Consider the following 115,343-nt stretch of genomic DNA (forward strand, 5'->3'; position numbering starts at 1 on the left):
TACCGTATGGTTTCTTCAAACCTTTAATTTTGAAACGGTATTAACTTTCGATAACTATTGGAGCTTTTTATTTTTCGGATCCCAAAGGTACCTCCAAATCGCATTTATTGCCAGCTTTTTTTGGTATTACCGAATGAACCGGAAAACAGAGAAGAGCATGCTGGAAGACCAATTGCTTCAGCAACAATTGGAGAATAATATCCTAGAGGAAAAGATGAGGTCGATGCGATTACAAGTTTCCCATAGTTTTTTTCCAAAAACTCTCCAATATTTGATTAAAGAATCGGAAAAGGAAGAGGACCAAGCTATTCATCAATCTTTTCAATTATTAGATGAGGTATGGAATTATGGCATCCGGACGACTGGCACTGATCATTTCGTCCGTTTAGCTGATGAATGGAAATACATCCATAATTTACATGCCTTGAATACATTAAGATTCAATCAGGAATGTTTTGTGGATTTCCATGCTGATCCTGCCGTAATGGATGTACAGATTCCGAAGAATATGTTATTGACGCTATACGAGAATATCATGAAGTATGCCGATTATCAGAACAAACAGCATCCCGTTCAATTCTGGGTGGAACAGAAAAATGGGGAGATTGTATTGGAGGTAGAAAATCTGAAAAATGGAAAAATTCCATTTCAAGAGGGTGGAAGTTTTCGTATTGGACATCAATATATTAAATCAGTGCTCGTCTATAATTTTCCTGATTCGCATCGTTTTGAGGTAAAAGAAGATGGACATCGATTTAAAGTTTCCATTCAGTTTCCATTTCGATAATTCCAATAGGGATTTATAAGGCTTTCCGATACATAGTTTCTATATTTGCAGTTAAATGCTGATAACATGCGAGAAAAGCTGCTGAGAAAACTGGAATACATCAATAAATGGCGAATGCAAAAAATTTCCAATCGGAATTTTATTATTGTATTGGCTTTTTTGGTGGGTATTGTTGGGGGATTGGCAGCGGCATTGTTAAAAGGACTTACCCATTTTATTGCATCGACCCTTCAGGACGATATTGAATGGCACTATAAGTATGGATTATACTTGATCTTTCCATTGATCGGTATTTTCCTTTCGGTTGTTTATGTTCGGAAATTTATAAAGGATAAAAAGCTGGAGCATGGTATCACACCGATTATCTATTCCATCTCACGAAAGTCCAGCCGAATCTCCATTCATAATATCTATTCCCAAATTATTACCAGTGCGGTTACTGTGGGTTTTGGAGGTTCTTCCGGTTTGGAAGCGCCGATTGCCTATAGCGGATCAGCAATTGGATCCAATATCGGTCGTTTCTTCGGATTGAGCTATAAAGAGGTTACCATGTTGCTGGCTTGTGGTGCTGCAGCAGGGATTTCGGGCGCTTTTAATTCCCCTGTGGCAGGGATGATCTTTGCCATCGAGATCCTATTATCTGAATTTTCCATTCCGGTATTTATCCCGCTTTTAATCTCCTCGGCATTGGCTGCGGTTGTTTCGAGGATCTTATACAGTGAGCCGTTGTTTCATACCACGACTACGGGCTGGGAGGTCGAGTCTATCTTCTTTTACCTGATTCTGGCCGTGTTGATCGGACTTTTTACGATCTACTTTTCTAAAACCAGTCAGATGGTCAAGAATTGGTTCGGGAAGATCAAGAATCCGTATAATAAGGTTTGGATTTCGGGGATCAGTTTGGGCTTGATGATCTTTATGTTTCCGGCCTTATATGGAGAGGGATATATCAGCATTCAGCAGATCTTGGACGGTCGTTTTGATTCCATTGTCAAGAATTCGCTCTTTGCAGAATTTAAGGATATCTGGTGGGTGGTATTGTGTTATACGGTATTGACGCTGTTTGCAAAATCCTTTGCGGCGTTATTTACGATCAATGGGGGAGGAAACGGTGGTGTGTTTGGTCCGAGTTTGGTGATGGGTGGTTTATTGGGTTTTGCTTTCGCATTTGGGGTGAACCAAACGGGAATTGTGCAATTGAATGTGCCGAACTTTGTGATGGCAGGGATGGCAGGAGCATTAGCGGGTGTCATGCATGCACCTCTGACGGGGATATTTTTGATTGCAGAAATTACAGGGGGATATACCTTGATGGTGCCTTTGATGTTGGTGGCTTCGATTTCCTATTTTATCAATAGGGCAGCGATGAAGCATTCGATCTATACGAAGGTGTTGGCGGAGTCGGGAGATTTGATTTCCTATGAGGATAAGGATCGGACGGTGATCAGTATGATGAAACTGCGGTATATTCTGGAGACTAATTTTGTGGTGTTGAGGCCGGAAGAAACGCCGGTTCAGCGGAAATCGGATATCATACATTCGAAGAGGAATATTTTTCCGATTGTGGATGATAAGGGGAAGTTGTTGGGGATAATTTATAGTGAGCGGTTGTTTTCGATTTTGTTGGATGAGGCGGAAGGGAAGGATAAGACCTTTGCGGTGTTGGCGCAGAAACCAGCGGATATTATCGATGAATCGGAGAATATGGAACGGGTAATGGGAAAAATGAATAAGGATGATGTGTGGATATTGCCGGTAGTTAATAAGGATAATCAATATTTAGGCTTTGTATCGAAGTCTTCGGTTTTTAATAAGTATAGAAGCTTGCTGATTAGGCAAGGGCAGTATTTGGAGTGATACGCCTTCGTCATTGCGAGGAGGCACGGCCGCGTCATTGCGAGGAGGTACGGCCGCGTCATTGCGAGGAGGCACGACGAGCAATCTTTGATCTGTGTCATCCTGAGCGTAGTCGAAGGATCTGTACGGGTACCAAATGTAGATGCTTCGACTACGCTCAGCATGACATGCGGGAAGATTGCTTCGTTCCTCGCAATGACGCATAGTTCCTCGCAATGACGCGGAGCCTCGCAATGACGTGGTTAAAGATTGCTTCGTTCCTCGCAATGACGCATAGTTCCTCGCAATGACGCAAATTTCCTCGCAATGACGTGATTAACAACTAAAATCTGATTCCCAGTCAGTTATGGTTGTTTAAACAATCAATCATCAACCTTTAACTATTATTTAACCTGTTAACAAATGTTAAACGGTACAATAATTGTTAAAAATCACGTTAATAATACGGAAGTGTAATAAAAATATTACGAATCAGTTCCATCATGAATTTTTAAGCACAAACATCATCAAATTAATTATTGTGAAGAAACTCAATTTATCCATTTTAAAAGCATCCATTTTAGTAATCGGTTCAGTGGCTATCTTCAGCAGTTGTTCCGAAAGTAAATCAAAAGAAAAAACAAACTCTTCAAAAGCATTAGCCCTTCCGGTTTACACCGTAGAACAAGCTGATGCTGTTACGGTAAAAGATTATCTAGGTACCATTGAAGGAAAGGTCAATGTAGAAGTTCGCCCGCAGGTGGAAGGTCTATTACAAGAAATCTATGTCGATGAAGGTTCCTTCGTTCAGAAGGGGCAGCGATTGTTCAAGATCGACCCTTCCTTTTATCAGGAAGACCTGAACAACACCGTAGCCAGTGCTCGCGTAGCAGAAGCCAAATTAAAGAATGCCCAATTGGAAGTAGACCGATTGAAGCCTTTGGTAGACAACGAAGTCATCTCTGATGTTCGTTTGGCTGCTGCCCAATCCGATTACCAAGTAGCAAAAGCTGGGGTAGACCAAGCGAGAGCAGAGGTGCGATCAGCGCAATTGAGCAAGGATTTTACAGTGATCAAAGCTCCAGTGAGCGGATATATCGGCCGTATTCCAAAACGGATCGGAAACCTAGTAAGCAAAGGCGATAAAGAGCCTTTGACCAACCTGTCCGATATTCAAGAAGTATATGTTTATTTTGCGATGAACGAATCCGACTTCCTCTATTTTTCCAAAGCGCAGGCTAAGAAGGACAGTATGGAAGGAAGAGCTTACGATAAACAGAAACGCCTAACCTTTCCCAAAGTAACCTTGGTGTTGGCAGATGGGGAGGAATATCCTATCAAAGGAACGGTAGATGCGGTAAATGGCCAAGTGGATAGAACCACAGGAGCGATTTCCTTACGCGCGACTTTCCCTAATCAGAATAATATCCTCCGCTCCGGAAGTACCGGGACCTTAAAGATTTCAGAGGTGAAAGAGCAGGTGTTGCAGATCCCTCAGGTAGCTACCAGCGAACTGCAGGATAAAACCTTTGTATTTGTTGTCGATAAAAACAATAAAGCACAAAGGCGGAACATCAAACTGGCCGGAAAAAGTAAGGACAAATATATTGTCTCTGAAGGTCTCGCTGCAGGTGATCGCGTCATCCTCAGTGGATTTGACAAGCTTACCGATGGATCCATCATCCAACCGATCGCTAAGCAACAATAATCTCATTCTTAAACATAGGATAAAGAAATAATTGACCTCCATGCAAATGGGGGCAGCTATTTCTTTGTCCAACCCTAACTACTATTTATGTTAAAAACATTCGTCAATCGCCCAGTTCTAGCAACGGTTGTATCGATCATATTGGTGATTTTAGGACTTGTCGGGTTGAAGTTATTACCTGTTACCCGTTTTCCTGAAATTGCGCCGCCAAGTGTGGTGGTATCTTTAAGTTATCCGGGAGCAACAGCTGAAACAGTCGCCAAATCCGTTTTATTGCCCATCGAAGAAGCCATCAATGGGGTAGAAAACATGACTTACATCAAGTCTACGGCTTCCAACTCGGGATCAGGTTCGGTTACTGTTTATTTCAAGACTGGAACCAATCCGGATGTCGCATCCGTGAATGTTCAGACCCGGATTTCCAAAGCGATCAGTGCTGTACCAGCAGAAGTGAATGAAGCAGGTATTACCACTATGCCGCGGCAGAGTGGGGTCATCATGACCATCAACCTATATTCCGATCATCGGGATTCGGTTTACGACGAGACCTTCTTGCAGGCTTTTGCCCAGATCAACCTCATGCGACCCTTATTACGGGTGGATGGGGTAGCCCAGGTCTCTCGATTAGGCGCACGGGATTATGCCATGCGCGTATGGCTGAATCCCGAAAAATTAGCCCTTTATAATTTAGTACCGAAAGATGTAACGGATGCCATTAAGGACCAAAACTTTGAGATTGCACCCGGTAAATTCGGGGAAACCTCTGAAGAGGCTTTCGAGACCGTGATCAAGCATAAGGGAAGGTTCAATCAGCCTGAAGAATTCCAGAATGTGGTTATAAAAACCAATAAAGATGGTTCTGTGCTGTATCTAAAAGATGTTGCCCGGGTGGAATTTGGTGCAACCAACCTCAATTCGGATAATAAGGTGGATGGGAATCCAGGATTGACCTTAAACCTGACCCAGACCAGTGGTTCGAATGCGCATGATATTGATGTGGCGGTTCGGAAGGTCTTAGAAGAACAATCGAAGATCTTTCCCGAAGGTATACATTATGATATAACCTATTCGGTGCGGGACCAGATCGATGAATCCATTTCGCAGGTAAAACATACCTTATTTGAGGCTTTTATCTTGGTATTCATCATCGTGTTTATATTCTTGCAGGATTTCCGTTCTACTTTGATCCCGGCCATTGCTATACCGGTTTCTCTTGTAGGTACTTTCTTCTTCCTGCAATTGTTTGGCTTCTCTTTGAACGTCCTGACGATGTTTGCCCTCGTTCTGGCCATTGGTATTGTGGTGGATGATGCCATTGTGGTCGTCGAGGCCATCCACAGTAAGATGCATCATACGGGTCAAAAGGCTAGAGCGGCCACCATATCCACCATGTCGGAAATTACTGGCGCTATCTTATCCATAACCATGGTGATGGCCGCGGTATTTTTACCGGTAGGATTTATGGAAGGTCCTGCAGGTATCTTTTATCGGCAATTTGCCTATACCTTGGCGACTGCCATCTTGATTTCTGCCCTGAACGCCTTGACCTTAAGTCCGGCCTTATGTGCCTTGTTGTTGAAGGCTCCGGAAGATGAAAAGGAGATCGGGAAAAAACAGAACAAATTCAACAGATATAAGCAACGCTTTTTTACCGCTTTCAATACCTCTTTTGATCGAATGACCAATAAGTATGTGGAAGGTGTTTCTAAATTGATCAAAAATAAGAAAGTGGCTTGGTCTGGATTGATATTGATTACGGCTTTGGGGGCATTCTTTATGATGAAATCACCTAAAGCATTTATTCCGACGGAAGATGATGGTTTTATTACCTATAACTTGGCGATGCCACCCGGAGCTTCCCTTGCTCGTACCACCGAAGTCCTACGAATGGCAGATTCTATTCTGAAACGCCATGAGGATGTGGAAGGAATGACTACCGTTTCGGGGTATAATGCGCTAGATGGTAGTTCTAGTCCGGCTTTTGCGGCAGGATACATCACCTTAAAGCCACATGCTGAACGAGAAAAGATCAAAGGGATCAAAGCCTTTATGGATACGATTCGTCAGGATCTCTCCCAATTGCACGAAGCGAAATTTACGGTTTTCCCAAGGCCTACTGTTCAAGGATTCGGGGATTTTGCAGGGATAGAAATGGTGCTTCAGGATCGATTGGGAGGTGATATCCGGGATTTTAACGTAGTTGCCGATTCCTTTATCAATGAATTGAATCAATTGCCCGAAATCGGAAATGCTTATACCAGTTTTAAATCCAATTTTCCGCAATACGAAGTGAATATCGATGTGGTGAAAGCAAAATCCTTGGGATTGAGCATCAACAGCTTGATGTCGACCATACGTTCTTATTTCGCCCGTGTTCAGGCATCTGACTTTAGCCGATTTGGAAGACAATATCGGGTTTATGTACAGTCTGATTTTGATTTCCGTAAGGATCCAGAATCCTTTAACTCCATCTTTGTGCGGAATGATAAGGGAGCTATGGTGCCCATCAATACAGTTTTGACCTTAGATAAAATCGTAGGTCCGGAAACCATTACCCGATACAACCTTTATAATGCGATTACGGTGAATGCAGAACCGGCAGAAGGGTTCAGTACAGGCGACGCCATGGGCGCAATTGAAAAACTGGCGGAGGAAAAACTGCCTGGAAACTATGGCTATGAATGGACAGGGATGAGTTTTGAGGAAAGCCAATCCGGTTCACAGACCGTATTGATCTTTGCCTTAAGTATCCTTTTTGTGTATTTCCTGTTGGCGGCGCAATATGAAAGCTATATCCTGCCATGGGCGGTATTACTATCCATCCCTGTAGGATTAATCGGTGTTTATGCGACTATTGGGATTGTTGGTCTTCAGAACAACATCTATGTGCAGGTCGGTTTGATCATGCTGATCGGATTATTGGCAAAGAACGCGATTCTGATCGTTGAATTTGCTGTCCATGAACGATCAAAAGGAATGAGTATTGTGGATTCGGCCATTAATGGCGCTAAGCTACGTTTAAGACCTATTCTGATGACCAGTTTGGCTTTCATCGCCGGTTTGATCCCCTTGATGTGGACCGTAGGACCTTCGGCAATAGGAAATCATTCCATCAGTTTTAGTGCTGCAGGTGGTATGCTCTTCGGAGCAGTGTTCGGCGTATTCATAATTCCTGTTCTCTTTGTGGTCTTTAAGTCTTTGGATGAGCAGGTTAGAAATAAATTTAAAACAGAGGAAGAATAAAATAAATGAAAATATTAAGCATACATCGTATTGGGTTGGGTTTTATTGGTTTGTGTTTACTCATTGCGCAAGGTTGTAAGGTCGGCGAAAAATATACCCAGCCGACATTGCATCTACCGGATCAGTTCCGCGGAGATACCTTATCCTATTTTGCGGATACTTCCAGTATCAGTAATATTTCCTGGAAGGATTTCTTTCATGATCCTACTTTGAAGGAATTGATCGATTCAGCATTGGTCAATAATTACGATATGAAAACGGCTCTGTTGAATATAGAGATTGCTAGTAAGCAATTGAGACAGAATAAATATAATTACCTACCGGAAGTGGATGCCACCATTGGCAGCATGAACAAACAATGGCGCTCCAAGGATTTTGGTTCTGGTCCTTCCTCCAAATGGTATGAAAAGCATGGTACCAAAGCATCGGAAAATATGTTTACCTATCTTTCTCAATTTGGTTCAGAGATTGGATTTAGCTGGGAGATCGATATCTGGGGCAAGATCAGCAATGCCAAGGATCAATTGAATGCGGAGTTTATGAACTCTCAGGAAGTTCGGAATGCCATACAGACTAATTTGATTGCCAACGTAGCAAAAGGTTATTTCAATTTGTTGATGTTGGATGCGAAGATCGAGGTGGCAAAGCGCAATGTAACCTTGAACGATAGTACCAAGAAAATGCTGGAACTACAGTACCAAGCGGGAGAGATTACGGCCTTGGGTATACAGCAAACGGAATCGCAACGATTGATTGCTGCTTCTTTGGTGCCTGAATTGGAGAAGGAGATTTTGATTCAGGAAAATGCCCTTCAGGTATTAACGGGCAAGATGCCAGATGGGATAGAGCGAGGGACCAGCTTTGAGCATCTATTTGCAGAGAACAAGGATATTTCCTTAGGTAGCCCGATTGATATCCTTCGAAATCGCCCCGATGTTCGAGGAGCAGAGCTTGAATTGATCGCTTCCAATGCCAATGCGAACATTCAACAGGCGATGCGCTATCCTTCACTTTCCTTAGGGGGAGAATTTGGGGTAAATGCCATGCTGCCGAAGAATTGGTTCTCCATTCCTGGAGCTTTATTGGGAGGGATTGGTGCTAACCTAACGGCCCCCATCTTCAAGCGAAAATCGTTGAAAACCAAATGGGAAGTGGCGAAATTGGAAAGGGATAAAGCAGAGCTTTCTTTACAGCAGACCGTAGTGGAAGCTGTGAGTGAGGTATCCGATGCGGTCATCACGGTGGAGAAGCAGCGGGAACAGTTGGAATATGCCCGATTGCGAGTAGAGAATTCGCAAAAAGCTGTTCAGAACGCTAATCTGTTATTTAAAGGTGGATATGCGACTTATCTTGAGGTTATTACGGCTCAAAGTAATGCATTGAACTCTGATCTGGCCTTGGTGGAATTAAGACAGGAACATTTGGAATCTTATGTAAATCTATACCGCTCGTTGGGAGGTGGATGGCGATAGCAGCTGATTTTATCTATTGATTTTCGGTAAATCGAAAATCACTGCAGATAACATATGCTATCTTTGCCGCATGGATTTTATTAGTATATGGAGAAATACCTGATCTTTCTGATTCTGGCTTTGATCACCGAAATTATCGGAACGGTATCGGGTTTTGGATCTTCCATTCTGTTTGTGCCAACGGCTTCTTTGTTCTTTGATTTTAAAGCGGTATTAGGTATTACAGCGGTATTTCATGTTTTTAGTAACATCTCCAAGATTACCCTTTTTCGAAAAGGTATCAATAAGGATATCGCGATCAAATTGGGAATACCAGCGGTGTTGTTTGTGATCATTGGTGCCTTATTGACCAAATATGTTCCGGTTAAGGAAATGGAATTGGGGATGAATATCCTTATAGCTGCATTGGCTATTTTTTTGCTATTCCGGTTCAATAAGCCATTGGCCCAGACAAACAAGAATCTTTATCTAGGAGGGATGATCTCTGGTTTTTTCGCCGGATTGGTAGGAACCGGCGGGGCGATAAGAGGGATTACCTTAGCGGCTTTTAACTTGCCGAAGGATATTTTTATAGCCACTTCTTCACTTATTGATTTAGGGGTTGATTTTAGTAGAGCCATTATCTATGTTTCCCAAGGATATTTCCCGAAGGAATATATCGTATTGATCCCTTTTCTGATCATCGTGAGTATATTAGGAAGTTATCTTGGGAAACTGATCTTGAAAAGAACTTCTGAACGTGTGTTTAAGTATATTGTGTTGGGGATAATCCTTTTAACCTCTGTTTTTCAGTTTATCAACTATTTTCTATCGCCAATTTGGTCTGCTGGTTAAAGGGGAGAAAGACCATGGGATGGAAGCAAGGATAAATAGACAGATCCAGATATAGCGTTTCCACAAAAAGCTGAACCCTTTCTTGCTATCGATGTATTTTTTAATCTGAAATGAGCATATATTCATCCAGACGATCGAGATACTCATCATGGTTACATGTTCCAATCCGAAAAACCGCACTTCCCTGAGCTTAATAGAGTTTGGGATTTCCTTGAAAAAATAAGCAACCAATGGACTTTGAAGATAGAGCATCCAGCCCAAAAGAAGCTGGATATTGAAGATCATGCATAAAATAATCAATATACCTTGATCAGATTTCGTAAAGGGCTTTTGGTTTCGATGCCCAAGGTATATCCATATCATTTGATAAACTAAAGCGATGATAACTATCCAACGGAAATAGGAGTGGAGTAAAAGAAAATTGGAATAGTACATACGGCTTTGTTAAGGGCTGTTAAACTGGGCCAAATTTAAGGAAGAATGTGTAAATTAGTTTTTGGAAATAAAAAAATGAGTTTACCATGAGAAAGAAATTAATAGGGCTATTAGGAATATGTTTGTTTGCAGTTGTAATTCCAACGGTTGCGATTAATGCCCAAGAGAAACCCGTTGAGAAGGATGTTGCTCAGGAAAAGCCATATGATCCGAAAGCAGATGCGCAAAAGGATATCGATGGATTGATTGCTAAGGCGAAGAAAGAGAAAAAGAATATTGTGATTCAAGCTGGCGGAAATTGGTGTGTATGGTGTTTGAGATTCAATGATTACATCCATCAAACAAAATCAGTTGCTGATTTGATCAAAAACAATTATGTATACTATCATTTAAATTACTCGCCAGAAAACAAGAACGAAGCGGTTTTCAATAAATATGCGCCTGGAAAAGGAAAAGAATTTGGTTATCCATTCTTTATCGTGATGGATGCAACAGGCAAGGTGCTTACCGTTCGTGAGAGTGGAAATCTTGAAAATGGAGCTAGCTACGATGAAAGCAAGGTGTTGGCTTTTTTCAAGGAATGGCTGCCAAAAAAGAAATAAAATCTCCTTAAGTCAAAGGTTTGAAATTGTTTTCTTGGTAATAGGCGATCTTGAACTGGAACATACTCGCCATTCTTTCGCCTTGCCATTTGGCTTTCTCGGCTTTTTCGCCTTCGTAAAGTTCATCAACCGTTTTGGAGAACAAGCCTATCCAATGGTCAAAATGGGTTTTATTGATGGGCATTTTAGCATGTGGAGGAAAAGGGCTACCATAATACGTATGCTCCTCTAAAAGTACCGTTTGCCAAAAGCGGTACATTTTTTCCAAATGTTCTGGCCAACGGTCCTGAATAATCCCATTAAAAATCGGTCCCAATAATTCATCACGTTGGATACGATCGTAAAACTTGTCTACGAGGATCTTTATATCATCTAAATGCTGAATATCTGGTTTCATGTTCTTTAACGAATTAGGATGCTTTCACCGGAGATTAATCCGGTGGCTAAATCATAGATACTGGTTGATTCCATCATGCTTTTAAGATCGGTACGAATCTGCACAAAGCTGTTGTGCATGGGGCAGGGTTTATCTTCATTGCAGGTAGTTAATCCTAAGGCACAACCTTCAAATAGCTTGTCGCCATCGATGGCAGACACTATATCTACTAGGCGAACCTGATGCATTTGCTGTTGATCCATTTCAAATCCGCCGTAAGGCCCTTTGATGGAATGCAGTAATTCATGGCGCGACAAGGTACTCAACACCTTTGCTGTAAAAGCTTCTGGTGTCCCTGTATGTTCAGCAACCTCACCTATTTTAACTCGCTCACCTTCCATGGATTTACTGGCAATATAGATCATTGCCTTCAATCCATGCTCACACGCTTTAGAAAACATAATAAATCAATCGTTAAACAAATGTAAGGAAATTTAACTTGAGATTTGTGTTTCCCTCGTCATCCTGAAAAGTGATTTTCGTCACAGGGATTATACAGCTAATTCAAAAGATTAGGAATTTTCTTCCATCAATTCCTTATACTTCGGAAATCTTTCCGATACCAAGGATCTCCATTCGGGATTCTTTTTGATAAAAGCATAAACATATGGACAGTAAGGAGATACCGTTTTTCCAGCTTCCTTGATATGTTGCAGGGTTTTCTCCACCAATGCAGCAGCTGCACCAGTTCCTGACAATGCTGCTGGTGCTTCGGTATGGATCAATGCAACAGTGCTTGACGTTTCTTTATAATCAATAAAAGCAATGTGGCCTTCAAAGGTTAATTCAAATCGATGTTGTTCTTCGTTTTTTACTAGAGGAATTTCTATAAATTGAGGTTTCATATCTTAATAACGATGGATTTCTATGGATGTTTTGTTCTTGTTTTAATAAAACAAAAATAACCTTATCACAATAGAAATCCATTGATGTATATCAAGAAAGGATTATATAACCATTAAATATAGGTTAAGCTTTAGGCTTCTGTATGATACAGTTCCTCAAATTCCTTCCTGTACTTTTCTAGGATAACTTTACGCTTCATTTTAAGGGTAGGGGTCAATTCTCCATCCTCAATCGTAAATTCGTTTGCTAAAATAATCGGCTTTTTGATCTGTTCCCAATTACCAAAATGTTGGTTCGCCATTTGAACTTCCTTATTGATCTTTCTCAATACCTGAGGCTGTTTCAAAAACTCTATTTTTGGAAGGTTTTTCAATTCAGGCGCTTCCGTTTTACTCCAATCCTGTAGATGGGCATAATTCGGAACGATATAAGCCGATGCGAATTTCTGTCCATCACCGATTACCATCGCCTGCTCAATAAAATTGGATTCCAATAATTTCTTTTCGATAGGCTGTGGGATTACATATTTCCCACCAGAGATCTTGAACATTTCCTTTTTCCGGTCGATGATCTTCAAGAAGATCTCATCTTCCCAAATTCCAATGTCGCCTGTATGCAACCAACCATCGATAATAGTTTTCTTCGTTTCTTCCGGATTTTTATAATATCCCTGCATTACATTCGGACCTTTCACCAGAATCTCACCATCTTCTGCCAATTTGATCTCCACATATTTTACTGCTGGACCTACCGTACCGATCCGTATACCTTTGATGTAGTGGTTTACAGAAATCAGGGGTGAAGCTTCGGTCATACCGTATCCTTCATACAAAGGAATTCCGGCAGCCAGAAATACTCGAGCCAATTTGGCCTGTAACGACGCACTTCCTGATGCTACTGTTTTCAAATGCCCACCAAGCGCCTGGTACCATTTATCCAATACCAATCGTTTGGCCACGCCAAGTTTGAGGTTGTAAGCAAACGACCTGTTTTCCGGATTCGGATCATATTGTTCCGCTACTTCAACCGCCCAATCAAATATCTTGCGTTTAAAACCGGTTAAATCCAATCCTGCTTTCATGATTTTCTCGTATACCTTTTCCAAGATACGCGGTACAGCCGTCATAATATGCGGCTTCACTTCCGTGATATTCTGGCCGATCTTATCTAGGGATTCCGCAAAATGGATGGTGATACCGATATACATGTAGGTATAGATAACCATCCTTTCGTAGGCATGGCAAGGAGGAAGGAAGGTTAAGGCGCGATCATATGCCTGGCAGGGGGTTATTTCCCGTGCAGCTTCTACATTGGAAACAATATTCCTATGGGTCAGCATAACACCTTTTGGTTTACCCGTCGTACCTGAGGTGTAAATCAAGGTAGCCAGATCGGAGGATTGAACCTGGTTCCGGAGTTCCTCAATTTTTGCCATTGGTACCTGTTGCCCAACCTTAAATATCTCTTGCCAATTCCTCACCTCAGGATGTTCCTCAATACAGAAGATATACTTCAAGGTATAAACAGATTCCCTAATGGCTTCTAGACGTTTATATAACCCTTTATTACTTACGATACAGAGTTTGATCTCCGCATCGTTGATGATGAACTGATAATCGGTATCGGTGATGTTGGGGTAGATAGCCACCACTACTGCACCGATCTGTTGGATTGCAAAATCGATGATATGCCATTCCAAACTGGAGTCAGCAATCAGTCCAACTTTTTCATTTGGTTTTACACCAAGCTCAACCAATCCTCTGGAAAGATTGTTTACCTCTTGAATGAAGTCTGTTGATGCGATGTTCTTCCATTCTCCAGCCACTTTACGCGACATGATGGAAAGATTTGGGTATAGATCCGGCTGTCTAAAAGCCAGATCAAACAATCTGAGATTTTCCTCCATAATAACATAATTTATTTGCTGCTTGAAGCAAATACTCGTTCAGGATAACAATTAATAAACTGAAGAAGTTTTGCAAAAGTAGGAAAATGAAATGAATACGCTTTAAGCAGTAAAAAAATGGTTTTATAATTATTTTTTGGCTTGTGCGGTTAAATTTTTTTATGTTTGTTTAAACGGATAACGAATGAAAACCTATAATAATCCAGTACTTGAGAAGCTCCCAAAACATCTATCAAGATATGTTGTAGAACAGAATTATAGCCGATACAGTTTTATAGATCAAGCGATTTGGAGGTATGTGATGCGGCAGAATTATGCTTATTTAAAAGATGTTGCTTATTACCCTTATATCCCAGGATTAAAAATTGCCGGATTATCCATCGAGCGGATTCCAGATCTGCAATTGATGAATGATAGTTTGAAAAAAATAGGCTGGGGAGCTGTCACGGTAGATGGTTTTATTCCTCCTGCAGCTTTTATGGAATTCCAAGCCAATTATGTATTGGTGATCGCCGCAGATATCCGTCAGATTGACCATATTACCTATACCCCTGCACCAGATATCATTCATGAATCATCTGGCCATGCACCTATTATTGGCGAACCGGAATATGCAGCCTATCTGCAATATTTTGGGGAGATTGGTTCGAAAGCCATCAGCTCAGCCAAAGATTTTGAAGTATATGAAGCGATCCGAAATCTTTCTATTCTGAAGGAGAGTGAAGAAGCCACAGAGGCCGAGATCGAACAAGCAACGCAGCATTTGGATCAGGTTCTTTCGAACATGGGCGAACCCTCAGAAATGACCTTATTGAGCCGCTTGCATTGGTGGACGGTAGAATACGGATTAATAGGCTCTGTTGATGAATATAAGATTTATGGGGCAGGTTTGCTTTCATCCATCGGTGAAAGTGCTACGTGTCTTCAGCCCGATGTTTTAAAACTACCATATAGTTTGGATGCCATCAATTATAGTTACGACATTACGAAACCTCAGCCTCAACTTTTTGTAACCAAGGATTTCCATAAGGCCTATGAAGTGCTGGATGAATTTGCAGCTGGTATGGCTTTTAAAATCGGGGGTAAACTCGGATTGGAACGGGCGATCGGAAGCGAAAATATCTGTACAGTTCAATACAGTTCAGGAATTCAGGTTTCAGGAAGATTTGTGCCATTTTTAGATGCTGAGGAGCTAATAGCCGTTAAAACTGATGGCCCTACGGCCTTGGCCTTTGATGGAAAACAATTGGATGGACACGGAAAGACTTACCACGCTGAAGGATTCAGTTCACCGGTAGGAAGTCTGTTGAAGCAGAAAAAGCCTTTAGAAGATTGTTCTTTAGATGAACTTGCACTGATGGGCATTGTTCAGGATGATGCAGCTACCTTATACTTCAAATCTGGAATTTTGGTCAATGGCGTGGTAAAATCACTGCTTTTTAAAGACAATAAATTAATTCTGATCAGTTTTGAGCATTGTAAAGTAATCCATGAACCAACAGGCCAAGTCTTGTTCGAGCCTTCTTGGGGTACTTATGATATGGCGGTAGGGGAAGAGATTAACTCTGTATTTGCAGGAGCTGCGGATAAGTTTGCTTATGAGCCAGAAGTAAAAGTCACTGAACTTAAAACGGAGAAAGCGAAGGCAGAACCTCAAGCAGAGCGATTAAATGAGATCTACAGGTTATTAAGAAGTATCAGAGAAGGTAATCCACAGGAATCTACTTTATTCGAATTATATGAAGAGGTGAAAACCTCCTTTCCGGAAGATTGGTTGGCACTAGTGGAACTTTACGAGTTGACCATACATTTTGAATTCAATGAATTGGGAGTTTTTGTGAAACAAGCCTTAGAACAACGTGTAAAGGACAATCCGGAACTGGAAAAATTGGTTCAAGATGGATTGCATTTAGCAGAAACGCAACCCATCAATCTGGAATTAGCTTAATAAAAACCTTAGCTCAATAATAGAATCTGCCAAGCGCGTTCTACATCTTCTTCCAGTAAAACTTCAGCGGCATAACGATGAAGCTCATTTCGCAATTGGGTTTCATCGGAAGACCACATCTCCAGAAGCGAACTGATATGCGCATCAGATTCCAATTCGTTTGTCTTTTCAGGAATGGACTCCACATTCGCCAATAGGCCTAGATGATTTCCCGTTAAGATACTCGACTGTCTAATATGTTCCGGTAATTGATCGACACCAATACCCAATTTTCGTAAAGGTTTTGGAACTTCAAACAGGTTTTCCTCCGTTACGCGGCAATACCAATTCCCGCCTAAGCGTGCAACCAGATCCAATGCGGCCTGATCCATATTATTATCCTCATCCAAAAGGTTGGCGTTGATGTGCATGCAGATGATCTCCGCAATCACCAAGTTTCCAGCACCACCATTTGGACTCAGATTGATGACTTCACGCACCTTACACTCCAACTGTACCGGCGATTCGGCCACACGTGCTGGTTTGATATGCTGGGATTTCAACGGCGTAAAGCCACTTTTCTCAAATTCATTTACCCCTTTATCGTATTCTGTGCTGGCAAGAGATTGCTGCTGAACCATCGGATAATTCACGATATTGATCACCACCTCCGGCACTTCCTTGATATTGCTCAAGGTATGCTTATCTTTTCCATCGCGCATGCGCGTCAATGGAGAAAATACACAGATAGGAGGTTCAGTAGACATGAAGTTAAAATAACTGAATGGGCTCAGGTTCGGATTACCATCCTTATCTACCGTACTTGCAAAACATATAGGTCTCGGCGCTACGGCATATTTTATCAGACTATCGAAAATGGGACCATGATTTTCACGATCAAAGGTTTTCATTTCATTAAATAGCATATATCTTTTTTTATATGTGATTTTACAATTATTCTTCTGTCAAGACCATTTCATTGATCAAAACACCTAATCCAGTAACTTCCATTTCAACAATATCTCCTGGATTCAGCCATTGCTCCTGATAATCCGGATTGCTTCTTTTTCCGGTTCCGTTCAGTTCCAATAAACAGCCTGTACCAACAGTACCTGAGCCTATGATGTCACCTGGATAAAGGGTAACTCCATAGGAAACCCGTTCGATGATTTCGGCGAAAGTCCAATCCATATCCGAAAGGTTACCAGCGGATAGTAAAGTGCCGTTCACCTTGCAGGTCATGTTCAGGTTGTAGGTGTTTCCAACATGCCCTTCCTTAGGATCTCTCAGAAAACCAATCAATTCATCTTTGGTCACAAAATAGGGTCCAAATGCACTCGCAAAGTCCTTTCCTTTGGCCGGCCCTAGGTTCAGCTTCATCTCTTCCATCTGTAGGGTTCGGGCACTGACATCATTCAAAATCATAAAGCCGCCAATATATTCATCAGCTTCGGATGCTTGGATATTTCTTCCCGTTTTATTGATTACAATGGCTACCTCCAATTCAAAATCGAGGTGTTCGAAATGTCTTGGCATGCCATACACCTTTCCTGGGCCTTGAATAGCCTGGTGATTGGAAAAATAGAACACCGGAAATTGATCGAATTCTGGGATCATCTCCAAACCTCTGTTCGCCCTGGAAGTGGCCACATGCTGACGGAAAGCATAAGCATCCCGAAAGGAGGGAGGGTTGGGTAGTGGAGCTAATAATTCAGCTTCTTCCAAAAGAATTCCTAATTCCTGGAATTCTCCTAATTCAATACGTTCTTGATAAAGTTTTAAGGGATCAAGGCCTTCATCACCTTGTTTTAATAATTCCAAAAGGCTGCTGGGAAGGTTTGGGTCTAAAGAAAGACAGGGGTATATTTTATGTTTTACAACAAGACCTAATTTTTCAGCCTGATTCTCACGATAAGTTACAATCTTCATTTAATTGGCAATATTACTGCACGAATATGTTTATTTGGTTAATTTAAAAAAGGATTTCCAAGAAAATATATTAAATATGGTCAAATATTTTTTCGAAATCTCTGTAAAGATAAGATTATAAAACTTATATTTGAGTCATAAGTCCCAATTATGAACAACTTTAAAAAATCACATAGGATATATTCCCTAGGATTGATGCCATTTGCGAAAGCACTATTGGCAGAGGTTGTTTTTGCTCAATACTAATACCCTAATTTTATTATTTCCATCATTGATTAGCTCGCAAGGTTAGTCCCTTTTCCATTTATAATAAAAATTAAATTATGCCAATCTATCATCAATTGGGAGAAATCCCTTCAAAAAGACATACTGTTTTCAGGAAGCCTGACGGTAATTTATATGCAGAAGAACTCGTTTCTACGCATGGATTTTCAAGTGTCTATTCCTTGGTGTACCATTGCCATCCACCAACCCTAGTAAAAGAAATTCGCGAACCTTATGATGTTTCGCCTAAAATAGCACGTGAAAAGCATTTAAAACATACCAGTTTAAGAGGATTTCAGGTTAAGCCAACCGCAGATTACCTGGAGAGCCGTGTGCCGGTGCTGGTCAATTCAGACCTTCATATTTCCTTGGCCGCTCCACAGGAATCCATGACTGATTATTTTTACAAGAACAGCCAGGCAGATGAGATTATTTTCATCCATGAAGGTACCGGTAAATTGAAGTCTGGATATGGGGAGATCCCTTTTAAATATGGCGATTATATCGTGATCCCAAGGGGTACCATCTATCAGATTGAATTTGATACAAAAGAGAATCGCCTATTCATTGTGGAATCCTTTGAACCCATCAAAACCCCAAAAAGATACCGCAATGAGCATGGGCAATTGATGGAGCACGCTCCATTCTGTGAGCGGGATATCGTTCGTCCTTCCAATCTGAAGACCTACGATGAAACAGGTGATTTCGAGGTAAAGATCAAAAAACAGGGATTGATTTATCCTTACGTCTATGCCACCCATCCATTTGATTTCATTGGTTGGGATGGATATCATTACCCATGGGCTTTTTCTATCCATGATTTCATGCCGATTACCGGTATGTTGCACCAACCACCTCCCGTACATCAAACCTTTGAAACAAACAGCTTCGTGCTATGTAGTTTCTGCCCTAGAATGTACGATTACCACCCTGATTCTGTTCCTGCACCCTATAACCACAGCAATGTGGACTCCGATGAAGTCCTTTATTATGTGGATGGGGATTTCATGAGCCGTAAATCGGTGGAAAGAGGCCAGATTACCCTACATCCAGGTGGAATTCCGCACGGACCACACCCTGGAACAGTAGAAAAAAGTATAGGCCAAACCAAAACCGAAGAACTGGCCGTCATGATCGATCCTTTCCGTCCATTAATGATGACGGAAGAAGCTTTGGCTATTGAGGATCCTGACTATTATATTTCTTGGATTAATTCGTAAACCACTTTATAAAAAAGATATGACACAGACATTCGCAGAAAAGATTGCTAAAGCGCAAGATTTTTTACCGATCAATGGAACTGATTACATCGAGTTCTACGTGGGAAATGCCAAACAAGCTGCCCATTATTATAAAACCGCATTTGGTTTTCAATCAGAAGCTTATGCCGGACCAGAAACTGGCGTTCGCGATAGAGCTTCTTACGTTGTGAAACAAGGAAAGATCCGTATCATGTTGACTACGGCCCTTAAATCAGACCATCCCATTTCTGAACATGTGAAAAAACATGGTGATGGGGTAAAAGTTTTGGCTCTTTGGGTAGATGATGCCCAAAAATCCTTTGAAGAAACCGTGAAAAGAGGCGCGAAACCTTACCAGGAATTACAGGTAATGACTGATGAGTTTGGCGAAGTGAAAACGGCTGGTATTTATACCTATGGAGAAACTGTTCACCTATTTGTGGAACGTAAGAACTATACTGGCGCATTTATGCCTGGATTCGTAGCTTGGAAAAGTGAATATAATCCAACAACAACTGGTTTGGAATACGTAGACCACTGTGTAGGTAATGTGGGCTGGGATCGTATGGACGAAACCGTTAAATGGTACCAGGATGTGATGGGCTTTGTCAATGTACTTTCTTTTGATGATAAGCAGATCAACACAGAATATTCTGCTTTGATGAGTAAGGTGATGAGCAACGGAAATGGCTATGTGAAATTTCCGATCAACGAGCCGGCCGAAGGAAAGAAAAAATCCCAGATCGAAGAATATTTGGAATTCTACGAAGGAGAAGGCGTTCAGCACGCAGCCTTGATCACCCATGATATTGTGAAAACCGTAAAGGAGCTTCGTTCCAGGGGGGTAGAATTTTTAGGCGCTCCACCAGAAGCTTACTACGATATGCTACCTGATCGCGTAGGGGAAATCGATGAAGAGATCAAGATCATTCAAGATCTAGGAATATTGGTTGACCGCGACGAAGAAGGTTATCTATTACAGATCTTCACCAAACCTGTAGAAGACCGTCCTACTTTATTTTTTGAAATTATTCAACGTAAAGGCGCTCAAAGTTTTGGAGCAGGTAACTTCAAAGCCCTTTTTGAGGCGATTGAAAGAGAGCAGGAGCTAAGAGGAAATTTATAGGCAATTATTAAAATGAATCAAACTATTATGAAGGGCTTATTGCAGACCTTTGAAGAGAAACAACCGGAGATCGTATTCGAGTGGAAAGACACGGAAACCGAAGCTGAAGGCTGGGTAGTGATCAATTCTTTACGCGGTGGAGCTGCCGGAGGTGGTACCCGTATGCGTAAAGGCTTGGACAAGAATGAAGTGGTTTCCTTGGCAAAGACCATGGAAGTTAAATTTACTGTTTCAGGTCCGGCTATTGGCGGTGCCAAATCAGGAATCAATTTTGACCCTTCCGACCCTAGAAAACAGGATGTGTTGAACCGTTGGTTCAAGGTGGTGACCCCGCTTTTGAAAAACTATTACGGAACAGGTGGTGACCTGAATATCGATGAAATCCATGATGTGATTCCGATTACCGAGCAATATGGTCTTTGGCATCCGCAAGAAGGAGTGTTGAATGGGCATTTTGATGTACGTGAGAACGGTAGAATCCATCAGATCGGTCAATTAAGATACGGTGTTTCCAAAGTCTTGGATGATAGTAGCTTTAGCCCTGATTTAAAACGTAAATACAAGATTGCCGATATGATTACCGGTTGGGGAGTATCCGAATCTGTAAAACATTATTACCGTTTATTTGATGGAGAAATCGCTGGCAAACGTGCCATCATCCAAGGATGGGGGAATGTAGCCGCTGCCGCAGCCTTTTACCTGAGCAAACTAGGCGTTAAGGTGGTGGGAATTATTGACCGTGTTGGTGGCTTATTGAACCCGGAAGGTTTTACAGAAGCGGAAATTACGTCCCTTTTCTTAAATAGAGATGGGAATGCGCTTAGGGCAGACCAATTAATTCCTTTCGAAGAGATCAATGATAAAGTTTGGACTACTGGGGCAGAAATCTTCATTCCAGCTGCAGCTTCTCGATTGGTATCTAAAGAGCAGATCAATCAGCTGGTTGAAAACGGATTGGAAGTAATCGCTTCTGGAGCCAATGTCCCTTTTGCCGACCGTGAGATCTTTTATGGTCCGGTGATGGAATATGCCGACAACCATGTGGCTGTTATCCCCGATTTTATTGCCAACTGTGGTATGGCTCGTGTATTTGCGTTCCTGATGCAACCCAATGTGGAGATTTCGGATGAATCCCTATTTAACGATGTTTCTGAAGTGATTGGAAATGCCTTACAGAAGATCAAGGAGCAGGGGGGAGATGGAAAGACCCATCTTTCTTCCAGGGCTTACGAATTAGCGTTGAGACAATTAATCTAAAATTGAAATTGAATAGTAACAAGGAGGTAAATTTTACCTCCTTGTTCGTATATATTCTTCGATCACCGGAAGATCGGCATTCGCCCAATCATACCGGAACAATTCCGTCTGATCAACCCAAATAACCTGCTCATGTTCCAGCACCTTCAGTTCACCGGCTTTCAATTTACAAACATAAGGATATAAGGTTAGGGAAAAGTCGGGATAATGGTATTCCACTTTGGTCAATGCTTGTTCTATCGAAATATCCAAATTGATTTCTTCCTTTACTTCTCGGAGCAGACATTCCTCCAGGCTTTCGCCTTCTTCTTGTTTTCCACCCGGAAACTCCCATTTCAACGGTAGTTTCATGGATGCGGATCGTTGACAAATTAATATTTGTTGATCCTTTTCTATTAAAGCGCAAGCTACATGTATCATATAGGTAAATATAATAAAAAACTGGCTGCTTTTTTAGGGCAACCAGTTCACATTATTAAGGGAGTTTAGTAAAGTCTATACTGGGCGCTGTTTTCTGATTCATATAGCTGAATTTCTTGCCGGGTTCTACATAATCATTGAAGAATCCACAATTCCTCAAAAAGAATCCATTCGCATTGGTACCGCCCATGGCATCAACCCTTTGTTGGTTATTGTAGGTGTCGTCTACCGTAAATGTTGCTTCGGATACTTTTAACCAGGTACCTGCAGTTGTCCTAACCCATTGGTTCTGGTAATGGGCCTGTCTTCCTTGATGACCATAGGAAGGATTGAAATTCTCCAGGAAACTATGGAAACTCCTTAAATAGGTGTTTGTCTTAGGTCTTTTGAAACTGGCAATCAAATTCCATTTCTCTGTTTCTGGTGTATAGAACCAAGCCGTATAATCGGTTTTTCCCGTTCCGTCTGGCTCCCCTTTTAAAAGGAATCTATAGGTCGTTCCAGCTTTCCAATTATATTTCAGGTAACTCTGGCCTCCAGAACCCTCATTTCCAAATTCTCCCGTATATACATCGCTACCTTTTTTGTTCAAAGTAATGCGTTGGTCTGCCGGGATGTCGTTCGGGTTATCGGTATTGTAAGGGCTCCAAACCGAAAACAATATCCTACGTTCGGTCGGCGAGTTTACCTGGAATCCGAAATAACCTTCTGCAAATCCATTGGCCATAAAATAGGACCCTTGGGCATCTTCACCAGTTGGTACCAGCACCTCCGAATAAAAGTAGGAAACACTTTCTGTGGTCGGAATCGTATATTGTAAATGACAGGAAGGACCTCTTCGAGCCCAATAATAAAAACTTGCCTTATTGGAATAGACCAAACCTGCCGCTGTGGCTGAACCAGAAATGGTCATTTCGCTAACTTCGCCAAAATTACTGCCTGATTTCTTGGTTCCTTGCAGATCAATTTTAACGTATCCAGCAGGTACATCAAATTCACCAACCATGATCTCCTTCATGGTCGATTCCGTCAAATTGATTTTGACTTTTTTATTGTTAATGCTGATTTCAGCTTCACTGCTTTCCCCACTGTTCAAGGTTCTTGCATTCAAGGAAAGAACAATTTTACCAGCCGTTTTAAACCGCACATAGGTACTGATGATGCTATTCGCACTGTTCCAGTTTTTTAAACCATTGGGGTTATGGATGTTTTCTGCATAACCTGATGCCGGGCTTGTCACAAAGGAATTTCCAGCCAATGGAATCTGGAACTTGCTTCCTTGATGGCTGACCGTTGTTGGTTTCGGATCTTCAACAGGCAAAGGTTTGTTCGGAGCTGGATCTGTTCCTGCCGTGGTTTTCGAACAACTTATACTGCTTATCAAAGCCAAGTGGAAAAGCATTATTCCAATGAATTTTAAAGGTGTTTTTTTCATTATGATGATAATTGGTTTTCAAGTATAGGTAAGTGATTTTGATAAACAAAACAGAAGGGCTAATCAAACGTTTGCTCAAAATTTTTTAGCGTAGAATTGATAAATAAGAACACTGATAACAGTAATTTAATTATTAGAAAATATAGCTTCTTTAAATTTATTCCTATCGATCAACATTCAATTAATTCTATGGTTAAAAAACTGATAGCTATCATCCGAAAATTCTCCCCAAAATCCTATTGGAAAGAAATTCTAGCTATTCTCATCATCCTATTTGCTTTTATATTTTTTCGTGAACAAAGAAAGGAACTGTTGGAAATTGGTCCAATGCTCGAACAGGCCGATAAAACCTGGTTGATCATTGGCGTGCTGTTGACCTTTGCGTATGTGTTTTCCCAAGGTATGATGTATCGATCCTGTTTTAGTTCCTTGGGATTGAAAATCAATTTGAGTATTGCTGTTGAACTGTTTTTAAAGCGAAATTTTTTGAGCGTATTCCTTCCAGCTGGCGGTATCAGCTCATTGGCTTATACCACCTCCCAATTACGTAGAAGAAACCTCAATAAATTACAGATCCACCAAGCAAGTGCCTTGTACGGATTCATCGGCATGTTCACCGTTTTTATGGTCGCTGTTCCGGTGGTTATTTATTCCTATATTAAGAATCAGAGCCATGTATCCATTTGGCAATCTATCTTGTTATTAGGCGTTCTATTGGGGTTCGCCTTTTTTCTATATTGGTCTTTTAGGAATAAAAAAGGTGTTTACAGTGTTTTAGAGACCCGTTTTCCAACTTTTACAGCCCAAGTGGATCAGGTCTTTCACGCCAATCTGGATAGGCGATCATTGGGCTTCAGCATCCTGTTTTCACTACTCATAGAAGCTTGCGGAATATTGCATGCCTATATTGCCATGTATGCACTAGGGCTTTCGCATTCCTTTGAAGCTGCGGTCGTAGGCTATACCATTTCTATTTTATTGATGATCGTCTCCCCATTCCTGCGGGGGATGGGAGCTGTGGAACTTTCTATGTTATATGTGTTCACCAACTACGGTTACCAGAAATTGGAGGGCTTGGGGATCACCTTATTGTACCGGATATTTGAATTCTGGTTGCCCTTATTTTTAGGTCTTTTGGCGTTTGCCTGGCGAGGGCAGCAATTATTGACCAGGATTGGGCCAGCGTTATTGATCTTTTTTTTAGGTCTGGTCAATTTATGTTCGGTATTAACACCACCATTAACCGAAAGGTTAAAACTGGAGCGGTTCTATGTTCCCATGGATGCCATTTATGGCTCTAAACAGATGGTATTTCTGCTCGGCTTGGGTTTGGTCATCATTTCTGCTTACCTCATAAAGGGCTACCGTTCGGCCTATTGGGTGGCTATCGTATTCTGTGTGCTTTCTATGTTGGGGCATCTTGGAAAGGCCCTCGATTATGAAGAAGCAGTTATTACGTTTATGGTCCTTTTGTTACTGCTTTTCCATAAGAGACAATATCGGATCAAATCCTCTAATAAGTGGTTAAGACTGGGTTTTGGAAGTTTTATCAGTGTTTTCCTCGCGGTCTGTTCTTTTGCTATCATTTGTTTTTACTTCATCGATAAACATCATTTCGGACATTCTTTTGGCCTACGGGAGGCTTTCATTTATACCGCTCGCTGCTTTCTGTTCTATACCGATACTGGGCTGGATCCACAGACAGTCTTCGCCAAGGAATTCCTTTGGATATGTAAAACCTTAGGTATCTTTTGTTGGTTGTTGATGATCTATGCTATCATTGTACCAAGGAAATACCGCGTTGCTGGAAATGAATTTGAAGAACGGGAATTAGCCCAGAAATACCTGAATAAATTTGGTCTTTCCAGTTTGGATTACTTCAAATTGGCAAAGGATAAAGAACTGTTCTTTTCTGAACTAGCGGCTGGTTTTACGGCCTACCGGGTCGTAAAAAACTATGCAGTGGTCCTGGAAGAGCCTGTTTGCGAGATCCATCATAAGGAAGAGCTTATTACCGAGTTTGAAACCTTCTGTAAGAAACAGGGTTTAACAGCTATTTACTACCGGATTGAGGAGAACAGCCTGATCTATTTTAAGGAACATCGGAAAAAGAAATTATTGATCGGGCAGGAAGCGATCGTTGATCTTAAACTGTTCACTTTGGAAGGAAAGGACAAAAAATCCTTAAGAAATGGCCTGAACAACTTACAGCGGAATGGTTTTGAATGCAATATCCAGATCGCCCCTCACGATGATGCCTTAATAGCCGAGTTGAAGAAGGTTTCTGACGAATGGTTGGCTCACTACGAGCGCAAAGAAATGGTGTTTTCCCAGGGATCTTTCTGCCCAATTGCTTTAAAGGATCATGCCATGATCTTGATGCGTGATAAGGATCAGCGCTTGGTGGCATTCTTGAATATCATCCCCGATTATGCCATGGAAGAATGTACCTATGACCTGATCCGGAAAACAGCAGATGCACCTGGTGCGGCCATCGACGGGCTGATCTTAAAAATGATTACCTATGGTAAGGAACAGGGATTCCGATACCTGAATATTGGGATGGTTGCCTTAGCTGGATTAGATGTAACGGAAATTCCTGCAGAGAAGATCATGAAATTCATATCCAACAAGGTGCCTAATTTTCGGTTCTTTAAATCCCAAAAGGAGTTTAAAGAAAAATTTACCCATAGATGGGAGAACCGATACCTGGTATTTAATCATGACTTCGATTTATTTCAATTGCCGCAAGTGATATGGAGGGCAATGAAACCTATTAAATCTTAAATAATTATGGCACTATATTGGCTTATGAAAATAACAGCAATACCATGTTATTACTCAAGCCGAAACAATGTTTAAACGCGTAATTTTAATATTTTCTTTTCTTTTAACTCAACTGTTTGCCGTTATTACACTTCATGCAGCACAGACCAATGATAGCCTTGCCAACCTATCCTTAGAGGAGTTGATTTCCAGAGCAGATAAATACGATAATAATGTGTATCTGACCTATGCAGAAAAGAAAAAATGGTCTCCTGCAGAGCAGTTGAGTTTGTATCAGGTACATGCCAACCGATTGATTAACGAGGGAGACCTGGATGCCGCCTTAACGTATTTTAGAAAATTGGATTCCTTAGGCAGTTTGTACAATGATCCCTTTTCCCAGTTTGTGGCCAAGCTCAGCATCGGTGAAATCCATTATAGACAGAAGGACTATGCGGAAAGCAAAATTGCTTTTGAAGCCGCTCAGCCTTTTATAAAAGAGTTTCCAGAAGGGGTAGACCGCATATTAGCAGCGAGCGAATATTCCTTTTTCTATTACTTGAACGGGAAATTCGAACTTTACATCAAGGAGTTGGAAGCGAATAATGCGAAACTGGATAATCTGTTGAAGTCATCTAAACTGGAAGCAACCGATCGGAACTATATTCTTCTTTCCAAAGCCACATTAGATGTTTTTTCGGCAAGAGGCTATTTAATGAATGAATCTTTCGACAAAGCAGAATCTGCTTTGGCTAATGCAAGAAGGATCATTGATGAACATTTTCCGGATGAAAGCTTACTGACGGATGTTCAGCAGGAATTGGTGCAAGGAGAACTGTATTTTTTCAAAAAGGATTTTAAAACGGCCATTCCATATTTTCAGAAAATAGTGAACCTGGAAGAGACCAGTTTTAAGGAATTCCAATATATGGCTAAGGTTTTCCTGGCCATCAGTTACTATCAGTTAAAAGATTATGATCAATCCCTGAAATTTGCTGAGGATGCGGTTGGTCAAAAAATCCAGGTTGCAGACTATATCGACTATGAAATGGAGGCGCTACGCTATGCCTATCTTTCCAGCAAGGAATTGGGGGATATGGATAAAGCCCAGCAATATTCGGCTATATTTTTGGAGCAGGATGAAGCCTTGAATGATACCAAACGATCCAATTTCGTGAATTCTATCATCAATAACCTGGAGGTAGGGAAATTGAAGGATGACCTGCAGGAAAAAACGAAGGTGAATTCAAATTTACGGTATGTATTGATCGGGCTTGCGGTGTTGATTATCCTCTTGACTGTGTATGTTATTTATCAAAGACGCATGCATAAAGAGAATAAAAGAAGGATCGAGGAGTACATGGACAAACTGGAACGGGAGAAAACTGAACCGAGGAAAGAAATACGCGTGGAAGAAAAACCTGCAGTGGAAATTGATGCTTCAGAACCTGTAGAACCAATAGAGCCAGACGAGCGAAGTATTAGGCTTTTGGAAAAACTTCGATTGTTTGAGGAAGGAGAATTGTTTACCGATCCTAAAATGAGCCTTTCTTATTTGGCGAGCCACTTGGAAACGAATACCATTACCCTTTCCAAACTGATCAATACCTATAAAGAGATGAATTTCAATGATTATATCAATGGCTTAAGGATTAAATATATTATTGAAAAGATCAAGAACGAACCTAAATTCGAACAATATAAAATCAGCTATTTGGCGGAAGTAAGTGGATTTTCTTCCCATAGTATTTTTAGCAAGGCATTTAAAAAGAGTACAGGATTTACACCTTCCCAATTTTTGGATTATTTGAAAGAGGATCGATAAGTGTTTGTGTATTAGGACTGTGGGCGGGTTGGTTTGCGCAATTATATAATTCAACAAAGCCTTTCTTAGTATAAACAATTGATGTGGTTTACCTTTAAGGAAGCGAATCATAAAATCATTAATATGTTTATATCAGTAAGACAATTAGAGGAAGCTGCATTTGCTGCAGATCATTTAGTAAATCCGGTTAACGGTAATAATCCGATGGTTTTGGTGTATTATAGAAATTATACAGCCACCGCTTTCTTTACCGGATATACCAAGAAAGCAGGAGCAGTTTATTTGGATAGCACTACGAATAAGAGGATTTCAAAAAGTAAATGGACGAACGAAATGAAAGCCTTTGCTTTGGAAAAAGAAAAATTGGTGCCCGCTGCTCCTCATACCATGAAACCTACAATTTTTGGCTATATCATGATGCTGGCTGTGGTCGGATTCTTTGGCTATATGGCTTATGATTCATTAAAACCCGCTAAACCGATTCCTGCGGAATATACCGTACTTTTGAAAGAACCAAAGGCAGGGGATATGTATTATGGTCGATATGAGCAGATGGAACCTGGTGAACGAGTGGCTAGAAAGGCGGGTTTCGGATGGTTTAAGGTGCTGAATAATCAGAATGGTAATATTGAGGTGGCATTGAATAAACATATGAGCAGTAACCATAAACCTTCCAAGGATATGGATCAGGTGGATTTTGAGGAAAGTGGTAAATTGGTTAGGATTCAATCTCAGGAAAGCTATGAATTAAAATTAAGGTCTGAGGATAAGACGTTGGAGTTTTATTTTACGGAGAAGAAGTAGGGGGATTTTAGATGATAGATGATAGATGATAGATTTTTGACCTTTCTCGTCATTGCGAGGCCAACGTCATTGCGAGGTCTCGTCATTGCGAGGAACGAAGCAATCTTTGAATCCCGTCATTGCGAGGAACGAAGCAATCTTCCTTCATGTCATGCTGAGCGAAGTCGAAGCATCTACGTTTGGTACCCCGTACAGATCCTTCGACGATGCTCAGGATGACAAAGTCCAAAGATTGCTTCGTTCCTCGCAATGACGGGAAGATTGCTTCGTCGTGCCTCCTCGCAATGACGTATTAACCCTCATGCCATAATCAAAAAAAATATTTTTTTGAAATCCCAATAATATCTACTAACTTTGTAGAGTATTCAGAATTGCATAAGCAATACCAACCGAGTGAAGACACCGCGGTGGTGAAATAATACGGGTTTCCTACCAAAATAAACGAAAAGGAACAACACCCCAAAATTTCTGGATGCAAGGATGGTTTAATTTTTAAACAAGAATTGTATGTCAAACACAAAAGAATTTCAACAACATTTAGTGGAGCAGTTCCACCATTACAGTACCCAAGAATTGGTGGTATTGAACAATGATTTAGTACAATCTAACTGGGGTAGCAGTAAAACTGCCTTTCGCAGTGCACTATTAACGACTCTCTCTAAACGAGGCATAGATCTATCTGCAATTATCCATAGTTTGGATGGATTTACGCAAATCCAGCGGGTGGCCGTCCGCCTCGAGGCTAATAAATTAGTTCCCCTGGATGCATAACATGTTCTATAGGCAGTAGGTCAAAGACTTACTGCCGTTTTTTTAAAACTATTCACTTTATTTAATAGATAGCGCATAAAGGGCAAATGTACCCAGCCAATGTGTTCCCATATAATCATCCTGTTTGGATATATTTGGGATGGAAAAGGCGACATGCGCATGTGCTATTTGGTTCAGGTGCTTTAGTGCTGGAAGTTTTAAAGCAATACCTTTCAAACAGGCTGCACGACTGTAATTTAAGCCATCCAGATGCACCAGTTTTCCATCGGTTCGATCTTTTACGATGGCAGGTTCCAGCTTAAAGCTGCTATCATAAAGTTCGGGCATAAAAGTCTTCAACCAAGCATCATAGGCCGAACTCTCCATAATCTTGCTCATCAGAAAGGCTTCTTCTAAACAAGGGGATAGGAAATCATATCCGGATGGTTCATAAGCCAGGTTACAGTTTTTATCCTGATGGTAAAGGCGGTCTGCATTCTCAGATATGCTTTTTATAAAATTCTGATTATTAACTGTTTTAGCATAATCCAAGGAAAGGGATAGTCCAAATGCAGAATTATCATGTTGTCCTGCTCGGATAGGATAGACCAGTTTTGGAAGGTATTCCATATAACGCTGCACCAAAAGATCCACTAATGGCTGTAGGGCTTGTTCCCATTTTTTGGCGTCGGCATCCTCCCAGGTATGTAACTCCTCCTGCAGTTTGAACAACCATGCCCATCCATAGGTCCTTTCAAAATTCAGGTTGTTCTTATCTTCAAAAAAGGCTTTTTCAACCTGTACATTTTCCGGTGTAATATGGGCATTAAATACCTTCCTAATGGCACCATCGGTATCCAATTCCGGGAATTCTTTCATCAACTTGACGATCGACCAATAGCCATGAACCGAAGAGTGCCAATCAAAACAGCCATAGAAAACCGGCCGTAAGGATTTTGGGGTTTTAAGATCGGCATCCGATCCGATAACCTGGCCTAATTTATTCGGATATTCGATCTGTAAACAATGGGTAGGTAAGGAAAAAATAGATTTGGCAATATCTGCATTCAATTTGATCTCTTCAACGTTCGCCGGCTCTTCTTTTTGTTGGTTGTTTTGACAGGCTGTAAACAAAAATGTACAGCATGTAAAAAATAAAAGACGGGTTTTATTCATGATATGTATTTGGCTTTATATTTGATTTATAAATGTAATATTTATTAACAAAAAATAAACTAAAACATGAACATTACAGATTTAATTTCCGGCGGCATTGGTTCTCAGGCCGTTGAAGGTATTTCCCAAAAATTAGGGATTGATAAAAATCAAACACAATGGGTTGTTTCTGCAGCCATTCCTTTGATGATGTCTGCATTGAACTATAATGCACAGAAAAGCCCTGAACAGGCACAAGGTATACAAAATGCAATCGATACAAAACATAGCGGAGGAATCTTTGATAACTTGGCCGGATTGTTCAATGATGGTCCTACAGAAGATGAAGACAAGATCGTAAACCATATGTTCGGAAGAAATACCGAAAATGTGAAAGAATCATTATCCGAAAAATCAGGTATCAGCATTGGTAAGATAGGTGGTATCTTGGCTTTATTGGCACCATTGGTAATGGGATACCTTGGTAAGAAAAAACAACAGGATGCTGGTGCTGGTTCTTCCGGTGGTGGTATCGGCGACTTGCTTGGTAGCATTTTAGGTGGCGGTGGCAGCAATACCAACGCTTCCGGAGGTGGTTTAGGTGATTTGATCGGTAGTGTTCTAGGTGGAGGTGCTGCTTCCAATACCCCGTCTACTCAGCCAAATATTTCCGGTGGATTAGGCGATCTGGTAGGGGAGTTCTTCAACCAAAAAAATGATAAGGGAACCAAGGGAAGTATTCTAGATAGCTTAGCAGGCATGTTTGCCAAATAAGACGATCTAATAAATTCAATTAATACAAAGAATTAGGCCGTATCCACTCCATGGATATGGCCTAATTTGTTTTTATTATTTTTGGACATGGAAAACAGAATAAGCTTTAAGAATGATTACAGCGAAGGTGCTCATCCCGCCATTTTATCGCTCCTGATGGATACTAATTTTAACCAGGAGCCTGGTTACGGCGAGGATAGTCTGAGTAAGGCCGCAAAGGATAAAATTCGAGAAGCCTTGGGGAAATCGGAAGCAGAAATTTTTTTTGTTGCTGGTGGTACTCAAGCCAACCTACTATTGATCAGCCATCTTTTGAAGCCTTATGAGTCGGTAATTGCAGCTGATACAGGGCATATTGAAGTGCATGAAACAGGTGCCATCGAGTATACCGGACATAAGATAAACTTGGTGAAGAATATTGCAGGCAAGCTCACTGTACCGGGGATTGATGATGTAGTCAGGTTACATACCGATCATCACATGGTGAAACCGAAACTGGTTTATCTTTCCCAAACGACAGAATTGGGAACCGTTTATAAGAAGCAGGAAATTAAAGAGATAGCGGATTATTGCAAAAGCAATAATTTATTCTTGTATGTAGATGGTGCCCGTTTAGGTGTTGCCTTGACCTCACCCTACAATGATTTGAGTTTAGCCGATCTAGCTGAATTAACGGACGCCTTTTATATTGGAGCGACCAAAAATGGGGGACTATTGGGAGAGGCTTTGGTATTCAACAGGCCCGAATTGGCAGAAGGCTTTCCCTATACCTTAAAACAGCGGGGTGCGCTGATGGCCAAGGGCAGATTATTGGGTGCCCAATTTTTAGCCCTTTTTTCCGATAACCTGTATTTTCAACTTGCAGAGCATGCAAATACCCAGGCCATGCGATTGGCCAAAGCTTTCGAAGCTAAAGGTTATGCTTTTGCCAGCCAACCAGAAAGTAACCAACTGTTTCCCATTTTGCCTGTGGAGCTGATTGAAAGACTACAACAAGATTTTGAATTTTACGTTTGGGAAAAGCGATCATCGGAAGAAGCTGTAGTTCGCTTGGTCACCTCTTGGGCAACGGATCCAAAAGATGTAGAAAAATGTATGCTAACCCTATGATTTCGCTATGAAATCGTGGTTTAAATATGGTTAAAGTATGTTTTTAGTAACTAAACATACAAAAAGCATACTTTCACCATGCTTTCACCCTACTTTCAGTACGAATAAAAACGGTCACCCTACTGGATGACCGTTGTATTTTTCTAAAGTTCTTTTCGAAGTCTGGCCACTGGAATATTCATGGCCTCCCGATATTTGGCAACGGTTCTTCGCGCTATGGAATAGCCTTTTTCCTTGAGGATTTCCGTCAATTTCTCGTCCGCCAGGGGTTTTCGTTTGTCCTCATTGGCAATACATTCCTCCAAGATCTTTTTCACTTCCTTGTTGGATACCTCTTCTCCAGATTCTGTTTGGATGGCTTCGGAGAAGAAGGATTTTAATAAAAAGGTTCCAAATTCAGTCTGCACATATTTGGAGTTCGCTACACGGGAAACGGTTGAAATATCCATTTCGATCTTATCGGCAATATCCTTTAAGATCATCGGTTTCAGCATCCGATCATCACCCGTAAGGAAATATTCGTACTGGTATTCCATGATGGCATTCATGGTTTTCAGTAAGGTTTGTTGACGTTGTTTTATGGCATCGATGAACCATTTCGCAGAGTCCAGTTTCTGTTTCACAAACTGAACGGCCTCCTTCATTTTCTTGTCGTTCTTCTCCGCCTTTTCATAGTGTTCAAACATATCTTGGTAAGAACGGGAAACACGTAACTCTGGCGCATTTCTGCTGTTCAAGGTCAAATGTAGGACCCCATCGTTATTGCTGATGTGAAAATCAGGGATAATGTGCAGTTGCTTCCCAGCTGCTGCTCCAGAATCACCTGGTTTAGGATTTAGCTTCAATATTTCATTGACGATCTCTTTAAGCTCCTCGGAATTTACACCCAATTGCCTTTCGATCTTATCGTAATGTTTCTTGGTGAATTCATCTAAGTAGTCTTCCACCACCTGCATGGCTTTGCGGATAATGGCATTCTCCTGGTCTTTTTTTCGCAACTGGATCGCTAAACATTCCTGCAGGTTTCTTGCCCCAATGCCTGGAGGGTCGAATTCCTGGATGATCTTGAGCATATCTTCCACTTCTTTTTCTTCGACGATCACGTTTTGGGAAAACGCTAAATCGTCGATCAGGGAAGGGATGGGTCTACGTAGGTAGCCATCATCGTCCAAAGATCCGATGATCTGTTGACCAATTAAAAAGTCTTTATCGTTAAGTGCCAAAAGATCCAATTGGCTCTGTAGGTTTTCAAAGAAAGACGTTTGGATGGCGACAGGGATTTCCTTGCGGTTCTCATCATCATCGTTGTCATACCCACCACCGTAATCGCGGTAATCATCTTCTTGTATATATTCGTCTACGCTGAATTCTTCTTCATAGTTGCTTTCTTCCATGTTGTAGTCATCATCCGGGTCTTTGTCCGGATATTCTTCAACAGGATCGTTCATGTTAGCTAAGCTACCATCTTCAAGGGCAGGGTTTTCTTCAAGCTCCTCTTTGATCCTTGCATCCAAAGATACCGTAGGTACCTGGAGCAATTTGATGAACTGGATTTGCTGAGGTGATAATTTCTGAAGTAATTTCTGTTGTAAGGTTTGTTTTAACATGTCCCCGATTAATATTCATGGTAAAAATAGGTATTTAAATTGAATGAAATAGGAGTATTGAAATAATTACCGTATTTAGGTATAGTTTTTGTGGAGATATTGAACTGATTCCCAACAACCCTTCATGCAAAAATTGGTTTTGTTAAATTTCGTTAATTTTTCAAACATGTAAAGTTTTTGAGATTTTTGCTGTAGATATTTCCAAAGTTTTATTCATATTTACCCTATGTTTAAACGGGTCAGAAACAGATTTCTGCGTATTACGCTGATTCTTATATATTTCGTTATTTTATTTACTTGTGCGGTTCAGATTAACTTTTTAGGATTATTTGGTTCTTCACCCACCAAGAAAGAAATCCTATTACCTAGCCTAAATGTATCTTCTGAACTGTTTACGGCAGATTCTGTATTGATCGGCCGATATTATAAGCAAGACCGCGACCCCGTTCCCTACGATAGTATTTCCAAAAATGTAATCAATGCTTTAATCGCTACCGAGGATGTTCGATTCTTCAAACATCAAGGGGTGGATTTTATTGGTTTATTTGCTGGGGTGGTTTCCACCTTGAAAGGCGATGACCGAGGGGCAAGTACCATCACCCAACAATTGGCAAAAAACCTCTACAGAACCCGCTATAAGGATTCTCAAGGATTGCTAGGGAAAATTCCTGGAGTGGGTATCGTTGTTACAAAATATAAAGAGTGGATGACCGCTTTCAAACTGGAAAGCAAATACAGTAAGGAAGAAATTTTGACCATGTATTTGAATACGGTGTCCTTCAGCAATAATGCTTATGGGATCAAATCGGCATCTGTACGGTATTTCGATAAAATGCCGAGCGCTTTAACGGTCAATGAGGCGGCCGTATTGGTAGGGATGTTGAAAGGGACAACCCTCTATAATCCGATCCGTAATCCGAAAAATGCTTTGCAACGCAGAAATACCGTTTTAGGGCAGATGCAGAAGGAAGGCTACATCAGTGCAGAAGAGAATAAGAAATTCGCTGCAGATTCCTTGGGGCTGGATCTGAACAACCAGGAGCAACGAAACTCCAACGATTCCTATTTGCGTACTGCGGTAGAGAAATGGTTGGAAAAGTGGGCGGAGGAAAATGAAATTGATATCTATACCAGTGGGTTAAAGATCTATACGACCATCGATTCCAGGATGCAGAAGATAGCAGAAGATGCGGTGAATTCCAAAATGAATGAATTACAGCGGAGATTGGATAATGTATGGCGCAATCAAGATCCTTGGCGCGATAAGGAGGGGAATGTTATTCCAAACTTCTTGGAAGACCAAGCCAAAAAATTGCCTGTTTTTACCTATCTCATGGAAAAGTACAAGGATGAGACCAAGGTGTTCGAGGAACTAAACGTGAAAAAAGAGATGGAAGTTTTCACTTGGGATGGGATGGAGAAAATGAATTATTCCAGCATGGATTCCTTAAGACATTACATCAGTATGTTGAATACGGGTGTTATGGCGATGAATCCTTATAATGGCGAGATCAAAGTTTGGGTAGGAGGTATCAACCACGATTTCTACAAGTTTGATCATGTCAACCAAGCGAAGAGACAGCCAGGGTCTACCTTTAAGCCGTTTGCCTATGCGGCAGCCTTGGATGCTGGGAAAGCGCCATGTGATAAATATGAGGACAAACCAGTTAAGATAGAATTTGTTAACAATAAAGGGGAGCATGAAATTTGGGAGCCAAAGAATGCCGATTGGACCTTTTCTCATAGGCAATTGTCGCTAAGACATGCCATGGCTCGTTCATTGAACAGCGTAACGGCACAGATCACGGAAGAAGTGGGTTGGGATAAAGTAGTCGAGATGGCCCATAAAGTAGGGATCGAGAGCAAATTGGAATCTGTTCCTTCGGTAGGATTGGGGTCTAATGAAGTGACCGTTTTTGAAATGGTGCGTGCTTATGGGACATTTATGAACCAAGGGAAAAAAACAGAACCGATTTTGGTTTCGCGAATTGAGGATAAGGATGGGAAGGTGATCGCGGAATTCAAGACCGAGCAGAAGCAGGTAATGAGCCCAGAGAATGCCTGGTTGATGACCTATATGCTTAGAGGAACGATGGAAGAGTCAGGAGGTACCTCGCAGGCCCTTTGGGAGTGGGATCTTTTCGATGATGAAAACCAAATCGGGGGTAAGACCGGTACTTCATCCGATTACGTGGATGGATGGTATATGGGTGTTACAAAAGACTTGATCACAGGAGTTTGGGTAGGTTGTGATGAACAAAGTATACATTTCAACAGTTCCGTGAATGGGGAAGGATCGAAGACAGCATTACCGATCTACGCGGTATTTATGGAAGAGCTTTATAAGCATCCCGAGTTGGGCGTTACTTTGGGGAAATTCCCGGAGCCAACGGTGGAAATTACCAAAGCGTACAACTGTCCTGGTCCGCGGATTCGTGTCGAGAGCCGTGGTTCCGGGTCGGATTCCACAGCAACCGAAGAAACATCGGAAATCCCTACGCTAACCCTACCTGAGGTAATCAGGGAAGAAGAGACTGAAAACAATTAAAAATAAGTCGTTCGGATTTTTTATTTTTAAGTACTAATTATTGGTTATGAGATTAAAAGATACTTATCTATGGAAGTTTTTGGGGCTGCAGGCTATACTGGTAATTTTAATGGCCATAGTACCCCAGCAAGGAAATGCCCAATATTTTGGGCAGAATAAAATGAGGTATAAGAAGTTGGATTTCAAGGTTTTTGATACTCCTCACTTCAACATCTACTATTACCTGCAGAACGATTCCATGATGAATTGGCTGGCAAAAGAATCTGAAGTATGGTACGAATTGCACCAGCAGGTCTTCCAAGATACCTTTTCCAGAAAAAATCCTATAATTCTTTATAATAATCATCCTGAATTCCAACAGACCACTGCCATTTCTGGTGAAATCTCTGTGGGTACGGGTGGTGTAACAGAAGCTTTTAAGCAGCGGGTTGTTATGCCGGTGATGCAGATCAACCAACAAACAAGACATGTATTGGGCCACGAGATGGTGCATGCTTTCCAATACCGTGTATTGATGGAAGGGAATGATTCCACCCGTTTGGAGAGTGTAGCCAATATCCCCTTATGGATGGTGGAAGGTATGGCGGAGTATTTCTCGATCGGAAAGAAGGATGCTTTTACATCCATGTGGATGCGTGATGCCTATGCAAGAAATGATATCCCTAGTTTAGGGCAGATGACGGAGAATATGAACAAATATTTTCCATATCGTTATGGCCAAGCTTTTTGGTCCTATGTAGGTTCTACCTATGGGGATACGGTGATTATGCCTTTGTTCATCGAGACGGCGAAATATGGTTATGAACATGCCATTCGTCGTGTTTTTGGCTACGATGCCCAAACGATGTCTACCTTATGGCGGAGTACCATGGAAAATACCTTCCGTGGATTGGGCAAGGATACCACTTCTAGGCCAATCGGACAATTATTGCTTTCCAAAAAGAATGCTGGACGGATGAATGTGGCGCCGGCCATTTCGCCTGATGGAAAATATGTGGCCTTCCTATCCGAATTGGATCTTTTCGGGATCGACCTGTTTCTGGCGGATGCACAGACGGGAAAGATCATCCGAAAGCTCGGCTCGCGGTCAACAAGTAGTGATATCGATGAATTTAGTTTTATAGAATCCGCAGGAACTTTTTCCCCGGATAGTAAGAAATTTGCTTTTTCGGTGTTCAGTGAAGGAAAGAATAAATTGATGATTTTGGATGTGGAGACCGGGCGTACGGTCGATCTGACCGCCATGGGAGAGACCACGGAATTCACCAATATTACCTGGGCGCCACAGGGCGATCTGGTAGCTTTTTCCGGTCTGAAGAATGGATATTCGGATATCTATACCTATAACCTCAGCACAAAAGAATTGGTTCAGTTGACCAATGATAAATATTCGGATTTTCAGCCAAGTTTTTCCAGAGATGGAAAATACATTGTCTTCAGTACAGATCGTGTAACCTTAGAATCCTCTTCACGTAGTGTGGATATTCCAATGAGTCTGGCACTGATCAATCTACAGACAAAGGCAGTTGAAAACCTTCCTGTATTTCCAGGGGCAAATAACCTGAACCCACATTTTGCGGCCAACAGCAAGGACATCTATTTCTTATCCAACAGTGATGGTTTCCGGAATATGTTCCGTTATAATATCGAAACCCAAGCGGTGGATAGGATGACGGATTTCTTTACAGGTATTTCGGGTATTACCGAATATTCTCCGGCTATGAGTATTTCGGCAAATGATGAAATCGTTTATTCTTATTTCAAAGATAATTCCTATACGGTTTATCGGGCGAATGCATCCGAATTTGAACCTTTGCGCGTAGATGCTGGGACAGTTGATTTTGAAGCAGCCATGTTGCCTCCAAGTGCAAGCAGAGGCGTGAATGTAGTAAACACCAACCTTCGCAATTTTAATGCATATGCCAGGATTTCAGACTCCCAGATCAAGGAGATTCCTTATCGTCCAAAATTCAAGTTGGATTACTTGGCCAATAGTGGCGTAGGGATGTCCGTGGGATCACGCTATGGTGCGGGTATTGCTTCAGGAATTCAAGGGATGTTCTCGGATATCCTGGGTTATAACCAGATCTTTGCGGCAGCCAATATCAACGGAGAGATCTATGATTTTGGCGGTCAGGTTGCCTATATCAACCAAAGAAGCCGTTGGAACTGGGGTGGTTCTTTATCGCATATTCCATACCGTTTTGGTTTTTATGATTATGCGTACCGAAATTTAGGGAATGGCGAAGAGCCCGTAATCGATCAATATTTGGTTCGTTCTTTCCAGACGCAGGCGGATGCTTTTATTGCCTATCCATTCAACAGGAACCATCGTTTCGAGATGGGTGGGGCAGCTTCCTATAACTCTTATCGTGTAGATCGTTTTACGCAGAGTTTATACAGTTACTATGGAACCAGGGAAAGGGTTCCAAACGATACAGCGGCCATGGCATTAGGGGTAAGGGATCTGGATCCTTTTACCTTGATGCAAGTGAACGCTGGATTTGTAGGCGATAAAGCGGATTTCGGAATTGCAGCACCGCTGCAGGGCTTTAGATACCGTTTAGGAGCCGAGCAATATTTCGGAACCTATAAATTCACGGCTGTGAACGTGGATTTAAGAAAATACCACCGTATCAAACCGATTACCCTGGCTGCCCGTGTGTATTCCTATATGCGTATAGGTGAAGGTGCGGATCGTTTGTACAATATCTACATTGGATATCCATATTTGGTTCGTGGTTTTGAGGGGAATTCCTTCGGTGCGGACTCTAAAATTGGATTCAATGATCTGTCGGGTTCGAAAATGGTGGTAGGTAACTTTGAGGTTCGTTTGCCGTTTACCGGTCCTGAGAAATTGGCGGTACTGCCTTCGGGATTCTTGTTCTCGGATCTGAACTTCTTTGTGGATGCAGGTCTAGCTTGGAGTGATGATTCGAAGATCGTTTGGCAAAAAACAGATGCCGATAAGGTGACCAGACAAACTTCTGATGGAACATCCTATCAGGTATATCCAGAGAATTTAACGATGCCGGTATTTAGTGCGGGGGTTTCCCTTCGTGTTAATCTATTCGGTGCTATGATATTAGAGCCTTACTATGCCATCCAGCTGAATAATCCAACGCGTTCTAAATTCGGAACATTCGGATTAAACTTTGCGCCAGGATGGTAGTCAAATTGATTGACCGATGAGTAGGTTAAGAGGTTAAGGTAAGGTTATTAAGGCCGTTGTTTACTGCTTATGCATAAACAGCGGCTTTTTTGTTATTGGGAATGGGAAGATGGAGGTTCAACCAATTTGGGTTCTGCTTTCTAACCAATCGTTCCCTTACGATGCGACCAAAGCTAAGTTCATTCAGTTTCTTTTCTGCATCAGCTTGGTTGGTATACATCTCTAAAAATACCACTCTATTCAATAAGGCGATTTGTTGGATGTCGGTTGTCATTCCTGCTTGAAGAAATTGTCTGTTCGCGTCGGTGCTGATGTAGATATAATAGGTATTCATGATGCTTTTAACTAAAATATTTGGTTAATTGAATATGTTTTGCTAATTTTATTGGCACAATTATACTAATAATATTAGTAATTCAAAAATTAATTGAAAATATTTTATGTCGAACATCTCATCGAATCTTAAGTTTTTACGTAAGAAAAAAGGCTTAACCCAACAGCAATTTGCTGATTTAATGGAAATTAAAAGGGCTTCTGTTGGAGCTTATGAGGAAGATCGTGCGGAACCAAAGTATGAATTGCTAAAAAAAATAGCGGAATATTATGAGTTGACGATGGATGAATTGGCGAATGATGAGATCGATGAAAAATGGAAACCAACGCCTAAAAGTAATGCATCCAACCTTCGGGTATTATCTGTAACAGTGGATTCAGAAGATCGCGAAAATATTGAATTGGTTCCGGTAAAAGCGAGTGCTGGTTATTTGAATGGCTATGCGGATCCGGAATTTGTTAAGGAATTGCCAAAATTCTCGCTTCCGTTTATGAAGCAGGGTAGTTACCGTGCATTTGAAATCAAAGGGGATTCTATGCTTCCTCTGCCTACGGGTTCTATCATCGTAGCGGAATATGTGGAGAATTGGCATGATATCAAATCGGGAAGTACCTATGTGATCGTTTCAGCCAATGATGGGGTAGTATATAAACGTATAGGACAAAAATATAAAGAGGATAAAGGGTTGAAATTGGTTTCCGACAACAAGACCTATGAACCTTATTGGGTCGATGCGTCGGATATCCTAGAAGTATGGAAGGCGAAGGCCTTTATTAGTACCGAGTTTCCAGAGCCTAGCCCAGAGCCTACCTTGGAAGGTCTTTCGGCGATGATGGCACAGATGCAGAAAACCATCAATTCGGTTGTGGATAAAAACTAGTTCTTTATTTAGAAAAATTTTTCTTACCTTTGTTTCATCTGAAAGGAAGGGGGCATGGTATGCCCCCTTTTTTAATTCAATTATTAAAATATGCAGGTTGAAGATCGCGTAATCGAGTTAGTAGAAGAGAAAATCGCAGATAGAGATGATTTATTCATCGTTAGTGTAAAATTTCTGAAAAATGGCGTACTGGAGATTTTGTTGGATGGAGATCAAGGGATTTCCATTGACGATTGCGTGAAGGTAAGTCGCCATGTTGGTTTCCACTTGGAAGAAGAGAATGTGATCGAAACAGCCTATCGCTTGGAAGTGTCTTCCCCAGGAATCGATTCTCCACTGGAATTGCCTAGGCAATATCAAAAGAATGTGGGCAGGAATGTGAAGGTAAAACTGGCAGACGGAAACAAAAGAGAAGGTAAATTGGTTTCAGTTTCTGACTCGGCGATCGTAATTGAAGAAAAAGTAAAAGAAAAAGGAAAGAAAGCTGTCGATGTACAGACAGAACTTCCATTAGATCAAATAAAGGAAACTAAGGTGTTAATTTCATTTAAATAGAAATGAGTAGTAATATAAACTTGATTGACTCTTTTCAGGAGTTCAAAGATTTCAAGAACATCGACCGTCCTACAGTCATTACGGTATTAGAAGAAGTATTCCGTAGTATGATCCGTAAGCGTTTCGGTACAGACGAGAATGTCGATGTCATTGTGAACCCAGATAATGGTGACTTGGAGATTTGGCGTACGCGTGTGGTGATGGAAGATGGATTCTCTGAAGATGATGATTTGGAGATCGAATTGGCTGAGGCTCATCGCTACGATCCTGACCTAGAGGTTGGTGATGATTATATCGAGCAGATTACATTAGAAAGCTTTGGTCGTCGTGCGATCTTGGCAGCACGCCAAACATTGGTGTCCAAGATTTTAGAATTAGAGAAAGACGAAGTTTTCAAAAAATATAAAGATCGCGAAGGCGAATTGGTGATCGGTGAAGTGTACCAGATCTGGAAAAAGGAAATCCTTGTTCTTGATGAAGATGGTAACGAGTTGATCCTACCAAAAACAGAACAGATCCCTGCGGATTATTTCAAAAAAGGAGATAGCATCCGTGCGGTTGTTCACAAGGTGGATATGATGAACAATAATCCGAAGATTATTATCTCTCGTACAGCACCGGAGTTCTTACAACGTTTATTCGAACTGGAAGTTCCAGAGATTTTCGATGGTTTGATTACGATCAAGAAAATTGTTCGCGAACCAGGAGAGCGTGCAAAAGTAGCAGTAGAATCTTACGATGACCGTATCGATCCAGTTGGAGCTTGTGTGGGTATGAAAGGTTCTCGTATCCATGGTATTGTTCGTGAATTGCGCAATGAGAACATTGACGTGATCAACTTCACGACCAACCACTCTCTATACATTACCCGTGCATTAAGCCCGGCAAGAATCACTTCCATCAAGATTGATGAAGATGGAAAAACGGCGGCAGTTTATTTGAAACCGGATCAGGTTTCTTTAGCGATCGGTCGTGGAGGTCACAATATTAAATTGGCTGGTAAATTAACTGGCTACGAAATCGATGTTTACCGTGAAACCGATGAAGAAGAGGAGGATGTGGATATCGAAGAATTCGCAGATGAAATTGAAAGCTGGATCATCGACGAGTTTAAACGCGTTGGTTTAGATACAGCAAAATCGGTATTAGCTCTTACAGAAGAAGAGTTGATTCGTAGGACCGACCTTGAAGAAGATACGATTCGTGAAATCGTACGTGTTCTTCAAGCGGAATTTGAATAGAAATATCGAAAATAATGGATTTAACAATTTTTAATAAATTGTTGAATCCATGTAAAAAAACATATTTTTGTATAATAAACACATTTTATAGATAGTAGATGTCAGAAGGTAAAAGCATAAACTTGCTAAAAGCAGCAAAAGAACTCAACATTGGTATCGGGACCGCGGTGGAACATTTGGTGAAGAAAGGATTCGAAGTAGAATCTAAGCCAAATACAAAACTGAGCCCGGAGATGTATGGGGTTCTTTTGAAGGAGTTTCAAGGTGATAAGATTGTTAAAGACGAGGCAAAACAAATTGTTATTGGCAAGATCCGCCGTGAAGAAGGTCCTGTGGTAGGCAACGCAACACCTGCAAATGAGTCTACTGAAGAGAAGGAAACCCCTTCTGATGTGAAGGAGATTTTGATCAAGAATACTTCTACGGATACCCCTGCGAAGGAGGAGAAGAAAGAAGAGGAATCTCAATCTGCTTTGAAGGTGGTTGGAAAGATTGATCTGGATAGTTTGAAGCGTGGCGCTAAGCCTGCTCCGAAAGAGGAGCCGAAAGCAGAGCAGCCTAAAGCGGAAGAACCAAAGCCTGAGCAGCCGAAGCAAGAGCAGCCAAAACCAGAACCTGTGAAGGAACCGGTAAAAGAGGTAGCGAAAGAAGAGGTGAAAGAGAAGGTAGAAGAGAAGCCTGTGGAAAAAGCTCCGGTTCAAGAAGAGGTCAAAAAACCTGAACCTCCTAAGGTAGAAGAAAAACCAAAAATAGAAGCTAAAAAAGAGGAGCCTGTGAAAGCTCCAGTTGAAACACCTGTGAAAAAAGAAGAACCTGCTGTAAAACCTACAGAAGCAAAACCTAATCGTCCGCAAGGTCAGGACGATGTGATTCGTGCGCGTTCAGAAACATTGAGTGGCCCTAAAGTGGTTGGTAAGATTCAATTACCGGCTGCAAGACCAAACAAACCTGTTGCGTCATCTTCCAACAATGCTGGAAACAATAACGACAACAAGCGTAAGCGCAAGCGTACGAACAAGCCATTAGGAGCGGGTTCAGACGGGAATCAACAGAACAATAACAACAGACAGGATGGTAACAACCGTCCGCCACACCAAGGAGGTCAAAACCAAAACCAAGGTGGTAACAGACCACACAATAGAGGTGGAAACCATCCGAACGATCGCCATGGAAACAAAGGTCGCCATGATAACAGAGGTCCTAGAAAACCGGAGGTAGCGAAAGAAGAGCCATCGGAAAAAGAGATCCAAGATCAAATCAAGGCAACATTGGCTCGTTTGAGCGGTGCTGGTAAATCTGGTAAATTTGCACAACGTGCGAAGTTACGTCGTCAGAAACGTGATGATATAGCGACTTCTGCGGAAGAGGCAGCATTGGAACAAGAAATGATGTCGAAGGTGTTGCGTGTTACGGAGTTCGTAACGGCAAACGAATTGGCAAACTTAATGGATGTCCCAGTAACGCAGGTTATTGCAACCTGTATGAGCCTGGGTATGTTCGTATCCATCAACCAACGTTTGGATGCGGAGACCTTATCCATTGTTGCGGAAGAATTCGGATACCAAATTGAGTTTATCAAACCAGAGGATGAGGAAGTAGCTGAGTTGGAAGAACCAGATACAGAATCACGTTTGGTTCCTCGTGCACCGATCGTTACGGTTATGGGACACGTTGACCACGGTAAAACATCCTTATTGGACTTTATCCGTAAAGCAAATGTAACCAAAGGCGAAGCCGGGGGTATTACCCAGCACATTGGTGCCTATGCGGTTCAATTGGAAGACGGTAAGAAATTAACCTTCTTAGATACACCGGGTCACGAAGCCTTTACGGCGATGCGTGCTCGTGGTGCGAAGGTAACAGATATTGTAATCATCGTTATTGCAGCGGATGACGCGGTAATGCCTCAAACAAAAGAGGCCATCAACCACGCGATGGCAGCAGGAGTTCCTATCATCTTTGCATTTACCAAGGTGGATAAACCGGGAGCAAATGCCGATCGGATCCGTGAGCAATTATCTGCGATGAATATCTTGGTAGAGGATTGGGGTGGTAAATACCAGGCTCAAGAGATCTCTGCGAAGACAGGTGAGAATGTTGACCTACTATTAGAGAAAGTACTATTAGAAGCGGAGATGTTGGAACTGAAAGCCGATCCTAAGAAACGTGCGGTTGGTTCTGTAATCGAAGCTGCTTTGGATAAAGGTAGAGGTATTGTGACTACGGTATTGGTACAAGGCGGTACTTTACGTGTGGGAGATCCTATTCTTGCCGGTTCTTATTCCGGTAAGGTGAAGGCATTGACCAACGAACGAGGAGAACGTGTGAAAGAAGCTGGACCATCGATTCCGGTACAGATCTTAGGTATGTCTGGTGCGCCGACTGCAGGTGATAAACTTTATGTGTTAGAATCTGAATCGGAAGCTCGCCAAGTGGCAAACAAACGTCTACAATTGCAACGTGAGCAAGGTATGCGTGCTACGAAACATATTACCTTGGATGAGATCGGTCGTCGTTTGGCAATCGGTAACTTTAAGGAACTTAACATCATTGTTAAAGGTGATGTGGATGGTTCGATTGAGGCATTATCTGACTCCTTGTTGAAATTATCTACGGATGAGATCCAAGTAAATATTATCCACAAATCCGTGGGTGCGATTTCTGAATCCGATGTGTTATTGGCATCAGCTTCTGACGCGATCATCATCGGTTTCCAAGTACGTCCTACGCAAGGAGCACGTAAATTGGCAGAGAATGAGCAGATCGATATCCGTTTATACTCCATCATCTACGATGCGATCGAAGAGATCAAATCAGCGATGGAAGGTATGTTGGCACCTAAGCTTGAGGAGAAAATCGTTGCTGAGGTGGAGATCCGCGAAACCTTCAAGATTTCGAAAGTGGGTACCATCGCCGGATGTATGGTATTGGAAGGAAAGATCAACAGAAACAACGACATCCGTATCATTCGTGAAGGCGTCGTGATCCATACAGGTAGATTGGCTTCCTTGAAACGTTTCAAAGACGATGTGAAAGAGGTTGCTCAAGGTTACGAATGTGGTCTGAACATCGATCGTTTCAATGATATCCAAGTTGGCGATATTGTAGAGGCATTCGAGCAAGTAGAAGTAAAACGTAAGCTTTAATCAGCTTTACAACAATAAAGCAATCCTGACCAGCAATGGTCAGGATTTTTTTTTGTTATCTTTGGCACATGTACAAATTCAGTGTTTCCGAGATCATACAACAGCCAAATCAAAACGTGTCAATACGGTTTAATGATCTATCCGGAGAATTTCCAAACTACAAGGCCGGTCAGTTCCTGACCTTATCTTTTCAATTTGGTGAAAGGGAGGTACGGAGATCCTATTCCTTCAGTAGTTCCCCTGTTTTGGATGAGCCTTATGAAATCACGGTTAAACGGGTTGAGAATGGCGAGATATCGCGACTATTGCACCATAAATTAGCTGTAGGGGATCAGATCGACGTGATGGAACCTCAAGGGCTGTTTACCTATGAACCCTCTGAATCCAACGATCATACCTTGTTTCTATTTGCTGCTGGAGTGGGGATTACACCCTTATTTTCGATCTTGAAAACAGCACTTACTGCGGAATCCAATAGTAAGATTGTATTGGTGTACAGTAACAGCTCTAAAGAGCAGACCATATTTTACGAGGAGCTGTTGGAATGGCAAGCCAAATATCCGGATCGTTTACACATAGAATTTATCTGGTCGAATGTGAAGAACCTTCTCAAGGCACGATTGAACAGGGAATATATCTTAGAACTGGTTAAAACCCATGTGCTTGCTGGGGAGAATAACCTGGCTTACATGTGTGGACCACTCTTCTATATGGACTTGGTTCGTTTTACCTTATTGGGAATGGGCATACCTGATGAAGACATCCGAAAGGAAACCTTCTTTTTTCCCGAGGAAGAAGAGGATGAAGATGAGAAAGAAGAAGAGCCGGTTGATACGACAAGTTATCAGGTTATATTGAAATTCCAAGGTCAGGAGCATGAATTGACCATCCCGTATAATAAGACGGTTCTGGATGTTGGGTTGGAGCATAAATTAAAACTTCCCTATTCCTGTAAATCGGGCATGTGCAGTACCTGTATTTCTCAGGTTACGGCAGGTTCTGTGCGGATGGATTATAACGAGGTATTGACGGACAATGAAGTGGCTAGGGGACGTTGTTTGATCTGTGTTTCCCATCCTTTGGAGGAAGGGACTACTATCGAGGTTCAATAAGCGAGATCCGAGGTTCAATAACCGGGAGCTGGCAGCCTAATGCCTTATTGAGATCTTTGGCAAATTGTTGGGATAGGAAAGTGGTTTCTTGGTCTTTTTTCTGATGGATAAAGAAATAGACTTCCTGAAGACCGAGGTCCTTCCATTCCTTAAGTCGGATGACCCATGCGTCCAATCTTGCTTTATCAAGAATGGGATTGGTGGAAACAAATCGGATAAAAGCGGTGGGCGAGGTGAGGGGCATCTTCAATAAATCACGCCTACCTGGTGTATCCACAATGATTCCGGTTTTCTTGGTCTTTCGATATATTTCTGTGAGCTGATTAAGGATCTGGGCATCAGAAAACCATTCTTCATGCCTTACTTCCACGGCCAAGGGATAGCCTTTTGGAAACCGAGTTAGAAAGTCCTCCAAGCGATTGATGTTCTTTGGACGAAAGTTCTCCGGCATCTGCAAAAAGGCCATGCCCAGTTTCTCCTCAAAGAAAACCGTTGCATCTACAAAACTCAAAACCTTCTCGTCGGTATTGATCAATCTGGAATAATGGGAAATACTATTCGTTATCTTCGGACAGAATTTGAAGTTCTCCTGCGTTCTGTTCTTCCATTTGATGACCTGTTCTTTTGTAGGCATCCTGTAAAATGGGCCGTTGAATTCCAATGCATTGAAATAGCTGGAGTAGTAAGGCAATTCATCCTTCGTTCCTCTTGGATAGAATCCTTTTAGATCCGCCTTTGACCATTTCGGATAACCCAGATACAGCTGAAAAGACTCTTTGTTCTTGATGTTTTTTAAAAAGTCTAAGCTTTCCTGATCAATTTCCGGCAAACTAAAATCAATGGATGATGGATCATCAACTCTACCAAACTTCATACTAAACCCTCTCTTTAATAGCTTGCAATTTAACGGATATTATCTTCCTTTGGAAATCATTTCCAAGGCTTTTTCAATAAATGGATCTTTCTGGTTCTTAACATCTTCCCAAGAATAACCTATTTCCACATCAGGTTGGACGCCTAACAGGTGGTGCTTGGTTCCATCAGAATTGACAACCTTAATACCGGAAAAGGAGACCTGTATTCCGCCCGGAAGATGTAGTAAGTTGATATTGCCATTGGCACCAGCTGTGGGTTTTCCGATGATGGGGCCAATCTTTCCAAACTTTACCCAATCCAGAATGCTTTCTGGAGAACTTTGGGTAGCTTGGGCGGCAAGAAAATAGAATTTTGCTTGCGGGTGGTTTCCTTGAGGAAATAGGTAATCTTTTCTGACCACAAACTTTTTATTCGTTGGAGAAAGAATGTGGTAGCTTAAGAAATGGTCAGAAACGAGGGTGTCTTTCACTAGTCTTCCCAATAGATTTTTTTCCTCCACATCGATGTTTGAATACCCTCGAAGATCGAATATAATATGCATCTGGGGATCATCAATATACCTCAATAGCGTATCATTCACGGGATTCTTGGAAAAGTTGAAATAGTAGGTGCTATCATTTAACAATTTATTGTCTGTGCTTTCCAGGAAGGAGGTGTACAGAAATCTATCTTGCTGTTGGTGATCCCTTATGCTTTCGATTTTTTTCTTTTTCTTGGATATGGGATCCATAAAGACCAACTTAGCCAGCGAGTTTTTTGGGCCGTACAATAAATGGAATTCTCCCGCTCTAACGATGAGATTAGCTTCTGAGCCTGATCCAAAATACTTTTGGGTTTTCCATAGTTCTGGGATGGTTTTTCCATCGATGCTCAGCAGTTGGTCGCCAATTTGGATCTTATCTTTTAGGTTGTCGTTATGGATATTCTGAATGTAATAATTTCCATCGACATGGATGATGGTAATGGGTACAGTATGGGTATACAGATCTTCCGTGATGAGATTGGTGAATAAGATATGCGCATCCTGGTAGGTATGTAGCATTTTTCGAAGGCTAAGATCATATTCCAATAGATCTTTAGAGGCTAGTACCTCCGCAAGGGTGTTTCTTAAGAGTTCTTCGGCTTCTTTTTCAGATAAGGTATTGTAAACATAGGCGGTTTGAAAAATATTCCAAATACTGATTACATTAGCTAACCTTACATTCATGTCTTTTTGGTTCTCGGGACTGAATAAGGGGTAAGGTAATTTCTTTACATAAGGTCCATTCCAAAAATTGGAAACAGGTCTTGGGTAGGTGTGTTTTTCATCGGCATAAACGGCCAATGGAAAACTGATCTTCAATCGATCTGATAGTTGAAGGGATACAGAATCTCCAATCTGATTCTCTTCTTCGAATATTTTTTGGTCGTTTTCAATGAGCCGCATGGTGAATTGTGGTTTAGCCATATTCATCGTATCGGTCAATTCTTTAATGCTAAAACCCTTTCCTTCAATGCTTATGCTATCTGATGAGAGGTTTAATTTTCCGATATCATCCATAATCCCCATTTCAATCTGCAAATGAGTTGCCCCTTGCGGGAGGGTGTCGCTCAGGTAAAAGACCCCATTTTTTTCCTTTAGATGATGGCTTGCTTTCAAATCCATTTTTTGGAAGGTTTGGATCAACCTTTCTTTATCGGTAGAATAAGAGAATTTGAGTTGGAAAGGCTTGCCTTGAAGGCCATCCGGAACTCGGATGTTTACAAAATTAAAATAGTTTAGCCAAAAATCGGATAACAAGGACCTTCTGTTCAACCTAATACTTTTAAAAGCACCGTTGATATTACTATAGAGGTCCATCCCCCTTTGCTGCTTACTAACAACCCTATTTTTAATTTCTCTTGCTGGAGGTAAAGCAAGAATCGTTTTCCCATAGCTCACTTTCAAAGAAGGCTCAAGCGGAAGGAAAAACTTGATGAGAGAGTCTGCTAAGGCTTTTTCTGATGGAGCAGCACGGCTTAACCGGACACCCTCGACCATCACGGCATCCCATCCAGGTGAGATTAAAATGCTATCCACCATATCGGTCGGTGAAAAATGTTGAATGGCCCCTGCAACTTTGGCAAAGGCAGTTAATCGATCAATCTCCTCTTGGTGCTGTTGTGCCTGTGCAGGAAGTTGTAAGGTTATAAGGTAGGAAAAAATTATAAAGGCTAAGAATCTGTTCATCATATGAAAAATCGGTTGTATAGCGTATCTATCTTCGAAAGTCTTAATTTCTTGATAGACATCAAAATACAACCGATTTATTTATGTTTTTTTAACGAAAGATCCTTATTAGGGATAGCTTATTTCAATTTATGTTTTACCCCTGTAAACGTCATTTTTACCGGAATGATCAATCCATCCTTATCAAATTTCATTTCATCAATACAGGTTTCTCGTTCATTCGCCGCTTTTTTGCCCAATGGACGACGATGGTAGACGATATAGTATTTATCCTTTTTCGGGATCTTAATCACCGAATGATGTCCGGCACTGGTAGCAACCTCTGGATCAGATTCCAATATGGTTCCTATGCGTTTAAAAGGGCCAAATGGCGAGTCTGAAATTGCATAAGCCACTTTATAATTTGGTAATCCCCAGCCACCTTCAGACCACATAAAATAATATTTACCATTTTTAATGAACATAAAAGGGCCCTCCACATAGTTTTCCGGGGTAATTTCCTTATAGATGGTTCCATCTGGGAAAGGAACAATGCTTTTGAAATCATCACTCAATTTCACCACATTGCAATGTCTCCATCCTCCATAGTACATGTAATGTTGTCCATCCTTATCCTTAAAAACAAACTGATCTATCGGTTGGGCGCCATTTACAATGTCACTAATAAGTGGTTTACCGATCAAGTCCTTGTAAGGTCCCTCGGGTTTATCGGCAACTGCTACGCCTATTCCACCTACTTCCCCTTGATGAACATCATTGGCACCAAAGAAAAAATAATATTTACCCTTATGATGGACCACACTTGGTGCCCACATGGCTTTATGCGCCCAACTTACATTACTGTTTGTCAACACCTTTTCATGTTTCTTCCAGTTCACCAGATCCTTGGAGGAGAATGCGTCGAAAAAAATCTGTTTTTCGTAGGGAGCAGAGTAAGTAGGGAAAATCCAATATTCTTTGTTGAGGATCATCCCTTCCGGATCGGCATACCATCCAGGGATAACAGGGTTCTGTTGAGCGAGCGCCGTAGTAGAAAATAAACAGGCGAAAAGTAACGATTTGAAATAGGTAGATTTCATAGATTAAAGGTTTTAGTTGGCTTAAATATACAAAAAAAGAGCTAACCTTAGGTTAGCTCAAAACAACTGATTTTGGATTATATATAAAGAAATTACAATTTGTATAAAGAAAATACGATTTGGATTTAAAGAATTATTATTTGACAGGGTAAGTCACTACGACATTGCTGATTTTCCATCCATCCTTCGAATTACATAACGTAACGTAATCGTTTCTGGTAAAGTTTTCAAAGGTCGTGGTGATCTGCACGATGCTACAATCTTCATTCTTCTCAATGAATTTGTAATCGGATTCACATTCCATTTTTACATTTTTCAAGGATTTCAAATACTTTACCATAGCTTTTTTCTTGATGTTTTCCGAGCTGCGGCTGTTTGGCGTCGAGTAATAGAAATCGTTGGTGAACATATGGTCTACCAATTCGATATTTCCTCTCAGGGTAGCATCGATGTAGTGGTCTACGATGGTTTCTACTTTGGCAAATTTAACTGGCCCTTCCATTTCATTTGCAAATAATGTACTTGATAAAAAAGTCATTACCGTGGTTACGATTAAAGTGATTAGCGTTTTCATATCTTTTTATTTTTTTGTGGTTAATTGTTCTAATTATTTGATTCAAAGGTATATGGAAAAGCAACGCCCAAACATAGCGTTTAGGCGTAATCACATTAATTTTCGGTGAATCCCCGAAAAATTTCGGCGAAATTATTTTGCATTTAAGAAGAATCGGTGAAAGAATGCCTTTCTACCCAATTTTAAAGGAGGTCATCGTCAAAGCGCCGGCAACTGCAGCATCATTAAAGATGGTCAACTCCTCATTTTTCTCCTGAAGAGCCAAAGCATACAGCATCGGTATATAATGTTCAGGCGTAGGAATGGCCAATTGGAACTCTTTTCCCTGTTTATGGAAATCTATTAAAGGTGCATGGTTCCCGGAATTGATATATTCCTTCATTTTTTCATTGGCTGTCTGTGCCCAATCAAAAGCATAGCCTACCGTGTTCAGGTTTTTCCAGGAAACCAAGCCCAGGTTATGTACGATATTTCCAGAACCGATGATCAATACCCCTTTCCTTCTTAAGGCCGTCAATTCTTTGGCCAGCGCATAATGATGCGAAGCGGGTTGGGTATAATCGATGCTCATTTGAATAATCGGAACATCCGCATTAGGGTAGAGGTGTTTAACGACCGACCAGGAACCATGGTCCAAGCCCCATTTCTCATCCAGATGAACCTCTTTACTGCCGACGATCTCTTTTACGGCCTGAGCAAGTTCAGGAGAACCTGGTGCCGGGTATTGCACATCGAAGAGCGCTTGAGGAAATCCACCAAAATCATGGATGGTGGTTGGGTTTTCCATAGCTGTTACAAAGGTGCCTCTAGTTTCCCAATGGGCAGAAACAACCAATATAGCGGTTGGTTTTTCGATTTCATGACTTATCTTCCTAAATCCCTGCACAAATTCGTTTTCCTCGATGGCATTCATGGGGCTACCGTGGCCCAGGAACAACACCGGCATCTTCGCCGTATGATTCAGCTCATCAACGAATTTATTTAAGCTATTTAACTTAACGGCCAATCCGGTAAGGGGAAGGGCGGCAGCTGCGGCAAGGAATTGTTTTCTGTTCATATCATCCATTTTCTTTGTCCTTTCTATTCTGATAATAATACAAAGGTCGTAAGAATAGGATGGTGGGTGGTATGAATATTCGGAAAAATGATATGATAATTAAGAAATCAGTCGGCGCATTTCCTCTCGGAATTCCGATGGGGTCTGTCCGGCTTTTTTCTTGAATACGCTTGTGAAATAAGCTTTATCGGTATATCCCAACTCAAAGCCAATCTCTGCTACGGTTTTGTCCGTGCTGAGCAATAGATTTTTGGCCTCGATCAACTTTCTGGTTTCGATGATTTCGGATACCGATTGTTGGAGGATGTTTTGGGTGATAGTGTTCAGGTTTCGAGCGCTCATGAATAATTTCTCCGCATAATACGCTACTCCTTCAGGTCTTCTGAAATTCTCCTCTAGAATGCTTAGGAAGTTTTTAAACGTTGTGTCCTGATTTTTATAGAGTTGCAAGCTGTCCGGCTCCTGTTTCTGCCGTTCATCTTCAATCATAATAAACAAGCTGCTCAATAATTCCCTAACGATGGAAAGCGATGGCTTTTCCTGTCTCATTTCATCAGCGATCAATTCACAAATGCTGATCAACCTATCAAAACATCTGCCTTCCTTAAATTGGAGGTTGGCATTCTCATGGTAATTGCTGTATAGGTTAAAGGTAGTTTCGGGTATAAATTCACTCTTGAAACGCAAAACCCAGTATAAACATTCGCCATGAAGGAGCTCGGGAGACACACGATGGATTTTTCCGCGGGTAACAAAACAAACGAAGGGAGCTTCATATTGATGCGTCTTAAAATCAATGAAATGCTCAATCTTTCCTTTTACACCTATGATTAGTTCTTCAAAATCGTGCTGGTGGGCTTCATTTAGGGAAGAATGAATTTTTTCCACTTCTTTTTCGTCAACTTGGTAGATTTTAAATAGATTTTCCATGTGATTTATCCCTTCTATCTTAAAATTGCATAAAATTTTAATAAATCAAAGCTTAAAATCTATATTTTTTTATTTGAAGAGACCATTTTCTGTATTGGGTATATTTATCACATACCAAAAAATGGTGGTTCAAAGGTTTTTATACTCATGAAATATAAAATTAAATGATTTTTTATTAATAAATTCCTTTTATAACAAAAATATCCTTAATAAAATTCAAATTTTATTTCATTTTTAATATTTAAAAACTATTTTTGATGTAATTAATTTAAATTTTATGGTTTTATCAGGTAAAAAGTCAATTATTCCTTCTCTTTTAATGGGTTTGGTGGTTGTAATCTCCTTGTTTTTCACCAAAACACCCAAAATAAATGATACATCAAGCTATAATTATGCAGATATTGCTTGGATGCTTACCTCTACAGCATTAGTTTTGATCATGACACCTGGTTTAGCCTACTTTTATGGTGGAATGGTCAAAAAAAAGAATGTAATTTCTACCATGCTGCAGAGTTTTATCTGTATGGCGGTCGTTGCGGTAATTTGGGTGGTATTCGGATTTAGTCTCGTGTTTGGAGAATCCCTCGGAGGGATCATCGGGAATCCATTTAGTTTTTTCATGTTCAATCAGGTATTGGAACATGAACCTTGGGAGGCTGCCGCAAGCATACCTTTTGCCTTATTCGCCATCTATCAATTGAAATTTGCGATTATAACCCCCGCTTTGATCACGGGAGCTTTTGCAGAACGCATCAGGTTCACTTCCTATGTGCTCTTCATTTGCCTCTTTTTCATTTTCATCTATGCACCATTGGCACATGCCACCTGGCATCCTTCCGGGATTCTCTTCAAAATGGGTGTGCTTGATTTTGCGGGCGGAACGGTGGTACACATGTCGGCTGGACTTACCGCCTTGGCATCGGCAATTTATCTAAAGCGGGGCAAAGACTATCATCAACATAACCCTGCGCGAATTACCTATGTGTTATTAGGAACCGGTATGCTCTGGTTTGGTTGGATAGGTTTCAATGCTGGATCTGCTTTTGGAGCGAATGCCCTAGCCGCTACTGCATTGATAACCACTTCTACCGCTTCGGGAGCAGCCGCTTTGACCTATATATTTATGGATGCAGCCAAAGGCATAAAACCTTCAGCAATGGGGGTATGCATTGGTGCGGTGGTCGGTTTAGTTGCCATTACGCCAGCAGCAGGATTTGTTACCTTCGGACATTCCCTAGTTATCGGTTCGGTAGCCGCGGCGGTCAGTAAGTTTGTGATCGAATGGCGGACAAAATCCAGAATTGATGATACCCTGGATGTTTTTCCCAGCCATGGCGTGGGAGGGATGGTCGGTATGCTATTGACCGGTGTATTTGCTAGTAAGCACATCAATCCGGCCATACCGGATGATGGCCTTTTCTTTGGTGAGTGGAAATTATTCAACGCCCATGTGATAGGCCTACTTGGAGCGGCTGTTTTTACACTCGTTATGGCATTTTTGTTATTAAAAGTTACCGATATGATTTCACCACTAAGGGTAACTGAGGCCGAAGAAGAAGTCGGCCTGGACGTTTCTCAACACGGCGAAAAACTATAAGATTCTTTCCTATCCAATTTTCCTAAATTAGACCCTAATGATCAAAATCGTTAGGGTTTTTTCAATTAAACAAAACCATATGGTTTAATTAGTGTTCTAATACTAAGATCAATAGGAAAAAAATATGCATTTTAAAAAATCAACCTTAATTGGGCTATTTTCAGCCGCTGTACTGTTTGCTACTAGTTGTAATTCCAACCAGAAAACAGATGGTGAAGGTACGGATCTGACTCCTGTTGAAGGAAACGATCCAACCCGCTATAATCTTAATGAACCCGATAAGGATTTGATAGAATTGGATTCCTCCAAAATGGATTCCACCATTATAGATTCTGCTCAGTAAAAATCATTCTTTTATATTTTTGTTAGTCAAGCCTGAAGGTGTCATGCCCATCAGGCTTTTTTATTTATATTTACGGAAAATTAGTAGATATGAACCGCTTTCTCCTGCTCCTCTTTCTAATTCTTCAATTTCCTGCAGCAATGGGGCAGCACCGCTTGGTAGGAACGGTTATCCATGGCGATACCAAGGAGCCCATTGCCGGCGCTTCCGTTTATATCAATAACTCTTCCATTGGGACGAGCACCGATAAATCCGGTAATTTCAGTTTGCATCTCGCTCAGGCTTCTGTTTATGAATTGGCCGTATCGGCAATGGGTTATCATGCCACAACGGTTCAAGTGCAAGTTCCTCAAGAAGGGAAATTGGAAATCTCCATGAAAGAGCGAGCGACCCAGATTGAGGAAGTGGTGGTCACGAATTATGTCAAAGATGGATGGTCGAAGTGGGGGCGTTATTTTACAGAAACATTGATTGGACTGGGATATTATGCCGATCAGACCAAGATCCTAAATCCCGAAGTGGTCCGGTTCAGGTACAATCAGAAAGAGAAAATCTTAACCGCTTCCTGTACAGCACCTTTAATCATCCGGAATGATGGTCTAGGGTATGAGATTGTCTACGAATTGGTTCGGTACAGCTCCAACTTTACGACCAAATTCTTTTCCTACGCCGGTAATTCCTTTTTCCGGGACATCGGGAAGGGTAAGAAGAAATATATCCAAGCACGAAGAGATGTCTATGATCTCTCTTTCAAAAAGTTTTTAAGGGAAACCTTAAAAGGCGATTGGGAGAAGGAGGGATATGTGGTTCGAAAATCGGTACATAAGGAAAATGAGGTTAAAAAGCAGGCGGATGAAAAACTGAAAGCCATCAATAAGGAGGTTTTTGAGAAATACAATTTTAACTTTAACCTCTATTATGCTTCCCAAAAAGAAGTTTTGCCCAGCCATGTAGAAGCCTTACGGGCGCAATCTCGACAGCACGAATCCATTACTTACCTGATGGGGATCATGAAGCCCCATCAGATCATTTCAGGAAGGGATACCGCCTTGGGATTGGTCCAGATAGATTTTCCTGACTATCTCTATATCATCTATCCTGAACGCTTTTCCAAATCCAAAAACCCTATGCTTAAGAAAGCCGCTTCGCAGGTAACCGAAGTGTTTCTTCCCAATAAAGAAGGGATACTGCTGGATGTCTATGGAGGGTATTTCCCAACCAACAATTTGGTGATGATAGGGTACGGAGTAGCTTATGCCAAATTGGGCTTCTTATTACCCTATGATTATGAAGAGCCTGAAAAATCCCGTAATAAATAATCCAAGCCCAATTTCTATGGAAATCCATGGATTTATGCTTAGCTTTATTGGATAAAATCACGAAATATTTCGCATAGAACAGGTTGCCCATGGGGATGTTAATTGTAGGATGTATTTTGGCTATCATCGTAGGGATCACCCTAGGGATGATCGGAAGTGGTGGTACCATCCTTACCGTACCGATCCTGGTATATATCATGGGGGTAGACCCGGTATTAGCGACTACCTATTCCTTATTTGCCATAGGCATCACTTCTTTTATTGGTGGGACAAGGGGGATCATAAAAAAAGAAGCCGATATCAAAAAGGTTTTCAGTTTTGGTCTGCCTTCACTCATTGTTGTCTTCCTTACCCGATCCTTTATCCTTCCCTTGGTTCCAGAGGTTATCCATATTGGTCCATATGCCATTCAACAGAATGTAGCTTTAATGATCGTGTTTTCCTTCGTGATGTTGGCTTCTTCGATCAGTATGATCCGGACAGCCCAAAAAGGAATCGAGACTCCTAAAGTAGCACATGTTGTCCCTTTGGAAATCATTATTTTACAAGGGGCATTTGTGGGGCTTATCACCGGATTGGTTGGAGCAGGAGGGGGATTCTTGATCATCCCTGCCTTGGTGAATTTTTACTTTTTACCTATGCGGAAGGCGGTAGCCACCTCCCTGATCATCATCACCATCAATTCCTTCTTCGGTGTCTTAGGGGATATCGAGAAATTTGCGGAATTTGATTGGAAATTATTGGGATTTTATACCGCAGGTACTGTTTTGGGAATTTTCATAGGCTTTGCCTTTGCCGATAAGGTATCCAATAAATCATTAAAGATCAGCTTCGGCTACATGATCCTGCTGATCGGAGCCTACATCTTGGTCAGGGAAACCTTGTTGGCCTAACATCGAGTCAAAAATAGACAATCGTTTGCATGAAGCGATTCAGAAAAGAAATCTGTATCTTGATGTACATCTAAAACCTAATCTTATGTTTCAAGCTAGAAATAAATGGATTACCCTGTTTTCCATAGCTGTTTTGAGCTGCCAGTTACAGCCTGCTATAGCACAGCAGCGACCTGTTGTACCTGCCACTTTCCAGGAATTGCCTGATCCGACTTCGGATGTTCGTTCCGATTGGTCAGCCGTCAAATCTGGATTGCATTCTTCTTTTGTGAGTATAGATAAGCGTTATCCCAAATCGGTAGCTCCTCAAATTTCCGTAGATAAAGATCAAACGCTTATCGGATGGAAAGGCGAGCGTGTGTCGGCACAGGTTCTGATCTGGTCTGCCCAATCCCAAAAGGATTTAAAAGTAGAGGTGTCGGATTTTAAGGGCCAGAACAATTCCAGGATACCCTCCAACCAGTTATCGGCAAGATTCATACGTTATGTGATGACGGATGAATTTGCTTCAGGATGTGGCCATCGGAAACCGGAAGACTTCGCCTCCTCCCTTTCGCCTGATATGCTGGATAACCTCAGCAAAATGGATCTGGATGCAAAAACAGTAAGGCCTGTTTGGATTACAGTGAATATTCCGACCAACGCCAAGCCAGGGAAATATGAAGCAAGGGTAAGCGTTTCTTCAGCTAATCAGAAAACCCAGCAATTAAGCCTATCCCTGGAGGTCTTGAATGTACAGATGCCCAAGGTGGCGGATTGGACCTTCCACCTAGACCAATGGCAACATCCTTCTGCAGTGGCTAGGGTAGAAGGGCTTAAGGTGTGGAGCGATGAACATTTTGAAGCCATGAAACCTATTTATAAGCCCTTGGCCGAAGCGGGACAAAAGGTGATTACGGCAACCCTGAATAAGGATCCTTGGAATGTGCAGACCTATGATCCTTATGAGGATATGATCCTGTGGACAAAACAAAAGGATGGCTCTTGGGCCTATGATTATCAGATTTTTGATCGTTGGGTGCAGTTTATGATGGATATGGGCGTGAATAAGATGATCAATTGCTATTCCATTATCCCTTGGAACAATGAGATCCACTATCAGGACCAATCTTCCGGAAAATTAGTCAATGTAGTTGCTAAGCCTGGAACGCCTATATTCGAGGAATTATGGACACCTTTCTTAAAAGATTTTGTGAAACATCTTCAAGGTAAGGGTTGGTTGGAGCGAACCAATATTGCGATCGATGAACGCGAGCGTGCGCAAATGGATGCAGCCTTTAGCCTGATGAAAAGGGTTGCTCCAGAATTGGGGATTTCCTATGCCGATAACCAGAAAACCTATCAACGATACCCGGATAGCGAGGATATCAGTATTGCGGTAGGGCATCCTTATTCGTTGGAGGACCTGATAGACCGGAGGAACAGAGGATTGAATTCCACTTTTTACATCTGTTGTTCGGATGCTTTTCCGAATCAATTCACCTTTTCAGATCCGGCAGAATCCACCTATCTGGGCTGGTATGCATTGGCCTCTGGGTTTGATGGCCTCTTAAGATGGGCCTATAATTCTTGGGTCGAAAACCCTTTGCAGGATTCCAGGTTCCGGACCTGGCCGGCTGGAGATACCTATATCATCTACCCGAAAGGCCGAAGTTCGATCCGTTTTGAGCGGATGCTGGAAGGGATCCAGGATTATGAAAAAGTTTTGCTGCTTCAACAAGCCTTACAAAAGAACGGCGATCATGAAGCCATGGAAGCCTTGGCAAATGCTATCGCCAAACTGAATAATCCAAAGCGATTTGAGGGATGGAATTCCGACCTGAATAAAGCCAAATCATTGCTGAACGAGCTGTCGAGAAAGCTTTAATTACCAATAGAACGTAAATAAATAGGGAAAGGCCAGGGGTCTTTCCCTATTTTGTTTTTAGGATAATTTTAATATATTTGAGAATACAATTAACGTTTTAGTAGCTTTAAAACGAGCTTTTCTTACGATATAAACCCTAATCAACACCTAAAAACAATATGAAAATAACGACAACATTTAGCAAGATTTTGATCTTGGGATTACTTTGTGGAGTATCCAGTTTGCCATTGAAGGCACAGAACTGGCATCGTACCGATGAAGATCGTGCAGTGGCAGTTGAGGTGGATACCCTGAAGAAAAAGGGATTTACCTTAATTTGGATCAATAAGGAAAAGAATTTTGATCCAGCCTTGAAAAAACAATTGATTGACACCTATTTCACCAATTACCCTAAATTGGCTAAGACATTTAACAAGAATACACGCAAAGAAGTTACTTTTATTATTGATCCGGACTACAAAGGGGTGGCGGCTACGGCGGGAGGGATTGTTCGCTATAGCCCAGGTTGGTTCGCCAAGAATCCGAAGGATATCGACGTCGTAACCCATGAAGTGATGCATATTGTACAGGCTTATCCAAATAATGCAGGGCCATGGTGGATTACCGAAGGGATTGCCGACTATGTACGCTTTAAATATGGTGTTGCTAACGAGGAAGGGAATTGGCGATTGCCGGAATTCAACCCAAAGCACAAATACACTGATTCCTACCGAATCACGGCGCGTTTTTTTAATTGGATCGAAACTAAAGTAAAAAAGAATACGATGAAAAACCTTGATTTGGCAATGCGCTCGAAAAGTTATACTCCAGATTTTTGGGTAAAACAGACAGGTAAGACCATTGATCAATTATGGGAGGCATACGCCGCTAATCCTGCTATATAAAGCAATTTATTATGAACATACACAGAAGAATTTCAAGATTTCTATTTGCCGTGCTGATGCTACCTGCTTTTTCTTCCGCCCAGGAAGGGAATTTAGGTCAATATGTGAAGCCTTTGATCGGGACAGCGAAGATGGGGCATACTTTTCCCGGCGCCACGGTGCCCTTTGGGGCGGTTCAATTGAGCCCGGATACCGATACCATTCCTTACGCCGTCGACGGCAAATATACGGGAGATGTCTACCGTTATTGTGCAGGTTATCAGTACGATGACCCTACAATCGTTGGCTTTAGCCATACCCATTTCAGTGGGACAGGTCATTCGGATCTGGGGGATATCCTGGTGATGCCGAGCCAAGGTAAGGTCTTGCTCAACCCTGGTACGGCCGATAGACCTCAGGATGGATATCGCTCGCCATACAGCCACGACAATGAAGTGGCGGAAACCAACTATTATAAAGTACGTTTGGATAAACATAATATTCTGGCCGAGTTGACCACTAGTACCAGGGTTGGTATGCATCGTTATACTTTCCCTTCCAATAAGCAATCCCATCTGGTATTGGATCTTACTTCCGGAATCTACAATTACGATGGGAAAAACGTGTGGACAGTCGTTCGGGTATTGAACGATTCAACCATCACTGGTTTTCGCCAAACCAATGGTTGGGCAAGAACGAGGACCGTTTATTTCGCGATAAAAACTTCGAAGGCTTTTAAGAACTACGGAGCCAAATATTTTGATAGCAACGTGCAGTATAAAGGCTTTTGGCGTAAATTCAATCAACAGGATAACTTCCCGGATCTAGCTGCCCATAACATCAAAATGCATTTGGATTTTGATACCGAAGCAGGCGAGCAGATTATGATGAAAGTGGCTCTGAGCCCCGTAAGCATGAAGAATGCATTGGCCAATATGGAATTGGAAACCCCAAACTGGAACTTTGACCAAGTAGTAACGAAAGGAAAGCAGACCTGGGAAGCGGAATTGGGAAAATTCAAGGTGGATATGTTGAATAAGGAAGATCTGATCAATTTTTATACCTCGGTTTACCATGCTAACCTGATGCCTACGGTTTATATGGACAGCAATGGCGAGTACAAAGGGTTGGATCAAGAAATCCATAAAGCAGAAGGATTTGTAAACTACACTTCTTTCTCGTTGTGGGATACTTTTAGGGCTTTCCATCCCTGGTTGAATTTAGTGGATCCAAAAAGGAATGCAGACATCGTTTCATCGATGATGGCACATTATGATCAATCGGTGCTGAAGATGCTTCCGATCTGGTCCCATTATGCCAATGATAACTGGTGTATGAGTGGCTATCATTCGGTTTCTGTGATCGTGGATGCCATCATGAAAGGTGTTTACCAAGGCGATGCAGAAGCTGCATTGGCTGCTTGCGTACAGACTGCAAAGACCAGAAGGTATGAAGGAATCGGTGAATATATGGATCTGGGCTATGTTCCAGATGATGTAAATGGTACCTCGGTTTCCAATACCCTGGAATATGCCTATGATGATTGGTGTATCGCGCAGTTGGCGAAGAAATTAGGAAAAGCGGATATTGAAGCCGAATTTTCTAAACGAGCAGAAAATTGGAAGAACCTTTATGATAAGCGGATTGGATTTATGCGTCCAAAGGATAGTAAGGGGAATTTCAGGGAGAAATTCGATGTGCTGGAGACCCATGGACAAGGCTTCATCGAAGGGAATACCTGGAATTATTCGCTGTATGTGCCCCATCAGCCAAAGGAAATGATGGAGGTTATGGGCGGACAGAAACGTTTTGAAACCTATCTGGATTCCCTGTTCACTATGCACCTTCCAGATAAGTACTTTGAGCATACCGAGGACATCACTCGAGAAGGCATCATCGGAAATTACGTGCATGGAAATGAACCTTCGCACCATGTAGCCTACCTGTATAATATCACCAAAAGCCCTTGGAAAACGCAAGAACGTGTAAGGCAGATTATCCGTAACCAATACCACAATGGAGCTGCAGGATTGGGTGGAAATGACGATTGTGGACAGATGAGTGCTTGGTATCTGTTTACTTCCTTAGGTTTTTATCCGGTATCTCCAGGTTCAACAGCTTACTGGATCGGTAGTCCATTGGTGAAATCGGCTGAAGTAAAATTACCAGATGGGAAAGTGTTGAAAGTCCTGGCCAAGAACCAGTCGGAGAAGAATGTGTATGTTCAGAAAGTCTTGTGGAATGAAACAGAGATTAAGGATTTCATGATCAACCATGAGGATATCATAAAAGGAGGAGAGCTCAGCTTTTTAATGGGATCTAAACCTAAAAAATAAATGCAAAGAAGCCGTATCGTTTTTACACGGTACGGCTTCCTACTTACTTAACAAAAATATTTTACCCGAATATTTTTATTTAGCTTTTTCCCAACCTGGATTCTGTTCCAGGTTTTTATTTAATACCAAATCCTCGATAGGGATAGGGAAGAAGTACATTCTTTCGTTGAAAGTTCTTCCATTTGGCAAGGTTTGCGCATAAGGCAAGATCAATCCTTCACTGCTAAGGATCACATCAGAACCAACTTTAACAGAAGGATATTCACTCTGATTGAATTTCATCCCTTCAACTGGCATAGAAAGTAATTTTAATGCTTTCCAACGGATCAAATCATCCCAGCGGGTGTTTTCAAATGCCATCTCAATCCTACGCTCTCTTCTGATCTCTCGTAAAGTAGGAGATACGGAATAGCCAACGTAGGTGGTATAGATTTGGTCCAAGCGTGGATCGCTTGGCTCTTCACCAATCTTCAATGCAGGCATCGCTACACGCGCTTTGATCACATTAATGGTTTTATCCAATACATCTTGTGTAATCTGCCCTAATTCGGCTTTTGCTTCCGCATAGTTCAATAAGATTTCGGCATAACGCATTACTGGAGCGGCCTGAAGTCCATTTTGGGTTCTTGCCCAATCTGTAGGACTATCGTAGAACCATTTTGCCCAACGGTAACCTGTAACGGCTAGATTTCCGATGGCCGTATTGGTTCCTCGGATACCCGGTAATGGATTTGCTGTCGTACCTGTCATGCCGATACCCGGTTTTAAAGTATATTTTCCTGGTAAGGCAATGGATTGACTTAAACGGGGATCTCTGTTTTCAAATTCTAAAGCCAAGGTGTTTTTGCCTTTATACAATGGGCTGGTCGAAATGGATTGACCATCTATACACAGGTAATCATCCACCAAACTACGTGTTGCACTGCTACCCCCGTTTCGGTTGTTTTGTGTGAAATAACGGCTGAATGCTGAACCTAAAGTAAGCGATGCATTATATCCTCGCCAATACACAATCTCCTTATTTCCAGCGTAAGATTCCTTTGCAAATAGGCCATTGTATACATTGTCTTTATCACCTGTAACAATAGCGTATTTATTGCTGTTCATCAAGATTTCTGATGCAGCGATAGACAATTGAAGATATTTCTCTGCGTTTTGTCCGCCATGGTATTTTCTAAAGGTGCCTTCGTATAGCCCGATTCTGGATTTTAGGAAGTAAGCCATATCCTTGTTGATACGTCCAGAGTTGTTGGCGTTGGCTGGTAATAATTCAATGGCTTTATCCAAAACCATCAATACGCTATCCATCACTTCCGCTCTTGGGTTTCTTTTTGCGTATAACTCTTCAGAGTTGGTCTGTAGGTCTTTGGTCAACCAAGGCACATCACCAAATAGTTTTACTTTTTCAAAATACTCCAATGCTTTAAAGAAATTGATCTCGCCTAAGTAAATGGCGTAATCCGATTCTGGAACACTAGTTTTTTTGTAATTGTTCAAAAAGTAATTGATTTGACGTAGGTTCTCCCAATTCCAACCTCCTGAGCCAGATTTACCAGTTAGGTAGGCGATATAGTCGTTATTTGTTACTTTTCCGTAATTCGTAGTAATCGCATTGTCGGTAACCAGGTCACCATAGACCAATTGGGCTTCATTGATGCCTTTTGGATCCACATTATTGGCTTGAAAATCGGTTCCAAATCCTGCCAAATATTTAGGATACAATGTGTTTGCATATAGTTCAAAATCGCTTTTTGATTGCCAGAAATTTGCTTCTGAACGTTTTGATTCCGGATAGCGATCTAAAAAATCGTCATTACATCCTGCCAATAAGGACATGGACAGTATACCGGTAAATAATATTTTATTGGTTTTCATATAGATTCAAGATTAAAAAGTTGCCTGAATACCAAATGCATAGGATTTCATGACTGGATAATCCATGCTCAATAATTCAGGGTCAAATGTTTTAGGCACTTTTTTGAATTCTAACAAGTTAAAGGCAGAAACATTCAATTTGATTCTTTTGAATTTAATAGCTTCTGCATAAGCTGTTGGAAGGGTATAACCTAGCGAAAGGTTTTTCAATCTCAAATAGGCACCATTTTCCAAATATCGGGTTTGAACTTGTCTGTTTTTTCCAGCAGAATAATAACCTGGGAATTTAGCTCCTGTGTTTTCAGGTGTCCAAGAATCGTTGTACACATCATAAGTTCCTGTCCCAGTTACTCCCCAGTACAAAAGATTATCTATCCAAACATCTCTTTTTCCTACCCCTTGTAAGAATACATTGAAATCAAATCCTTTGTACCTTAGGTTTGCATTCAATCCATAGGAATACCTCGGGGTACTGTTACCAATAATTTTTCTGTCACCATGGTCTTCTAAGGTGTTATTCCCGGTCGTAATGGTTCCGTCGCCATCCAAATCCACGTACCTAACATCTCCAGGATACCATAAGGTGCCCAAGTTCTTTTGGCTCACCGCTGGATTGACTGCTGCAATCTCTTCTGCGTTTTGGAATAAACCATAGGTCTCATATCCCCAAATATCACCGATCATACCTCCAGAATATAACAGACTTAATAAGTTGTTCGCATTTCCAAGATAAGTGATGACTTTGGATTGATAATCTCCTAAGGTTAGAGCAACGTCATAGCCTAGGCCAAAGTTGGTTTCATTCTTATATTTAGCGATAAATTCCCAACCTTTTGATTGAAGTTCGCCTGTATTACTTACTGGTGCTTTTGCACCTAAAACTGCTGGGTAGCTAGCTCCATCTGTTAAGATATCGGTTGTGTTTCTTTTGAACCAATCAAAATTGATCTCCAGGTTTTTGAAAAGGGTCAAATCTGCACCAATATTTAAGGTCGTTGCAGTTTCCCATGTGAAATTGGCATCTATCAAGCCTGGTGCATTGATATAGCTTGGACGTATTCCATCCAATTCAAACGGCAAGTTTGAAAATTGTCCTAAGAGAGGTATATAGTCGTAGTAGTTTACTTCCTGATTACCAATGCTTCCGTATGATCCTCTTACTTTTAGGAAGGAAATGACATTATTCCAATCTTGTGCAAAATTTTCTTGCGATACTACCCAGCCTGCTGAAACGGAAGGGAAGAAATGAAAACGTCTATCTTTAGGGAAACGGGAAGATCCATCGTAACGACCGTTAGATTGGATTAGGTATTTTCCTTGATAATCATAGCTTAAGCGATAAAATATACCTCTCACTGCCCAATCCGCAAAATCATCTCCTACGGTCTCTCTACCTGTAGCGCCATTTGCATAATCAATTCCGTCTGTGATATCTTTTTTATCGATTGATATGGAATTATAATTATACCATTCCTGATTATAACCTAATAATCCAGAGATATTGTGCCCAGATTCGAAGGATTTAGTATAATCTGTGTATAAATTGATGGTATATTGATTAGATCTACTTCTAAAATCATATATACTGGAAGGATTGGTGTGTGAGTTTACAGGCTTCAAACCTCCTGGTTCAATACGATTGAGGATTGGAATGATTCTTTTGTATTGGGTATTTACTGTTTTATAAGACAGGTCTCCACGGATGTTCCAGCCCGGAAGTGGGGTGATGGTCGGATTAACCAGAATAAGCATGTTTTCATCGTTATCCGTTGTTCTAGAACCGTAGTCCATAAATGAAAGGATATTATCCGTGTAGAATCTTCCACCTGGGAAATCATCTGGTGTGAAAAGCGGCATATTGACATTTCGTCCAGGTTCCTGCGCTAATGCAGTCCACCAACCACCTTTACCAGAAGGGTAAACGGGCTCTGTATAACGTTTGTAAGAATAATTGTTTCTGGTATCAATTTTAAACCACTCATTCACTTTCACCCCGACATTCGCAATAACATTATAACGATTTAATTTGTCGGTGTTCAATCTATAGATACCATCTTGATTTTGATAACCCATAGAGGTATAATACGTTACTTTATCATTTCCTCCGGAGATGGATAAGATGTGTTTCTGCATCGGAGAAGAAGGTGCTAATGCCTCGTGGTAGGGGTTGATATTAGCGACCCAAACAGGCGATCCTTTAGCATCAAGGTAATATGGGCTGGTCGTTGTCGGGTTAGCCATGTATTCCTTGATTTTCTCCAATTTTTCCAATTCTGCAGCACCTGCAGTTTGTCCGTTTTGAAGAGCAAATCCTTTGATATAGGCATCTTGAAGATCGTAGGCATTCATCACATCAGGAATAGCGGTAGCTTTGCTCCATTGGAAAGAATTGGAATAGTCTACATTTGATCTTCCTGCTTTTCCGGATTTGGTAGTGATCAATACCACCCCGAATGCGGCTCTAGAACCGTAGATAGCACTTGCAGAGGCATCCTTCAACGTGGTTACAGATTCCACATCTTCGGGATTGATATTATTGAAATCCATTTGGATTCCGTCTACTAAGATCAATGGCGAACCATTAGAGGCCTGGTATTGTTTTGAAGTTGTATTATAACTTAAGGAAGTCGTACCACGAACATTTAAATTCGTGCTGGTATTTGGTGAACCATTACTTGTAGTAGCATTTAAGTTAGGGATCAATCCTTTTAAAGCTTGACCTAAATTGGCTACCGGTCGGTTATTGATCTGATCGGCATTTACTTGCGTGATAGCCCCTGTAAGGTCTTTCTTTTTCTGGGTACCAAAGCCCACAATCACCACTTCATCCAAAACTTCATCGGAGGAAGTCATGTTTACCGAGGATGCGGCACTTGCCAGCACCTCTTTGGTCTGATAGCCTACATAACTGAATACAAGGGTACTGGAAGTGGAAGGTACCGCGATGCTGAATTTTCCGTCAGCATCCGTGCTGCTTCTGGTTGTTGTACCTTTGACAGTTACTGTTACGCCTGCCAAGGGTTGGCCGTCGTTGCCTAATACAGTTCCATTAACTGTTTGCTGTAATCCTACTTTAGCGGTGGGAATTGCATTTATTCCGTCAAAGCTGTTAGCTTCTGCAAAATTGGAATAAAGGAATAAACTTGAGGAAAACAGAACAATTTTCCAATTTAGCCTATTTGGTCTAATTGGTTTTCTGAATCGTAAATTGTTCATTGTTGGTGTTTGATTACAATTATTTTTTTGGATGAAAATTTAGAATTTGCTTTAGTGCTATAATTTGCATCCAATGTAGACGATAAGAATTGTTTAATCAAACGAAATCAACGGAAACGATTGCATTATTATGTTATAATTATTTCATATAAAGAATAAAATGTGTTTATAACATGAGCTTGTGGATTAAAAATAGTTAATTTTTAAAAATTAATATTTAGAGGATATAATTTGTTTTTTAATTATTTTTAAATTTTGGTACAATTTTGATGATGTAGGATCTCATTTCTTCTTCTGTCACATCGACCTCTGCAATGGAAATTGGGATTATTCCATTTTTTGCTTTAACAAATGTATCCCTGACAAAGAAATTCTTCATTCTTGCGGCATATTTGTCGGGATCACTCACTAAAATCTCCATATAATTTTTGTTCAAGAAGATATCCGCAATATCTTCTGAATGGATAAATCCGGCTGCTTTTGCAATCGGTGTGGTCTGTGCCTCGATCCCTTCGGTGGAAATGCGAATAGCTGTTTCATCGGGATTCTTGGGTGCCAACTTTAATTTTAACCAACCCCCAATACCCAACAAACTGACAAATATAGATACCACACGACCAACGAGCCACACCCTGGTTTCAATGAACCAGATGAAGATCACCATGGCAATTCCGAGAACCCCTAACAGTAGGAACATATTTGCCATTTTGTTCTGCCCCCCTTTTCCGTATTTTATTTCTATTGTATCCATAGTTTTTATTTATAAATCGTTCTTCAATGCAAATGCAAATTCTTTTATGTTTTTTTCTGGCCAAGGAGAATACCAATGGTAGGCCTTTCCTGCCTGGATAAGATCGATTTGTCTTATACTCACCAGATGCTGATCTACGATCAATGCCAAAACGGTCTTGGGATCCTCCGATTTTAACTGGTCGATCTTTTTGATGTCTCCATCGGCCAATTGAAAGGATATACCAAAGGAATAGGGCGCCACTTCAACAAATTCGACTTGCGATAGGTGATGAGCCGGTAGCAAAGGCTCAGGATTGAATTTGCTGTTCTGTGGCATCTGGCTATCATATATTTCAACATGATAAACGCCATTTGGTTTTTCTATGGTGAAAAAGGCAAATGGATTTGCCTGATCAGGCTTTCCAATTTCCTTAACTCCGGATATTAATCGTTGGGCATCCAGATATCGTTCATCATACATGATTTCCAATTCATACTCGAATAATTCATATTTTTTGGAATGTTTGGACATGATTTCCTCTGAAGTCTGATGCTGCATTTTGCTGATTTCCTTTTCGGAAAAGATCGATTCAAATTTATTGATCAATAAACTATCCATTGAGGGCTTGAAGAATTTTTCCTCGTAAGCCTGTAAATCCTGTTGGTTTATGCTCTTGTATTTTTCCTTAAGTGCAGTAGGATTGATGTCCTTGACCGCTTGTTGGAATTGTTCCAAAACACCAAGTTTTTGCAAAATGGCCTTTGTATTCACTTCGTCCTGTGAAGCAGCATCACAACCAAACAAGCTTAAAAAAATAAGGAGGATCATAGGGTTTTTCATAATTTCTTGATTCAAAGACTTTATTTTTCCACTTCTAAGATAGCGTTTGCCATTTAAAAATATTGTCCTTCTCCTCTTTCTGCCTTGTTGAATTATATAATTTGGCTATGAAAATCCTATTAGTCTTCTTAAATTGCTTATGTTTTAAAAACATTTATCCTAAACCCTAAAAAAATGAAGTTTAATCTCCATTTCCTATGTTTTGTTTTTCTGATCCTACTGGGGAATTCCAGTTTCGCCCAAGAGAAGATAAAGATCAGCCATATGCCGTACATCCAAGCACTCACGGATTCTACGGTATCCATTATCTGGACCAGTAATAAGGATGCCATCGGATGGGTGGAGCTTGCTCCCAATGATGGTTCGCATTTTTATCAGCAGGAGAGACCAAAATTTTTTGCCGGTAAATATGGTTTCAAACATGTTGGATCGGTTCACCAAGTAAACCTCAAAGCCCTGACCCCAGGTACTACCTATCGGTATAGGGTGTATAACCAGGAGGTTTTGAAACACGAAGGTACCAAAGTGCAGTATGGTGATGTAGTGGCTACCAATGTTTATCGGCAGAAGCCCTTGACATTTTCTACGCCAAGCCCAAAACCTTCAGTTTCTTTTGCTGTGATCAATGATATTCATGGTAAAAATGAGCTGTTGAAAAACCTGATCAATCAGGTCGATTTAAAGCAAACGGACTTTGTGGTTTTCAATGGAGATATGCTAGATAACATGTTGAGTGAAGAACAGATGTTTGGCGGATTTATGGACACCGCTATCCGCTTGTTTGCCAGTGAAAAGCCCATGTATTATTCCCGTGGAAACCATGAAACAAGGGGTCCTTTTGCCGTAGCATATCCTAAATATTTCCCTACGAATTCGGGCGAATTATATTATCAGTTCAACCAAGGGCCAGCAGCTTTTATCGTATTGGACTGTGGGGAAGATAAACCGGACAGCGATATCGAATACAGCGGAATAGTGGATATGGATGCTTATCGGACGGAACAAGCCAAGTGGTTGGCCAAGGCGGTTGAAAATCCATCATTCAAAAATGCCAAGTATAAAATAATCATTTGCCACATGCCTGCAACAGGAGGGTGGCATGGCATGGAAGATTTAAGGGATAAATTCCTGCCTATATTAAATAAAGCAGGCGCTCAGATCATGCTGAGTGGCCACCTGCATACCCATCGGATTCAAAAACCAGATCAATACGCTAATTTTCCTATTTTGATCAATTCAAATGTGCATGTGATCAAGGCGCAAATGGACGAGAAGGACGGTAGATTCCGTGTTTACGATCAGAACGGAAAATTTATCGAAGAATTAAAGATCAATCCCTTGAATTGATTGGATAAAGAACACACAGGAGGCTGTATCAAAAACATGATACAGCCTTTTTTTGTCCAATTAGGTTCTTGGTCGAAGTGAGGTGTAAGTGACATGTAAGTGAGTTGTAAGTGTATAAAGGCACTTACAACTCAATTACATAGTACTTGCATAATACTTACACAGTGGAGGCAAAGAACCAAGAAAACGCATTTAGCTACCAACTTTTTTAAATATTTAGCATGTAAAGACATACGTTTTATGTTAAATGATATTATATTTGATTTATAGTTTAATTAGTCGTGTTTAATAAATATGAATAGGCTGTTAAAGAAATCTTCTGTTATCATTAAGCAAGCTTTTATAGCTTTAGGATTATGTTGTGTCGATTTGCCTGTTGCAGTCGCTCAAATAGATTCTTTATCTGAAAACTATTCCCAACCAAAGTATGGATTTCATCATAAGGTGTTCCGAATAGAATATGTAGCTCCAACCGTTTTTATGACCTATGGACTGATGTCCATTAAGAATCCCGTTGTTAGATCGCAAGTGATGAATATAAAGTTGGAACTTCAAAGGAATCATCCTAAAAAGTTTCCCGTGGATGACTATTCACAATATATGGCGACTGCCGCTTTTTTGGGTTTAGAATATGCAGGTATCCCGGCAAAGCATAATCTTAAACAGCGATTGTTCACAGGGTCTGTTTCACATATTATTATGGGTTCCGTGGTTAACTTAATGAAACAGACCATGCCGGTCATGCGGCCCGATGGTTCCGCACAGAATTCTTTTCCCTCTGGCCATACGGCAACTGCATTTGTAGGGGCAGAATTGTTGTGGCAGGAATACCATGATCGTTCGTTATGGTATGGCGTGGCAGGTTATGCCGTAGCTGCAGGAACCGGTTTTTTTAGAATGTACAATAATAAACACTGGTTGAGTGATGTGGCTATGGGAGCGGGAATTGGTATCATGAGTACGAAGATAGCCTATTGGATGCTACCCATGTTAGATAAGCAAAAACGGATAATTCCAGGAAATTACTTATTAGTTCCAACCTATGATGGAAAACATTCGGGTATTTCCCTATTGGTAAACCTCTAAAAATTTTTGTACATTCCATCATAATTTTCACTAATTATGATACAAAAATCACAAGCTATTAAAAATAATGCCCAGAATGTCACAGACTATCCTAACAATAACACCTTCTTCCTTACTTGGGTATTCAAAACTGATGTAGAAAAATCTCAAATAATCGATGGATTCAAGCGGATCTGTGCCTTGGTTATCAATCTGAATCATTCTTCCCAGAATAGGTTTCCAGATCGCAAAGCAAGTTGCGTCATGGGAATAGGATATGATGCTTGGAAGTATTTGAACCTACCGAATCCCTTACCCAAAGAGCTGAAAACTTTCCAAGAAATTAAGGGAAATAAGCATACCGCTGTTGCCACAGGCGGAGATATTCAATTTCATATCCGTTCGGATGAAAAGAGCTATGCCTATGATATGGCGGCAGAGATTTCCAGTTTTATGGCACCCATTGCAGATTGTACTGTGGAAGTCCAGGGATTTCGATATTGGGACAGCCGATCGATCTTGGGTTTTGTGGATGGTACGGAGAACCCACATGGTGATGCAAGGGAATATTTTGCTGTTATTGATGAACAAGATCCGGCCTACAAGGGTGGGAGCTACCTTTTTGTTCAGAAATATATCCATAACCTAAAAGCCTGGAATGATCTCCAATCCATGATCAGGAAAAGGTAATTGGACGTTCAAAAGCCAATGATATCGAAATGACCGATGCTGAAAAACCGAAGAATTCCCATAGTGCATTGGCCAATATTGGGGATGATCTGAAAGTGGTTCGGGATAATATGCCTTTTGGGAATGTCGCAAGCAATGAAATGGGAACCTTCTTTATCTGTTATGCAAGCACCTTCAGTACGGTGGAGAAAATGTTGAACCAGATGTTCATTGGAAACCCAGCAGGAAATTATGACCGGATATTGGATTTTAGTACAGCTGTAACCGGTGCTCTGTTCTTTGTTCCATCGATGGATATGTTGGTTAAATTCTCCGGATAAGTTAACTTGCATTCATGGATTCAGCATCGCCTATTCATATTTTTTGGTTTCGGAGAGATTTAAGAATAGAAGATAACGTAGGTTTATCTGAAGCCCTAAAAGACGGCTTACCTGTATTGCCCATCTTTATTTTTGATACGGATATATTATCACGGTTGGAAGATCCCTATGATCGTCGAGTGGATTTTATACATCAAGCAGTTGCTGCTTTAAAAGCTTCATTTCAAAAATCGGGTTCCAGTCTGAAGGTCTTTCACGGAAATCCCTTAGCGATATTCAAAGATTTGATAGCTGAATATCGAGTAGAAAAGGTGTATTGGAATCGGGACTATGAACCGGATGCCCTGAAGAGGGATCAGGAAATAATTTCATTGTTGGAAAACGATCAGATCAAATGGAAATCCTTTAAAGACCAGGTTATTTTTGAAGGCAATGAGGTGTTGAAATCCAATGGCCAACCTTATACGGTCTATACTCCCTATGCGAAAAGATGGCGCGCAAAGTTGGATCAGGAAGGATTGGATTTCCATCTAGCAAAACTGGAAAATCTCTTGACCTTTGGAGATGAACCTTATTTCAGCCTAGAGGAATTGGGTTTCCAAAAAACTGATATGGAGTATTCCGAACCTATTTTAGATTTGGAGCAGATCCAGCAATACGATAAGCTTCGGGATTATCCGGCTCAGGATGGCAGCACAAAAATCGGGATACATCTTCGGTTTGGAACCATCAGCATTCGGGAATGTGTTAAGGTTGCTTTGGAAAATAATGCGACTTGGCTTTCGGAATTGATTTGGCGGGAGTTTTTTATGCAGATCCTCTATCATTTTCCAAGAGTGGTCCATGAAAGTTTCAAACGAGAATATGATCAGATCGCGTGGCGGAATAATCCTGCAGAATTTGCTTTATGGTGTGCCGGCGAAACGGGCTATCCCTTAGTTGATGCAGGAATGCGGGAACTGAACAGTACAGGTTTTATGCACAATAGAGTGAGGATGTTGGTGGCTAGCTTTCTGGCAAAACATCTGCTGATCGATTGGCGATGGGGGGAAGCCTATTTTGCGAGTAAACTTAATGATTATGAATTAGCATCCAATAACGGTAACTGGCAATGGGCGGCAGGATGCGGTTGTGATGCCGCGCCCTATTTTCGGATTTTTAACCCCAGTATTCAACAACAGAAATTCGATAGGCAGACCGAGTATATCCATAAGTGGTTAGACGAAAAAGCCTATACAGCTGTTAGCCCCATGGTAGATCATGGTTTTGCACGAGAAAGAGCAATCGCTACCTACAAAAAGGGATTAACAGCCGCGAAGTAATTGTGGTTATAAGGGTTTCAGAACTTCAATTTCGAAAGAAACTTTATCCCAACCGTGTTCCATGAATTGACGGATATTCTGGTGGTCGGTGCCTTGAGGATTTGCCAAGACTGCTTCATAGTGTTCGGCAAACAATTTTAAGGTATCTTCCTTAGAAAGGTTGTTCAATTTAGCATAGGAAAGTACTTTGGCAGAACCTTGGTTCTGATCAGCTGCATTGTCCTGGTTGCCATTGATAAAGGAAGACGCTCTATATTCGTAATGCTGTTCTATATAGTTTATAACATCCTTGAATTGTATGGATTTGTTCTCCAATTGTTGTAGTAGATTTGATGTAGACATTTTCAAATATAAGAAAAGAGGCGCCCTTTCGGACACCTCTCTCATATAAATCTGAACATTTATGGGTATTATTTTTTGCTGCCACCTCTTAGTAGCGCAACTAATAATAAAATAAATACTGCTCCTCCAACTATCCAAACCCAAGGTTGTGCGAACATATTGTTGTCGTCTTTGTCAATATCAACATTGATGTCCATACCATTTTCTTGCGCAAATGCCTGAACAGACATCAATACAAACATAATTAATGCTAATGCGCGCGTTTTTAAAATCAACATATTTTTCATACTCGAAATATTAATAATTTATAGATTGAGTATTAAACATCTAAATTGAAAAATGGTTTGTTTTTCAGCCTTCCCTGGAAAAATTATGGCGTGTAAACACCTAATTTTTTCTTTAGCACCTTACGGATACTATGGATCCTCGTTTTTATAGTTCCCTCTTTTATAGCCATATAACTAGCAATCTCGTGGTATTTGAAGCCTTCTAGGTACATACTGAAAATTTTATAATTTTCATCTGATAAGGTTTTCATAGAATTATGGATATCATTGACCACAAATTTTGATTCCGCTTGATTCTTGGTGCTGCTGGACATATTTTGTGTATAGGAGATTTCTTTTTCCGCAATTCGATGTATGTTATCACGTCGGTATCTATTCAAATAAATGTTTTTCATGATGACATATAACCAAGAAACGAGTTTTGGATGGTTAATAAATTTTTCCAAAGATTTAAGGGATCGGATAAAAGTTTCCTGTACCAGGTCGTCTTTTTCGGAAGGATCCTTTGTGAAGTTATTGGCGAGCCTTTTTAATACGGGGGAGTTTTCGAGGATAACATGTTCAATTTGCGTTTTCATGATGAGTGATTTTAAGTTCAATTGTACTTAATATAACGTATTGAAATTGAGTATGTTTTGCAAAAACGGGTTCCCTCTATAAAAAGGGTACTTATACGATAGAAAAAAAGTTATAAAACCTTTTTTGAATAAGATTGTTCCCTAATATTTACGTATTTCAATAAAATATAGGAGCAAAATACCTGAAATATGTTTTTAAATACGGTAAATACCTATTCATAATCATGAGGTTAGGGAGAAAAGAATATTAATGCTTAAATTTAATGGTTTTTTGAGAATAACCTATTCTTAAAATTCATCCAGATGGGGTAATCAAAATCACTACATCTAACCTATATGTTAATTATTTGAATCTTTTCAATAATTATTAATAAGAAAATCATGCAAACCTCGGAAAACGAATTTACGAATGAAAATGCAAATAAGGGTCAATATTCCTTGTTTGAAGATGAATCTGAGCGGGATGAATTATGTTTTGATATCTTTTTCAAAGATGGTCCATTCGCTATCATCATATTAGATCGTTTTTTCCAGGTTAATAAGGTTAATGAAAAGTTTACAGAGATCTTTTCTCAATCCAGTGCACAGTCGTACGGTAGGAGTATCTACGAGTTTTTACATTCAGAGGATGCACTCAAATTAAAATCCATATTCGAGAATCGGGATTCCATCAAATCGCCCTTACTTCTTCATCTTCATTTTATCAATAAGAAGGGAAATGGCTTTTTCAAGATGGATACTTACGTCAAAAAATATACAAATCGCTTGGATGAGGTGATGTATTGTTTATTGATGTTCGATCAGGAATTCTGTCCGGATCCGGATTGGATGGATGTGAAACAGGAGGTCTATAAATCCATTGTTGATACCCAAGAACAGGAGAGGAAGCGGATTGGGCATCAATTGCACGATAGTGTGGCCCAATTATTATATGCAACAAGGTTAAACTTAGAGCATTTCGCCCAAGAAAACCATGAACATGCTGCCATAATTCGTCCTATAAAGAAGATGTTGAATGATGCCATTCATGAGGTTCGGAATGTATCGATTGATCTGGTACCCTCTGTATTGCATGCATTTGGTTTGAAAGCAGCGGTAACTGCCATGACGGAGCGCATTTCCATGCCTGATTTTACGGTAGAAACGAGTCTTCCAATTGGTGTGGAGGAACTGGATAAAGATATGAAGCTGGTTATTTACCGCATAGTTCAAGAGCTTTTGAATAATACCTTGAAACATTCTTCAGCAAATAGGGTGCAGATTATTATTCGAAATGGACAGGATCAGTTGGAAATTGAAGTTAAGGATAATGGGCAAGGCTTTCCTTCAGATCTCAAAGAGAGTAAGCGGATGGGCAGCGGCCTTCGCACGATAGAAAACAGAACAGATTTATATAAGGGAAAATTATCAGTTATAAGTTCAGACAAAGGATCGTCGGTGTTAGTAACGTTAAATAAGGATTAGAAATGGCAGAAGTGAAAATATTATTAGCAGAAGATCATCTTGTGGTGAGGAATGGAATAAAATTGTTGTTAGACTCACAACCTAACTTTGAGGTGGTGGCTGATGTGAACAATGGAAAAGAAGTGTTGGATTTATTATATGCAGGTTTGGATACCCATATTATTCTTACGGACCTGAGTATGAATGATATGGATGGGATTCAATTGATTGCTGAGGTGAACGAGAAGTTTCCGGATATTAAAGTGGTTGTACTGACCATGCTGAACTGTGAACAGCATGTCACCAAATCTTTCGAATTAGGTGCCAAAGGATACTTGGTGAAGAATGTCGCTTCAGATGAGCTGGTGTTCTGCATCAATCATATTGCTAAAGGTGGCCGGTATCTATGTGAGGAAATATCCATGCAGCTCCTACAGAAAATGATTGATAAAAATAATCATAAATCGCTACAGATCGACCCAACAGAACTTGATTTGACATCAAGAGAAATGGAAGTGTTGGAACTGTTGGGCGAAGGTTATACCAACCTAGAGATTTCAAAGAAATTATTTTTAAGTAAACGGACAGTGGAAGGACATCGTCAAAACCTGATCGATAAGACCAAATCAAAAAATACCCCTGCATTGATTAAGTTTGCTATTCAAAACGGCCTTATTCAATAAAAAGAAAACCATTAGCTTAAGCCCGTGTTCTTTTAAAAAAAAGGACATGGGAAAGCTTGATCTATACCAAAAGAAAAGAGATTTTTCGAAAACTGCCGAACCTTCAGAAAATGGATTGAAAGATTCATCTTCGAAGTTGATCTTTACGGTACAACGACATCATGCGTCGAGATTGCACTATGATTTTAGATTAGAGATCGATGGGGTTCTGAAAAGTTGGGCTGTACCCAAAGGTCCCTCGTTAAATCCCAAAGATCGAAGACTTGCTGTTGAAGTGGAGGATCATCCCTTAAGTTATGCTGATTTTGAAGGCAGTATTCCCAAAGGCAACTATGGGGCTGGAACGGTCGTGGTTTTTGATTCGGGAACCTATGATCTGGTTGCAGCAAAGAATGAAAAAGAATTCTTAAAACAATGGAAAGAAGGATCCATTAAGTTCGAATTGCATGGGGAAAAATTGAAAGGGGAATTTGCGTTGGTTCGGATGAAAGGGGATGATCCAACTAACTGGTTATTGATCAAGCATAAGGATGAATATGCCGTAGAAAAAGGGTATGATGCAGAGGATTTTATAGCGGCATCGGTTAAAAAAGATGGGAAAACCTTTAAGAAAGAAGGTACATCTATTAAAAAAAAAGCCCAATCCCTAGCTCCAATGTTAACCAAATTATCGCCTGATCTACCAGATGGAGCGGAATGGATCTACGAAAAAAAGTTTGATGGATTTCGAATTTTAGCCGAAAAAAATGGAGAGAAAACCAATCTTTATTCTAGAAACGGCAATCTGTTGAATAAACAATATCCCAGTATCGTAAAAGCTTTAGCAGAAATTGACAAGGATTTTGTTTTAGATGGCGAACTGGTCATTGAGAACAAACAGAACCAATCCCAATTTCAATTATTGAAATCTGGCGAACCTATTGCAGCCGGGCTAAGCCTTAATTACTATGTTTTTGATATGTTGAGTTTGGATGGGAATGATCTCCGCGACTTTGAATTGGAAAACCGGAAAGAATTGTTGAGATTATTTCTGGAAAAGGTCAAAGCTAAACAAATCTATTTTGTGCCCAGTTTGGACTTGCAAGTGGATAATATGCTGGTTCATGCAGAAGAAAATAAGTGGGAGGGGGTGATTGCCAAGGATAAAACCAGTACCTATCTTTCGGGGAAAAGAAGTTCTTCCTGGCTGAAGATAAAGTTACGGAATACACAAGAAGCCATTATCTGTGGTTACACGGCTCCTCAAGGTGGGCGGAAATATTTTGGAGCATTGGTATTGGGAGTTATGGAAAAGGGGGAGCTCCTTTATATCGGAAATTGTGGTACGGGTTTCAATGATGATTCTTTAAAAGAATTACATGGTAGCTTTAGTAAGCTTATTCGGAAAACTAAGCCTTTTCCAGCTGCTGAGAAAATAGCTAAAGAAAGGGAAGTGACCTGGTTATCACCAAAATTGGTCTGTGACGTTTATTATTCTGAATGGACAATGGATAGACATCTTAGACATCCGGTTTATAAAGGATTGCGAGCAGATAAATCAGCTGAAGAAACAAAGCTGGAAGTTATTGAGCCACAAGAAACAGAGAAGGGCAGTGCTATGGAAAAGGAGAAATTAGCTAACGAAAAGGAATTGGTTTTTGGAAAGAAAAAGGTTTCCTTGACAAATCTGAATAAAATTTACTGGCCAGAAGAGCAGATCAGTAAAGGGGAGATGTTAAGTTATTATGAGCAGATTGCTGATTTTATATTGCCTTATCTGAAAGATAAGCCCATTTCCTTGAACCGATATCCGAATGGGATTGACAAACCGGGATTCTTTCAGAAGGATGTGGAACCCAAACAATTACCGAGTTGGGTAAAGACGACAGAAATCTACTCCAAGAGCACAGAGAAGACCATAGATTATCTGCTTTGTAATGATGTGGCCAGTTTGTTATTTATAGCAAACCTAGGTTCGATTGAAATCAATCCTTGGTTATCGACCTATAAAAAACCAGAAAAGCCCCAATTTGCTGTTTTGGATCTGGATCCCAATGGAGCAGATTTTAAGGAGGTGGTTCAAGTGGCCTTGAGCTGTCATGATATATTAAACAATGCAGATGTTCCACATTATATCAAAACTTCCGGATCAAGTGGCTTGCATATTTATATGAATATGGATCAGAAGTATGATTACGAATTGGTGCGGGATTTTGTCCAATTATTGGCAGAAATGCTGCAATCCGCGCACCCAGACACCACTAGTATCATTAGAGATCCTAAAAAACGAAAAAACCTGATCTATCTTGATTACCTGCAGAACAAGCAGGGGCAAACCATCGCCGCCCCTTATTCTGTACGGCCAAAGCCTGGTGCAACGGTCAGTGCCCCTTTACATTGGGAAGAAGTTAATGAGGAATTATCCATTAAGGATTTTGATATCTTCAATATGCCAAAGCGCTTGAAAGACTTAGCAGATCCTTGGGAAAACATCTGGAAGGATACAGTGGATCTCAAAGCTGCAATCAAGAAATTCTAATCTTAGGCCAAACTCGCTTTAAGTTTTTCGAGTAGATCAGAAGCCTTGGTATTTTCCACATTGATCTTTCGAATAGTGGCTCTTTTTCCTTTGCTCTTTTGCTGGATGATCTTCATCAATTCCTTGCTGTATTCGTTTTTGAAGTCTTTGATGTCGAATTCCTTGCTGTTCATTTTGATCAGCTGCATGGCCATGTCCATCTCAGCCTTACTGATTCGAGCAGATGAAGGTATCTTCAATTCCTCTGGATTGCGAATCTCCTCTTCAAAGCGGATTTTATTTAAAACCAGGACATTATCAGAAGCTTTGATGATCGCCAAATTTTCTACATTTCGCATCACAAAGCTTCCTAATCCGGCGGTTTTACTTTTCTCAAGGGCTTTCAATAATAATTGATAAGCTTTCTCACCTGATTTTTGGGGCTCTAGGTAATAGGGTGTATCAAAATAGATGCTGTCTACTTCTTGGAGTTTAACGAACGATTGAAGGTTTATCATCTTGTTTTTTTCGGGCATGGCTTCTTCAAAATCTGCATCCTCCAACACGATATATTTGTCTTTCAGCATAAAGCCCTTCACTATATTTTCCCATTTTACTTCCTTGCCTGTCTGCTCATTGACGCGTTTATATTTTATATTAGCATGGTCTTTTCGATCCAGCATATCGAAATCCAAACTACTGGTTTGGGTTGCACTATAAATCTTGATCGGAATGTTTACCAGTCCAAAACCGATGGCTCCTGTCCAAATTGCTCTCATATCTTCTTTTTTTTATTAACAAACGAAACCCCATTTTGGTTGTTCTCCCTAAAAAACAAAACAGATGTTCAAAATTGACCATGGAAAATTAAATACGATTGCTGAAGAACTTCAGGCTCGAAAGCTCAAACTTGCATTGACAGAAAGTATGACCGGAGGATTTATGTCTTCTGTTTGGAGTTTACAGACCGAGGCAGGGGATTATTTGATGGGTAATTTGGTCTGTTTTAATGAAGCTGTTAAAGTCGACGTACTTGGGGTTCCTCAAGAATTGATTGCACAATTTACGGCTGAATCGATGGAAGTGACCGAAGCCATGTTGGTCGGATTGAAGAAGCTATTTAAGGCCGATGTGTTTTGTGCCATTACGGGTTTGGCTTATCAAGGAAAAGAAAAGCACCCTACAGCTGAACCGGGGGATGTCTTTTTGGCGGTGAGTTTTGGAAGCAGGATGCTCCAACGGAAATTGAAATTCCATGCCAGAAATGCAGGGGATATATATATCCAAAGCTTCAATGCCGGCATGGAAATGATTGGAGAACTTCTTGGTTTAAATAGTGATCCTACCACCTGTAACAGGGATAGTTGCTCCTGAAACATAAGATGCAGCTGCGGTTGCTAAAAATACAAACACAGGCGCTATTTCTGCTGGTTGCCCCGGTCTTCCGATCGGTGTATTGTCCCCAAAGTTTTCGTGGTCAGGGATGGTACTTGGAATCAAAGGCGTCCATACAGGACCTGGTGCTACGGCATTTACCCGAATACCATTTCCATCCTCTAAGAATTTCTGCGCAAGATTGGACGTGAAATTCTGTATAGCGGCTTTGCTCGCTGCATAAGGAATCAACGTAGGATTGGGGTCATAGGCATTAACTGAAGTGGTGTTGATGATACTCCCTCCAGGTCTGATATGTTTTAAAGCGTGTTTTACCAAGTAGAACATGGCGCTCAAATTGGTTTCAAAAGTCTTATTCCATTCCTCTGCTGTAATTTCTTCCAGGGTTTTATAAGACATCTGATAGGCGGCATTGTTGACCAAAATATCGATCATCTTAAACTCATCTACTGCGGCATCGATTAATTTCTTACAGGTTTCTTCCTCTCGGATATCTCCTTTAAAGAGTAAGGCTCTTTTTCCTGCCTTTTCAACCCAATATTTACAGTCTTCAGCATCTTCATCCTCCACATCATCCTTATAGGCAATAACAATATCAGCTCCTTCACGTGCCATAGCAATTGCCGTAGCTTTGCCAATACCCGAATCACCACCGGTTATAACCGCTACTTTCCCTGTTAATAACCCATTACCCTCATAGCTCTGTTCGCCATGGTCAGGTTTTGGATCCATGAGTTTTGTCTCACCGGGAGGTTTTTGATCTTGTTTCTTGAAAGGGGGGGTAGGGTATAAATCTTCAGGATTGCCTTCTGTTCTAGTTTCCATATTCTTTTTGATTAATTATTATATAAGTATGATGATAAGGCGAATAGGCCTATAAGTAATGAACAATTCTTTAAATGATTGGTTCAGATAAATATGAAATGCCTATTCAATCCTTGATAAATTGGTAAAGCCTCATTAAAAATTGATGTTATGGAAGGTAAAAGCTTATACGAAATTCTTTTTGACGGTGTAGAGCCTAGTTTCTTATATGAAATTGGTTTTCGGACACTTTTTATGTTTTTGTTAATCGTAATGATGTTACGGGTATCAGGCAGAAGAGGTGTTCGACAGTTAACCTTATTTGAAGTCGCCATTATCTTAGGATTGGGTTCAGCAGCAGGCGATCCCATGTTTCAGGATGACTTTCCCTTGGTCCATGCTATCATTGTATTCATTATCGTGATCAGCCTCTATAAACTTCTGACCTGGTTGGTAGCCAAATATGATTTTTTTACGCGGATGCTGGAAGGTAAAGCCCTGGTGATTGTAAGAGATGGAGAGTTTGCTGTAACCGAGGAAAATAAGAGTACATTTTCCAAAACAGAGTTTTTCTCAGAATTGAGGAATGCCTCTATTGAGCATTTGGGCCAGGTAAGGATAGCTGTTTTGGAAACAGACGGCTCCTTAAGTGTGCTCAGATACGCTGATTCCGAGGTGAAATATGGGCTTCCGATTTTCCCGGATGATTATAAGGAGTTCGAACAACAACCAACTGCGGGAACTCCCATTGCTTGTATGTACTGTGGGCATGTAATTTTCGATGAGAAGCCATTAGAATGCCCGACATGTAACCATCGCAAATTTGCCAAAGCGATGAATAAAAAATATTGTTGAGAGAAAGTAGCTTTTTTAATTAGGAAAAAACAACCTTACTTCTGTTCCTTTACCCAATTTGCTGGTAATATTTATTTGGCCATCCAGTCTTTCCATAATTCTTTTTACAATAAAAAGGCCTATCCCTTTACCTTGGAAAGACAACGCATTAGAGCCCCTTTTTAAATTCAGGAATATGTTGTTGATTTCATTTTCAGGGATTCCGATGCCATTGTCCTTAATGTAATAGGCTATCCCTTTTTGGGTCTTTTCACTGTAGATACTAAGTGATGGCCTGATGTTATGAATGGAATATTTAATGGCATTTCCAATAATATTTGAAAAGATCTGATACACTCCACCTTTATCGGCCATAATAGGATGTAGTTCGGACATATCAACTACGATGTTATTTGCATTGTTCAGAATGACTGCCTCTTCCACCCAGTTTGGTAAAATTTGACAAAGATTAATTTCTTCCTTTTTGAGCACATAAGTCCTGGCTTCGCTTAATTGGACGGTTTTATCGATGATATTGTTCAAACTTCCAATGGCACCATCAACAATCTCAAACCAATTATCTTTTGTTTCCTGACTCAAGTTCCCCTTTTTCCTTAAGGTTTCTAAACCTATCCGGGCAATAGAAAGAGGGTTTTTTGCGTCATGAGCAAGAGTATGAGTCAAAATTTCCAAGTCATGGTTCAAGTTTAATTTTTGTTCTTGATCTCGGATTAATATCCTTGATAAATTTCGTTCGGTGACATCAATGGAGGTATGTAAAATGGCATAAGTGTTCTGATGTTCATCCAACAATGCCCGGTATTCAAAATCAAAATAACGTTTATGAAATGTATCACCCTCTTTGATTTCCGCGGGGGTATCGGTAGCAATATAAGTAGTACCTGTTTTCCAAACTTTTAACAGTATACTGGTGAAACCATCTTTATCAAAATTAGGAAATGCATCACTAAAAGTTTTACCAATTATCGATTCATCAGCACACCACATTTTTAGCATTTCTTTGTTTGCAAATGCAATTTGTAGTTCAGGCGTAGCATAAATTGCCGTAGCAAGTGGAGCATGATCCAATGCTTTAATTATCAATTGATAATTTATATTATTTGACATAAATGTTTTTCAATGCTTTTTTTCCTGCTATTAAAGCGAAAATAAATGTAGCTAAACAGCTACATTTATCATGCCATAGCAATAGTTAAATTGATTTTTATTTTTCTGATTAAATATAAAAAAATGCCTTTAGAGATTAAAAAAGAAGAATCCTCAGCAAAATTGCCAAGGATTCTATGATGCAGGTTGTATAAAAAAATGCTGATTTTTCTTTAAGTTATTTTATATCATTTAAATAATCTGACTTTCTGTTTTTATTTCTGTTTGCTCTCGAATTGTAAACTATAATACTAATAATTAAAATAATCACAATTCCAAATATGACTGATAACCACATAAATCTTTAATTTTTAATATTTCTGCAAATGTTTCTCTAAAACGAGATTTAATTTTTAAGTATTATTTTTTTTGAAGCAAGTATAAATAGCGTGCTTTACCCTGTAAAAAAACAGCTAGGTGCGGTCTCTAAGCTCTTTTATATGTTGATGGGCTATTTGTTGATCAGCTACCTGAGCTTGAAGTAAATCTACAATGCCTGGATAATCTTCCAAGGCATCGTTAAGAATTTTCTTGTAGGCATCTCGGAATTCATCTTCTCCTTTTTCACAGCTTTCCAATACCGCTTTCGAAGTATAAGGAGCTACCAAAGATTTTATATCCATCCAAAGACGAAACAACTTACCGCTTACCATGGTGCCTTCCTCAGGTTCTGCCCCAAATTGTTGCACATAGGGTAGAAGCTCATCCTTAAAGTTTTCAGACTGTTCCTTATATTTTTGAAACAATAAGGTCAGATCTTGTTCCTCAGACTCATTGCAAAGTTCCATAGCTTTTTCATAGCCCGCTATACGATCGTTATTGATCTCAATCGCCGCATTGACGATGTCTATTTTTTTATCTGTAGTTTCCATAGGATGTAAGATTTTAAAAATGAACTATTTGGAAAATGAAATGGTTCGCTCTTTTTTCTATTTAGGTATTAATACGATGATTTTCAGGTATAAGGTGAAATAGAATTTCTAGGCAGGTTTTAGCACTTTTATCATCACTTTCCTTAAATATTCTTCCTTGGTATTCTTTTTCATCTTTTTAGTTTTCCTTAAATAATCATCTAAAACTTCTTGATCGTACTTCTCAATCAATAAGGGGCAGATATAATGTTTTTTAGAAATATTCTTTGAATTTCCCAATCGTACGGCTACATAATCATAAGCTAATTGAAGATTAGAATTTCTTTCTTTTTTTGTTTTAGGTGGTTCCAGTTGACTTAGAAATAAGAGAAAATCAAAACAGGCATTCCAAGTTCTAAACGTCTTGCAGGTAATCTCTTTATGTGAAATTTCTTTCAAGTATTGGTTCAAATCCGTTGGGGTCAAGGACCTGAAATCACCAGCGATGCTTTTGTATTTCAAAAGGTTACCACCTTTTATTGCTTTTAACTCAGTTAGTAAGGAGTATAGCTGTTTATTAACAATTATTTTTTCCTGCTTAACGGCCTTTTTACCCACATAAGAAAATTTGATGTTATTTGAGGTGGTTAGATCAACGTGCTTCTTCTTTAGGGTAGTCAATCCGTAAGAACCATTGGTTTTGGTATATAAAGAATTACCTACTCGGATGGAAGTAAGATCCATAATCCGAAGTCCGATGGCGCTTGTTTTTTCTAATGTAAATCCTTCCTGATTAAGGTCTTTCTTAATTTTCTTTTTCAATAAGGGTAAGGCCTTTCCGAAGGAGATCAATTTATGGAAATTCAATGATTTTTGCAGCTGCGACCATTGTGGATGGTACAGGTATTGTTTTCTCCCTTTATCATCCAAACCAGTGGCCTGGATATGGCCTTTTGCATCGGGACAGATCCAAACCTTTTTCCAATTAGGAGGAATAACCAACGAATTGATTCTTTCCAGAACCTTTTCGTTGGTTATTCTGTTTTGGCCTTTATCCAAATAGATAAATGATTGACCTTTTTTCTGTCGTTTAAATCCTCCAGTATTGCAGTCAACATATTTGAGACCATTTTCTTTTAAAAGCTTAAGTTGATTGATGGCTTTGAACATGCCCAATTAATGATTTCGAATAGCATCAATTAATTTATCCTTCGTCATTTTGTGCCTTCCAGTAATACCGATCTTTTTGGCTTCCTGTAAGAGCTCGTTTTTAGACCTGTCGTCAAGTTCACTGGCCTTTCCTCCCTTTTTACTTGAATTCGGGTCATTTGAAATTCGGGCAGCTTTTTCCTTACTCATCCCTTTATCGCGTAAAGCTTCATATTTCTCATCGTTTTTAATGCTTTTTCCGTGATCTTTTGCCATGATATTCTCCTTTCTACGTTGTTTGTGTAGAAGGAACAGTTGGTAAGTGTTTTGGTTCGGAGCTAAATACCTGATTATTATTAATCGTTACTTTTTAGCGCTCTGCTTATAGGCTTTGGCGGTCAGCCCGAAATTCTTTTTGAAGAGTTTATTTAAATGGCTTTCATCCACAAATTTGAGCTCACTGGCAATTTGGGCAATGGTCATCTCACTATAGATCAATCTTGCTTTTGCTAATTCGAGCTTATAATATAGGATGTATTCTTTGATACTCATGTTGGATTCTTGCTTGAAATATCGGCTAAAATGTCCTACAGAAAGATTGAATTGATTGGCGAGGTTTTCTACCCGAAGGAGATTATTATCAAAGATGTGATGCCGAATATAATCCAGCACCTCTAAGAACCTGGAATTGGTGTTTTCCATTTTGGAGGTAGAAACAAAGGATTCCTGGATATTCCTGGACAATAGATTGAGCAAAAGTAGGACAATGTTTTTGGTAATCATCTTGTGCCATATCCGATTGTATTTTGTCTCCAGAATAAGTTGCTTGATCAAGCTATGGAATAGGGTAGAGTCATCCTTACCAATTAGACTTCCCTGAAACTCACTATAGTTGTTCAGAATAAACTCCAATTGCCGAAATTCCTTACTGAAGTCCAAGGAATCGATTTTGGAGGTATGGGTTTCCGAGAAAAAATCTTCATTGAAATTGATCAGACAGAATTCTACATCATGATCGGAATCAAAACCATGCACATCCCCGGGTTTTATCAGAAATAGATTTCCTTTGCTGAACTCAAATACGCTCTGATTGATCTTGTGGGTTCCTTTTCCCGATAGTATATACACCAATTGATAGTAGGGGTGTTTATGAAAGGCTGAAGTAATATCATCCAAACTGATAAGCTGAACCCCAATGGATTGTATGATGTATTTTGATCGCATATTACAATTTTACTTAATTAGGTTGGATTTTTACCAGTTAATATAGAAAATCATGCCTTAATTTTGTGGAATAATGTTAAAAACTTAATTTATTTATATAATAAATTATTTGGGTAAAATAAAAGGTTTGTTTCCTTATAAAAACATTTTTCCAAGAACTAGGAGAAAAAAACTAAAATTCACTAACTATTAGAAAACTGGCATTCAAACTCGTATGCCAGTTTTTCTTTTTAGGGGAATTTAATTCATTTTTTTATTTTTTTCCATTAAACCTTATTAGCGGACAGAAGTCATAATAGAAAACCAATTAATTATGACCTCATGTCTTCGTATTTTTCTTTTTACGGTCTTAGTCTTACCGTTCTTTCATTTGAAAGCTCAGGATAAATCGTTGATTGTCAAAGGAGTTTCTAAAGACGAAGTGTTTGCAAAATTAAAATTTTATGCAATTGAAAATGATTGCTTCATCCAGAAATTGAACAGGAAAGAAGGGATGGCACAGTGGCAATTCTTTAAGGAATGGAAGGAATTTATTTTTACTAAAGAAGAACGGTATACCATTAATCTATTTGTCTCTCCATTGAATGAAAAGGATTCTAAGATTGACCTTCAGATAAAACAAGATCCGATACACGTTTCTAAGGATGTTTATATTGATTGGAAAATTTTAAAAGATGGCGAACTCTATACAGATTTCATAATATCGCTGAACCAGTTTTTTGAACAAAAGAAATGATTTTTTAAACCATTATATCAAGTAAAACAAGTTTATTTATTAAGTTGGAGAGCCCCGAGAGGGGCTTTTTCATTTTACGATGATCTCTTTTTCGGCGTATATCAACTCCCCGGTATTAGTTACGCCCTCAATGATGAGTTTGTATTTTCCAGTCTGGTCTGAGCTATAAAACTGAATCTGATTATCATTGACATTATCCACTAGGATATAAGGCATCCAGAACAAGGTAGAAATGTAATTTTTCGAACTAAAATCCGATAGTTCCGCTTTGGACATCCCTTGAAAAGTTCGTCCAGTGTAGATGGGTTCGATGGTGCTTTCTCTATCTGTACAGCCTTTGTAAACCGTGCGGATACCATTCACCAGATAACTTTCACCTTTAACTGCAGGTCGACCATTATAAGGATGGTTCTGGCAGTTTAAAATATTATATGGACATACATAATCGCCACATTCATTTCTTCCAAATGTACTTCTTAGGTCTCTTGGTTTTGCATAGACCACCACTTCCTCAATCTTGTTCACATTAGGATCTTTGATCTGGAATTCTGCAGTGTTTTTCTTTCGTGAAATGATCCCATAACGGGTCAATTCCGAAGAGTTTTGTTGGATATTGGCAAAGAGTAGCTCTAAGGGATTATTGATTTTGATCGTTACATCCGAACTTCCCACTTTTTTCTTCTTCTGATTGATAGAAGCAAATAAATATAACTTATTAGGTTCCTGGATGGCAATTTGTCGTGGGTTCAAATAAAATCTTCCCATACTGTCGGTCAGCTGTTGTTTAAGCCCGTTTCCCACCCTATACAGCAGGTCTACAGGCACTTCAATTCGCTTCAAAGCTGTTGTGCTGGCTAATCCCTGGATATCTTTCTTCAAAGCAGGATTATTGCTAAAGAACTTGGAAGGCTGAAGAGGTTTTGCAAAGGCCAATTGATGATTTAACCGAGAAATATGGTCAAGGGTGGGATCTGTTTTCCAGGCTTGCCCTAGCCAAAAATCCCAATAATAATAGCTGTCAATATGTTGTTTGTATTCCGGAATGATTCGATCTTCCAGCACACAATATAAGGTCAAAATAGACTCAATGGGTTTTCCCTGGAAGTCGGATGTCTTCAGATTGATCCGAAGGCTATCTCTCGTGGATAAGGTGTCTTTCGATAAAGCGATTTCAATTCCAGGTTTTTTATGGTAATTGGCCAGGAAATAAGATCGATCCAAGGTCTTGTTTTGCCCATCGGTGATCGTATATTCAAATATTCCTTTTTTGAAGTCCTTTAAAGGGACTACAATTCGTTTGCTCTTCTCATCGATCCCAGGTAGGGAGGAAACCATTGCGGCACTTTCCTGCAAAGCCCTGAAGTGAATCTGTAATGGCCCTGATTGCGTATTTTCCAAGTCGATCAGTAAGGTATCTTTTGGTACATGGTTTTTATTGCTTAGATGGAAGATGTTTTTCTCGGCTTTATTAAGTGGATAATCCAGTTTAAAAGGATCCGTTTTTGAAATAATCGTATATGAGGCGTCTTCTTTCGGTACCAAGCTAAAGAATCCCATCCCTTGGTCATCTGATTTGGAAGTCAAAATTTCCTGACCATTCTCAAGGATAGCAATTTCAACAACTGCCGGAGAACCATTCTCTTGGCTCGTCTGCCAATAAAAGAAATTTTCCTTGTCGGCAAGTAAGGTTTTATCTGGATTGGAAATGGCCAATTTGATTATTGGGTTCTCCTCTGCGATTTTAAAATTGCTGTACTTTTTGTTGTTCTGATAGAATATCTGCGTCATGAGATTTTTATCCGATCGCTGAAACTCCTCCTTTGGTATGCTAATGATTGCCTGACCAAAAATGTCCAAGGGTACTTCGCCTTTCCATCCTGTGGAAAGTTTATAGGCAATGCGGTTGTTTTTAGCTTTTTCGCCCCTCAGTTCTAGGTTCCAAGCTTTCACCTGAATTTCAATCGTATTCTTGTCCTTGGTATCCAATTGCTCGAAAGTACTATGGAAGGCATTCAAGGTTGGGGATTTGATGATAATCTTGGAGGAGAAAAAATGTATCGGCTTATGTTCAGTATCTGTCACATTGCTGAAGGCTACTAATCGATATTCTCCTGGGACTAAAGAATCGGGAATGGTCAGACTTCCGGGGCAGATCTTATTGGCCATTAGGTAATACCGCTTCACACTAAAGGAGATGCTATCTTCACGTAATAGACCAACTGCTAAAAGATCGGGCGAAAGAGTATCTGTCAATTCTTTGGTATTTAACAGATAGGAGGAAAACCAAATGATTTCTCCAGGTGTATATATGTTCTTATCCGTAGTAACATAGAGGATTTCCTTGGGAGCTTCCTGGGCACTGAGCGGATGTAAAAAAGGAAGAAGAATAATTTGAAAAAATAAATAAATGGTTCTCTTCCAATTCATGGACGTATGCATAATAAGTAAATGATCGGTTAGCGAGCAAAATTGTATTCAATTTTACGTAAATTAATTAAATTAAAGACTTCTTTGCCAATAATAAATCAATATTGTAAATCTTTAATAAAATTTATCAGAATGGAAGATGTCCACTTGCTTACGAAAATAAAAACTTATTTAAAAGAAAGGATAAAAAACGGGTCTTGTGAATTTTGTTTCTATAACCTTGTATTTATCTTGAACCTTTTTTTAGGATTTGTACAAGCGCAGGAGATCGAAAGGAGGATGATTATTTTTGGAGATGCAGGTGAAATTAATCATACCCAGCATTTTTTAATTCAAAAAGCGCAAGACCTTGTCATAAAAGATAAAACCATTGCCTTTTTTGTGGGAGACAATATCTATCCTGATGGGATGGCATTGATGGATCAGGAAAAAGAAAAAACTGAAAACATTCTAAAAAGCCAGTTTGATGACTTTCGTAAGACAGGCGTGCCGGTGTATTTTCTGGCAGGAAATCATGATTGGGACCATTCAGGTAAAAATGGTCTGGAAAAAGTTAAAGCTCAAGCCAATTTTCTTGCTCAATTTCAAGATAGAGCCCTGGATTTTGTGCCTCAAGCTGGTACTTTAGGACCTGAGTCCATACAGCTTGCCAAAGATGTAGTTGCCATAACTTTTGATAGTGAATATTGGCTGTTCCCACATCATGTCAAGGATATCCAGCAGGAAAAGGAAGATTTTATCCAAGAATTGAAGCAAATGCTGGAAAAACATCAAGACAAAACCATACTGATATTTTCCCATCATCCAATGAAATCCTATGGCGAACATAGTCTGAAATACAATTGGAAAGATCATCTTTTTCCACTTACCAGGCTCTGGAAACCATTATACATCCCCTTACCAGCGGTAGGTTCTTTATATCCTTTGGTAAGATCAACGGCTTTTAAATCGGCGGAAGACCTGAAACATCCTATTTACAGGGAAATGATTGATAAGGTAACTACCACTGTAGCAGAACATCCCAATACACTTTTTGTGGCCGGGCATGATCATGGTTTACAATATATCGAAACGAAAACCATCAAGCAGGTGGTTAGCGGTTCTGGTGCCAAGCATTCCAGCATTCAACCTTCCAAAAACCTGGTCTATAGTTACGAAGACCAAGGCTTCTGTGTTATAGATTATTTGGACAATAAGGATATGTTGTTGTCTTTCTATATTGTGGATGTTTCCAATACCCTTTTTCAAGCTTTTAACCTAACGATTAAGCATCAGGCTGTAAATTAAAAGCTTTACAAAATTCTTCGTAATTTTGTAAAAGTCAATAATTTAAAAATACATCATCATGAAAAATACAGTTATTGTTGTGCTTGTTATCATAGGAGGGATTATTTTTCTGAATGCGCAAAATCGGTCTGAAAAAGAGACCTATGTTTCGAAACCTGTTCCAAAAGGGAAAAAGGAAATCTATTTTGCAGGCGGTTGTTTCTGGGGTACCGAACATTTTTTCAAACAGGTGCGCGGGGTTACAGCTACTGAGGTTGGCTATGCCAATGGAAAAACGGGGAAGCCGAGTTATCAGCAGGTAACCACCGGCAGAACGGGGTTTACCGAAACTGTGAAAGTGATCTATGATCCAGCCATCGTTAGTTTGGATTTACTTATAGACCTTTATTTCAAAACGGTTGACCCGACCAGTTTGAACAAACAAGGAAACGATATTGGAACACAGTACCGTACGGGGATATATTTCAGCAATCCCGCTGACGAAAAGATCATCCAACAAAAATTGAATACACTGGCAAAAAACTATACGGATAAGATTCAGATCGAATGTTCCAAACTGGAGAATTTTTACGATGCGGAGAATTATCACCAAGATTATCTGGATAAAAACCCAGGTGGATATTGCCATATTGATCCTTCCCTTTTTGAATATGCAAAGAAAATAAACGCCAAGAAATAAGGTTTTTTTTCTCCCGAATACGGGAAATAATGCTAAAATATGTTAAATGTGATGAATGGTTACGATGATTTCGTAAGATGTTCTATTTTTGATTAAAATCCACTGCTATTAATTTTTTGTGGGAATCAAAAACCTGTTATTTAATGTATTATGAGATATTTCCTCCTGTTTGTAGGATTTGCCCTAGCTAACCTTGTCCATGCCCAAAACAATGCAGAAATCAAAGGAAGAGTCTTTGATGGCAATAAAAAACCATTAGAAAAGGCGACCGTATCCATTGTTTCCGAAAAGGATTCCTTGGTATTAAGTTATTCCCTGACAGATGATAAAGGAAACTTTGATTTCGTCAGGATCCCATCTCAAAAACCGATTATTCTCTATGTTTCCTATGTCAATAACCCCACCTATCAAAAGCCGCTTCAATTAAAAGCTGGAGAAAAACTGCAGTTGGATAGTATTATCATGGGCGGGAATATGATCGATGAGATCCTGATCACGGCGGTTCCACCCATCCGGTTGAATGGGGATACATTAGAATATAAAGCCGATTATTTCAAAACCAGACCAAATGCCACCGTGGAAGAGCTTTTGCAGATATTACCAGGTATTCAAGTGAATGCAGACGGGAGCATATTTTACCAAGGCCGTGAAGTATCGGGAATTCGAGTGAACAATAAGGATTTCTTTGTACAGGATATGAAGATTGCCACCAAAAATTTGGATGCATCCCTGATTGATGTGGTCCAGGTTATTAAAGACAAGGGAGAATCTAAGCGAGAAATATTAGATGATACCAACCTTCCCATAGTCATCAACCTCAAGATGAAGAAAGAGTTCCTTAAAGCGGATTTCGGAAAGTTTTATGGAGGTGCTGCCACCAGAGAGCGCTATGAATCGGGCGCTTTGATCAATACTTTCCGCGATACCCTGCAGATCAGTTTCATTGGCTTTGCCAATAATATTGGTCGATCAGGCTTTGATTATTCAGAATTGAGCCAATACGGAGGCTTAGGTCGGGGGGAGAATTCGAATTTTATGATGTATGGATCTGCCGGTCTAATGAACCAGATTTCTTCGGGTATAAATGTGAATTATGATATTGCCAAAAAGTTAAAGACGAATTTATATTATAATTTCGCAAAAGATGACCACCTTTTTGAACAAACGGATTTGAACAACCGTTTTTATGATGAGATTACAGATCGTTCTAGAAGTTCAGGCAATTCAGAATCCCATCAGATCAGACATGAAATGCGGGCTTTCGCCAGGTACCATGTGGATACTACGGCCCAGGTTTCCTTAGATCTTCGACTGAATACAGGAAGTAATAATTTTACCGGAAAAAATGAATCGGTTACCTGGCGTAATGAGAATGATCCTGTAAGGGACGTAAATACCTACAATCTTTCCAATAATAAAAACATTAATTTTAACTATCGGGTAAATGCTGAAAAGCGGTTGCAAAATAAAATGCTTCTTTCTGTAGAGCATCAATATTCCAGAATTAATCAAGATATATTCCGAAATAATGATAACTGGAATAGGTACTATTTATTAGGCGATAGCATTGTGGATCAAACAGAGCGATCGAATGTCGTATCTTATACCCAAAACTTAAAGAATAGGATCAGCCTACAGGTTCCATTGAATAAAGACTTTAATTTTGATGTATTTGCGCAGTTTAATGTGGATGAAGAGGAACAGCTGGAGGAACTGTTGAATCGGTTGAATAATACGGAGTTTGTAAATAGGGACGATGTGGCCAATAATAAGAATATCCGGAATACGCGTATGATATTAGGAACCAGCTGGAATATTAAAGTGATAAAAGACTTTCCGATTTCCTTTGCATTGACCTATCAAAATTTAGCGAATAGATTTGAATATTTTGATAAATTACCAAGTAAAAATGAAGCAAAAGGCTATTTTTTACCTAATGTAAACCTGGCATATAAGGGGTTGTCAGCCAGTTATTCCCGATCTGTAAATCCGCCTTCTTTTAGTCAGATAATTGTGCTGAACAATGATATGGCCCCTACGGTAATGGTTTATGCCAGTCCTTACTTTGAAAATGTGATTAGGAATGATTTTTCATTAAGGTATTATAAGAGTTTCACAAAATCCAAAACGTATATCAATGCTAGTGTAAGCTATGGTGTATCAGACAATAGTATTATTTCAGACCAATATTACAATGTAGCTGACGGGACTTCCAGCCGCCAAAATATCCAGGCCAGTGATATTGGAAGTCTTTTTTGGAATGGTAGTCTATCCCAAACTTTTCTACAGAATAAAACTTGGAGATTGGCGGCATCGATAAATGGGTACTTTTCGATGAGCGATCGATATGCTCGGATCAATGGCGAAGAGAATATGGGAAAAAATAGTTTTGGAAATATTTCTGGAAATATCACTTTCAGCTATAAAGATAATTTGACCATAAGTCCAAATTATAATTATTCGAGAAATGGTGTAGAATATAAGGATGACTCTCCAAACTTCAGGTCGGTAAATAATATCACCCATAATTTTGGTTCTAGTATTTTAGTGAACAATATCAAGAAATTCAGGTTAGAGGGTTCCTATACCTTAAGTAACCTCGTGACTGGAATCGACAATAAAAGAGGAAATAGACACTTGGTAAATGCTTCTGTATATTATCCAGTTCTTGGAAAGGGGGAGTTGAAGTTTTCCGTATTTGATCTTTTGAATCAACGTGTTTACAATAATTATTATGCGAGTGGGAATTCGAATGGTTTTAGGACAAGTGTAAATCTTAGGCAATATTTTATGTTAGGAATGGTATATAAATTTTTGAATACAGGGGATAAGAAATAAGGTAGCTTCGGAGTGAAAGTAAGGTGAAAGTAACCTAAAAGTATGCTTTCAGTATGTTAAGCATGCTAAAACACGGTTTAAGGATGCTTTAACCGTGGTTTTAGGACGAATACATAGGAAAACATTAGGAAAAACGTGGATTATTAAATATGTATTATTAAAATCCTGTATTAGAAAGGGTGTATCAAATTAAAGATACACCCTTTTATTTAATAAAAAATTCGTTAATTACACCTATATTTTTATTGTATAAATAAATTATACATTTTTATCATATCTGATTTTAATTAATTAAAAAGAAAATAATTGTAATTATTTGCTGGTTACGTAATTTAAATAGTAAATTTCGCCTGTTTTCATGAAAAATTATAATACTTATTCTGAAAAAGAACTTCAAAATGCTATTGCTGAAGGCGATTTACAAGCTTTTAATGAATTCTATAATCGTTATGTTGATAATTTGATTCATTTTGTCCATGGTAAATTGGACGATTTAGAAGAAAGCAAAGATATTGTACAGGAAATTTTTGTAACAATATGGCGTGAAAAAGAAGCGATCACATTGATTAATTCCATATCCTCCTATTTATATAGAATAGCCATCAATAAAAGTTTGAATATTTTTAGAAGAGGTAAAATAGAAGCCAAATATATTGCCTCACTTGGCGATTATTTGGCTAACCAACAGGTTACTCTTGAAGAAATTAGCTTGGAGGAGGAACAAGAGAAAACCTTGCAAAACGCTTTAAAAGAACTACCTGAAAAAATGAGACTTATTTTTGAATTAAGATATTATAAAGGTAAGAGTAATCAAGAAATTGCTGATTTATTGAATATATCTATTCAAACGGTTTCCACACAAATGAAAAGAGCCTTGAAAACTATCCGTAAGCATACTCAGATATTGGTTTTTATGGCTATTCTTATTAATTTATAATTTTTTTTACATCTACTGTACCCTCTCTTTATAACATGTGTGTCCTAATGTAAAGAGACCTAAAAATCCTCTACCTATCATGGATGATAATTTTAATAAAGCTGAAGACCTATTAAGGAGGTTTCAGAATGGAACGTCCTCATTAGAGGAAGAAGAGTTAATTAAAAGCTGGTTTTCAGATTTCAAATTTGAAAACCAAGATCAATCAATAATCAACTATGATAAAGAGGTTCTTTTTCAACGGATTTTGATTCGCCTCGCTGAAACCGAAACACCGGTAAGGAAATATAAGCATATTTGGTGGTCAATAGCCGCCGCGGCAATTATGATTTTCGCATTTACCGTTTACCAATGGACTAATCATCAAAGAATGGGAGATCCTGTGGTGCAAACTCTAGAGAACGATGTATTACCAGGTAAAGATGAAGCAACTATGGTGCTGGCAGATGGAAGGGAAATTGAGTTGAATGCTAATGGTCTCAAGGAAGAATCAACGTATGGAGTAAAGGTGGATGAAAAATTAGGGATCATATCCTTTTTGAATCCGAAAAAGAAACTTACAACCAAATTAGAATACCACACCATTAAAACTGGATATGCTGGACAATATACGGTCATCCTGCCTGATGGTAGTAAAGTAAAATTAAACTCCAATTCCTCTATTCGTTTTCCTATTGAGTTTGGTCGAGAACGAAATGTCGAAATGGTGGGAGAGGCGTTTTTTGAAGTGGCTAAGGATGAGAATAAAAAATTTACTGTTGATGCAGGATATCAACAGATAGAAGTTTTAGGGACTCAATTTAATATTAAATCCTACCCAGAAGAATATGAAACAACTACAGCTTTAGTCTCGGGAAGTTTAAGGGTGAGATCAAGTAATAAGAATGATATTAATGAATTTATCCTAAAGCCTGGAGAACTGGTGAAAAATGGAAAAGGAAAACAATTGATAGTTGATAAAAGTGATTCGAACAAAGAAAAAGCTTGGGAACAGGGTGAATTTTTCTTTGACGGTGAAAACCTACAGGAGGTATTGAGCACGGTTGCTCGGTGGTATAATGTGAAAATAATTTATGAATATCAGCCTTCGCCAGATACAGAATATGGCGGTATCATATCCAGAAACAAAAGATTATCAACGGTATTAAAACTGTTGGAAGATAAGGAAAATGTAAATTTTGAAATCAAAGGAAAGGAGGTCATCGTTAAAAAAAGATTTAAATAAATTACTTAAAAAATATTAAACCTAAGCGTATTACTTAACTAACCTTATTAATTCATGGATTTGAAAACATTCCTACGATTAAAGAGGGGTAAACAGGACAATAACCTACCAAACCAATGGCGAAATATTCCTAAATATTGTGTCCTATTATCCTTATTAGCAACGGCAGAGCTAAGTTTTGCATCTGTACAACAGATTCGCATTAATAAAAAAAATGCCAAGATTGAAGAAGTTTTGATTGAATTGAGAAAGCAATCAAATATTGACTTTTTTTATAATAAGGGTGATTTATCTAAAGAAAATCCCCTAAACTTAAATTTGAACAATGTAAGTCTTGAAACAGCCTTAAGTAAACTTTTGGAAAACACAGGGTTAACGTATGCGATAAAAGATGGTATCGTTGTTCTCAGTCCCAAAGAATCTAAACAGCAGAATATAACCGGCCGAGTGGTCAACCAGCAGGGCGAAGGGATTGCAAATGTTTCTATCACAGCGATAAACCGAACTACGAAATCGACCTCTATTGGGGCGCAGACTAAAGCTGATGGATCCTTTTTAATTCCTGTTTCGAATCTTCAAGACACCTTGACTTTTTCAAGTGTGGGTTATGAATCTCGTACAATTGCGCTCAATGGGCGGAAGACGCTAGAAGTGGTGTTGAAACAAAAGGTTCAGGAACTGGAAGACGTAATTGTTACTGGTATATACGAACGTAAAGCCGAAAGCTTTACAGGATCTTCCATGACGATCAAAAAGGAGGATATTAAAAGGATGGGAAGTACAAACGTATTTCAATCTTTAAAAAATATATCGCCAAGTATGTTCTTGGATAATTTTGACATGGGGTCTAATCCTAATACATTACCCGATCTACAAATCCGTGGTAATGGAAGTCTGCCTATAACCGAAGATTTAACTTCAGGATTGAAAGGTAATTATTTGAAATCTCCATCGCAGCCTTTGTTTATTTTGGATGGTTTTGAAGCCTCAGTTGAACGAATTTTCGATTTGGATATCAATCGAATAGAAAGCGTAACGATTCTGAAGGATGCCGCTTCTAAGGCTATTTATGGGTCGAAAGCAGCCAATGGGGTCATCATTATTGAGACCACTAAAATGGTTGGTTCGAAACCTATTATCAATTATAACATGAGTGTGAATGTGGAACTTCCGGATTTGACCAGTTATAATTTGACTAATTCAAGGGAAAAGTTGCAGGCAGAGATTATTGATGGCATGTACAGTCCTAATTCTACTTATAATGAAGCCGATTATTATATTCAAATGCAAAAATTGTATAATACCCGTAAGAAATTAGTAGAGGAGGGATTAGATACTTATTGGTTGGCAAAACCATTGCAAAATGGTGTAGGAAATAGACATTCCTTAAGTGCCGAATTAGGATCAGAGGATCTTCGAGTATTAACTGATTTTACCTTCAATAATGTTTCAGGAGCCATGATTGGCTCTGGAAGAAAGAATATAGGTGGAAATATCTCTGCATCCTACCGATTGAATAAATTTCTATTTAGAAATGTAGCATCTTTTACATCTAATAAATCGAATGAATCTCCTTATGGTGATTTTTCAGAATATGTAAAAATGAATCCATATTGGCGTGCGGTAAATGAAGACGGAACTATTCCATTTTATGCAGAAGTATTCAATTCCTCGAACATTACGAATCCGCTGTACAATTCCCAATTGAACATTAAAAATACAGACAGCTATTTAAATTTTACGAACAATTTATACTTGGAATGGATGCCAATCGAGGGGTTAAGGTCGACCGCACGGATTGGGATTGATACAAAGACTTCGGATGCGGATGAATTCTATCCTGGAAAGCACACCAAATTTGCACTTTATACAGATGAAGTCACGATCAATAGGAAAGGTTCTTACCAAGTAAATAATGGTAAAAGCACCTATCTATCTGGAGATTTAAACATAAATTATAGTAAGCAGATTGAAAAGAATTATTTCTTTGGGAACTTAGGCTATAATGTAAGTGAAAAAAAATTTGCTGAGCGGGTATATTTTGCAGAAGGTTTTCCAAGTGACCGTTTGCAGGATATCATTTTTGCTAGAAACTATGCCATAGATACAAGACCTTCTGGCTTGGATGGAATTACTCGAGATATGGGTTTCTTGGCTGCTTTTTCTTATATGTGGGATAATAGATTCATATCTGATTTTACCTATAGGGCAAATGCCTCTTCTCAGTTTGGGGCAGATCGTCGATGGGCCTCTTTTTGGTCTGTGGGCTTAGGATGGAACTTACATAATGAGCAATGGTTAAAATCATTAGGCTATGTGGATTTATTCCGTATTCGCGGATCGGCTGGACAAACAGGAAATCAAAATTTTAATTCCAATGCTTCTATTGCGACTTATAAATATGCGTTGGAAGCCTATTACAATGGTTTTCCTGGATCAGAATTATTCAACATGGTCAATCCAGGTTTACAATGGGAATCATCAAAGGATTACAATGCTGGTCTGGATTTGAAGGTAGGACCTGTAGGTATTAGAGCCGATTATTATGTAAGGTATACCGAAAACCTGTTAGCAGATATTACACTTCCTAGTTCTACAGGTTTTGAATTGGTGAAGGATAATTTAGGAAAAATTAAAAATAATGGTCTCGAAATATATGCGAATTATACTGCTTGGCAAAGAGATAGAAATTTTCTCTCCTTACAATTTGGAATAGAAACCAATGAGAATAAAATTGTAGAATTATCCAATTCTATGAAAGCCTATAACGACCGTATGGATGCTTTGGCTGCAGATCGTGGAAATAATGTACCTATTAAGAAATATCAGGATGGTATGGCGATGGATGCGATTTGGGCAGTGCCTTCGTTAGGAATCGATCCAGCAACTGGTAATGAAATTTATATCAGAAAGGATGGAAATACCACGTACAGTTGGAATGCTTCTGATATGATTGTGGCAGGTATTGAACGTCCGAAATATCAAGGAACCTTTGGGATTCAAGGGGAGTTCAAAGGAGTTGGTCTTTCGGTTACAGCTCGCTATTTAGGTGGAGGACAATTATATAACCAAACCTTGGTTGATCGTGTAGAAAATGTAGATATGATGTATAATGTTGACCGCAGGGTGCTTACAGGTCGTTGGTTAGAGCCAGGTCAAAATGCATTATATAAGAGATTGGGAGAGTATAGTATCCCTTTGGAAAATGGATCTTTCACACCCGCACAAGAAATGACGAGGGCAACGACTCGTTTTGTTCAGGATCGTAAAGAGTTGGATATAGCATCCATTAACTTGTATTATGATTTTTACCAACATGCTTGGCTGAACAAACTAAAATTACAGCGTCTTAGAGCTTCATTCAATATGAATGATGTCGTTAAATTTTCGTCAATTGAGATCGAACGTGGTTTAACCTATCCATTTTCAAGAACAGTTTCTTTTTCACTAAATGCAACCTTTTAAGATCATGAAAAGAACATTAAAATTTTACGGTTTGAGTTTGGTCATTCTGCTTTCCTTACAATCTTGTGAGAAGTGGTTTGACGTTACAGCAAATAACCAGATAAAAGCGGAGGACCAATTCTCATCAGTGGATGGGTTTAAAGATGCTTTGATGGGCGTGTATTTGTCCATGGGAAATGGTGCAATTTATGGACTGAACACTTCCTATAATTTAGTAGATGTTTTGAGTCAGCAATATGCTGCATTTATTGCAGGAAATACGGAAGTTGGTGAAATACAGAAGTTTAATTATACCCATGTGTCTAGTGAAAGAAATATAAAAAACATGTGGGATAAGTATTACTTTTCCATAGCCAATATAAATAGCTTACTTGAACATATCGAGAAGAGTGAATTTGCTTGGTACCAAGGAGAGAAAGAGATCATCAAAGGAGAATTGTTAGGATTGCGTGCATTTCTTCATTTTGATTTATTACGCTTTTTTGGTCGATCAAATTATGCCAATAGACCAGATCTACAAGCTAGACTAACCATTCCTTATGCTTTAAAATATAGTAAGGATTATCCTGTCCAGTATTCCTATTCCGAAACATTTGAATTAATGGAAAAGGATATTGCAGAATCGTTGACCTTATTAAAATTTGATCCTATTTCGAAGGGAACTCTGATATCAAATGAAGCAATGTTGAATATTAACCGAGATGGATTTTATGATAAAAGGCAAAATAGGATGAATTATTATGCTGTCAAGGCATTGCAAGCACGAGTTTTCTCCTGGCAAGGAGGTGCAAAAATGAAGGATGCAGCTGAAGCAGCGGAAGAAGTGATCGCGGATTCTTACGCAAAATTATTAGGACAAAATGAATCTGTAAATCTAAACAAAACGATTGTACAAGAACAATTATTTGGTTTGAAGGTTAATAATTTACAAAACAGCCAATTTTATTTTGATGGCGATCTATTAACCAATCCTTTTGCATTAAGAATGCAGGGAGCGACAGTAGCTGAAGTTTACGAGACAGAAATTCCAGAAATTGGAGCGGCAGATATTCGTTTTAATACCTTGTTGATTAATGGAAATGCAGGATATGTGAGTTCTAAATTAGTTAATAGATCGATGAATGATTTGGATTTCAATGTGATTCCCTTAATCAAAATCCCTGAAATGTATTATATCGCATCGGAATACTATGCATCAAATAATCTTTCCAAAGCTATTCAATTATTAGAAAAGGTTAGAGAAAGTAGACGCATTGTGCAACCTTTGCCTGCTAATCTGAATTCGGAAACATTTTCCCAGGAATTGTTGAAGGAGTATCGTAAAGAGTATGTCGCCGAAGGACAGTTGTTTTTCTATTATAAGCGCTTGGGTTTACAACACATACCCAACTATTCGGCTTCTATTATTGCTGATGATAAAATATACATGTTGCCATTTCCACCTTCTGAAATTGAATTTGGAAACAGGGAACAATAATTCATCCTTTAAACAAGATAATTATGAAAGCTAAAATAATATCAATCTATAGTCTATTATTAGGTGGATTAATAGCGTTTTGGAGCTGTGAAAAATCAGAACCTACCGCATTTAATTCCAAAGCGGCCATCATATTTGATTATTCAAATTCCGTCGGGGCCAACAAGATAAATTTTTCCTTTCTGGGAAAGCCTGAGCAAATTGGAGAAATCCGAATTCCTGTCATTATTAATGGATTTCCGGAGGACAAGGATAGGGTTTTTGAAGTTAAAGTAATCACTGATACGATTACCAATGCGGAAAGTGCGGATTACCAGATTGAACAGGGAATAGTCCATGCTGGAAAAGTTAGGGACACATTGATTATAAAGGTTCCAAAAACTGAAAAGCTGGAAACAGAGGTTTTAAGATTGTTTCTTCAAGTAAAGGAATCGAACGATTTTGATGCAGGAATAATTGAACGTCAGTTTATCGAGGTTTCTTGGAGCAATCAAGCTATTATGCCTACATGGGGAGTGTATTTTAGAACATTTTTCTCTTCTGTAGGAAGTACTAAAGCCTATCGGATTTTTGTTGAAACCACAGGTTTGACCAATTTTGCGGCAGCAGATTTTAGGCCCTATGGTCAGGCTGGTGCAGAAGTGTTAGGTAAGAAATTCGGTGATTATATCAGGGCCTGGAATGCAGCAAATCCTAATGATATCCTAAAACACGATGATGGCACCCAAAAAGGAAATCCAATTGTCCCTAGGTATTAATTTCGAATTATTTACCAATAATTAAACGAAAATGAAAACTATAAAATATACATATAGCTTATTGATCAGCCTAGTTTTTTTGCTGTTTTTTGCTTCTTGCAAGGATGATCTAAGTAGCTTAGATACAAATAAATTGTCGGATATTAAGGTAGATACCGTAGGGCAAAGCACGCTATCCGTATTTCAATTTGATGAATTAGTTCTAGATCCAAAAATTTTAGGAATTGGTCCTAATGATCAGTTGACCTATGAATGGACGATAAATTTGGAGCCATGGTCTACAGAATATATTACCATAGGAACAGAGAAAAAACTGACTTATGAAGTAGGTTTTGTACCTACTAATCTTGACAGGTTGCATCAGATCGTTTTAAAGATTAAAGATGAAAAATCTGGGGTTACATATATTCAAGATTGGCCATTAATGATTCGGAATGGAATTGGTGAAGGATTGGTAATTGTGGAAACTTATGATAATCAAAATACCGATTTGAGCCATATTATGTCTCCTTTAGTGACACCTGATTTTAATCAGGAGAAAATACGGACTAAAATCTATTCAGCAGCTAACGGTACTACCATTCCTGGTTTAGTAAATTCTATGATTTATACAAAATTAGGATCCAATAATGTATTATTAGGGGGAACTTCTAACGCTATTTTTGCTATAAAAACATTGGATTATTCCTTGGGCGATCAAAATGAGAAATTATTTTATGCACCTCAAGATAGCTATGGGCCAGAAAAGCTAGTAAATTTCGTGCAGAACGAGATTATGATCCATAAGGGAAAATTATATGCGAATTGGTTGCAGATTTCAAAATTTGGGTTGCCTTTCCCAAATAATTACAATATCCCAACTATTTTAGGAATAAATAACCGCTATGATTATCCAAATATTTCCTTAAACTTTTATAGTGAGGAAAAGGGTCATTTTGCCTATCAATATTCCTTTGCTACCTATGGTGATCGTGGTATGCGACCAGTTCCAGCTGCTACTGTACCTTTTAATCCAAATGATCTTCCAAATAAACAGAATATTGCGGCAGGAATAAGTAACCAAGGTGAATTTATTCATATCCTTAAAGATAAATCTACACAGAAATATGGATTATATATATTAAGTGCAGGAGGATATGATAGTGAAAATTGGGTTCCAACTCCATCTGTTCCAAAGAAATTTATGGACCTGTCCAATGCGCCAGAAATAGACCAAGCCATAAAATTTTTGATATTAGATAATCAGCAAGTGATTTTATATGCTACTAAGACCAAAATTTATGCAATCATGTATTCTGCATTAAATCCTGCCTATGGCTTGCGATATACGGTATCATCCGGAGAAGAGATCACTGCTTTAAGTGTCTATTTACAAGCTGATTATCCAATGGTTAATCGGGAGAATTTCTCAAGAAATGGCAAGCAACTGATTTTAGGAACTTATAATGGTACCGAAGGTAAAGTACATGTTCTTCCACTGATTAATGAGGGAGTGGCAAATATCGATCAGGCGAACATTAAAACATATAATGGTTTCGGAAAAATATTATTTACCATAACACAACTTTAAACCAGATAGCCCCTTAGGCAAAAATCTTTGGGGCTTTCATTTTTGATATTATGAGGAAAATTTTAAAGATCGCACGATTAGAATTGAACATTCTGTTCTATTCGCCAGTGGCCTGGGTCGTCATGATCATTTTTTTGATCCAATGTGGAATATCCATTATGGATCTTATACAAGTGAAGGAAAGTGACCAACAATTAGATAAAGTAATACAGTCTGTTACGATTGATGTTTTCTCAGGTAATAAAGGGTTTTTTCATTCTGTTCTTAAATACACTTACCTATATATCCCTTTACTAACTATGGGTATAATAAGTAGAGAATTAAGTTCAGGTTCTATAAAATTACTACAATCATCACCTGTTACCAACTTTCAAATCGTGATTGGTAAATATTTGGCCTTACTTGGCTTCGGCTTGTTTTTCATCCTGGTTATTTTCGGAATTGGATTTACAGCCAGCCGTTTGATTGATAATTTTGATTGGGGTATCCTCTTGGCTGGTATGGTAGGAGTCTATTTGTTAATTGCTGCATATGCTGCGATTGGTTTATTCATGTCCAGTTTAACATCCTATCAGGTCGTTGCGGCGATCAGTACGTTAGCTATTTTCGCTGGATTGAATTTTATTGGTGAAATAGGGAAAGGAAATGAATTTGTTAGAGAAATCACTTATTGGTTATCCTTGCAAGGACGGACTGACCATTTTATAAATGGGATGCTTTCCAGCCAAAATATAAGTTATTTTGTTTTGGTAATTACTCTCTTTTTAGGTGTTACAATCATGCGATTGAATGATGGTCGTGTGATCCGTTCTGAATTGCAAAAAGCGGTGCGTTATATCTTATTAATAGCGTTGATATTATCTGTAGGATATTTTACTTCTAGGCCTACAAATTGGCATTTTTGGGATTTGAGTAGATTTGAAGCGAATACATTAACCCCAAATAGTAAAGAGGTCATCTCCCATTTGAATCAAAAGTTAAAAATGAAGAATTATGCAAATATTCTTCATCCACATGGAAGATTGGGGACACCGAAATGGCGGAAATTTGATTTGAAGCAATTTGATATGTATACCCGGTATATTCCAGAAATGGAAATGGAATACATTTATTACTATGATTATGTGCCTTTATATGCGGATAGTTCTATCAATTTATTGGAAAAGGCTCAAAAAGCAGCACTTGCCCATGAAATCGATTTTGACCAATTATTATCGCCTGAGGAAATCAAAAAACAGATCGATTTATCTCCCGAAAGAAATGCTTACGTTAGATTCATCCATCATGGTAAGGATAGTGTTGCTTTAAGAATGTTCATGGATGCTACTGGTTATCCAAACGAATCTGAAATCACCTCTGCCTTAAAACGGTTATATACTAAAGTTCCGATTGTTGGTATACTTAAGGGGCATGATGAACGAAGTGTAACCAAGATAGGTGATAAGGCATACAATACCATTACCACTGAAATTGGCCAAAGAGCTGCCTTGGTGAATAATGGATTTGATGTTAAAGAATTAGTAGCTAATCAAATCGATAGTTTGGGTGGAAAGTTGGCGGTGTTAGTTATTGCCGACCCATTTACTTCTTATTCTGATGTCGAACTCGCAGCTATCCATCGATATATTGACCAAGGAGGTAATCTGTTACTATCCATTGAGCCTGGCAAGGAAGCTTTAGTTAATCCAATACTAAAGAACATTCCGGCAAAATTTGAATCTTTCCAATTATATCAAAAAACAAAGGATTTGGAAGCAAATGTTCTCGTCGGGCGGGCAGCTAATAATGAGTTAAGTAAAAGTTTTTATGATAATCCCAACGCCGTATTGTCATTCGCAGGAAGCACTGCTGTCCGCATGGATAGTAACTTGAATGGTTATAAAAATGAAGAATTGGTTATGAGTGGAAAAAGTCAGGTATGGAAAGGTAGATTAGCGATTGATACCGTTTTCCAGAAATCTGATTCTATACCTTATATCCTAGCTACTGCTTTATCTAAAAAAGTGAATGATAAGGTACAAAAGATTGCTTTGTTTGCAGATGCTGACTTCATGAGCAATGCAGAATTAGGCCGCTTCAATCTAAGAAATGACAATGGTGGTTTTACCATTAAATTATTTAAATGGTTCTCTGATGGAGAGTTTCCAGTAAATACCAAAAGACCTGAATCGATCGATAATAAAATTTTAGTGGAAGCTGGAACATTAAACAGCATAAAATATATCTGGGTATTCATTCTCCCAATCGTTATCGCTTTGGTAGGAGGTTATTTATTATTTAGCAGAAAAAGAAAGTAAAAAATGAGTACGAGTATAGCAACAATAAAATCATTGTCCCATAGATATTCAAGAGATTGGGCAATTCGTAATATTAACTTTGAGGTTACTGAGAAAGGGATTCTTGGACTATTGGGTTCAAATGGTGCAGGTAAATCAACCACGATGAATATTCTTTGTGGGGTAATCAACCAAACGGAAGGAGAGGCCTTAATTGATGGAATAAATATTAGACAGCACCCGGTGGCGGCGAAACGTTTAATCGGTTTTTTACCTCAAAAGGCACCTCTCCATTTTGAATTGACCGTGGATGAATATTTAACCTATTGTGCCAACCTGAGGGATATTCCTTCACAAGATATCCCAGAAGCTGTGGAAGTAGCCAAAAAGAAATGTGGTATTAGCCACTTTAGTAATAGATTGATCAGTAATCTTTCTGGAGGTTATCAACAACGTGTGGGGATTGCCCAAGCAATCATTCATAATCCAAAATTGGTGGTGTTGGACGAGCCTACTAATGGTTTGGATCCAAATCAAATATTGGAGGTAAGAAAGTTGATAAAAGAAATAGGTGAAGAACGTTCGGTCATTCTTTCTACACATATTCTTAGTGAAGTTCAAGCCACCTGCGATAGGATCATCATGATTGAACATGGAGAAGTGGTATTTGCGGATACGATGAATGCGTTTAACAATTATATTGAGCCCAATTCATTAATGCTCCATTTAAGCCATGCTCCAGATAAAAAGGAATTGGAGGATTTGGCATTCATAGATCGCATTGAGGAAGTAGAAATAGGACAGTATCGTGTGTTTTTCAACGATCCAAACCAGGTAACTCAAAAATTAATTCAACTAAGTGCCGACAAGGGCTGGGGGTTAGCGGAGATCTATTTAGAAAAAAGTTCGTTGGATGGGGTTTTTGCACAATTGTCGGCAAATACTAAAGGAAGGGAATAGCATGCGAAAAATCATAAAAATTGCACGCTTAGAATTAAGCATTCTATTTTATTCGCCAATAGCATGGATTATTCTGGTCATCCTTTTTTTGCAAGGAGGATTAGCCTATTTTGATATGCTTTATAGTCAGGAAACTCAGCAACAACTAGATAGGGATTTAAGTGTCTTGACTCGCGTCATGTTTGCTGGAGAAAAGGGGATGTTCTCCACGCTTATAGAATACCTTTATTTATATATTCCATTATTGACCATGGGTATCTTCAGTAGGGAGTATGTTAGTGGTTCAATTAAATTGTTGCAGTCCTCGCCTGTTACAGCTACACAAATTGTTTTAGGTAAATATCTTTCCATTGTTATCTATGCCTTTATTGCAGTAGGTGTGCTGGGTCTATATGCGGTTTCAGCCTATTTTTCTATTGAGCATATGGATGTTAAATTTGTGCTATTTGGACTATTGGCTCTTTTTCTTTTAATATGTACATATTCTGCTATTGGTCTGTTTATGTCCAGTTTAACTTCCTATCAGATTGTAGCAGCCATTAGTACTTTAGCTTTACTTGCGTTTTTAAATTATGCTCAAATCCTTGGAGCGAAATACGATGGCTTTCGTGAGATTACGCATTGGTTATCCGTAGGAGGTAGGGCAGAGGAAATAGTGAATGGATTGTTAACAACTAGGGAGATTGCTTATTTCTTGCTGATCATTTCATTCTTTCTCATGGTCACAATTCTCCGAATTGTTCAGGAAAGATCAGGTACGAAACCTATAATTAAGGCATTACAATACTTGGCTTTAGCAGTTGTACTTTTAGGAATTGGATATATAACCTCTCTTATTCGTTTTACGGGTTATTATGATACTACTCAAATTAAGGATAGAACCATATCAGCATATGGACAATCAATAGCCTCAAGAATAGATGGGCCTATAAAGTTGGTTACTTATATCAATGTCTTAGATCGAAGAGCAGAATATGCTTCACCAAAAAATCGTATAAATGATTTAGCAAATTTTGAATCTATTAATAGGTTTATTCCTCAGCTGGAGATGGATTATGTCTCTTACTATGATAGTATACCATATTTAAAATTGGATTCAAATGAAACTTTTTTGAGCAAATCTGAAAAGGCTGCGGATGCCCTAGGGATAAATTTCAAGAAATTATTGACCCCGGAGGATATGAAAAAATTCCCCGAAGTTGCTCTTGAAAATAATACGTTGGTTAGATTTTTTGAATATAAAGGCAAGCGGGTTCCCTTACGCATGTTTGATGATATGTTTGTGTATCCAAAAGAAGGGGAAATCAATGCTTCCTTAGTAAGATTATTGGATGGGCCTGCAGTTCTTGGACTTTTATCTGGGAAAGGCGAGCGTGGAATTGATAATTATGGCAATGGGGAATACAGTATTCTTTTAAATGGTCAGACTGTTAGAGGCTCATTGATCAATAGAGGATATGAAATCCAGAAGTTGAATGCATCTTCCTTAGATGATTTTAAAGGTGTGGGCATTGTTATAGCCGACCCTAGAGAACCCTATACTACCGAAGAATTAAATTCGATTTTTCGTTATATAGAACGAGGAGGCAATATTTATTTATTAGCTGATCCACAGGGAAGTAAGGAATATCTGCAACCGATAGCAGAAAAATTGGGGCTGAAATTTATGGATGGCACTTTAATGCAGGATAGTGAAGATTATGATGTGGATCTTCTGCGTTTGTATCTCACGCCGGAAGCTGAGGAAAATGGATTTTTGTATTATGAAGGCGCAAAGTTGGTGATGAACAAAGCTATGGGAATTGAACCATTAACCGACAACAAGGGCTTTTCAAGGGTAGTATTGATGCGATCAGACGATAAAGATACTTGGAATAAATTGGGAACCTATGATCTGAATTTAAAGAAAGAGGTTTTTATGGAAGGGAAAGATGTTCGGGTTTCTGTTCCTACTGCGATGAAACTTTTGCGAAAGGTGAATGGAAAAGATCAACATGTTTTTGTATTCGGAGATGCTGATTTCATAAGTAACGCGGAACTTAACCGATTTAATATTAATTCTATTAATTCCCTAGTTGCGGGAAGAATCTTCAATACTATTAGAGATAGAAAAGCACAAGTTGGTGCGGAGAAAGATAAAGCGCCGGATGTGATCATTAAGTCAAGCCGGAAATCTATCAATACTCAAAAGTTAATTTATCTTTTGATAATACCAGTGCTAATTGCAGTGACAGCAGTTGTCGTGCTTAAACGCAGAAAAAGAAAATAATACTAACGTTTGTTGTTTGAGTTTAGTATGGAAAGGTCCTTCTTTATGTTGGGCCTTTCTTTGTTCTTATGGAGCTTTTTAGAAAGTGTTTCAGCTTCTGCTATCAATGTATCGATATATGCTGTCCGCTCATTCATCAGCTCCGGATGAAGCACAAAACCCAATTTGGTCCTATTGATGGACAAGCCAACTAGTAAGGCATTGATTCTATAAGCCAGGGTCTGGAAATGCTCAATCTCCTTTTTATGGAGTCTTCCTTGGATTGGATCTTTGGCAAACTGTTCCAAGGAATCATAACTTAGGGCCAATGCAGATTGGGTGAACTTTCTCACCAATCTCAAATCATAGTAACTCAGTTCCTGCACCTCATAACTCTCTTTGATCTTTTGGAAGAAATTCCGGAAGTGATCCAATAATCGGTTGGTCTGTTGCTCAATTGATCGATAATGATTGATCGGAATGGCCAGACATCCCAGTACAGCAAATATGGACCCCATTAAGGTAAAGGCAAATCTACTTCCCAGAATATCCTGAATAGTTCCTTCAAATGTATGTTGGCCGATCAGAATGGTAATCGTGATGAAAATAACACAGACCAAATAATTTGGTTTGTTGAACAATAAGAACAGGTAAAGGCAAAAGATCGCTATCCCCATTAGGATAGTGAAATCATTGATGATCAACAAAATCAAAAGGCTGATGGCTATTCCGATCAAAGAACCCACTATCCGTTGGTAATTTCTTTTTTGGGTAGTGGTAAAACTAGGTCTGGCCACCAAAATAATGGTCAGCAAGATCCAGGAAGCATACCTGTATTCTGGAAGCGCATAACCGATAACACCACCCAACATCAATAAAATTGACATCCGGACTGCATAAGAAAAAATCGGCGACTTGAAGTTGAAATTGTTAACAAGCGTTTTGAAATCACTATCTGGTGCCACAAAATCCTTAAAATTCTTACTTTCTACCCAGCTATGATCCGCATCCAAAACCTCCTCCTTGATGTCATGTAGGATATTTGCGATCTGTCCTAATTGCTTGGCAATGGAAATGATCAATTCTTTTCGGTGAAAATCAGCAATGAATTGGTCAACTTCTAGTTGTACCATGATTTTCTCAAACTCTTTCTTCCTTTTCAGATTGGAAGACTTTGATTTTTTTAAATAATTCAATTCTGCAGTTTCCTTGGATAGGATGGCCAAGGCACGACGGATAAGGGATAAGGTATTGCCTGATTTCAGAAGCTCCCGGATCCTTTCATAATCCTGATCTACCGCCATTAACAATTCGTAGAGATCAATGAGTTTATAGAGCTTGGCAAGCCATATTTTGGTCCGAAGATCTTTTTCAGAATGGAGGTTCTTGTTCCTCAGCAATAAGGACCGTACAGCTTCCAGTTGATCAGAAACTTTGATCTGTAAAGCACTGAGTTGTTTATAGGTTTTGGGAAGTGGAATTTCTTCGTTGTAACAGTCGATCTTTAACCGGATGAGTTGGGATAAACTCGTGATACCCGATTGCACCGCAAATCTGAGGGAACGATAAGGAAATAGATAGACCTGCAGTAAACTCAGGATATAAAAACAGATGGCTCCTGCAGTAACTGAAAGACTGAATATTAGAGGATCTTCAGGCCGTAAGCCAATGGTAAAGCTGGCTACGATCAATCCGAGATTCCCAATGAAATTGATCCGGAACCCTAATAAAGCTATAAAAGTGTAAACAAAACCAAAAATTCCTAACAAGAGAACAATGATAGGAGAATGGTTTGCCAATGCCAGGGAGATACTGATCGAGGTAATGGCAAAAACCGGGATACAGTAAGCAAATGATGTCCACTTATCTTTTTTTGTTCCTGGCAGATCGGTTAAACAGGCGAGTAGAACCCCAACAGCAAAAGCAATGGCGACATGCCCATCAAATAGGTAAAAAACAAATAAAGAAGGGATAAGGATAATCAAGATATTGCGTAATGCATCAAAGCTCGATTCGGTTTTTAAGAAAGAAGATATTTTAGAAAATACGCTCGTTGCCAAATTATATAAGGATATCTATTGTTTTGTGGCTGCAAAAATACGAAAAAATAAAATAGCAGGAATTATATGCGGTGTAATATATTTATCATAAAATATTATTTTGATGGAGAGGGGTATTGGTGCCCTCTATGTCATGAGGCTAAGGCTTTTCCCTTCGTTTAGAGAATTTTGTTCGGAGTGAGATAGACTATTTTTAGAATGAGTACAGTAAAATTGTTTTAGAATAAATACTCTTCTTCTATGAAAATAAATTAACATTTTTTTAAGATAATTTAGAGTTCAAAATTGTAATTTTATACTGAATCATTAACCATTCAATATATTAGCTGTTTTCAACGAAAAGGAAGGATCGAAAAATTTTACGGATAGGAGGGACAATATTCTGTTTTATACGTCTATATAAACAGAATGTGCTAGGAGAGGTAAAATATATCGAAAACCTTACAATCAAATAAGAAAAAACCTAATTACATTTGAGAAATGAATTATTAATCTAATAAAACCAGTACAATTTAATATGAAAAAAAGTGTTATCTCACTTGGGATTTTAGCTGCGGCTCTATCATTTTCACAAGTGCAAGCTCAAATTGTGAAACAGAAGGGTATTACCCAGGAGGAATTAGTAAGACAAATCAATGAAATTGCTAAAGAAAAGGATACGAAAGTTCGTGATGCTGCTTTAACAAAAGAAGCAGAAGCAATGATGGCTAGTAAAAATGAAGAATTTGCTGGCATGGCTAGCTCTTTATTCCGCTTTATAGGTAATGCTGATAAAGCAGAAGAGGCTGATAAATCCCTGATAAAGCGTTTTCCTAAAGGTTCTAAAGCAAGACTAGATGCTTACAATGCCATCTTCAAAACAGAAGGTATTACAGCTGTAGAATTGGAGAAACAATTGGCTGCTTGGGAAAAGAAATTCCCAGCAAAATCCTTTAAAGAAGAAAATAGAGCTATCTATGCACAAGGAAAATCCAGATTAGCAGGTCTATACTTTAAAGAAAAGAATGCTGCAAAAGCGAATGAAATTCTTCAATCGTTAAAATCTGAAGCAGCGTATGCGCAATTAGCGAGTTCCGTAGCCAGTGGATTGGTTAGGGAAAAGGATTATACCAATGCTGAACCAATTTTAGCAGACATCTATCAAGCATCTTATGATGCTTACAACTCTGCTGATGATAAAGTTAAATCTAGTCCTACAGCGAGAGCATATCCTACGATTGCAGGAAACTATGCACCTGCTTTGATCAATGGAGGGAATGCAGAAAAAGGTCTTCAGGTGTATGAAGGTCTATTTAAGGTTGATCCTTATTATTCTTCTGCTCCAGTTTATGTATTGGGTTATGCAGATGGTATCCGTAAGACAGGAAGAGACCTGGATGCCTTTTTGTTTATTGATAATGCGTTGATCCAAAATGGTAAAAATGATGGTTTGATAAAGGTTCAAAAAGAACTTTATGAAAAATTGAATGGAGCGAATGCTAATTTCGATAATTACCTAGCCTCTGTTGACAAAAAAGGTGAAGAAGCCATGATTGCCAAATATAAAGGGGAAATGATCAAAAAAGAAGCACCTTTGTTCTCTTTGGTGGATCGCGACGGTAAAACAGTTTCTTTGGTAGATTATAAAGGAAAAGTGGTTATCTTAGATTTCTGGGCAACTTGGTGTGGTCCATGTATCAATTCATTCCCAGGCATGCAGGCTTCTGTAAACAAGTATAAAGACGATAAGGATGTGGTGTTCTTGTTTATTGATACTTGGCAACGTGAAGAAAACTATAAAGATTTAGTGAACGATTTTATCAAGAAGAACAATTATACTTTCCATGTACTTTTCGATGAAATGAAGGATAGGGAGAAGGCTACAGTGACAGCTTATGAGGTAAAAGGAATTCCTCATAAAGTGGTTATAGATAAAGAAGGCTTCATCCGTTTTGAATCTTCAGGTTCATCTTCAGAAGTGGACAAAATCGTTAAAGAAATGAGTGTTAAGATTGATTTAGCTAAGAACGCGAAATAATCCATAATCTCAAGATATAGTAAAGGAGCGTTGAAATTTCAACGCTCCTTTTGTTTTTCAATAGTAGAATGAAATACCTTGAATATTCTTTATAAGAATGGTTTTATAGAGCTTTTGCACCAGCAGAAGCCACCTCATGATCATCTTCCACAGTACTTCCACTCACGCCGATTGCCCCAATGATAGTGCCGTTGTTATCCTTGATGACAACACCTCCAGGAAAGGTAATCAGTCCATGGTTGGAATGTTCGATATTGTAAAGGGCTCCACCTGGTTGTGATAATTTTCCTATCTC

88 protein-coding genes, 1 pseudogene and 1 riboswitch (1 of these 90 cut by a window edge) are annotated in these 115,343 nt (G+C 39.6%); of the genes and pseudogenes, 54 read left to right on the top strand and 35 right to left on the bottom strand.

Annotation, left to right across the window (positions count from 1 at the left end):
• Positions 1-133 precede the first annotated feature (133 nt).
• From E3D81_RS12225 to E3D81_RS12250, 6 genes are all read left to right on the top strand, one after another.
• Positions 134-787: a hypothetical protein gene (locus tag E3D81_RS12225; protein WP_134777572.1), complete on the top strand. Its 654-nt coding sequence runs from the start codon at positions 134-136 to the stop codon at positions 785-787.
• Positions 788-853: 66 nt separating this feature from the next.
• Positions 854-2,644 carry a chloride channel protein gene (locus tag E3D81_RS12230; protein WP_134777573.1) on the top strand — a complete coding sequence of 597 codons (1,791 nt, stop codon included), beginning with the start codon at positions 854-856 and terminating at the stop codon, positions 2,642-2,644.
• Between the two features lie 520 nt (positions 2,645-3,164).
• Positions 3,165-4,331 (top strand): efflux RND transporter periplasmic adaptor subunit, encoded by a 1,167-nt coding sequence (locus E3D81_RS12235; protein WP_245153212.1) that lies wholly within the window; start codon positions 3,165-3,167, stop codon positions 4,329-4,331.
• An 87-nt stretch (positions 4,332-4,418) separates the two neighbouring features.
• Complete coding sequence (locus E3D81_RS12240; protein ID WP_134777574.1) at positions 4,419-7,574, top strand: efflux RND transporter permease subunit; 3,156 nt, start codon at positions 4,419-4,421, stop codon at positions 7,572-7,574.
• A gap of 5 nt (positions 7,575-7,579) precedes the next feature.
• Entirely contained in the window at positions 7,580-9,046 is a 1,467-nt protein-coding gene (locus tag E3D81_RS12245) for an efflux transporter outer membrane subunit (RefSeq protein ID WP_134777575.1), read from the top strand.
• 87 nt (positions 9,047-9,133) lie between these two features.
• On the top strand, positions 9,134-9,880 hold the full coding sequence (locus tag E3D81_RS12250; protein ID WP_134777576.1) for a sulfite exporter TauE/SafE family protein: 747 nt from the start codon (positions 9,134-9,136) through the stop codon (positions 9,878-9,880).
• Here E3D81_RS12250 and E3D81_RS12255 read toward each other — a convergent pair.
• The gene (locus E3D81_RS12255) at positions 9,854-10,243 is read right to left on the bottom strand and encodes a hypothetical protein (RefSeq protein WP_167554287.1); all 390 of its coding nucleotides are present in this window, start codon (positions 10,241-10,243) and stop codon (positions 9,854-9,856) included. The genes E3D81_RS12250 and E3D81_RS12255 overlap by 27 nt on opposite strands.
• Positions 10,244-10,401: 158 nt before the next feature.
• Here E3D81_RS12255 and E3D81_RS12260 point away from each other — a divergent pair, with 158 nt between their 5' ends.
• Entirely contained in the window at positions 10,402-10,917 is a 516-nt protein-coding gene (locus E3D81_RS12260) for a thioredoxin family protein (protein WP_134777578.1), read from the top strand.
• A 7-nt stretch (positions 10,918-10,924) separates the two neighbouring features.
• Here the strand turns inward: E3D81_RS12260 and E3D81_RS12265 are convergent, their stop codons facing one another.
• The 4 genes from E3D81_RS12265 to E3D81_RS12280 form a co-directional block, all read right to left on the bottom strand.
• Positions 10,925-11,314 (bottom strand): group III truncated hemoglobin, encoded by a 390-nt coding sequence (locus E3D81_RS12265; protein WP_134777579.1) that lies wholly within the window; start codon positions 11,312-11,314, stop codon positions 10,925-10,927.
• Positions 11,315-11,319: 5 nt separating this feature from the next.
• On the bottom strand, positions 11,320-11,754 hold the full coding sequence (locus tag E3D81_RS12270; protein WP_134777580.1) for an RrF2 family transcriptional regulator: 435 nt from the start codon (positions 11,752-11,754) through the stop codon (positions 11,320-11,322).
• A 111-nt stretch (positions 11,755-11,865) separates the two neighbouring features.
• On the bottom strand, positions 11,866-12,198 hold the full coding sequence (locus E3D81_RS12275) for a GNAT family N-acetyltransferase (protein WP_134777581.1): 333 nt from the start codon (positions 12,196-12,198) through the stop codon (positions 11,866-11,868).
• 131 nt (positions 12,199-12,329) lie between these two features.
• Positions 12,330-14,105, bottom strand: a complete 1,776-nt coding sequence (locus E3D81_RS12280; protein ID WP_134777582.1) for an AMP-dependent synthetase/ligase — start codon at positions 14,103-14,105, stop codon at positions 12,330-12,332.
• Positions 14,106-14,289: 184 nt separating this feature from the next.
• On the opposite strand from E3D81_RS12280, the gene E3D81_RS12285 reads away from it, so the two are divergent.
• Positions 14,290-16,053 (top strand): aromatic amino acid hydroxylase, encoded by a 1,764-nt coding sequence (locus tag E3D81_RS12285; RefSeq protein WP_134777583.1) that lies wholly within the window; start codon positions 14,290-14,292, stop codon positions 16,051-16,053.
• Between the two features lie 8 nt (positions 16,054-16,061).
• Here E3D81_RS12285 and E3D81_RS12290 read toward each other — a convergent pair whose 3' ends face one another.
• Together E3D81_RS12290 and E3D81_RS12295 are read right to left on the bottom strand one after the other, a co-directional pair.
• Positions 16,062-16,958 (bottom strand): flavin reductase family protein, encoded by an 897-nt coding sequence (locus E3D81_RS12290; protein WP_245153213.1) that lies wholly within the window; start codon positions 16,956-16,958, stop codon positions 16,062-16,064.
• A 28-nt stretch (positions 16,959-16,986) separates the two neighbouring features.
• Positions 16,987-17,961: a fumarylacetoacetate hydrolase family protein gene (locus tag E3D81_RS12295; RefSeq protein WP_134777584.1), complete on the bottom strand. Its 975-nt coding sequence runs from the start codon at positions 17,959-17,961 to the stop codon at positions 16,987-16,989.
• Positions 17,962-18,284: 323 nt separating this feature from the next.
• On the opposite strand from E3D81_RS12295, the gene E3D81_RS12300 reads away from it, so the two are divergent.
• Genes E3D81_RS12300 through E3D81_RS12310 form a run of 3 tightly spaced genes read left to right on the top strand, consistent with a single transcriptional unit; the run spans position 18,285 to position 21,849 of the window.
• Positions 18,285-19,445, top strand: a complete 1,161-nt coding sequence (locus E3D81_RS12300) for a homogentisate 1,2-dioxygenase (RefSeq protein ID WP_134777585.1) — start codon at positions 18,285-18,287, stop codon at positions 19,443-19,445.
• A gap of 19 nt (positions 19,446-19,464) precedes the next feature.
• A complete protein-coding gene (gene hppD / locus E3D81_RS12305) occupies positions 19,465-20,592 on the top strand; it encodes a 4-hydroxyphenylpyruvate dioxygenase (RefSeq protein WP_134777586.1) in 1,128 nt (375 codons plus the stop codon).
• A gap of 12 nt (positions 20,593-20,604) precedes the next feature.
• Positions 20,605-21,849: a Glu/Leu/Phe/Val dehydrogenase dimerization domain-containing protein gene (locus tag E3D81_RS12310; RefSeq protein WP_245153214.1), complete on the top strand. Its 1,245-nt coding sequence runs from the start codon at positions 20,605-20,607 to the stop codon at positions 21,847-21,849.
• 33 nt (positions 21,850-21,882) lie between these two features.
• Here the strand turns inward: E3D81_RS12310 and E3D81_RS12315 are convergent, their stop codons facing one another.
• The gene (locus tag E3D81_RS12315; RefSeq protein WP_099367033.1) at positions 21,883-22,269 is read right to left on the bottom strand and encodes a (deoxy)nucleoside triphosphate pyrophosphohydrolase; all 387 of its coding nucleotides are present in this window, start codon (positions 22,267-22,269) and stop codon (positions 21,883-21,885) included.
• A 55-nt stretch (positions 22,270-22,324) separates the two neighbouring features.
• Positions 22,325-23,704 (bottom strand): DUF3472 domain-containing protein, encoded by a 1,380-nt coding sequence (locus E3D81_RS12320; protein ID WP_134777587.1) that lies wholly within the window; start codon positions 23,702-23,704, stop codon positions 22,325-22,327.
• 189 nt (positions 23,705-23,893) lie between these two features.
• Here E3D81_RS12320 and E3D81_RS12325 point away from each other — a divergent pair, with 189 nt between their 5' ends.
• The 4 genes from E3D81_RS12325 (at position 23,894) to E3D81_RS12340 (ending at position 29,870) form a co-directional block, all read left to right on the top strand.
• Positions 23,894-26,491, top strand: coding sequence for a phosphatidylglycerol lysyltransferase domain-containing protein (locus tag E3D81_RS12325; RefSeq protein ID WP_245153215.1), 2,598 nt, complete (start codon positions 23,894-23,896; stop codon positions 26,489-26,491).
• Between the two features lie 67 nt (positions 26,492-26,558).
• On the top strand, positions 26,559-28,295 hold the full coding sequence (locus E3D81_RS12330; protein ID WP_134777588.1) for a helix-turn-helix domain-containing protein: 1,737 nt from the start codon (positions 26,559-26,561) through the stop codon (positions 28,293-28,295).
• Positions 28,296-28,418: 123 nt separating this feature from the next.
• Entirely contained in the window at positions 28,419-29,099 is a 681-nt protein-coding gene (locus tag E3D81_RS12335) for a hypothetical protein (RefSeq protein ID WP_134777589.1), read from the top strand.
• Between the two features lie 356 nt (positions 29,100-29,455).
• A riboswitch (SAM-I-IV-variant riboswitch) is annotated at positions 29,456-29,549 on the top strand.
• A 57-nt stretch (positions 29,550-29,606) separates the two neighbouring features.
• The gene (locus E3D81_RS12340; RefSeq protein ID WP_099367037.1) at positions 29,607-29,870 is read left to right on the top strand and encodes a 5-oxoprolinase; all 264 of its coding nucleotides are present in this window, start codon (positions 29,607-29,609) and stop codon (positions 29,868-29,870) included.
• Between the two features lie 57 nt (positions 29,871-29,927).
• On the opposite strand, the gene E3D81_RS12345 is transcribed toward E3D81_RS12340, so the two are convergent.
• Positions 29,928-31,025 carry a DUF2891 domain-containing protein gene (locus tag E3D81_RS12345; protein WP_134777590.1) on the bottom strand — a complete coding sequence of 366 codons (1,098 nt, stop codon included), beginning with the start codon at positions 31,023-31,025 and terminating at the stop codon, positions 29,928-29,930.
• Between the two features lie 66 nt (positions 31,026-31,091).
• Between E3D81_RS12345 and E3D81_RS12350 the strand changes: the two genes are divergently transcribed.
• Together E3D81_RS12350 and E3D81_RS12355 are read left to right on the top strand one after the other, a co-directional pair.
• Complete coding sequence (locus E3D81_RS12350) at positions 31,092-31,778, top strand: DUF937 domain-containing protein (protein WP_134777591.1); 687 nt, start codon at positions 31,092-31,094, stop codon at positions 31,776-31,778.
• A gap of 87 nt (positions 31,779-31,865) precedes the next feature.
• The gene (locus E3D81_RS12355; protein WP_134777592.1) at positions 31,866-32,888 is read left to right on the top strand and encodes a threonine aldolase family protein; all 1,023 of its coding nucleotides are present in this window, start codon (positions 31,866-31,868) and stop codon (positions 32,886-32,888) included.
• Between the two features lie 143 nt (positions 32,889-33,031).
• On the opposite strand, the gene rpoN is transcribed toward E3D81_RS12355, so the two are convergent.
• On the bottom strand, positions 33,032-34,495 hold the full coding sequence (gene rpoN / locus E3D81_RS12360) for an RNA polymerase factor sigma-54 (protein ID WP_099367963.1): 1,464 nt from the start codon (positions 34,493-34,495) through the stop codon (positions 33,032-33,034).
• Between the two features lie 226 nt (positions 34,496-34,721).
• Between rpoN and E3D81_RS12365 the strand changes: the two genes are divergently transcribed.
• Positions 34,722-37,043: a transglycosylase domain-containing protein gene (locus E3D81_RS12365; RefSeq protein ID WP_134777593.1), complete on the top strand. Its 2,322-nt coding sequence runs from the start codon at positions 34,722-34,724 to the stop codon at positions 37,041-37,043.
• Positions 37,044-37,089: 46 nt separating this feature from the next.
• Positions 37,090-40,215: a DPP IV N-terminal domain-containing protein gene (locus E3D81_RS12370; RefSeq protein ID WP_245153216.1), complete on the top strand. Its 3,126-nt coding sequence runs from the start codon at positions 37,090-37,092 to the stop codon at positions 40,213-40,215.
• 67 nt (positions 40,216-40,282) lie between these two features.
• Here E3D81_RS12370 and E3D81_RS12375 read toward each other — a convergent pair whose 3' ends face one another.
• Positions 40,283-40,549: a hypothetical protein gene (locus E3D81_RS12375; protein ID WP_134777594.1), complete on the bottom strand. Its 267-nt coding sequence runs from the start codon at positions 40,547-40,549 to the stop codon at positions 40,283-40,285.
• 106 nt (positions 40,550-40,655) lie between these two features.
• On the opposite strand from E3D81_RS12375, the gene E3D81_RS12380 reads away from it, so the two are divergent.
• The 5 genes from E3D81_RS12380 to E3D81_RS12400 all read left to right on the top strand — a co-directional run bounded on the left by E3D81_RS12380 (position 40,656) and on the right by E3D81_RS12400 (position 47,483).
• Positions 40,656-41,429 carry an XRE family transcriptional regulator gene (locus E3D81_RS12380; protein ID WP_134777595.1) on the top strand — a complete coding sequence of 258 codons (774 nt, stop codon included), beginning with the start codon at positions 40,656-40,658 and terminating at the stop codon, positions 41,427-41,429.
• Positions 41,430-41,519: 90 nt separating this feature from the next.
• Entirely contained in the window at positions 41,520-41,984 is a 465-nt protein-coding gene (rimP, locus tag E3D81_RS12385) for a ribosome assembly cofactor RimP (RefSeq protein WP_099367959.1), read from the top strand.
• 2 nt (positions 41,985-41,986) lie between these two features.
• Positions 41,987-43,225: a transcription termination factor NusA gene (nusA, locus tag E3D81_RS12390; RefSeq protein ID WP_099367958.1), complete on the top strand. Its 1,239-nt coding sequence runs from the start codon at positions 41,987-41,989 to the stop codon at positions 43,223-43,225.
• A gap of 98 nt (positions 43,226-43,323) precedes the next feature.
• Positions 43,324-46,371 (top strand): translation initiation factor IF-2, encoded by a 3,048-nt coding sequence (gene infB, locus E3D81_RS12395; protein WP_134777596.1) that lies wholly within the window; start codon positions 43,324-43,326, stop codon positions 46,369-46,371.
• Positions 46,372-46,439: 68 nt separating this feature from the next.
• Complete coding sequence (locus E3D81_RS12400) at positions 46,440-47,483, top strand: ferredoxin--NADP reductase (RefSeq protein ID WP_134777597.1); 1,044 nt, start codon at positions 46,440-46,442, stop codon at positions 47,481-47,483.
• On the opposite strand, the gene E3D81_RS12405 is transcribed toward E3D81_RS12400, so the two are convergent.
• From E3D81_RS12405 to E3D81_RS12430, 6 genes are all read right to left on the bottom strand, one after another.
• A complete protein-coding gene (locus E3D81_RS12405) occupies positions 47,467-48,357 on the bottom strand; it encodes a DUF72 domain-containing protein (protein WP_134777598.1) in 891 nt (296 codons plus the stop codon). The two genes, E3D81_RS12400 and E3D81_RS12405, sit on opposite strands and share 17 nt — an antisense overlap.
• Positions 48,358-48,396: 39 nt before the next feature.
• The gene (locus E3D81_RS12410) at positions 48,397-50,571 is read right to left on the bottom strand and encodes a S41 family peptidase (RefSeq protein WP_134777599.1); all 2,175 of its coding nucleotides are present in this window, start codon (positions 50,569-50,571) and stop codon (positions 48,397-48,399) included.
• A gap of 116 nt (positions 50,572-50,687) precedes the next feature.
• Positions 50,688-51,647, bottom strand: coding sequence for a glycoside hydrolase family 43 protein (locus tag E3D81_RS12415; protein WP_134777600.1), 960 nt, complete (start codon positions 51,645-51,647; stop codon positions 50,688-50,690).
• 136 nt (positions 51,648-51,783) lie between these two features.
• Complete coding sequence (locus E3D81_RS12420) at positions 51,784-52,221, bottom strand: nuclear transport factor 2 family protein (protein WP_134777601.1); 438 nt, start codon at positions 52,219-52,221, stop codon at positions 51,784-51,786.
• 172 nt (positions 52,222-52,393) lie between these two features.
• Positions 52,394-53,278, bottom strand: coding sequence for a 4,5-DOPA dioxygenase extradiol (gene ygiD, locus E3D81_RS12425; protein WP_134777602.1), 885 nt, complete (start codon positions 53,276-53,278; stop codon positions 52,394-52,396).
• A gap of 99 nt (positions 53,279-53,377) precedes the next feature.
• Entirely contained in the window at positions 53,378-54,208 is an 831-nt protein-coding gene (locus E3D81_RS12430; RefSeq protein WP_134777603.1) for a helix-turn-helix domain-containing protein, read from the bottom strand.
• A gap of 277 nt (positions 54,209-54,485) precedes the next feature.
• Here E3D81_RS12430 and E3D81_RS12435 point away from each other — a divergent pair, with 277 nt between their 5' ends.
• The 7 genes from E3D81_RS12435 to E3D81_RS12465 all read left to right on the top strand — a co-directional run bounded on the left by E3D81_RS12435 (position 54,486) and on the right by E3D81_RS12465 (position 63,426).
• On the top strand, positions 54,486-55,805 hold the full coding sequence (locus E3D81_RS12435) for an ammonium transporter (protein ID WP_134777604.1): 1,320 nt from the start codon (positions 54,486-54,488) through the stop codon (positions 55,803-55,805).
• Between the two features lie 124 nt (positions 55,806-55,929).
• Positions 55,930-56,148 carry a hypothetical protein gene (locus E3D81_RS12440; protein ID WP_099367949.1) on the top strand — a complete coding sequence of 73 codons (219 nt, stop codon included), beginning with the start codon at positions 55,930-55,932 and terminating at the stop codon, positions 56,146-56,148.
• 89 nt (positions 56,149-56,237) lie between these two features.
• Complete coding sequence (locus E3D81_RS12445) at positions 56,238-57,467, top strand: carboxypeptidase-like regulatory domain-containing protein (protein ID WP_134777605.1); 1,230 nt, start codon at positions 56,238-56,240, stop codon at positions 57,465-57,467.
• Between the two features lie 89 nt (positions 57,468-57,556).
• Positions 57,557-58,360, top strand: a complete 804-nt coding sequence (locus E3D81_RS12450; RefSeq protein ID WP_209023064.1) for a sulfite exporter TauE/SafE family protein — start codon at positions 57,557-57,559, stop codon at positions 58,358-58,360.
• Positions 58,361-58,445: 85 nt separating this feature from the next.
• Positions 58,446-60,227 carry a DUF4091 domain-containing protein gene (locus E3D81_RS12455; protein WP_134777606.1) on the top strand — a complete coding sequence of 594 codons (1,782 nt, stop codon included), beginning with the start codon at positions 58,446-58,448 and terminating at the stop codon, positions 60,225-60,227.
• A 158-nt stretch (positions 60,228-60,385) separates the two neighbouring features.
• Positions 60,386-61,111, top strand: a complete 726-nt coding sequence (locus E3D81_RS12460) for a basic secretory protein-like protein (protein WP_134777607.1) — start codon at positions 60,386-60,388, stop codon at positions 61,109-61,111.
• 11 nt (positions 61,112-61,122) lie between these two features.
• Positions 61,123-63,426, top strand: a complete 2,304-nt coding sequence (locus E3D81_RS12465) for a GH92 family glycosyl hydrolase (RefSeq protein ID WP_134777608.1) — start codon at positions 61,123-61,125, stop codon at positions 63,424-63,426.
• 75 nt (positions 63,427-63,501) lie between these two features.
• Here the strand turns inward: E3D81_RS12465 and E3D81_RS12470 are convergent, their stop codons facing one another.
• The 4 genes from E3D81_RS12470 to E3D81_RS12485 form a co-directional block, all read right to left on the bottom strand.
• A complete protein-coding gene (locus tag E3D81_RS12470) occupies positions 63,502-65,301 on the bottom strand; it encodes a RagB/SusD family nutrient uptake outer membrane protein (RefSeq protein ID WP_134777609.1) in 1,800 nt (599 codons plus the stop codon).
• Between the two features lie 12 nt (positions 65,302-65,313).
• Positions 65,314-68,517, bottom strand: a complete 3,204-nt coding sequence (locus tag E3D81_RS12475) for a SusC/RagA family TonB-linked outer membrane protein (RefSeq protein WP_134777610.1) — start codon at positions 68,515-68,517, stop codon at positions 65,314-65,316.
• A gap of 238 nt (positions 68,518-68,755) precedes the next feature.
• Positions 68,756-69,268, bottom strand: coding sequence for an STM3941 family protein (locus E3D81_RS12480; RefSeq protein ID WP_134777611.1), 513 nt, complete (start codon positions 69,266-69,268; stop codon positions 68,756-68,758).
• A gap of 9 nt (positions 69,269-69,277) precedes the next feature.
• A complete protein-coding gene (locus E3D81_RS12485) occupies positions 69,278-70,090 on the bottom strand; it encodes a hypothetical protein (RefSeq protein ID WP_167554288.1) in 813 nt (270 codons plus the stop codon).
• 174 nt (positions 70,091-70,264) lie between these two features.
• Between E3D81_RS12485 and E3D81_RS12490 the strand changes: the two genes are divergently transcribed.
• The 4 genes and pseudogenes from E3D81_RS12490 to E3D81_RS12505 all read left to right on the top strand — a co-directional run bounded on the left by E3D81_RS12490 (position 70,265) and on the right by E3D81_RS12505 (position 74,834).
• Complete coding sequence (locus E3D81_RS12490; RefSeq protein WP_134777613.1) at positions 70,265-71,437, top strand: metallophosphoesterase; 1,173 nt, start codon at positions 70,265-70,267, stop codon at positions 71,435-71,437.
• Between the two features lie 294 nt (positions 71,438-71,731).
• The gene (locus E3D81_RS12495) at positions 71,732-72,523 is read left to right on the top strand and encodes a phosphatase PAP2 family protein (RefSeq protein WP_134777614.1); all 792 of its coding nucleotides are present in this window, start codon (positions 71,732-71,734) and stop codon (positions 72,521-72,523) included.
• A 36-nt stretch (positions 72,524-72,559) separates the two neighbouring features.
• Positions 72,560-73,512 (top strand): annotated as a pseudogene (locus tag E3D81_RS12500) (Dyp-type peroxidase).
• A gap of 14 nt (positions 73,513-73,526) precedes the next feature.
• Entirely contained in the window at positions 73,527-74,834 is a 1,308-nt protein-coding gene (locus E3D81_RS12505; RefSeq protein ID WP_134777615.1) for a cryptochrome/photolyase family protein, read from the top strand.
• 6 nt (positions 74,835-74,840) lie between these two features.
• On the opposite strand, the gene E3D81_RS12510 is transcribed toward E3D81_RS12505, so the two are convergent.
• The 3 genes from E3D81_RS12510 to E3D81_RS12520 form a co-directional block, all read right to left on the bottom strand.
• A complete protein-coding gene (locus E3D81_RS12510; RefSeq protein WP_134777616.1) occupies positions 74,841-75,176 on the bottom strand; it encodes a HopJ type III effector protein in 336 nt (111 codons plus the stop codon).
• 68 nt (positions 75,177-75,244) lie between these two features.
• Positions 75,245-75,463 (bottom strand): hypothetical protein, encoded by a 219-nt coding sequence (locus tag E3D81_RS12515; RefSeq protein ID WP_134777617.1) that lies wholly within the window; start codon positions 75,461-75,463, stop codon positions 75,245-75,247.
• Positions 75,464-75,546: 83 nt separating this feature from the next.
• Entirely contained in the window at positions 75,547-76,041 is a 495-nt protein-coding gene (locus E3D81_RS12520) for an RNA polymerase sigma factor (protein ID WP_099367935.1), read from the bottom strand.
• Between the two features lie 381 nt (positions 76,042-76,422).
• Here E3D81_RS12520 and E3D81_RS12525 point away from each other — a divergent pair, with 381 nt between their 5' ends.
• Genes E3D81_RS12525 through ligD form a run of 3 tightly spaced genes read left to right on the top strand, consistent with a single transcriptional unit; the run spans position 76,423 to position 80,685 of the window.
• Entirely contained in the window at positions 76,423-77,505 is a 1,083-nt protein-coding gene (locus tag E3D81_RS12525) for an ATP-binding protein (protein WP_134777618.1), read from the top strand.
• Between the two features lie 2 nt (positions 77,506-77,507).
• Positions 77,508-78,167: a response regulator gene (locus E3D81_RS12530; protein ID WP_099367933.1), complete on the top strand. Its 660-nt coding sequence runs from the start codon at positions 77,508-77,510 to the stop codon at positions 78,165-78,167.
• 46 nt (positions 78,168-78,213) lie between these two features.
• Entirely contained in the window at positions 78,214-80,685 is a 2,472-nt protein-coding gene (ligD, locus tag E3D81_RS12535; RefSeq protein ID WP_134777619.1) for a DNA ligase D, read from the top strand.
• Positions 80,686-80,687: 2 nt separating this feature from the next.
• Here ligD and E3D81_RS12540 read toward each other — a convergent pair whose 3' ends face one another.
• A complete protein-coding gene (locus E3D81_RS12540; RefSeq protein WP_134777620.1) occupies positions 80,688-81,443 on the bottom strand; it encodes a Ku protein in 756 nt (251 codons plus the stop codon).
• 64 nt (positions 81,444-81,507) lie between these two features.
• Here E3D81_RS12540 and E3D81_RS12545 point away from each other — a divergent pair, with 64 nt between their 5' ends.
• A complete protein-coding gene (locus tag E3D81_RS12545; protein WP_134777621.1) occupies positions 81,508-82,038 on the top strand; it encodes a CinA family protein in 531 nt (176 codons plus the stop codon).
• On the opposite strand, the gene E3D81_RS12550 is transcribed toward E3D81_RS12545, so the two are convergent.
• Positions 81,994-82,884, bottom strand: a complete 891-nt coding sequence (locus E3D81_RS12550; RefSeq protein ID WP_134777622.1) for an SDR family oxidoreductase — start codon at positions 82,882-82,884, stop codon at positions 81,994-81,996. The two genes, E3D81_RS12545 and E3D81_RS12550, sit on opposite strands and share 45 nt — an antisense overlap.
• 150 nt (positions 82,885-83,034) lie before the next feature.
• On the opposite strand from E3D81_RS12550, the gene E3D81_RS12555 reads away from it, so the two are divergent.
• A complete protein-coding gene (locus E3D81_RS12555; protein ID WP_134777623.1) occupies positions 83,035-83,718 on the top strand; it encodes a DUF421 domain-containing protein in 684 nt (227 codons plus the stop codon).
• Positions 83,719-83,733: 15 nt separating this feature from the next.
• Here the strand turns inward: E3D81_RS12555 and E3D81_RS12560 are convergent, their stop codons facing one another.
• From E3D81_RS12560 to E3D81_RS12580, 5 genes are all read right to left on the bottom strand, one after another.
• Positions 83,734-84,825, bottom strand: a complete 1,092-nt coding sequence (locus tag E3D81_RS12560; protein ID WP_134777624.1) for a PAS domain-containing sensor histidine kinase — start codon at positions 84,823-84,825, stop codon at positions 83,734-83,736.
• Positions 84,826-85,277: 452 nt separating this feature from the next.
• Positions 85,278-85,736, bottom strand: coding sequence for a PA2169 family four-helix-bundle protein (locus E3D81_RS12565; protein WP_134777625.1), 459 nt, complete (start codon positions 85,734-85,736; stop codon positions 85,278-85,280).
• A 108-nt stretch (positions 85,737-85,844) separates the two neighbouring features.
• Complete coding sequence (locus tag E3D81_RS12570; protein WP_134777626.1) at positions 85,845-86,885, bottom strand: DNA topoisomerase IB; 1,041 nt, start codon at positions 86,883-86,885, stop codon at positions 85,845-85,847.
• A gap of 6 nt (positions 86,886-86,891) precedes the next feature.
• Positions 86,892-87,140: a Rho termination factor gene (locus E3D81_RS12575; protein ID WP_134777627.1), complete on the bottom strand. Its 249-nt coding sequence runs from the start codon at positions 87,138-87,140 to the stop codon at positions 86,892-86,894.
• Positions 87,141-87,227: 87 nt separating this feature from the next.
• The gene (locus tag E3D81_RS12580; RefSeq protein WP_134777628.1) at positions 87,228-88,088 is read right to left on the bottom strand and encodes an AraC family transcriptional regulator; all 861 of its coding nucleotides are present in this window, start codon (positions 88,086-88,088) and stop codon (positions 87,228-87,230) included.
• A 493-nt stretch (positions 88,089-88,581) separates the two neighbouring features.
• Here E3D81_RS12580 and E3D81_RS12585 point away from each other — a divergent pair, with 493 nt between their 5' ends.
• Positions 88,582-88,824 (top strand): hypothetical protein, encoded by a 243-nt coding sequence (locus E3D81_RS12585; protein WP_167554289.1) that lies wholly within the window; start codon positions 88,582-88,584, stop codon positions 88,822-88,824.
• A 69-nt stretch (positions 88,825-88,893) separates the two neighbouring features.
• Here E3D81_RS12585 and E3D81_RS12590 read toward each other — a convergent pair whose 3' ends face one another.
• Positions 88,894-91,251 (bottom strand): hypothetical protein, encoded by a 2,358-nt coding sequence (locus tag E3D81_RS12590; RefSeq protein WP_134777630.1) that lies wholly within the window; start codon positions 91,249-91,251, stop codon positions 88,894-88,896.
• 231 nt (positions 91,252-91,482) lie between these two features.
• Between E3D81_RS12590 and E3D81_RS12595 the strand changes: the two genes are divergently transcribed.
• The 12 genes from E3D81_RS12595 (at position 91,483) to E3D81_RS12650 (ending at position 110,992) form a co-directional block, all read left to right on the top strand.
• Positions 91,483-92,538, top strand: a complete 1,056-nt coding sequence (locus tag E3D81_RS12595) for a metallophosphoesterase (protein ID WP_167554290.1) — start codon at positions 91,483-91,485, stop codon at positions 92,536-92,538.
• A 58-nt stretch (positions 92,539-92,596) separates the two neighbouring features.
• On the top strand, positions 92,597-93,217 hold the full coding sequence (msrA, locus tag E3D81_RS12600) for a peptide-methionine (S)-S-oxide reductase MsrA (RefSeq protein ID WP_099367915.1): 621 nt from the start codon (positions 92,597-92,599) through the stop codon (positions 93,215-93,217).
• 150 nt (positions 93,218-93,367) lie between these two features.
• Positions 93,368-96,055, top strand: a complete 2,688-nt coding sequence (locus tag E3D81_RS12605; protein ID WP_134777632.1) for a TonB-dependent receptor — start codon at positions 93,368-93,370, stop codon at positions 96,053-96,055.
• 358 nt (positions 96,056-96,413) lie between these two features.
• Complete coding sequence (locus E3D81_RS12610) at positions 96,414-96,992, top strand: RNA polymerase sigma factor (protein WP_134777633.1); 579 nt, start codon at positions 96,414-96,416, stop codon at positions 96,990-96,992.
• A gap of 79 nt (positions 96,993-97,071) precedes the next feature.
• Complete coding sequence (locus tag E3D81_RS12615) at positions 97,072-98,217, top strand: FecR family protein (RefSeq protein WP_134777634.1); 1,146 nt, start codon at positions 97,072-97,074, stop codon at positions 98,215-98,217.
• Between the two features lie 54 nt (positions 98,218-98,271).
• Positions 98,272-101,682 carry a SusC/RagA family TonB-linked outer membrane protein gene (locus E3D81_RS12620; protein WP_134777635.1) on the top strand — a complete coding sequence of 1,137 codons (3,411 nt, stop codon included), beginning with the start codon at positions 98,272-98,274 and terminating at the stop codon, positions 101,680-101,682.
• Positions 101,683-101,686: 4 nt separating this feature from the next.
• Positions 101,687-103,159, top strand: coding sequence for a RagB/SusD family nutrient uptake outer membrane protein (locus E3D81_RS12625; RefSeq protein WP_099367964.1), 1,473 nt, complete (start codon positions 101,687-101,689; stop codon positions 103,157-103,159).
• A 23-nt stretch (positions 103,160-103,182) separates the two neighbouring features.
• Positions 103,183-103,917 (top strand): DUF4843 domain-containing protein, encoded by a 735-nt coding sequence (locus E3D81_RS12630; protein WP_134777636.1) that lies wholly within the window; start codon positions 103,183-103,185, stop codon positions 103,915-103,917.
• A gap of 31 nt (positions 103,918-103,948) precedes the next feature.
• The gene (locus E3D81_RS12635) at positions 103,949-105,487 is read left to right on the top strand and encodes a PKD-like family lipoprotein (RefSeq protein ID WP_134777637.1); all 1,539 of its coding nucleotides are present in this window, start codon (positions 103,949-103,951) and stop codon (positions 105,485-105,487) included.
• A gap of 50 nt (positions 105,488-105,537) precedes the next feature.
• Positions 105,538-107,784, top strand: a complete 2,247-nt coding sequence (locus tag E3D81_RS12640) for a Gldg family protein (protein WP_134777638.1) — start codon at positions 105,538-105,540, stop codon at positions 107,782-107,784.
• Positions 107,785-107,787: 3 nt separating this feature from the next.
• Complete coding sequence (locus tag E3D81_RS12645; protein WP_134777639.1) at positions 107,788-108,723, top strand: ABC transporter ATP-binding protein; 936 nt, start codon at positions 107,788-107,790, stop codon at positions 108,721-108,723.
• A 1-nt stretch (position 108,724) separates the two neighbouring features.
• A complete protein-coding gene (locus E3D81_RS12650; RefSeq protein WP_167554291.1) occupies positions 108,725-110,992 on the top strand; it encodes a Gldg family protein in 2,268 nt (755 codons plus the stop codon).
• A gap of 2 nt (positions 110,993-110,994) precedes the next feature.
• Here E3D81_RS12650 and E3D81_RS12655 read toward each other — a convergent pair whose 3' ends face one another.
• Positions 110,995-113,031 (bottom strand): FUSC family protein, encoded by a 2,037-nt coding sequence (locus tag E3D81_RS12655; RefSeq protein ID WP_134777641.1) that lies wholly within the window; start codon positions 113,029-113,031, stop codon positions 110,995-110,997.
• A gap of 517 nt (positions 113,032-113,548) precedes the next feature.
• On the opposite strand from E3D81_RS12655, the gene E3D81_RS12660 reads away from it, so the two are divergent.
• Positions 113,549-115,048 carry a TlpA disulfide reductase family protein gene (locus E3D81_RS12660; RefSeq protein WP_134777642.1) on the top strand — a complete coding sequence of 500 codons (1,500 nt, stop codon included), beginning with the start codon at positions 113,549-113,551 and terminating at the stop codon, positions 115,046-115,048.
• A gap of 103 nt (positions 115,049-115,151) precedes the next feature.
• Here the strand turns inward: E3D81_RS12660 and E3D81_RS12665 are convergent, their stop codons facing one another.
• Positions 115,152-115,343, bottom strand: the 3' end of a protein-coding gene (locus tag E3D81_RS12665) for a GlcG/HbpS family heme-binding protein (protein WP_134777643.1). It continues 210 nt past the right edge of the window; 192 of the gene's 402 nt are visible here — the last part of the coding sequence; its start codon lies off the right edge, out of view; it ends in the stop codon at positions 115,152-115,154.

It is taken from the genome of Sphingobacterium sp. CZ-2, assembly GCF_004526235.1.
GTDB lineage: Bacteria > Bacteroidota > Bacteroidia > Sphingobacteriales > Sphingobacteriaceae > Sphingobacterium > Sphingobacterium tenebrionis.

Excerpts from the sequence above, each read along its gene's own strand:
- E3D81_RS12225 (WP_134777572.1), top strand. The coding sequence starts at position 134 with ATGAACCGGAAAACAGAGAAGAGCATGCTGGAAGACCAATTGCTTCAG.
- E3D81_RS12230 (WP_134777573.1), top strand. The coding sequence starts at position 854 with ATGCGAGAAAAGCTGCTGAGAAAACTGGAATACATCAATAAATGGCGA.
- E3D81_RS12240 (WP_134777574.1), top strand. The coding sequence starts at position 4,419 with ATGTTAAAAACATTCGTCAATCGCCCAGTTCTAGCAACGGTTGTATCG.
- E3D81_RS12245 (WP_134777575.1), top strand. The coding sequence starts at position 7,580 with ATGAAAATATTAAGCATACATCGTATTGGGTTGGGTTTTATTGGTTTG.
- E3D81_RS12250 (WP_134777576.1), top strand. The coding sequence starts at position 9,134 with ATGGAGAAATACCTGATCTTTCTGATTCTGGCTTTGATCACCGAAATT.
- E3D81_RS12255 (WP_167554287.1), bottom strand. The coding sequence starts at position 10,243 with ATGATATGGATATACCTTGGGCATCGAAACCAAAAGCCCTTTACGAAA.
- E3D81_RS12260 (WP_134777578.1), top strand. The coding sequence starts at position 10,402 with ATGAGAAAGAAATTAATAGGGCTATTAGGAATATGTTTGTTTGCAGTT.
- E3D81_RS12265 (WP_134777579.1), bottom strand. The coding sequence starts at position 11,314 with ATGAAACCAGATATTCAGCATTTAGATGATATAAAGATCCTCGTAGAC.
- E3D81_RS12270 (WP_134777580.1), bottom strand. The coding sequence starts at position 11,754 with ATGTTTTCTAAAGCGTGTGAGCATGGATTGAAGGCAATGATCTATATT.
- E3D81_RS12275 (WP_134777581.1), bottom strand. The coding sequence starts at position 12,198 with ATGAAACCTCAATTTATAGAAATTCCTCTAGTAAAAAACGAAGAACAA.
- E3D81_RS12280 (WP_134777582.1), bottom strand. The coding sequence starts at position 14,105 with ATGGAGGAAAATCTCAGATTGTTTGATCTGGCTTTTAGACAGCCGGAT.
- E3D81_RS12285 (WP_134777583.1), top strand. The coding sequence starts at position 14,290 with ATGAAAACCTATAATAATCCAGTACTTGAGAAGCTCCCAAAACATCTA.
- E3D81_RS12290 (WP_245153213.1), bottom strand. The coding sequence starts at position 16,958 with ATGCTATTTAATGAAATGAAAACCTTTGATCGTGAAAATCATGGTCCC.
- E3D81_RS12295 (WP_134777584.1), bottom strand. The coding sequence starts at position 17,961 with ATGAAGATTGTAACTTATCGTGAGAATCAGGCTGAAAAATTAGGTCTT.
- E3D81_RS12300 (WP_134777585.1), top strand. The coding sequence starts at position 18,285 with ATGCCAATCTATCATCAATTGGGAGAAATCCCTTCAAAAAGACATACT.
- hppD (WP_134777586.1), top strand. The coding sequence starts at position 19,465 with ATGACACAGACATTCGCAGAAAAGATTGCTAAAGCGCAAGATTTTTTA.
- E3D81_RS12310 (WP_245153214.1), top strand. The coding sequence starts at position 20,605 with ATGAATCAAACTATTATGAAGGGCTTATTGCAGACCTTTGAAGAGAAA.
- E3D81_RS12315 (WP_099367033.1), bottom strand. The coding sequence starts at position 22,269 with ATGATACATGTAGCTTGCGCTTTAATAGAAAAGGATCAACAAATATTA.
- E3D81_RS12320 (WP_134777587.1), bottom strand. The coding sequence starts at position 23,704 with ATGAAAAAAACACCTTTAAAATTCATTGGAATAATGCTTTTCCACTTG.
- E3D81_RS12325 (WP_245153215.1), top strand. The coding sequence starts at position 23,894 with ATGGTTAAAAAACTGATAGCTATCATCCGAAAATTCTCCCCAAAATCC.
- E3D81_RS12330 (WP_134777588.1), top strand. The coding sequence starts at position 26,559 with ATGTTTAAACGCGTAATTTTAATATTTTCTTTTCTTTTAACTCAACTG.
- E3D81_RS12335 (WP_134777589.1), top strand. The coding sequence starts at position 28,419 with ATGTTTATATCAGTAAGACAATTAGAGGAAGCTGCATTTGCTGCAGAT.
- E3D81_RS12340 (WP_099367037.1), top strand. The coding sequence starts at position 29,607 with ATGTCAAACACAAAAGAATTTCAACAACATTTAGTGGAGCAGTTCCAC.
- E3D81_RS12345 (WP_134777590.1), bottom strand. The coding sequence starts at position 31,025 with ATGAATAAAACCCGTCTTTTATTTTTTACATGCTGTACATTTTTGTTT.
- E3D81_RS12350 (WP_134777591.1), top strand. The coding sequence starts at position 31,092 with ATGAACATTACAGATTTAATTTCCGGCGGCATTGGTTCTCAGGCCGTT.
- E3D81_RS12355 (WP_134777592.1), top strand. The coding sequence starts at position 31,866 with ATGGAAAACAGAATAAGCTTTAAGAATGATTACAGCGAAGGTGCTCAT.
- rpoN (WP_099367963.1), bottom strand. The coding sequence starts at position 34,495 with ATGTTAAAACAAACCTTACAACAGAAATTACTTCAGAAATTATCACCT.
- E3D81_RS12365 (WP_134777593.1), top strand. The coding sequence starts at position 34,722 with ATGTTTAAACGGGTCAGAAACAGATTTCTGCGTATTACGCTGATTCTT.
- E3D81_RS12370 (WP_245153216.1), top strand. The coding sequence starts at position 37,090 with ATGAGATTAAAAGATACTTATCTATGGAAGTTTTTGGGGCTGCAGGCT.
- E3D81_RS12375 (WP_134777594.1), bottom strand. The coding sequence starts at position 40,549 with ATGAATACCTATTATATCTACATCAGCACCGACGCGAACAGACAATTT.
- E3D81_RS12380 (WP_134777595.1), top strand. The coding sequence starts at position 40,656 with ATGTCGAACATCTCATCGAATCTTAAGTTTTTACGTAAGAAAAAAGGC.
- rimP (WP_099367959.1), top strand. The coding sequence starts at position 41,520 with ATGCAGGTTGAAGATCGCGTAATCGAGTTAGTAGAAGAGAAAATCGCA.
- nusA (WP_099367958.1), top strand. The coding sequence starts at position 41,987 with ATGAGTAGTAATATAAACTTGATTGACTCTTTTCAGGAGTTCAAAGAT.
- infB (WP_134777596.1), top strand. The coding sequence starts at position 43,324 with ATGTCAGAAGGTAAAAGCATAAACTTGCTAAAAGCAGCAAAAGAACTC.
- E3D81_RS12400 (WP_134777597.1), top strand. The coding sequence starts at position 46,440 with ATGTACAAATTCAGTGTTTCCGAGATCATACAACAGCCAAATCAAAAC.
- E3D81_RS12405 (WP_134777598.1), bottom strand. The coding sequence starts at position 48,357 with ATGAAGTTTGGTAGAGTTGATGATCCATCATCCATTGATTTTAGTTTG.
- E3D81_RS12410 (WP_134777599.1), bottom strand. The coding sequence starts at position 50,571 with ATGATGAACAGATTCTTAGCCTTTATAATTTTTTCCTACCTTATAACC.
- E3D81_RS12415 (WP_134777600.1), bottom strand. The coding sequence starts at position 51,647 with ATGAAATCTACCTATTTCAAATCGTTACTTTTCGCCTGTTTATTTTCT.
- E3D81_RS12420 (WP_134777601.1), bottom strand. The coding sequence starts at position 52,221 with ATGAAAACGCTAATCACTTTAATCGTAACCACGGTAATGACTTTTTTA.
- ygiD (WP_134777602.1), bottom strand. The coding sequence starts at position 53,278 with ATGAACAGAAAACAATTCCTTGCCGCAGCTGCCGCCCTTCCCCTTACC.
- E3D81_RS12430 (WP_134777603.1), bottom strand. The coding sequence starts at position 54,208 with ATGGAAAATCTATTTAAAATCTACCAAGTTGACGAAAAAGAAGTGGAA.
- E3D81_RS12435 (WP_134777604.1), top strand. The coding sequence starts at position 54,486 with ATGGTTTTATCAGGTAAAAAGTCAATTATTCCTTCTCTTTTAATGGGT.
- E3D81_RS12440 (WP_099367949.1), top strand. The coding sequence starts at position 55,930 with ATGCATTTTAAAAAATCAACCTTAATTGGGCTATTTTCAGCCGCTGTA.
- E3D81_RS12445 (WP_134777605.1), top strand. The coding sequence starts at position 56,238 with ATGAACCGCTTTCTCCTGCTCCTCTTTCTAATTCTTCAATTTCCTGCA.
- E3D81_RS12450 (WP_209023064.1), top strand. The coding sequence starts at position 57,557 with ATGGGGATGTTAATTGTAGGATGTATTTTGGCTATCATCGTAGGGATC.
- E3D81_RS12455 (WP_134777606.1), top strand. The coding sequence starts at position 58,446 with ATGTTTCAAGCTAGAAATAAATGGATTACCCTGTTTTCCATAGCTGTT.
- E3D81_RS12460 (WP_134777607.1), top strand. The coding sequence starts at position 60,386 with ATGAAAATAACGACAACATTTAGCAAGATTTTGATCTTGGGATTACTT.
- E3D81_RS12465 (WP_134777608.1), top strand. The coding sequence starts at position 61,123 with ATGAACATACACAGAAGAATTTCAAGATTTCTATTTGCCGTGCTGATG.
- E3D81_RS12470 (WP_134777609.1), bottom strand. The coding sequence starts at position 65,301 with ATGAAAACCAATAAAATATTATTTACCGGTATACTGTCCATGTCCTTA.
- E3D81_RS12475 (WP_134777610.1), bottom strand. The coding sequence starts at position 68,517 with ATGAACAATTTACGATTCAGAAAACCAATTAGACCAAATAGGCTAAAT.
- E3D81_RS12480 (WP_134777611.1), bottom strand. The coding sequence starts at position 69,268 with ATGGATACAATAGAAATAAAATACGGAAAAGGGGGGCAGAACAAAATG.
- E3D81_RS12485 (WP_167554288.1), bottom strand. The coding sequence starts at position 70,090 with ATGAAAAACCCTATGATCCTCCTTATTTTTTTAAGCTTGTTTGGTTGT.
- E3D81_RS12490 (WP_134777613.1), top strand. The coding sequence starts at position 70,265 with ATGAAGTTTAATCTCCATTTCCTATGTTTTGTTTTTCTGATCCTACTG.
- E3D81_RS12495 (WP_134777614.1), top strand. The coding sequence starts at position 71,732 with ATGAATAGGCTGTTAAAGAAATCTTCTGTTATCATTAAGCAAGCTTTT.
- E3D81_RS12505 (WP_134777615.1), top strand. The coding sequence starts at position 73,527 with ATGGATTCAGCATCGCCTATTCATATTTTTTGGTTTCGGAGAGATTTA.
- E3D81_RS12510 (WP_134777616.1), bottom strand. The coding sequence starts at position 75,176 with ATGTCTACATCAAATCTACTACAACAATTGGAGAACAAATCCATACAA.
- E3D81_RS12515 (WP_134777617.1), bottom strand. The coding sequence starts at position 75,463 with ATGAAAAATATGTTGATTTTAAAAACGCGCGCATTAGCATTAATTATG.
- E3D81_RS12520 (WP_099367935.1), bottom strand. The coding sequence starts at position 76,041 with ATGAAAACGCAAATTGAACATGTTATCCTCGAAAACTCCCCCGTATTA.
- E3D81_RS12525 (WP_134777618.1), top strand. The coding sequence starts at position 76,423 with ATGCAAACCTCGGAAAACGAATTTACGAATGAAAATGCAAATAAGGGT.
- E3D81_RS12530 (WP_099367933.1), top strand. The coding sequence starts at position 77,508 with ATGGCAGAAGTGAAAATATTATTAGCAGAAGATCATCTTGTGGTGAGG.
- ligD (WP_134777619.1), top strand. The coding sequence starts at position 78,214 with ATGGGAAAGCTTGATCTATACCAAAAGAAAAGAGATTTTTCGAAAACT.
- E3D81_RS12540 (WP_134777620.1), bottom strand. The coding sequence starts at position 81,443 with ATGAGAGCAATTTGGACAGGAGCCATCGGTTTTGGACTGGTAAACATT.
- E3D81_RS12545 (WP_134777621.1), top strand. The coding sequence starts at position 81,508 with ATGTTCAAAATTGACCATGGAAAATTAAATACGATTGCTGAAGAACTT.
- E3D81_RS12550 (WP_134777622.1), bottom strand. The coding sequence starts at position 82,884 with ATGGAAACTAGAACAGAAGGCAATCCTGAAGATTTATACCCTACCCCC.
- E3D81_RS12555 (WP_134777623.1), top strand. The coding sequence starts at position 83,035 with ATGGAAGGTAAAAGCTTATACGAAATTCTTTTTGACGGTGTAGAGCCT.
- E3D81_RS12560 (WP_134777624.1), bottom strand. The coding sequence starts at position 84,825 with ATGTCAAATAATATAAATTATCAATTGATAATTAAAGCATTGGATCAT.
- E3D81_RS12565 (WP_134777625.1), bottom strand. The coding sequence starts at position 85,736 with ATGGAAACTACAGATAAAAAAATAGACATCGTCAATGCGGCGATTGAG.
- E3D81_RS12570 (WP_134777626.1), bottom strand. The coding sequence starts at position 86,885 with ATGTTCAAAGCCATCAATCAACTTAAGCTTTTAAAAGAAAATGGTCTC.
- E3D81_RS12575 (WP_134777627.1), bottom strand. The coding sequence starts at position 87,140 with ATGGCAAAAGATCACGGAAAAAGCATTAAAAACGATGAGAAATATGAA.
- E3D81_RS12580 (WP_134777628.1), bottom strand. The coding sequence starts at position 88,088 with ATGCGATCAAAATACATCATACAATCCATTGGGGTTCAGCTTATCAGT.
- E3D81_RS12585 (WP_167554289.1), top strand. The coding sequence starts at position 88,582 with ATGGCACAGTGGCAATTCTTTAAGGAATGGAAGGAATTTATTTTTACT.
- E3D81_RS12590 (WP_134777630.1), bottom strand. The coding sequence starts at position 91,251 with ATGAATTGGAAGAGAACCATTTATTTATTTTTTCAAATTATTCTTCTT.
- msrA (WP_099367915.1), top strand. The coding sequence starts at position 92,597 with ATGAAAAATACAGTTATTGTTGTGCTTGTTATCATAGGAGGGATTATT.
- E3D81_RS12605 (WP_134777632.1), top strand. The coding sequence starts at position 93,368 with ATGAGATATTTCCTCCTGTTTGTAGGATTTGCCCTAGCTAACCTTGTC.
- E3D81_RS12610 (WP_134777633.1), top strand. The coding sequence starts at position 96,414 with ATGAAAAATTATAATACTTATTCTGAAAAAGAACTTCAAAATGCTATT.
- E3D81_RS12615 (WP_134777634.1), top strand. The coding sequence starts at position 97,072 with ATGGATGATAATTTTAATAAAGCTGAAGACCTATTAAGGAGGTTTCAG.
- E3D81_RS12620 (WP_134777635.1), top strand. The coding sequence starts at position 98,272 with ATGGATTTGAAAACATTCCTACGATTAAAGAGGGGTAAACAGGACAAT.
- E3D81_RS12625 (WP_099367964.1), top strand. The coding sequence starts at position 101,687 with ATGAAAAGAACATTAAAATTTTACGGTTTGAGTTTGGTCATTCTGCTT.
- E3D81_RS12630 (WP_134777636.1), top strand. The coding sequence starts at position 103,183 with ATGAAAGCTAAAATAATATCAATCTATAGTCTATTATTAGGTGGATTA.
- E3D81_RS12635 (WP_134777637.1), top strand. The coding sequence starts at position 103,949 with ATGAAAACTATAAAATATACATATAGCTTATTGATCAGCCTAGTTTTT.
- E3D81_RS12640 (WP_134777638.1), top strand. The coding sequence starts at position 105,538 with ATGAGGAAAATTTTAAAGATCGCACGATTAGAATTGAACATTCTGTTC.
- E3D81_RS12645 (WP_134777639.1), top strand. The coding sequence starts at position 107,788 with ATGAGTACGAGTATAGCAACAATAAAATCATTGTCCCATAGATATTCA.
- E3D81_RS12650 (WP_167554291.1), top strand. The coding sequence starts at position 108,725 with ATGCGAAAAATCATAAAAATTGCACGCTTAGAATTAAGCATTCTATTT.
- E3D81_RS12660 (WP_134777642.1), top strand. The coding sequence starts at position 113,549 with ATGAAAAAAAGTGTTATCTCACTTGGGATTTTAGCTGCGGCTCTATCA.